Annotated in this window: 98 protein-coding genes, 1 pseudogene and 3 riboswitches (2 of these 102 only partly in view); of the genes and pseudogenes, 20 read left to right on the top strand and 79 right to left on the bottom strand. The window is 50.2% G+C overall.

Translation table 11 applies throughout. The features are described from left to right. On the top strand, positions 1 to 878 hold the 3' portion of the coding sequence (locus HY282_17900; GenBank protein ID MBI3805627.1) for an NAD(P)/FAD-dependent oxidoreductase. 289 nt of this gene lie to the left of the window's left edge; only the last 878 of its 1,167 coding nucleotides appear in the window; its start codon lies beyond the left edge, outside the window; the stop codon is at positions 876 to 878. An 85-nt stretch (positions 879 to 963) separates the two neighbouring features. On the opposite strand, the gene HY282_17895 is transcribed toward HY282_17900, so the two are convergent. Both HY282_17895 and HY282_17890 read right to left on the bottom strand, forming a co-directional pair. Continuing rightward, complete coding sequence (locus HY282_17895) at positions 964 to 2,226, bottom strand: NAD(P)/FAD-dependent oxidoreductase (GenBank protein ID MBI3805626.1); 1,263 nt, start codon at positions 2,224 to 2,226, stop codon at positions 964 to 966. Positions 2,227 to 2,230: 4 nt separating this feature from the next. Continuing rightward, positions 2,231 to 2,758 carry a BON domain-containing protein gene (locus HY282_17890; GenBank protein MBI3805625.1) on the bottom strand — a complete coding sequence of 176 codons (528 nt, stop codon included), beginning with the start codon at positions 2,756 to 2,758 and terminating at the stop codon, positions 2,231 to 2,233. Positions 2,759 to 3,036: 278 nt separating this feature from the next. On the opposite strand from HY282_17890, the gene HY282_17885 reads away from it, so the two are divergent. The 5 genes from HY282_17885 (at position 3,037) to treZ (ending at position 10,067) form a co-directional block, all read left to right on the top strand. After that, on the top strand, positions 3,037 to 3,822 hold the full coding sequence (locus HY282_17885; protein ID MBI3805624.1) for a TatD family hydrolase: 786 nt from the start codon (positions 3,037 to 3,039) through the stop codon (positions 3,820 to 3,822). 336 nt (positions 3,823 to 4,158) lie between these two features. After that, the gene (locus HY282_17880; GenBank protein MBI3805623.1) at positions 4,159 to 6,510 is read left to right on the top strand and encodes a protein kinase; all 2,352 of its coding nucleotides are present in this window, start codon (positions 4,159 to 4,161) and stop codon (positions 6,508 to 6,510) included. Positions 6,511 to 6,560: 50 nt separating this feature from the next. After that, positions 6,561 to 7,109 (top strand): FHA domain-containing protein, encoded by a 549-nt coding sequence (locus HY282_17875; GenBank protein ID MBI3805622.1) that lies wholly within the window; start codon positions 6,561 to 6,563, stop codon positions 7,107 to 7,109. Positions 7,110 to 7,278: 169 nt separating this feature from the next. Then, positions 7,279 to 8,106 (top strand): class I SAM-dependent methyltransferase, encoded by an 828-nt coding sequence (locus HY282_17870; protein ID MBI3805621.1) that lies wholly within the window; start codon positions 7,279 to 7,281, stop codon positions 8,104 to 8,106. A 125-nt stretch (positions 8,107 to 8,231) separates the two neighbouring features. Next, positions 8,232 to 10,067, top strand: a complete 1,836-nt coding sequence (gene treZ, locus HY282_17865) for a malto-oligosyltrehalose trehalohydrolase (protein MBI3805620.1) — start codon at positions 8,232 to 8,234, stop codon at positions 10,065 to 10,067. Here treZ and HY282_17860 read toward each other — a convergent pair. Beyond that, positions 10,043 to 10,477 (bottom strand): hypothetical protein, encoded by a 435-nt coding sequence (locus HY282_17860; protein ID MBI3805619.1) that lies wholly within the window; start codon positions 10,475 to 10,477, stop codon positions 10,043 to 10,045. The two genes, treZ and HY282_17860, sit on opposite strands and share 25 nt — an antisense overlap. 6 nt (positions 10,478 to 10,483) lie before the next feature. Here HY282_17860 and HY282_17855 point away from each other — a divergent pair, with 6 nt between their 5' ends. Next, positions 10,484 to 11,182 (top strand): uracil-DNA glycosylase, encoded by a 699-nt coding sequence (locus HY282_17855; GenBank protein ID MBI3805618.1) that lies wholly within the window; start codon positions 10,484 to 10,486, stop codon positions 11,180 to 11,182. Positions 11,183 to 11,189: 7 nt separating this feature from the next. Here the strand turns inward: HY282_17855 and HY282_17850 are convergent, their stop codons facing one another. The 7 genes from HY282_17850 to prsK form a co-directional block, all read right to left on the bottom strand. Beyond that, positions 11,190 to 11,483, bottom strand: coding sequence for a GYD domain-containing protein (locus HY282_17850; protein MBI3805617.1), 294 nt, complete (start codon positions 11,481 to 11,483; stop codon positions 11,190 to 11,192). A 297-nt stretch (positions 11,484 to 11,780) separates the two neighbouring features. Then, the gene (locus HY282_17845) at positions 11,781 to 12,029 is read right to left on the bottom strand and encodes a translation elongation factor-like protein (GenBank protein ID MBI3805616.1); all 249 of its coding nucleotides are present in this window, start codon (positions 12,027 to 12,029) and stop codon (positions 11,781 to 11,783) included. A 582-nt stretch (positions 12,030 to 12,611) separates the two neighbouring features. Continuing rightward, positions 12,612 to 13,748: a citrate synthase gene (locus HY282_17840; protein MBI3805615.1), complete on the bottom strand. Its 1,137-nt coding sequence runs from the start codon at positions 13,746 to 13,748 to the stop codon at positions 12,612 to 12,614. A 149-nt stretch (positions 13,749 to 13,897) separates the two neighbouring features. Further along, positions 13,898 to 15,070, bottom strand: a complete 1,173-nt coding sequence (locus tag HY282_17835; protein MBI3805614.1) for a class I SAM-dependent rRNA methyltransferase — start codon at positions 15,068 to 15,070, stop codon at positions 13,898 to 13,900. Between the two features lie 153 nt (positions 15,071 to 15,223). Beyond that, positions 15,224 to 15,880 carry a PEP-CTERM sorting domain-containing protein gene (locus tag HY282_17830; protein ID MBI3805613.1) on the bottom strand — a complete coding sequence of 219 codons (657 nt, stop codon included), beginning with the start codon at positions 15,878 to 15,880 and terminating at the stop codon, positions 15,224 to 15,226. 427 nt (positions 15,881 to 16,307) lie between these two features. Next, positions 16,308 to 17,669, bottom strand: a complete 1,362-nt coding sequence (prsR, locus tag HY282_17825) for a PEP-CTERM-box response regulator transcription factor (GenBank protein ID MBI3805612.1) — start codon at positions 17,667 to 17,669, stop codon at positions 16,308 to 16,310. Next, complete coding sequence (prsK, locus tag HY282_17820; protein MBI3805611.1) at positions 17,647 to 19,656, bottom strand: PEP-CTERM system histidine kinase PrsK; 2,010 nt, start codon at positions 19,654 to 19,656, stop codon at positions 17,647 to 17,649. The genes prsR and prsK overlap by 23 nt, the downstream gene beginning before the upstream one ends. 402 nt (positions 19,657 to 20,058) lie before the next feature. Then, positions 20,059 to 20,156: riboswitch (cyclic di-GMP riboswitch) on the top strand. Positions 20,157 to 20,221: 65 nt separating this feature from the next. Next, a riboswitch (cyclic di-GMP riboswitch) is annotated at positions 20,222 to 20,396 on the top strand. Positions 20,397 to 20,444: 48 nt separating this feature from the next. On the opposite strand from prsK, the gene HY282_17815 reads away from it, so the two are divergent. Together HY282_17815 and HY282_17810 are read left to right on the top strand one after the other, a co-directional pair. Continuing rightward, a complete protein-coding gene (locus HY282_17815; protein ID MBI3805610.1) occupies positions 20,445 to 22,721 on the top strand; it encodes a fibronectin type III domain-containing protein in 2,277 nt (758 codons plus the stop codon). A gap of 249 nt (positions 22,722 to 22,970) precedes the next feature. Then, positions 22,971 to 23,127, top strand: a riboswitch (cyclic di-GMP riboswitch). A 42-nt stretch (positions 23,128 to 23,169) separates the two neighbouring features. Next, on the top strand, positions 23,170 to 24,600 hold the full coding sequence (locus HY282_17810; protein ID MBI3805609.1) for a right-handed parallel beta-helix repeat-containing protein: 1,431 nt from the start codon (positions 23,170 to 23,172) through the stop codon (positions 24,598 to 24,600). 106 nt (positions 24,601 to 24,706) lie between these two features. On the opposite strand, the gene HY282_17805 is transcribed toward HY282_17810, so the two are convergent. From HY282_17805 to HY282_17600, 42 genes are all read right to left on the bottom strand, one after another. Beyond that, positions 24,707 to 25,588, bottom strand: coding sequence for a hypothetical protein (locus HY282_17805; GenBank protein MBI3805608.1), 882 nt, complete (start codon positions 25,586 to 25,588; stop codon positions 24,707 to 24,709). A gap of 7 nt (positions 25,589 to 25,595) precedes the next feature. Beyond that, a complete protein-coding gene (locus tag HY282_17800; protein MBI3805607.1) occupies positions 25,596 to 26,939 on the bottom strand; it encodes a phenylacetate--CoA ligase family protein in 1,344 nt (447 codons plus the stop codon). 46 nt (positions 26,940 to 26,985) lie between these two features. Then, entirely contained in the window at positions 26,986 to 28,734 is a 1,749-nt protein-coding gene (locus HY282_17795; protein ID MBI3805606.1) for a hypothetical protein, read from the bottom strand. A gap of 83 nt (positions 28,735 to 28,817) precedes the next feature. Then, positions 28,818 to 29,999 carry a glycosyltransferase family 4 protein gene (locus tag HY282_17790; GenBank protein ID MBI3805605.1) on the bottom strand — a complete coding sequence of 394 codons (1,182 nt, stop codon included), beginning with the start codon at positions 29,997 to 29,999 and terminating at the stop codon, positions 28,818 to 28,820. Between the two features lies 1 nt (position 30,000). Further along, complete coding sequence (locus HY282_17785; protein ID MBI3805604.1) at positions 30,001 to 31,116, bottom strand: glycosyltransferase family 4 protein; 1,116 nt, start codon at positions 31,114 to 31,116, stop codon at positions 30,001 to 30,003. A 54-nt stretch (positions 31,117 to 31,170) separates the two neighbouring features. Next, positions 31,171 to 32,319, bottom strand: coding sequence for a UDP-N-acetylglucosamine 2-epimerase (non-hydrolyzing) (gene wecB / locus HY282_17780; GenBank protein MBI3805603.1), 1,149 nt, complete (start codon positions 32,317 to 32,319; stop codon positions 31,171 to 31,173). A gap of 11 nt (positions 32,320 to 32,330) precedes the next feature. Further along, a complete protein-coding gene (locus HY282_17775) occupies positions 32,331 to 33,080 on the bottom strand; it encodes an O-antigen ligase family protein (protein ID MBI3805602.1) in 750 nt (249 codons plus the stop codon). Then, positions 33,014 to 33,571, bottom strand: a complete 558-nt coding sequence (locus HY282_17770; GenBank protein ID MBI3805601.1) for a hypothetical protein — start codon at positions 33,569 to 33,571, stop codon at positions 33,014 to 33,016. Before HY282_17770 ends, HY282_17775 begins: the two co-directional genes overlap by 67 nt. A 14-nt stretch (positions 33,572 to 33,585) precedes the next feature. Continuing rightward, positions 33,586 to 34,698 (bottom strand): glycosyltransferase, encoded by a 1,113-nt coding sequence (locus tag HY282_17765; GenBank protein MBI3805600.1) that lies wholly within the window; start codon positions 34,696 to 34,698, stop codon positions 33,586 to 33,588. A 45-nt stretch (positions 34,699 to 34,743) separates the two neighbouring features. Further along, the gene (locus tag HY282_17760; protein ID MBI3805599.1) at positions 34,744 to 36,087 is read right to left on the bottom strand and encodes a lipopolysaccharide biosynthesis protein; all 1,344 of its coding nucleotides are present in this window, start codon (positions 36,085 to 36,087) and stop codon (positions 34,744 to 34,746) included. Between the two features lie 130 nt (positions 36,088 to 36,217). Then, entirely contained in the window at positions 36,218 to 37,303 is a 1,086-nt protein-coding gene (gene wecB, locus HY282_17755; protein MBI3805598.1) for a UDP-N-acetylglucosamine 2-epimerase (non-hydrolyzing), read from the bottom strand. Then, positions 37,290 to 38,645, bottom strand: coding sequence for a glycosyltransferase (locus HY282_17750; protein MBI3805597.1), 1,356 nt, complete (start codon positions 38,643 to 38,645; stop codon positions 37,290 to 37,292). Before HY282_17750 ends, wecB (HY282_17755) begins: the two co-directional genes overlap by 14 nt. A gap of 271 nt (positions 38,646 to 38,916) precedes the next feature. Next, on the bottom strand, positions 38,917 to 40,041 hold the full coding sequence (locus HY282_17745) for a glycosyltransferase (protein ID MBI3805596.1): 1,125 nt from the start codon (positions 40,039 to 40,041) through the stop codon (positions 38,917 to 38,919). 63 nt (positions 40,042 to 40,104) lie between these two features. Further along, on the bottom strand, positions 40,105 to 40,680 hold the full coding sequence (locus HY282_17740; GenBank protein MBI3805595.1) for an acyltransferase: 576 nt from the start codon (positions 40,678 to 40,680) through the stop codon (positions 40,105 to 40,107). Beyond that, complete coding sequence (locus tag HY282_17735; protein ID MBI3805594.1) at positions 40,650 to 41,438, bottom strand: hypothetical protein; 789 nt, start codon at positions 41,436 to 41,438, stop codon at positions 40,650 to 40,652. The genes HY282_17740 and HY282_17735 overlap by 31 nt, the downstream gene beginning before the upstream one ends. 160 nt (positions 41,439 to 41,598) lie before the next feature. Further along, positions 41,599 to 42,555, bottom strand: coding sequence for an alpha/beta fold hydrolase (locus HY282_17730; protein ID MBI3805593.1), 957 nt, complete (start codon positions 42,553 to 42,555; stop codon positions 41,599 to 41,601). Between the two features lie 12 nt (positions 42,556 to 42,567). Beyond that, the gene (locus HY282_17725) at positions 42,568 to 43,434 is read right to left on the bottom strand and encodes a hypothetical protein (GenBank protein ID MBI3805592.1); all 867 of its coding nucleotides are present in this window, start codon (positions 43,432 to 43,434) and stop codon (positions 42,568 to 42,570) included. 48 nt (positions 43,435 to 43,482) lie between these two features. Further along, positions 43,483 to 44,505: a polysaccharide deacetylase family protein gene (locus HY282_17720; protein ID MBI3805591.1), complete on the bottom strand. Its 1,023-nt coding sequence runs from the start codon at positions 44,503 to 44,505 to the stop codon at positions 43,483 to 43,485. A gap of 50 nt (positions 44,506 to 44,555) precedes the next feature. Next, entirely contained in the window at positions 44,556 to 45,689 is a 1,134-nt protein-coding gene (locus tag HY282_17715; protein MBI3805590.1) for a glycosyltransferase family 2 protein, read from the bottom strand. Further along, positions 45,683 to 46,648: a polysaccharide deacetylase family protein gene (locus HY282_17710; protein ID MBI3805589.1), complete on the bottom strand. Its 966-nt coding sequence runs from the start codon at positions 46,646 to 46,648 to the stop codon at positions 45,683 to 45,685. The genes HY282_17715 and HY282_17710 overlap by 7 nt, the downstream gene beginning before the upstream one ends. 23 nt (positions 46,649 to 46,671) lie before the next feature. Beyond that, positions 46,672 to 47,901, bottom strand: a complete 1,230-nt coding sequence (locus HY282_17705) for a DegT/DnrJ/EryC1/StrS family aminotransferase (GenBank protein ID MBI3805588.1) — start codon at positions 47,899 to 47,901, stop codon at positions 46,672 to 46,674. Further along, entirely contained in the window at positions 47,898 to 48,929 is a 1,032-nt protein-coding gene (locus tag HY282_17700) for a FemAB family PEP-CTERM system-associated protein (GenBank protein ID MBI3805587.1), read from the bottom strand. Before HY282_17700 ends, HY282_17705 begins: the two co-directional genes overlap by 4 nt. Before the next feature lie 4 nt (positions 48,930 to 48,933). Beyond that, positions 48,934 to 50,019: a GNAT family N-acetyltransferase gene (locus tag HY282_17695; protein MBI3805586.1), complete on the bottom strand. Its 1,086-nt coding sequence runs from the start codon at positions 50,017 to 50,019 to the stop codon at positions 48,934 to 48,936. A gap of 1 nt (position 50,020) precedes the next feature. After that, entirely contained in the window at positions 50,021 to 51,040 is a 1,020-nt protein-coding gene (locus HY282_17690) for a glycosyltransferase family 2 protein (protein MBI3805585.1), read from the bottom strand. Continuing rightward, positions 51,040 to 51,903 (bottom strand): class I SAM-dependent methyltransferase, encoded by an 864-nt coding sequence (locus tag HY282_17685; GenBank protein MBI3805584.1) that lies wholly within the window; start codon positions 51,901 to 51,903, stop codon positions 51,040 to 51,042. Before HY282_17685 ends, HY282_17690 begins: the two co-directional genes overlap by 1 nt. Positions 51,904 to 52,130: 227 nt before the next feature. Further along, positions 52,131 to 53,297, bottom strand: a complete 1,167-nt coding sequence (locus HY282_17680) for a GNAT family N-acetyltransferase (GenBank protein ID MBI3805583.1) — start codon at positions 53,295 to 53,297, stop codon at positions 52,131 to 52,133. A gap of 3 nt (positions 53,298 to 53,300) precedes the next feature. Beyond that, positions 53,301 to 54,899, bottom strand: a complete 1,599-nt coding sequence (xrtW, locus tag HY282_17675; protein MBI3805582.1) for an exosortase W — start codon at positions 54,897 to 54,899, stop codon at positions 53,301 to 53,303. Beyond that, a complete protein-coding gene (gene nadE, locus HY282_17670; GenBank protein ID MBI3805581.1) occupies positions 54,883 to 55,890 on the bottom strand; it encodes an NAD(+) synthase in 1,008 nt (335 codons plus the stop codon). Before nadE ends, xrtW begins: the two co-directional genes overlap by 17 nt. A 9-nt stretch (positions 55,891 to 55,899) precedes the next feature. Continuing rightward, a complete protein-coding gene (locus HY282_17665) occupies positions 55,900 to 57,126 on the bottom strand; it encodes a polysaccharide pyruvyl transferase family protein (GenBank protein ID MBI3805580.1) in 1,227 nt (408 codons plus the stop codon). A gap of 107 nt (positions 57,127 to 57,233) precedes the next feature. Beyond that, positions 57,234 to 58,805: an AMP-binding protein gene (locus tag HY282_17660; protein MBI3805579.1), complete on the bottom strand. Its 1,572-nt coding sequence runs from the start codon at positions 58,803 to 58,805 to the stop codon at positions 57,234 to 57,236. Beyond that, entirely contained in the window at positions 58,795 to 59,067 is a 273-nt protein-coding gene (locus HY282_17655) for an acyl carrier protein (GenBank protein ID MBI3805578.1), read from the bottom strand. The genes HY282_17660 and HY282_17655 overlap by 11 nt, the downstream gene beginning before the upstream one ends. Positions 59,068 to 59,115: 48 nt before the next feature. Continuing rightward, positions 59,116 to 61,101 carry an asparagine synthase (glutamine-hydrolyzing) gene (gene asnB / locus HY282_17650; GenBank protein ID MBI3805577.1) on the bottom strand — a complete coding sequence of 662 codons (1,986 nt, stop codon included), beginning with the start codon at positions 61,099 to 61,101 and terminating at the stop codon, positions 59,116 to 59,118. A gap of 49 nt (positions 61,102 to 61,150) precedes the next feature. Beyond that, the gene (locus HY282_17645) at positions 61,151 to 62,035 is read right to left on the bottom strand and encodes a DUF3473 domain-containing protein (GenBank protein ID MBI3805576.1); all 885 of its coding nucleotides are present in this window, start codon (positions 62,033 to 62,035) and stop codon (positions 61,151 to 61,153) included. Positions 62,036 to 62,073: 38 nt separating this feature from the next. Further along, a complete protein-coding gene (locus tag HY282_17640) occupies positions 62,074 to 63,300 on the bottom strand; it encodes a hypothetical protein (GenBank protein ID MBI3805575.1) in 1,227 nt (408 codons plus the stop codon). A 46-nt stretch (positions 63,301 to 63,346) separates the two neighbouring features. After that, positions 63,347 to 64,684 carry a TIGR03013 family PEP-CTERM/XrtA system glycosyltransferase gene (locus HY282_17635; protein ID MBI3805574.1) on the bottom strand — a complete coding sequence of 446 codons (1,338 nt, stop codon included), beginning with the start codon at positions 64,682 to 64,684 and terminating at the stop codon, positions 63,347 to 63,349. Between the two features lie 73 nt (positions 64,685 to 64,757). Continuing rightward, positions 64,758 to 65,450, bottom strand: a complete 693-nt coding sequence (locus HY282_17630; protein ID MBI3805573.1) for a CpsD/CapB family tyrosine-protein kinase — start codon at positions 65,448 to 65,450, stop codon at positions 64,758 to 64,760. Continuing rightward, positions 65,428 to 67,059, bottom strand: coding sequence for a hypothetical protein (locus HY282_17625; GenBank protein MBI3805572.1), 1,632 nt, complete (start codon positions 67,057 to 67,059; stop codon positions 65,428 to 65,430). Before HY282_17625 ends, HY282_17630 begins: the two co-directional genes overlap by 23 nt. A 41-nt stretch (positions 67,060 to 67,100) precedes the next feature. After that, a complete protein-coding gene (locus HY282_17620; protein ID MBI3805571.1) occupies positions 67,101 to 67,724 on the bottom strand; it encodes a polysaccharide biosynthesis/export family protein in 624 nt (207 codons plus the stop codon). Between the two features lie 193 nt (positions 67,725 to 67,917). Continuing rightward, on the bottom strand, positions 67,918 to 68,223 hold the full coding sequence (locus tag HY282_17615; protein MBI3805570.1) for a PilZ domain-containing protein: 306 nt from the start codon (positions 68,221 to 68,223) through the stop codon (positions 67,918 to 67,920). A gap of 442 nt (positions 68,224 to 68,665) precedes the next feature. Further along, entirely contained in the window at positions 68,666 to 69,766 is a 1,101-nt protein-coding gene (locus HY282_17610; protein MBI3805569.1) for a helix-turn-helix transcriptional regulator, read from the bottom strand. A gap of 252 nt (positions 69,767 to 70,018) precedes the next feature. Continuing rightward, positions 70,019 to 72,295 carry a tetratricopeptide repeat protein gene (locus HY282_17605; protein MBI3805568.1) on the bottom strand — a complete coding sequence of 759 codons (2,277 nt, stop codon included), beginning with the start codon at positions 72,293 to 72,295 and terminating at the stop codon, positions 70,019 to 70,021. Between the two features lie 118 nt (positions 72,296 to 72,413). Then, positions 72,414 to 73,694 carry an FAD-dependent monooxygenase gene (locus HY282_17600; protein ID MBI3805567.1) on the bottom strand — a complete coding sequence of 427 codons (1,281 nt, stop codon included), beginning with the start codon at positions 73,692 to 73,694 and terminating at the stop codon, positions 72,414 to 72,416. A 139-nt stretch (positions 73,695 to 73,833) separates the two neighbouring features. Between HY282_17600 and HY282_17595 the strand changes: the two genes are divergently transcribed. Beyond that, the gene (locus tag HY282_17595) at positions 73,834 to 74,640 is read left to right on the top strand and encodes an iron-containing redox enzyme family protein (GenBank protein ID MBI3805566.1); all 807 of its coding nucleotides are present in this window, start codon (positions 73,834 to 73,836) and stop codon (positions 74,638 to 74,640) included. 10 nt (positions 74,641 to 74,650) lie between these two features. Continuing rightward, positions 74,651 to 75,310, top strand: coding sequence for a GMP/IMP nucleotidase (gene yrfG / locus HY282_17590; GenBank protein MBI3805565.1), 660 nt, complete (start codon positions 74,651 to 74,653; stop codon positions 75,308 to 75,310). 4 nt (positions 75,311 to 75,314) lie between these two features. Here the strand turns inward: yrfG and HY282_17585 are convergent, their stop codons facing one another. Together HY282_17585 and ligD are read right to left on the bottom strand one after the other, a co-directional pair. Then, positions 75,315 to 76,118: a Ku protein gene (locus HY282_17585; GenBank protein ID MBI3805564.1), complete on the bottom strand. Its 804-nt coding sequence runs from the start codon at positions 76,116 to 76,118 to the stop codon at positions 75,315 to 75,317. A 14-nt stretch (positions 76,119 to 76,132) separates the two neighbouring features. Beyond that, positions 76,133 to 78,610 (bottom strand): DNA ligase D, encoded by a 2,478-nt coding sequence (ligD, locus tag HY282_17580; protein MBI3805563.1) that lies wholly within the window; start codon positions 78,608 to 78,610, stop codon positions 76,133 to 76,135. A 280-nt stretch (positions 78,611 to 78,890) separates the two neighbouring features. Here ligD and HY282_17575 point away from each other — a divergent pair, with 280 nt between their 5' ends. Continuing rightward, complete coding sequence (locus HY282_17575) at positions 78,891 to 79,373, top strand: hypothetical protein (protein MBI3805562.1); 483 nt, start codon at positions 78,891 to 78,893, stop codon at positions 79,371 to 79,373. Between the two features lie 16 nt (positions 79,374 to 79,389). On the opposite strand, the gene HY282_17570 is transcribed toward HY282_17575, so the two are convergent. Continuing rightward, positions 79,390 to 79,620, bottom strand: coding sequence for a hypothetical protein (locus tag HY282_17570; GenBank protein ID MBI3805561.1), 231 nt, complete (start codon positions 79,618 to 79,620; stop codon positions 79,390 to 79,392). Between the two features lie 104 nt (positions 79,621 to 79,724). On the opposite strand from HY282_17570, the gene HY282_17565 reads away from it, so the two are divergent. Further along, entirely contained in the window at positions 79,725 to 80,129 is a 405-nt protein-coding gene (locus HY282_17565) for a thiol reductase thioredoxin (GenBank protein ID MBI3805560.1), read from the top strand. Here HY282_17565 and HY282_17560 read toward each other — a convergent pair. Continuing rightward, positions 80,098 to 80,982, bottom strand: a complete 885-nt coding sequence (locus tag HY282_17560; protein ID MBI3805559.1) for an anti-sigma factor — start codon at positions 80,980 to 80,982, stop codon at positions 80,098 to 80,100. The genes HY282_17565 and HY282_17560 overlap by 32 nt on opposite strands. A gap of 208 nt (positions 80,983 to 81,190) precedes the next feature. Between HY282_17560 and HY282_17555 the strand changes: the two genes are divergently transcribed. Both HY282_17555 and HY282_17550 read left to right on the top strand, forming a co-directional pair. Then, positions 81,191 to 83,290 (top strand): thioredoxin domain-containing protein, encoded by a 2,100-nt coding sequence (locus HY282_17555; GenBank protein ID MBI3805558.1) that lies wholly within the window; start codon positions 81,191 to 81,193, stop codon positions 83,288 to 83,290. After that, positions 83,271 to 83,573: an ATP-dependent Clp protease adaptor ClpS gene (locus HY282_17550; protein ID MBI3805557.1), complete on the top strand. Its 303-nt coding sequence runs from the start codon at positions 83,271 to 83,273 to the stop codon at positions 83,571 to 83,573. Before HY282_17555 ends, HY282_17550 begins: the two co-directional genes overlap by 20 nt. Before the next feature lie 90 nt (positions 83,574 to 83,663). On the opposite strand, the gene prmC is transcribed toward HY282_17550, so the two are convergent. Then, entirely contained in the window at positions 83,664 to 84,560 is an 897-nt protein-coding gene (gene prmC / locus HY282_17545; GenBank protein MBI3805556.1) for a peptide chain release factor N(5)-glutamine methyltransferase, read from the bottom strand. Between the two features lie 341 nt (positions 84,561 to 84,901). Between prmC and HY282_17540 the strand changes: the two genes are divergently transcribed. After that, positions 84,902 to 85,459 (top strand): hypothetical protein, encoded by a 558-nt coding sequence (locus HY282_17540; GenBank protein MBI3805555.1) that lies wholly within the window; start codon positions 84,902 to 84,904, stop codon positions 85,457 to 85,459. Positions 85,460 to 85,548: 89 nt separating this feature from the next. Here the strand turns inward: HY282_17540 and tadA are convergent, their stop codons facing one another. The 4 genes from tadA to HY282_17520 all read right to left on the bottom strand — a co-directional run bounded on the left by tadA (position 85,549) and on the right by HY282_17520 (position 91,688). Then, positions 85,549 to 87,438: a Flp pilus assembly complex ATPase component TadA gene (gene tadA / locus HY282_17535; protein MBI3805554.1), complete on the bottom strand. Its 1,890-nt coding sequence runs from the start codon at positions 87,436 to 87,438 to the stop codon at positions 85,549 to 85,551. 962 nt (positions 87,439 to 88,400) lie between these two features. Beyond that, on the bottom strand, positions 88,401 to 89,891 hold the full coding sequence (locus HY282_17530) for a VanZ family protein (GenBank protein ID MBI3805553.1): 1,491 nt from the start codon (positions 89,889 to 89,891) through the stop codon (positions 88,401 to 88,403). A 132-nt stretch (positions 89,892 to 90,023) separates the two neighbouring features. After that, positions 90,024 to 90,845, bottom strand: coding sequence for a zf-HC2 domain-containing protein (locus HY282_17525; GenBank protein MBI3805552.1), 822 nt, complete (start codon positions 90,843 to 90,845; stop codon positions 90,024 to 90,026). 60 nt (positions 90,846 to 90,905) lie between these two features. Beyond that, on the bottom strand, positions 90,906 to 91,688 hold the full coding sequence (locus HY282_17520; protein ID MBI3805551.1) for an alpha/beta hydrolase: 783 nt from the start codon (positions 91,686 to 91,688) through the stop codon (positions 90,906 to 90,908). A gap of 117 nt (positions 91,689 to 91,805) precedes the next feature. Here HY282_17520 and HY282_17515 point away from each other — a divergent pair, with 117 nt between their 5' ends. Continuing rightward, positions 91,806 to 92,210 (top strand): VOC family protein, encoded by a 405-nt coding sequence (locus tag HY282_17515; GenBank protein ID MBI3805550.1) that lies wholly within the window; start codon positions 91,806 to 91,808, stop codon positions 92,208 to 92,210. Positions 92,211 to 92,583: 373 nt separating this feature from the next. On the opposite strand, the gene mtgA is transcribed toward HY282_17515, so the two are convergent. The 3 genes from mtgA to HY282_17500 form a co-directional block, all read right to left on the bottom strand. Next, complete coding sequence (gene mtgA / locus HY282_17510) at positions 92,584 to 93,348, bottom strand: monofunctional biosynthetic peptidoglycan transglycosylase (GenBank protein ID MBI3805549.1); 765 nt, start codon at positions 93,346 to 93,348, stop codon at positions 92,584 to 92,586. A 26-nt stretch (positions 93,349 to 93,374) separates the two neighbouring features. Beyond that, the gene (locus HY282_17505) at positions 93,375 to 94,028 is read right to left on the bottom strand and encodes a 1-acyl-sn-glycerol-3-phosphate acyltransferase (protein ID MBI3805548.1); all 654 of its coding nucleotides are present in this window, start codon (positions 94,026 to 94,028) and stop codon (positions 93,375 to 93,377) included. A gap of 66 nt (positions 94,029 to 94,094) precedes the next feature. Beyond that, positions 94,095 to 95,357 (bottom strand): DEAD/DEAH box helicase, encoded by a 1,263-nt coding sequence (locus HY282_17500; protein ID MBI3805547.1) that lies wholly within the window; start codon positions 95,355 to 95,357, stop codon positions 94,095 to 94,097. Positions 95,358 to 95,753: 396 nt separating this feature from the next. Here HY282_17500 and HY282_17495 point away from each other — a divergent pair, with 396 nt between their 5' ends. Beyond that, positions 95,754 to 95,936, top strand: a complete 183-nt coding sequence (locus HY282_17495; protein ID MBI3805546.1) for an NFYB/HAP3 family transcription factor subunit — start codon at positions 95,754 to 95,756, stop codon at positions 95,934 to 95,936. Positions 95,937 to 96,034: 98 nt separating this feature from the next. On the opposite strand, the gene HY282_17490 is transcribed toward HY282_17495, so the two are convergent. Both HY282_17490 and HY282_17485 read right to left on the bottom strand, forming a co-directional pair. Beyond that, positions 96,035 to 97,720 (bottom strand): AsmA family protein, encoded by a 1,686-nt coding sequence (locus HY282_17490; GenBank protein ID MBI3805545.1) that lies wholly within the window; start codon positions 97,718 to 97,720, stop codon positions 96,035 to 96,037. 98 nt (positions 97,721 to 97,818) lie between these two features. Further along, entirely contained in the window at positions 97,819 to 98,925 is a 1,107-nt protein-coding gene (locus HY282_17485) for a sensor domain-containing diguanylate cyclase (GenBank protein ID MBI3805544.1), read from the bottom strand. A gap of 129 nt (positions 98,926 to 99,054) precedes the next feature. Between HY282_17485 and HY282_17480 the strand changes: the two genes are divergently transcribed. Beyond that, complete coding sequence (locus HY282_17480; GenBank protein ID MBI3805543.1) at positions 99,055 to 99,324, top strand: DUF4321 domain-containing protein; 270 nt, start codon at positions 99,055 to 99,057, stop codon at positions 99,322 to 99,324. Between the two features lie 50 nt (positions 99,325 to 99,374). On the opposite strand, the gene uvrB is transcribed toward HY282_17480, so the two are convergent. Continuing rightward, positions 99,375 to 101,372 (bottom strand): excinuclease ABC subunit UvrB, encoded by a 1,998-nt coding sequence (gene uvrB, locus HY282_17475; GenBank protein MBI3805542.1) that lies wholly within the window; start codon positions 101,370 to 101,372, stop codon positions 99,375 to 99,377. Positions 101,373 to 101,583: 211 nt separating this feature from the next. Between uvrB and HY282_17470 the strand changes: the two genes are divergently transcribed. Then, the gene (locus tag HY282_17470; GenBank protein MBI3805541.1) at positions 101,584 to 103,605 is read left to right on the top strand and encodes a diguanylate cyclase; all 2,022 of its coding nucleotides are present in this window, start codon (positions 101,584 to 101,586) and stop codon (positions 103,603 to 103,605) included. Positions 103,606 to 103,628: 23 nt separating this feature from the next. On the opposite strand, the gene ftsY is transcribed toward HY282_17470, so the two are convergent. From ftsY to HY282_17410, 12 genes and pseudogenes are all read right to left on the bottom strand, one after another. Continuing rightward, a complete protein-coding gene (gene ftsY, locus HY282_17465) occupies positions 103,629 to 104,582 on the bottom strand; it encodes a signal recognition particle-docking protein FtsY (protein MBI3805540.1) in 954 nt (317 codons plus the stop codon). 51 nt (positions 104,583 to 104,633) lie between these two features. Beyond that, positions 104,634 to 104,990, bottom strand: coding sequence for a hypothetical protein (locus tag HY282_17460; protein ID MBI3805539.1), 357 nt, complete (start codon positions 104,988 to 104,990; stop codon positions 104,634 to 104,636). 5 nt (positions 104,991 to 104,995) lie between these two features. Next, complete coding sequence (gene ybeY, locus HY282_17455; GenBank protein MBI3805538.1) at positions 104,996 to 105,436, bottom strand: rRNA maturation RNase YbeY; 441 nt, start codon at positions 105,434 to 105,436, stop codon at positions 104,996 to 104,998. 147 nt (positions 105,437 to 105,583) lie between these two features. Beyond that, the gene (locus HY282_17450; GenBank protein MBI3805537.1) at positions 105,584 to 106,480 is read right to left on the bottom strand and encodes a PhoH family protein; all 897 of its coding nucleotides are present in this window, start codon (positions 106,478 to 106,480) and stop codon (positions 105,584 to 105,586) included. Positions 106,481 to 106,788: 308 nt separating this feature from the next. Beyond that, positions 106,789 to 107,631 carry a hypothetical protein gene (locus tag HY282_17445; protein MBI3805536.1) on the bottom strand — a complete coding sequence of 281 codons (843 nt, stop codon included), beginning with the start codon at positions 107,629 to 107,631 and terminating at the stop codon, positions 106,789 to 106,791. A gap of 71 nt (positions 107,632 to 107,702) precedes the next feature. After that, on the bottom strand, positions 107,703 to 111,629 hold the full coding sequence (locus tag HY282_17440) for a hypothetical protein (protein MBI3805535.1): 3,927 nt from the start codon (positions 111,627 to 111,629) through the stop codon (positions 107,703 to 107,705). Between the two features lie 12 nt (positions 111,630 to 111,641). Continuing rightward, complete coding sequence (locus HY282_17435) at positions 111,642 to 111,977, bottom strand: hypothetical protein (protein MBI3805534.1); 336 nt, start codon at positions 111,975 to 111,977, stop codon at positions 111,642 to 111,644. Between the two features lie 13 nt (positions 111,978 to 111,990). Beyond that, positions 111,991 to 112,599: a hypothetical protein gene (locus HY282_17430; GenBank protein ID MBI3805533.1), complete on the bottom strand. Its 609-nt coding sequence runs from the start codon at positions 112,597 to 112,599 to the stop codon at positions 111,991 to 111,993. Beyond that, positions 112,583 to 113,512: a PilW family protein gene (locus tag HY282_17425; protein ID MBI3805532.1), complete on the bottom strand. Its 930-nt coding sequence runs from the start codon at positions 113,510 to 113,512 to the stop codon at positions 112,583 to 112,585. Before HY282_17425 ends, HY282_17430 begins: the two co-directional genes overlap by 17 nt. A 12-nt stretch (positions 113,513 to 113,524) precedes the next feature. Continuing rightward, positions 113,525 to 113,977: a prepilin-type N-terminal cleavage/methylation domain-containing protein gene (locus HY282_17420; protein ID MBI3805531.1), complete on the bottom strand. Its 453-nt coding sequence runs from the start codon at positions 113,975 to 113,977 to the stop codon at positions 113,525 to 113,527. A gap of 373 nt (positions 113,978 to 114,350) precedes the next feature. Next, a pseudogene (locus HY282_17415) lies at positions 114,351 to 114,452 on the bottom strand (prepilin-type N-terminal cleavage/methylation domain-containing protein). Between the two features lie 171 nt (positions 114,453 to 114,623). Further along, on the bottom strand, positions 114,624 to 115,343 hold the 3' portion of the coding sequence (locus HY282_17410; GenBank protein ID MBI3805530.1) for a hypothetical protein. Its footprint extends 555 nt past the window's final position; the window shows 720 of its 1,275 coding nt (coding positions 556-1,275); its start codon lies beyond the right edge, outside the window — the gene reads right to left on this strand; it ends in the stop codon at positions 114,624 to 114,626.

Raw genomic sequence — 115,343 nt, 5'->3', positions numbered from 1 at the left:
GGTATGCGCAGCAGTTTCAATTGAGGCCTCGGTTGGGTCAACAGGTGGTCTCGGCGCGCTTTTCAAACGGTCTCTGGGAAGTCGAGACGCAGGATGCCCGCTACCGGTCGGAAAATCTCGTGATCGCCACCGGCTACAACCGCGAACCGTACCTTCCCCATTGGCCGGGACAAACCTCCTTCCGGGGTACCCTCCTGCATGCTTCTCAATATCGAGATGGGTTACCTTTCAAGAGCAGGAGGGTGCTCGTGGTCGGTTTCGGCAACTCCGGCGGCGAGATCGCCCTCGACCTATGGGAGCAGGGGGCCCGGCCGAGCCTTGCCGTCCGAAGCCCGGTGAATGTGATCCCACGCGAGTTGTTCGGCATTCCAATTCTCTCGATTGGCCTCGCGCAAAGGAAACTGCTGCCGCCGCGATGGGCCGATCGGTTGAACGCGCTGATTTTGCGCGCCGCCATCGGCGACCTCACCCGGTATGGGCTGCGCAAACTGCCGTATGGGCCGGCAACCCAGATCCGACACGACGCGCGCATCCCGCTTATCGACGTCGGCACGATCAAACAGATCAAGCAGGGCGGGATCACCGTCTGTCCGGGGATCGAACGGTTCACGGAAGAGGGGGTCCGCTTCACCGATGGAGACCAGCGGAAGTTCGAGGCGGTGATTTTGGCGACCGGCTATCGCCCGCGGGTCAACGCATTCTTAGAAGGGACCTCGGCCGTCTACGACGAAAACGGCACCCCCCTGTCAAGTGGGCGTGAGGCGCCGATTCCGGGACTCTACTTCTGCGGGTATCACGTCTCGGCGACAGGAATGCTGCGGGAGATTGCCTTTGAGGCGCAACGCATTGTCGCCGCGATCGGACAAAAACGCGTATGAGCCGCGGAAGGGAATCGATAAAATCGTTGCAGCCGATGGAGAAGATCCCGCCGGATCACCGGATGAAGGGATCCGGCGGAGAGGGTCAATGCGCCCGGCGATCTTGAAGGTAGCGGGCAATGGTGTCGTTTTGGAATAAAAGGGCGCTCCCCTTCTTCCAAAAGGAGACGAGCGGATTCCGGCTGATCGGGACGACCCCGGCGTCGGTCGGTCTCAACCAATGCCGCCAGGCGAAGTGAAGCCACTCCTTCCGGACGATCGGCCAGACATGGTCGTAGCGGGCGCGCCCCTGCAAGATTTCGAAATAGAGCTCCGCGACCCACTTGTGGCTTTCGACAAAGCGGTAGCTCGTCTCGGGCCATCGGTGCAGCAGGCGGGCGAAGCGGCGCGCGGCGTGAAACTCTTCCGCCGTCTCCGCCAGAATCCGGGCGGTGTAGGCCGCAAGCCCCTCTTTCTGCTCCAGGATGTTGTTCGAAATCACCTCCGCCGCAATTAAGCCGGTCAGCAGCGCCGAATAGAGACCCTCCCCCGAAAAGGGATCGATGAGACCGGCGGCATCGCCCGCCCACAAGGCATTTCCCTCGTGAAGCGGAACCCGATGACTCAGCGCGACCTGCCGGTACATGTGGACCTGTTGACCCGACGCCTCTTTGAGAATCCCCTGACTCTCAATAAATTCTCCATAAAGGTCTCCCGCGCTCCGGACCTTTCTTTCCGAACCGGCGATCCCGACCGTCTGATGGTCTTTTTTCGGGAGAAGCCACCCGAATCCCGAGGGGGCCGACCCGAGGTCGATCTGAACGAGGCTCTCTCCGGCCCTTTTCGGTTCGGGCAAAGGGATCTCGCTCTCGACCCCGATCCAGACTTCATCTCCCCGCTCGCCGATCCGCCGAAGCAGCCCGCTCATCCCGTCCGCAAGGATCAGGTAACGGCATCGCCATCTCTCCAATACGGAGCGGACGGTCACCTCCCGCCCTTCTTGGACCCAATCGGTCACCTCGGTCTCATCGAGGATCACCGCACCCTGCTTCTGCGCCTTTAACACCATGAAGTGATCAAAGCGGTCCCGGGTGGTGGTGTAGGCAATCGGCTCGGTGCTTTCGACAATAAATGGATCGCTTCCGCGGAAGGTGAACCGGACCCCTTGGATCACCTGTTCAATCTGATCGCCCAGATCAAATGGAATTAAATTTGCCGCGCGAACGCTCAACGCGCCGCCGCAGGCTTTCTGCATCGGGAGCGCAGAGCGCTCGATCGCCAAGACGCGAAACCCTTGCCGGCTCAGCTCATACGCCGCAATGGCCCCCGCCGGACCCAGACCGACTACAATGACATCATATTTCGGCATCGGATTAACCCTGCACCTTTAGTCGGTTCTCGATTTGTCTGACGCCGGCAATACTCTGTGCCAGCCGCTCCGCTTCGCGTTTTTGCTCCGCCGACACAACCTCGCCGTTGAGGGTGACCACCCCCTTGTAACTTTTGACATCAATCGTCGCCATCCGGGTGGTTGGATCGGTGATGAGATCGGTTTTCAATTTCGCCACGATCGAATTGTCGAGGATCACCTCAATCGTCAGCAAGAGCTGATTGTTGACCTTTCTGAATTCGCCGACGACGGACCGCGCTAACTCTTCCGCCCGCTGCCGCTCTTTTTCTTGATCGACCAGGCCGGTCAAAGTCACCGTAGCGCCATCGACATGCGGACGGATTTCCCAAGGAGCGGTCAGCGGATCGTTCTTTAACTTGTTTTGAATCCGTGATTCGAGCGCTTTATTCTGAGGGGGCACCGCCACCTTCTGCGTCTTGAAGATGCACCCACCGGCCGTCAATGACAATGCCATCAAAAGGATGATGACGATGGTATGAGAACGATTCATCTATCACCTCCATCGTAACATACATTGGAACAAGAACAAGAGACCCCAATATGCGCCGTCTGTTATAAAAGCAAGAAGCAGACCATTAAATTTCACCGATTCCTTTTCCCTGGTTCTCCTCTGGCGTTCGCCGAAAACGCGCCGAAGCACTTTGATTCAATCGGAGTCATTTTGTCTTGATCGCCGAGGCGCTCCGTGCACCCCTTGCACAGAAGTTGAATTTTTGGTGCATCGGAAGTAAAATCATCCTTTCTGGTTGAGATTCGGATGCTATTCGGATGTTAATTGACACGCACAATCACATGGCCGACCCGGAGTTCGATGCCGACCGAGAGGCGGTCATTCAACGGGCTCTGGACGCCGGCGTTCGGAAAATGATCCTGATCGGAACCGACCTGCCGTCGAGCCAACGGGCGGTCGACCTCGCCGAACGGCATCCATTCCTCTGGGCCACCGTCGGGCTCCATCCTCATGAGGCAAAGCGGCTCGATCCCCCTTTGCTGGAGGCGTTGGAGACGTTGGCAGGCCATCCTAAGGTGGTCGGCCTCGGCGAGACCGGGCTCGATTACTTTTATCACCATTCCACTCCCGAAGAACAACGCCGCGCCTTCATCGAACAGATCCGACTGGCCAAACGAAAACGGCTCCCGTTGGTCATCCACACGCGCGACGCATGGGAGGAGACCTTTCAAATTTTAGAGGAAGAAGGGGGCCGGGCCCATGCGGCCGACGTCGGGGCGGTTTTCCATTGCTTCACCGGAGATCCGCCGATCGCCGCCCGGGCGGCGGCGCTTGGGTTCTATCTCTCTTTCTCAGGCATCATGACCTTTCCCAAAGCGATTCCGCTTCAACAGGCCGCGGCGGCCGCCGACCTGTCGCGAATCGTCATTGAAACCGACGCCCCCTACCTCGCCCCGCAAGGCTATCGCGGAAAGCGCAACGAGCCGGCTTATGTCCGGGCGGTCGCCGAGAAGATCGCACAGCTTCGGAATCAACCGTTTGAAATGATCGCGGAGGCGACCTCCGCAAACGCCGAACGGCTCTTCAAATTGCCCGCGGTTTAAATTTCTTTTCAAAACTTTCTGAAAGCGTCACCCCACGTCATCCGAAAAGAGAATCGAATCAACACCGGCTCCCACCCTTAACGCCGCAAAAATAATTTTCGGCAAGACAAGACAAGAAAAGATTCCTATTAGGTATCTTCCGGCTTTGGCGGTCGCTTTCAACTCTCTGTTAATTGACAGCTTTTGGATCGGGTGGTAGATTTTATTGGCCCTCGGACGCCGCAATACAGCCGTCCGCGCCGGGCCCTGGCCGCTCCAGCTCGAATGTCATCTCCTTATCCACTGGTGGGATGCCGCATCCTCCCGGAGAAGCCGCGTCGTCACCCTGAGGCATCGATGAGTCATCCGACCCCCTTTGGAAAGTATCTCCTCCTCGATAAAATCGGAACCGGGGGAATGGCCGAGCTCTATCTGGCCAAGCAGACCGGCCTCTCGGGGTTCGAGAAGGTCGTCGCCATCAAGCGGATCTTGCCCCATCTGACCCAAGGGACCGAGTTCATCTCAATGTTCGTTAACGAGGCGAAGCTCGCCGCCCTTCTGACCCATCAAAATATCGTTCAGATCTATGACCTCGGCAGCGTCGATCAGGCTTACTACATCGCCATGGAATATGTCATGGGAAAGGACCTCAAGACGGTCCTCCAGCAGGGACGGTCGCGGAGCATGCCGCTCTCCATCGGCGACGCCCTTCTCATCGTCAGCAAGATCTGCTCGGCGCTCGATTACGCGCACCGGAAAAGCGATCTCCAGGGGAACGATCTTCATCTGGTCCATCGCGACATCTCGCCTCAGAATATCCTGGTCTCCTATGAGGGAGAGGTCAAGCTGGTCGACTTTGGGATTGCGAAAGCAGCGATGGGAGGCCAAGAGACCAAGACCGGCATCCTGAAGGGGAAGCTCGCCTATATGTCGCCGGAACAGGCGTGGGGAAAGCCGGTCGACGGCCGGAGCGATCTCTTTGCATTGGGTATTGTCCTCTACGAGGCGGTTACCGGGGAACGGCTCTTTACCGGAAACGACGAGATCTCCATCTTGGAGAAGGTCAGAAAAGCGGAGATTGCCCCTCCCACCCGGCTCAATCCGGCGATCCCTCCCGAGTTGGAAGCGATCTTGGAGAGAGCACTCGCCAAAGAGGTCGAAGCGCGGTATCAGAGCGCATCCGAGATGGAAAGGGCGCTCGAGGGATTGATTACCCAGAAGGGATATGCCTTCAGCAGTCTCTCCCTCTCTCATTATATGAAACAGCTTTTCGATCATCAGATTGCAGAAGACACCCGCCGCTTTCAGCTGGTGACCCGCCCAGAGCGCCGCCCGGCCGAGGGGTTGGACCGGAGCACCGTGATCCGACCGGTCGCCCCCGCAAACGCGCAAGCTGCGGCGGTCAAAAAGAGCATTAGCCAGAGCAAGATTATCCTCCCCCCTCCCCGGGGCCGACGCTTTTCACGCTGGGTCTCGCTTCTCTTCTTTATCGTCTCCGGTGCGGCCTTCCTGACGCTGCTCCTCTTGTCGAATATCAGTTTCGTGACCCGGATGCGTGCAAATGTTCCTTTGCTGGAGGAGATGCGTCTCTCCGTGGAAGCGACCCTTCAAGAAAAGGGGGTGCTCGCCTATCTCGATCAATTCAAGAGCGGCCTCTTCCGCCTGGTTGAACAGGACTCGCCTTCCTCCCCTTCGATCCATACTGGCCCAACGGATGAATCGATCGCGATCGCACTGGCCAAGCCGGCGCCGAATGGACCGACCGTTCCGCCGGCATCGCCTGCCCCGGACGAAACCGCTGCAGCGTCTGGGGCAACCCCGGCGCTTCCGGCGCGAGACATCCCAACCCTTTATCAGGAAGCGAAAGAAGATTATAACGCCGGCCGTCTTGATGAGGTTGAGAAGAAGCTGCGGCAAATTATCGAAGTCGACCCGAATCAGATTCAAGCGTATCATCTCCTCGGGACGGTCTATGAAGAAAAGAAGGAGCCGGACGCGGCGCTTCGGATCTTTGCCGACGCCGCCCCCCTTTTCCAGAATGACCCGCTCCTCCACTACGATTTGGGGTTTCTCTACTTTAAGAAAGGGGTCGACTCCCTTGCGGCGCAAGAGTTATCCCTCGCCGTCAAGCTCGCCCCGCAGGCGCCGGAGGGGGAACGGGCCCGCGAAATTCTCGCGAAGCTCGATCATCGATCGCAGCCAAGCGCGCCGCCGAGCGCGCAGCCGGCCGCTTCATTCGGAAAGAAACGAATCGAGCCGTTGCGACCATCCGTCCCCTCCCCCCCCGTCCCTCGACCTGAGCAAAAAGAGGAGCCGCCCGCGGAAGCCGCCGCGCCGGCCGCTCCTTCGACTGCGTCCCTTCATCCGGACGACCCAGCGCAGATCCGCGCACTGATTGCCAATCAGAAGCGGGCCCTTGAGAACCGGGATATCGACCAGGTCCTGCGGGGACACCTTCATCCGCCACCGCCGCTTCGCCAAAAGCTCGGTCAGTGGTTCGAGCGGTTTGACCGGCTCTCAGCAAATTATGAAATTTATGAAATCAAAATCGACGGAAACGAAGCCTCCGCCTCGCTCCTCCAAACGGTCGTTCTGCAATCTCAAAAGAGCGATGTCCGGCAGGTGGAAAAGATGCTGGTCTATTGGAAACTGGTTAGAAGTAAGGACGAATGGAAGATCGCCCAGGTCAATGTGGTTGAAAAATACTGATACCTATTTTTAATCGCAGTCGACAAAACCCTTTCAATCCGAGGTGCTCCATGCAAATGACTTGTGAAAATTGTTATACCATTTACGACCTCTCCCCTGAAAAGAGCGGCCTCGCGGGATGCCCCTATTGCGAACATATCAGCAAACCGAAAAAAGGGATCGCCGCGGCCGCCTTCGGCGGCGGGGGCTTTGGAATCGATCCGAGCAAAACGATGCTCAATTATGCTCCGGCAGAAAGCAAAAACGAAACCTCAGCGGTCTTTAAAATGATCCAGGGAAAGGCCCCCTTTCTTCTTTCCGACAAAGCATGGTGTCTGGCGATCCTCGAAGGGGATGACCCGGGAAAGCGCTTTCTTCTCTCCAAACCGGTGGTCCGAATCGGCCGGACAGAGGGGGAGATGATCGTCCGCGACCCGGAGGTCTCCCGTCAGCAGTGCGTCATTCAAATCTATGGCGAAACGGCGATCATCCGGGATCTAAAAAGCGCAAATGGCACCATGGTAAACGGCTTCGTGATCAAAGAAGATTTCCTCAAAAACCGCGATCAAATTCGAGTCGGGAACACCGTCATCGAAATTTCTATTCAACCTAAAAAATAGCCGCATTCTTAGAATCTAAGGTCGTGGGGTTTTATCCCACGACCTTTCAAAAAATTGATGCAATCAGAATGAAGGTCCCTCGATCAGCTCCTTTTCTTGTCCACCCAAAGAGGCCAAACCCAATCCTATCAACACTTGACTTTTTCCCCCACTCGATTAGAATCGCTCCATGTCGACTCCTTCCATCGGATCCAATCCCGGTGCCATCGATTGGAATGAAATGGCGAAAAGCTTCGATCGGTGGCTCCCCTATATCCAGCCGGTCGCGGAGGCACTCATCGCCTCCGCCGATCTTTCGAAGGGACAGCAGCTTCTCGATGTCGCCGCGGGAACGGGAGAGCCCTCCCTGACGATCGCCCGACGTTTCGGCCCCCACCTTCGAATCACCGCAATCGACGGCGCGGAAGCGATGGTCGGCATCGCCCGTGAAAAGGGACAACGGGAAGGGCTTTCCTCGGTGACCTTTCTTCAAATGAAAGCGGAAGCGCTCGGATTTGAGACAGAGCGATTCGACCGGGTGATCAGCCGCTTCGGCGTGATGCTCTTTGATGATCCGATCCTGGGGATGAAGGAGATGCGTCGCGTGCTGAAAACCGGCGGGAAAATGGCGATCGCCGTTTGGGGGGAATTCAATCAGATTCGATCGATCCATCTTATTTGGGAGAGGATTCTAAAGCGGCTCCCGCAGGACCGCCGCCCTCCCACGCCGAAGATGGCTGATCTCGGTCCTCCCGGAAAATTGGAAGCGCTCTTTCAGTCGGCCGGCTTCCGCGACGTCCGCATCACCCCGCTTCGGCTCGAATATACCTTCGATGACTTCGAGACCTATTGGAAGATCAATACCGAGTCGGGAACATTAAAAGCCCCGCTCGATCAATTTTCTCCCATCGATCAAGAAAAAATAAAGCAGGAAACATCCCTCGCTATTTCTGCCTATAGAAAGAATGGAAAGATCGTCATCGAGAACCGCGCCCTGCTTGCCACCACGATAAAATGACCGACCGATCGTAATCTTTTCGGTGGTCTTGTATCCCTCCTTTTTATTTCAGTACAATCATAAAAGCGATACCGCAATATTCTTTATAAAGGAGTGTTCAATTGAAGTCAGCCCCCGTACATTCCATCCCTTTTGGCGCCACGATCCTCGAAAATAAAACGATCCAATTCCATGTATGGGCCCCTTTTGCCAAGGAGATGGCGGTCAAGCTCATCGGCCAGGGGCTTCCTCTTCAGACGCCGATGCGGCCGGCCGGCCGGAACTGTTTTGAAGCGACCGTAAAAGAGGTTCCGGTCGGCAGCCGCTACTTTTATAAAATCGACGGAGAGAAAGAGCGGCCCGACCCTTACTCCCGATTCCAACCGGAAGGGGTCCATGGACCGTCCGAAATCGTCGCCCCCAATGCATTCTCCTGGTCGGATGCCGCCTGGCGGGGGATTCCGTTGGAAAGCTATCTCTTCTATGAGCTTCATACCGGAACGTTTACGAATGAAGGGACGTTCGAAGCGATCATCCCTCAGCTCGGCTATTTGAAAAATGACCTCGGTGTGACCGCCATCGAGATTATGCCGATCGCCCAATTCCCCGGAACCCGGAACTGGGGATATGACGGCGTTCATCTCTTTGCCCCTCAAAGCAGCTACGGCGGACCGATCGGGCTGAAGCGTCTGGTCGACGCTTGTCATGCGGCCGGGATCGCGGTCGTCCTCGACGTCGTTTACAATCACGTCGGCCATGAGGGAAACTACCTCCGCGAATTCGGCCCCTACTTCACGCCGAAATATAAGACCCCATGGGGAGACGCCGTCAATTATGACGATGCCGGATCCGATTTCGTCCGGCGCTATGTGATCGATAATGCCCTCTATTGGATTCGCGAATACCACATCGATGCGCTGCGGCTCGACGCCATCCATGCGATCTACGACTTCTCCGCCAAACATATCTTGCGTGAAATGAAGGAAGCGGTCGGGGCGCTCGCCTCGGAATTGGGACGGTCGGTCCATCTCATCGCCGAGAGCGACCTGAACGACCCAAAGATCATCCTGCCGCCGGAACGGGGAGGTTATGGGATCGATGCCCAATGGAGCGATGATTTTCACCATTGTCTTCATACGCTTCTGACAAAAGAAGAGCAAGGGTATTATCTTGATTTTGGGCAGCTCGATCAGATGGCGCGGGCGATTCGCGAAGGGTATGTCATCGCTGGAACCTATTCTCCTTATCGGAATCGGATTCACGGGAGCCCCTCTGCGGATCTCTCTCCTTTTCGGTTTGTCGTCTTTTCCCAAAACCATGATCAGATCGGGAACCGGATTCAGGGGGACCGCCTGTCGACGCTCATTCCATTTGAGGCTCAAAAGCTCGCCGCCGCCATGGTGCTCCTCTCGCCGAACCTCCCCCTTCTCTTCATGGGGGAGGAGTATGGAGAGACCGCTCCCTTTCAATATTTCACCGACTACCAAGATCCGGCTCTGGCCGAGGGGGTGAGAAAAGGAAGGGCGGAAGAGGCGGCGCAATTCGGATGGACGGGCGGGGTGCCGGATCCCCAATCGGAAGAGACTTTCTTGAGATCGAAAATCGATCCGTCGCGGCGTTACCAGGCGCCCTATGACCAGCTCTTCACATTTTATAAGCAGGCGATCGCGCTTCGAAAATCCGAGTGGAAGACCGTTTCCACGCCGGGGTTGGTTTCGGTAGACCGGTTCGATTCGGAGGCTTGTCTCCTTGTCAAATCCGGCGAGGAGCGTGCAATCCTCTTCAGCCTCAATCCAAGCCCTACGTCTCTTTCGCTTCAGCTTCCCGACGGAAGGTGGGAGCGGCGTCTCGACAGTGAAGAAAAACAGTTCGGTGGAAAGGAGGAAGCGCTCCTCCCTGCTGTGATAGAAGGGGGTCGCCCGACACCGCTTCGGCTTGCTCCTTATCAGCTCGCCGCCTATTTCAGACGGCGCGCCGAATAGGCCGAGTAAAGCAGAAAGAGAGAGGCCGATACCACGGTCATACTCCAGAGGAAGATGCCGGCAATCCAGGTCCGAGAGATCGCCCCTTGGCGATAAGGCTCAGCGCTGAAAAGATCGAGGAGATGGTCCCATGATGCCCCTGCAAGCCAGGTGAAACCGATCATCAAGGTGATCCACCTTCCCGCCGGCCTTTCCGACATTAAGAGAATAATGCCATAGACCTGGACGAAGTAGCCGACGGCGAGGAGAAACCCCGCCACCGAGAGGCCGACGCCATACTTCTGCGGCACACCGTAGACAAAGTCTTCTACCGCATGCGGGAGGGTGACGAGAAAGCCGGCCAAAGAGATCAGGCCGAGTCCTCCGAGCAGGCTTCTCCCCTTGTCACGCCGTTTCTGATTTGATACCATCGGCCTGTGACCCTCCAGACGATTCAATCGATCGAAGAAGAGATCGTAAATTGCACCCGCTGCCCTCGGCTGGTGAACTACTGCCGGGAGGTCGCCCAGACGAAACGACGGGCCTATCGGGAGGAGACCTACTGGGGAAGACCGGTTCCGGGATGGGGAGATCCGAAGGCGCGGCTCCTCATGATCGGACTGGCGCCGGCCGCGCATGGCGGAAACCGCACCGGACGGGTCTTCACGGGGGACGCCTCGGGCGACTTTCTCTTTCGCGCCCTTCACAAAGCGGGCTTTGCCAACCAACCGACCTCACAGCACCGCGGCGACGGTCTTCGCCTGCACGATGCCTACCTGACCGCGGTCGCCCACTGCGCCCCGCCCGAGAACAAACCGCTCCCCAGCGAAATCGATGCGTGCCGAGGACATTTGGTCAACGAGCTGCGGCTACTGACCAAGGTGAAAGCGGTTCTTGTTTTTGGGAAGATCGCGCTCGACGGATTTCGGGCGGCCCTTCGTGACGCGCGTGGGATCGACCTGCCGGCCGCCGCCCTCCCCTTCCAACATGGCGCGGCTTACCCCATTGCCCCGGCCCTCCGCCTCTTTATCTCCTATCATCCCAGCCGCCAGAACACACAAACCGGCCGCCTGACCGAGTCGATGTTTGACACGGTCTTTAAGACGATCCGGACCGACCTCGACCGACGCCGTTAGGCCACGGTTATTTTTTCTGTCCCAGCGTGGAGATGAATTTCTCAATCGGGATCGCCGGCAGGGTGAGCAGCCGAACCGATCCCCGCGCTCCGAGCGCGACCGAAAGCCGCGCCACCGTCTCATTGTCGGGAGCTTCAATGATATTGACGAAATCGTACGGTCCGAGGGTCGCATATTGTCCGATGACCTTCACCCCCATCCCTTCGATCTCTTTATTGACCTCCTTCAAACGGCTTGGATTTTCATAGAGCGTCTTGCTTCCGTCATCGGTGATGGTGCTGAGCATGATATAGGTCGCCATCGCTTCCTCCCTTTGAGGGTGATCGATTCACGCGGAGCTACAGAACATGAGAAAAGTTTAATTCGACCTGAAATAAAATAGCAAGAGAGAGAGGAAAAAAACGGATGAGAAACCGGCATTCTAAACGTTCTATAGGAGGGTTTCGAGATCGGTCTCGGACGATAAGGTACGATCGACGTACGAACCGAAGAGGGACGAAAGACCGAAGAAGGCACTCAATCATTCAAAAGTTAAAGCGGTACCGCTCCGTCTTGATGGATTCGGTCGCCCGATTGCGAAACGCCCGATCCGCTCGGCCTAGCCTTTGTAGATCTGATCATGCTCACGGACGTGATCCCGGACTTTGAGCCCGAAGACCTGCCCTGAGGAGGCCTGTTGAACCGACTGATGGTCGACCTCCATCGACTCGATCGGCTGTTCCAGATTGGTCGTATGTCCTTTGATCCGGATGGTGTCCCCGACCTGTAGGTTCCCTTCATTGAGCTGGACCACTGCCACGGAGAGATGCGAATAGTAATGGGTCACCGTGCCGATCGGTTGCTCGATGACGGTCTCTGCGGCGGCCTGCCCCGGGGTGGAGGTCGTTGGAGAGGCGGGAGAAGGGACGGGAGCATCCCGGGTCGAGATCACCGGAACCGGGGGTGTCACTCTTTTTGGAACGGCGGTCAGCTTTTCAGCAGCCGCGGCAGATCGAGCGGCGGTTGGTTTTCTTTTGGCTGCTGTTTTTTGGGTTGCTTTGGGAGTTGATTTTTTAGCGGTCGTCGCCTTCTTGGCGGTCGATCTTTTAGAGGTCGCTTTCTTAGAGGTGGCCGGTTTAGAGGGGGTCCGTTTTGCTGCGGCAGATCTCCCTTTGGCCGTTTTAGCCTTCGCCGTGGTCTTCTTTTTCAGCGCGGCGCTCTTTGCGCTGGTTCTCCCCCGGACCGTCTTTGCGGTGCTCTTCTTGACGCCTTTTTTAGCGGTTCTCGTTGCCGGCTTTTTTCTTGTCGCAGCCTTCTTCATCGGTTTGCCCCCTCCCGTTTTAGACAGGTCGTCGGTTCAACCAAGAATAAAGATTCCGCTTCAAGAATTACAATATTCCCGAAAAGGAGTCAAGTGGTTTTCTTTTAAAGAAATCGGTCGATCCCCGGCCTATCCCTTTCGCTCCGACATCGGCAGATACGTTCGGTTATGCTCCCCTTCATAGATCTCGGTCGGCCGGAAGATATGGTTGTCCTTGACCTGCTCGATCCAGTGGGCCAGCCAGCCGACGACGCGGGCCATCGCAAAAATCGGGGTAAAGAAATCGGACTCGATCCCCATCTTTTGGTAGAGGATGCCGGAATAGAAATCGACATTGGCGTAAATTTTCTTTGAAGAGAGATACTCCTCCCCAATCTTCTCCACCTCGACGGCCACTTCATAAAGGGGCGATTTTCCGTAATGCTCGAAGATCCGCTTTGCCAGCTTTTGAAGGATGATCGCGCGGGGATCTTTCACTTTATACTCCCGATGCCCCAGGCCCATGATCCGCTCCTTGGCTTTGACCTTCGCCTCAATGTGAGGCCGGACCCGATCGACGGAGCCAATCTCTTTGAGCATTGCCAAGACCTTCTCGTTCGCCCCGCCATGCAGCGGTCCTTTGAGGGTGCCGACCGCCGAGGAGACGACGGTGTAGGGATCGGCGAGCGTCGACGCCGTGACCAGTCCGCTGAAGGTGGAGGCGTTCATGGTGTGTTCGGCATGAAGGATGAGACAGGTGTCGAAGACCTCCGACATCACCTTGTCGGGGACCTTCTCGGTGAGCATATAGAGGAAGTTTTCAGCGTAATTTAGATCATCGCGCGGCTGGATCTGGTCATCGCCCCGCCGGAGCCGCGCGTAAGCGGCGACGATCGTCGGCAGCTTGGCGATGAGACGGACGGCGGAGAGATATTGCGTCTGCTCATCCTGAACATTCTTGTCTGGATAAAACATTCCCAGCGCTGCCACCGCCGCCTGCAAGGCATCCATCGGGTGGCCGTTGTCCGGGAGACACTTGATCAGATCGACGATCCGATACTTAATTCGCCGATGGATCCGTAAGTCTTTATCAAACCTCTCAAGCTGAGCGGGGGTTGGGAGATTTCCAAACAGAAGAAGATAAGCGGTTTCAATAAAGTGGCTCCGCTCGGCCAAGGTCTCCAGCCGAATGCCGCGGTACTCCAAGATCCCCTTGGTTCCATCCAGGTAGCTGACCTTGGACCGCGTTGCAGGAACACCCGCCAAGCCCGGTGAATAATCGCTCATCGTCTCCCCTCCCCTTCACTAAAATATCGATTCGGATCATCTCCGCATTTATTTATTTTAGCGGATCTGTACCGAACGGTAAAGTGGGGGGACGCGGCGATTCCGCATCTATTCGTGGGAGATCGGCCCGAAGCGCGCCGTTTTACCTCTTATAGAACCTGCAGAAAGGCACATTTCAGATATTCTGTCTCTGGAAGGGCGAGAAGCGCCGGATGGTCTTTTCCTTGCGATCGAAGGGAAATCTGCCGGAGGGTTCTTCCGACATCTCCGGCGGCATCGACGAGCATGTCGCGAAACTGATCGGGCGAGAGATGGTAGGAGCAGGAACAGGTGACGAGGAATCCTCCCGGCCGGAGGAGTTTCATCGCCCGAAGGTTGATCTCTTTATAGCCCCGGATTGCATTCTCGATCTCCTTCCGGCGCTTTACGAAAGAGGGAGGGTCGAGGATAATGCAGTCATACCGCCGCCTCTCCTTTTCGCACTCCTTTAAGAAATCGAAAACATTGGCGACATAAAACTGGCAGCGTGCATCCGAGCCGTTCCGGATTGCGTTTTGACGGGCAAGCGCAATGGCGCTCTCGGATGCGTCGACCCCGGTGATCGACTTCGCATCGAATCGAGCCGCGTGCAACGACCAGCCTCCGCTGTAACAGAAGGTGTCGAGGACCTCCTGTCCCTCTACGATTCCTTGCAGGGCAAGATAGTTGTCGGACTGGTCTAAAAAGAATCCGGGCTTCTGGCCGGCCAGCAGATCGACTTCAAAATGAAGGCCGTTTTTTTTAACGACAACCGGCGGCGCATAGGTTCCGAAGAGGATGCTGCTTTCTACTTTCAACCCTTCGAGGGCGCGGGAAGAGACATCATTTCGGGCGATGAGGGTCTGCGGCGAGAGAACCTCTCGGATGGCGGCGACAATCGATTCGGTATGCCGCTCCATCCCGGCGGTCAAAATCTGGACGACGGCGTGATCTCCATATCGGTCGAGGATCACCCCGGGAAGAAGATCGGCCTCGCTATAAACGACCCGATAGCTCTCTTCACCGGCATAAAACCGCTCCCGAAAACGATGGGCCGCCCCGATTCTCTTTCGAAAAAAGCCTTCATCGATCGTCTCCCGCTCCCGCGATAAAATCCGCACCGTAATGACCGATTTTGGATTGCAATAACCGATGGCGATAAAACGGCCTCGGGAGTCGACCAACTCAACCAACGCGCCGGGAGGAAAATCGGGCGGGAGTTCCGGAAGCTCGTTACGATAGATCCAAGGATGACCCCGCATGACGCGGGTTACAACTGCCTTTTTGAGAGAAAGTGTCTGCATGAGCCGTTAGCCTACAGAAAAAGAGGTGAGGATGCAAGTAAAGAGAATCGCGGCATGCGGGGTACGCGTTTTTTTGCGTTCGGATAAGACAAAAGGCCGGATGATCTTTCGATCATGCCGGCCTTCTAACTTTAAACCGAACGAAGTGGGCTCTTATTTCGCTCCGTTGAGTCTCTTTCTACCCCAGAAGCTCAGTCCGATAAAACCGGAGCCCATGAGAAGAAGAACCGACGGCTCGGGCACAGGAGAGACGTGTAAATCGAAGCTGGTCGCTCCCGCGGTCAGGTGCGTGATATCCGCTTGGGCGGTGATTGAAAAAGGACCGGGAAAAGGAACGGTCGCCGAAGAGGTGGTGGAAAATGCCGGGCCGGTCAAGTCGCCGGTTGAGGCAAGAAGCGTCGAATTCAAATAGCTTTCAAAGCTTACGGAGCCGGTGGTTGTCCCGCCGACGGCTGTTTTGATTGAAGTAAATCCGCCGTCGACCGGTCCGGTAAAGCCACCCTGAACCGCTTTAATCGTCAATGTCCCGGCGCCTGAACTGCTCACATTGAGCGACGAGATATCCAGTTCTGCGGCGTCTTGTGTTCCAAGGATCGGATAGGTGATCGCCGTAGTAATGTTAAACGTAAAATTCCCAACACTTCCCACAAAGGTCACCGCCCCGCCGGAACCGTTGATATCGCATGCGGCGCCATCGGTACATGTAACCGTATTCACCCCGTCACTGAGGGTTAAGGAGATGGCATGTGCCGGCGTCGCGACAACCGAGACCAGCATGAACATCCCCAAAATGCCTAATAATTTTTTCATTTATCACCCCTTTGCTTAAATTCGATGGTTCTATCAATCACGCCAGTATAGATTACAAGGAATGTGCCAGTTCTTTCCGATCGCAGAACAAACATATAAACCATTGAAATATCGAGCATTGTTTTTATAAATGATTTCGAGGTCGATCGAGACCCCCTCCCCCTGGAGAGTTTGTGTCAAGCAGTCCGTCACCTCTCTTTTATAGAAAAGTCAGCTCACGTAAAAAATAATAATAAGATTAATAGTTTATACAAATATGGGCTTTTAAAAGGTGTCCATTTCCCCGGCGGTCTCTTCATACCCGCCCCGTTATGGCCGGATCCGAAGGTGAAATGTAAAACTATTTTGGGATATTCTATTTAAGAATATCTAACCGAGGGTCATCTGGAATGATTTTGATCAGGGAAAGGATTCAGCGATTTTGTGCCTAGGAAGGACGTTCGATCTGATGCTTTGAAAGGATATCATGGAGGGCTTGACGGGAAATTCCGAGCGCAGAGGCCGCTTGAGTCACATTTCCGCCGAAGCGCGCCATGGCCGACTCCACCAGCTGCCGCTCCAGCTGCTCCCTGGCTGTTTTCAGCCGGGGAAGCGGGGCCACATCAGTCGGCACCGTCAGCTCCAGATCCTCCGGGGTCAGCAACACGCCATCACTCATCACCACCCCTCTTCGGATCTTATTTTCTAACTCTCGGACATTCCCCGGCCAGGCGTAAGCGGTCACCGCTTCAATCGCAGTCGGGGTTAACCCCTTCACTTTCTTACCGATCTCCTCCGTAAACCGGGAAATAAAGGCGCGGACCAACAACATCAGATCTCCATTTCTTTCGCGCAATGGAGGGACCGAGATGGAGACCACGCTCAATCGGTAAAAAAGATCCTCTCGGAAGGTGCCGCCGGCCATTCGCTCCTTCAGATCACGATGGGTGGCAGCAATGACCCTCGCATCGATCGAAAGGCTCTCCCTTCCGCCGACCCGCTCAATGGTCTTTTCTTGAAGGAAGCGAAGGAGCTTAACCTGGAGTCCCAACCCCAGCTCCCCGATTTCATCCAAGAAAAGGGTTCCGCCCGCCGCGTATTCGATTCTCCCCTTACGCTGCGCATGGGCGCCGGTGAAGGCCCCCTTTTCATGGCCGAACAGCTCGCTCTCCAACAGGTTCTCCGGGATCGCGCCGCAATTGATCGCAATAAACGGCCCCGTGTTCCGCGCGCTCTGTTGGTGAATCGATTGGGCGACGAGTTCCTTTCCGGTCCCGCTCTCCCCCTGAATCAGGACAGGAATGTCGGCGGTTGATACTTTTCGGATCGTCGCGAAAAGCCCCTCCATCATTCGGCTCGTACCGATCATCCTTCCTTCCTGGATCGGGCGTCGTTTTAATTGGCGATTCTCCTCTTCCAATTGAAAGACATGAATCGCCCGTCGAAGGGTAATCCGTATTTCATCGATTTCAATCGGCTTGGTGAAAAAATCAAACGCACCTTGTTCAATCGCCTTCAACGCATTTGCTCGGTCGGCGTTGCCGCTGACAATAATAATTTTGACGCGCGGATCGATCTCCAACATCTCGGAGAGGGCGAGCAATCCTTCCGTCGCCTCCCGCGGATGCGGGGCAAGGCCGAGGTCGAGGGTCACCACCGGAGGAAGCTCGCGCCTAAAAAGATCGATCGCCGTCCTGCGGTTCTCGGCCGGGAAGACTTCATATTCGTCCGTCAGCGCCCATTTCATCTGCTGACGAATCGTCTCGTCGTCGTCGACGATTAAAATTTTATACTTCGTATTTACGCCCATTCACCTGCCCACTCTGATGGATCGGCAAGATCACACGGAACGTGGTTCCGACCCCCTCTTCGCTCTCGACCTGAATTCTTCCGTGATGGGCCTCGACTATTTTCTTGCTGTGAAAAAGTCCGATTCCCAGCCCTTCACTTTTCGTCGTCTGGAACGGCTGAAAAAGGGCCCGTTCGATGAACTCTTTTGGAATACCACAGCCGTTGTCCGTGACGGAGAGGACAACGCACTCATCGACTTGATCGGTCTCAACACGGATCGTCCCCTGTTGGCTCACGGCGTCATTTGCGTTCAGGACTAAGTTTACAATCACTTTTCGAATTTGGTCTGAGTCCACACTACATTTCGGAACCGTTCTGAAATTGCGAATGAGCATCGATCTGATCGAGCCGTTCATCTCACTCAATATAGCGGTGGTGAGTTCATTCAGATCGACTTCGGCCGGCTGCAGTTCCAGCTTCCGTGTTAAGAGAGAGAGCCGGCTGCACATGTCATTCATCTTGCCAACACTCTGCGAGATGACCCGAAGGGTATCACTCCTGAATTCGGGATTATCAAAATGGGCAGGAAGATTTCGCATGGTCAGGGAGAGCATCGACGCCACATTTTTCAAATCGTGAATAAAAAATGCGGAAAGGGTCTGAAATGCTTCCATTTCTTTGGCTTTCATCAGATGCTGGGCCAGCTTGAGATTGAGGAGGCTCCCCGCCGTCTGGTCGGCGATCGTTTTCAATAAGTCATAATCCTCCACCAAAAATGCCTCTTTCATCACCCGGGGTCCCAATGTCATGACCCCCAGGAGCTGTTTTCCTGCAATCAGCGGTACACAGTGATCAATCCTCGCCTCGTCAAAATAATCCGAATAAGACTCTTTTAGCTGCTTCGCTGCCGCCAAAGTCGGAGAAGCGAAATCAAACGGAACAGGATTTTCCCGAGCCATCGCAAGAAGCGCTCCCCAGACCTTGCCTGCATTTGATAAACCCAGAATATTGGAATCAGAAAAGAGGGTCGATCCGCCCAAAGAGACCAAATCGGTTCCCTCGTCAATCAACCAAATTGTAACGGATGGAGTTCCGAGCGTCTCGGCCACTTTTTTTGTCACGACAGAACAGAGATCCCGAACTTCTACGAGGGAGGTCGTCTGTCGCGTAAATGCCATCCACTCCTTCCGATAATCATACCTTGATCGATAAAAATTTCGACTGATAAATCGCTTAAACTCCTGACGCAGATGGTCCGAGAGGAGGAGGGCACTTAATGCAAGCAAGGAGAGAAAGACAAAAAACATTCCGACTGGAACGGCCCCGTTCTCGCCGAAAAAGCCGATCGCTTTCGCAAGGATGCCGACCGCCAACAGGTAGACACCGACGACAGCGACGGTAATCGAATTCGAAAGGAAGGTGCGCGAAAAATAGAGATCAACATCCAAGAAACGATTGCGCATGAGGGAAAAAATAATAAACACATTCGCCACCAGCACGGCGAATGAATTGATCGGCCCCATTCCCCATCGAATCGACGAGAAGAGAAGGGTTTGACTGGCCGTATAAACTTCAAGGGCAAAGAGTCCTCCCACACCCAAAATCATAAATTTGATCTGCCATCGCTTATTCCCAGCCGTGGCGCGAAGGGTTTCCTCCAGATTCATTAGGATTACAACGGAAGAGACGAGATCGAAGAGATAAAACGCATAGCCAGACCATCCGAGCGGCATGACCAAGATGGCGCTCTCCTCCAGCGGGTCCGGCAATATGAAAAAGGCATCAATAAATATGGTAACCATCGACAAGGGAAAGAGGAGAAAGGCAATGGCGACCCATTTCCATTTTGCAATCAGCTCTTTGTAGTTTGATCTCCCAAAACTGACACTAAACAAAAGCCAAACAGCGGAGAGAGGAGCGACGGCCGTGAGCTCCCATCTTCTCCAGTAGAGAACTTCCGTCGGGAGGCCGGATTTCATGACCATCCCGTTAAAGAGTTCTTCCATGGCCAAAACAATCATTCCAAAGAAAAAGGTCTGATGGATGAAAGATCGACGGTTTTCGGACAGGACAAAAGCGCCCAATCCGACACAGAGAAGACCGTTTAAAAATGGAATAAAATATTGAATCATATAAAAAACCGACCTTGGGTTAGAAGCAGATTATTTTATTAAAATGGAGGTCTCCGGACAACCCCCCCGATCGAGGGGTGTTCTTATGTAACCCTTTTCATACCGATCGGACAAAAAGTGCGTTTTGCCCCGAAATTCAGGCTTGCCGGATCGGACATGCTTGTTCAACTTTAAAGAACTCCTTCAATAAAGGTGGGATAGATTCCATCCTCTTCCCCTTTTACTCCCCACAGGCATATCGTTTGCGTATACCCTGTCATAGCATATCACTATTACTCGCGAAAAGGGCAAACGACCCGAGAGGGCAGGACGCAAAGCCAAGAGACCTATGTGGGGGGGTGAGTTCACTCCCCAGGGTTCGTCTGGTTGCCAGGAGGATGCAGCCGCATCTTTAGGCAAGGGCCCATTCCGAGGAATGATTTTTTAATCGATATCCGACCTTTGCTCAGAGCAAACCCATCGAAAGGTGGGGACGCAGAGCAACGGGGCTAAAGCGACGCTTGGATCCGGCTCTGCCGGGTCGGAGCATGGGGTGTGGGGCATCGGAAGTTTCGCTGAAACGGACCGGACGGCCCCCCGCCTCTCCTAAACGCCATGCCCGCCGAGCCGCCAAAGGAAATTCGTTGGCGGCTTTTTTATTTCTGCGTCGGAGGAACCACGTCATGCAACGGTTAATGAGCAAGTATGGAGCAGTCGTCTTAACAGCGATGATCACCCTCTTTGGCTGGACCGCCCTTGCAAACGCCGGCAACGCGTTGCTTTCCTGGAATCCAAATACGGAGGCCGATCTGGCCGGATATAAAATCTACTATGGTCCCTCCCCCGGAAGCTATGGCGCCCCGATTGATGTTGGAAACCAGACCTCTTATACCATAACTGGATTGGGAACCCAGACCTATTACTTCGCGGTGACCGCTTATAACACCGCCGGCGGAGAAAGCGACTTTTCAAATGAGGTTCTTAAAAGCTTCGCTGATACGACCCCTCCGGTCCTTTCCGGAATCACCGCCGCGAACATTACAAGCAGCAGCGCCGTCCTCTCCTGGACGTCCAATGAAACCGCCACCACTCAAGTGGACTACGGGATCACGACGGCTTACGGCGCATCCTCCTCGCTCAACTCAACACTGACGACCAGCCATGGCCAAACCCTTACCAACTTGAGCCCATCAACGATCTATCATTACCGTGTCCGGAGCCGGGACGCCGCCGGCAATGTCGGAATTTCCGGGGATAACACCTTTACCACCGCCGCTGCGCCCGATACCACGCCGCCGGCGATCTCCGGGATCTCGACGACCAACGTTTCGACCACCGGGGCGACCATTTCATGGACCACCAACGAAACGTCCGATACCCAGATTCAATACGGCGTGACGATCGGCTATGGAAGCGCAACCGTTCAAAATACGGCGTTAACCCCTTCGCACAGCCAATCGATCACCGGATTGACCCCTTCTACGATCTACCATTTCCGGGTCCTCAGCCGAGATGCCGCCGGCAACCTTGCCACGTCCGGTGACAATACGTTTACGACCACCGCCCTGCCCGACACAACGGCGCCGGTGGTTTCGGGCATTGTCGCAAGCAACATGACCGCCACTTCCGCTGTCATTACCTGGAGCACCAATGAAGCGGCAAGTTCTCAGGTCAACTATGGAACCACTTCGACCTATGGCTCCGCCTCTCCGGTCGATACCACTTTGGTGACAAGCCACAGTCGAACGCTCACGAATCTAATCGCCTCAACCACGTACCATTACCGTGTGGTGAGCAAGGACGCCGCAGGAAATTCAACCAATTCGGCAGACAAGACATTTACCACCTCAGGAACCCCCGACACGACCCCCCCGTTGATCTCGGGCAGCGCCGCAGGCAATATCACGGCAACGGGCGCCACAATCAGCTGGAATACCGATGAGGCGGCGACCTCTCAAGTGGAGTATGGGCCGACCTCCTCTTATGGCTCGCTCTCCCCGCTCAATACGACATTGTTGACCAACCACAGCCAAGCGCTCACCAACCTGAATTCCGCGACCACCTACCATTATCGAATCTTAAGCAAAGACGGCGTCGGCAACACATCGGTTTCAGGTGACGGCACTTTTACCACACAACAGATTTCATCGCAGCCGCCCGATACGACCGGACCGGCACTCTCGGCCATCGACACCCGAGATATGACACCGGTGAGCGTGATCATCACTTGGGGCAGCGACGAGCCTGCAACGAGCGAGGTTGAATTCGGCCCGACCTCTGCTTACGGCAACAGCAGCGGAATGAACGCGACCCTGCTCAATAGCCACGCGCAAACACTCACCACCCTTCAATCGGGCACGCTCTACCATTATCGGGTCAAGAGCGCCGATGCGGCGGGCAATTTAACCGTCTCAGAAGACCACACGTTGACCACCCCTTCTGTAACCGACACCGTCCCGCCGGCGGACATCCAGAATTTCACCGCCGTCGGCAGCACCGGTCAGATCACGCTGAACTGGACGAATCCGCCCGACGCCGATTTCGTCGGTGTCCGCATTCTGTTTCGGACCGATCATTTCCCGACCGATCTGAATGACGGAGAAGTTTTAGGAGACTTCAGCGGCTCACCGAATACGACGATGAGCGTCATCCAGGCCGGGCTTCAAAACAATATCACCTACTACTATTCCGCCTCCAGCTATGACGGCCAAGGGAATTATCAACACACGGCACAGACCTCGGCGACCCCGCTGGGATTGTCTCAACAAAGAGGGGTGACGGCAGGACAGAGCACATCGGAAGGATCAGGCGGAGGTTGTGCGATGATCGTCCCGACCTCAGGACAGACTGCGGGACCGGGCGGATCGGCCGATTTTATTGCGATTCTCGTCGCAATCGTCTTCGGCATTCTTCGCAAGGGTCTGAAAACAAGCTCCAAACAATATCGGTCGAATCATTAGGGATCGTTATACCGAAGAGGATTTCTACCTTTACCTCCGGATTGACCTTTGCTCCGATTTTAAATATCTTCGGAACAAAAGAAAAGCAGATTGTGACCCAAAGTCGACCGTCCGGGTAAAATTGGTGATAATCTAAACGGTATAGATGAAGAAAAACAATTAGAATTAGGGTTGACGAAAAAAATCGAATATAGTATTTTATCAAAGATTACTATTACCGAGTAATATAGAAACGAACCACATTTCAACCTTTGCTCAGAGCAAACCCATCGAAAGATGGGGACGCAGAGTCACGGGGCTAAAGAAGAAAACAGTTTTGACTTTTGAGTCGTGAGAAGCCAACTCGATTCTAAGCCCACACTCAAAACTTTAAGCTGTTTTCTTCCATGTCCGCCGAGCCGCCAGAGGAAACCACTTTGGCGGCTTATTATTTACCAGGAGGATGTTGATGATATCTTCAAAGAGAAACAAACTCAAAACCCTTTTCATGCTCTTCTTCGTCGGAACGTTCTTTATCGTCTGCGCGGAGACCTCACAGGCTGCAACCTACTATGTTTCTAATAATGGTACCGCTACGTGGACGCAATGTACCAATATAAACACCCCCTGCCCGATTCAAACCGCTTTTAATAACGCCAGCGCAGGTGACATTGTCTACTTCAGGGGTGGAACGTATAATGTCCCTGCAAAAAACGCGGGAAGCACCTACCATGGATACTATGAACCTGCCAATTCTGGAACAGCAACCAGCCCGATCACATTTGCGGCCTACGCGGGAGAAACCCCTCTTTTCAACGGCACTGCGGGGGGCTCTGCGGATGTCTCAGATTATGCAACTATTTTTGGAACTTTTGGACGCAACTACATTGTTTTTGACGGATTTAAACTCCAATCAGATAACGGAACGAAGATGGCAAGAATCCATATCGGCAGCGACGATCAAACGATTCGGTCGGTCGGTATCACATTAAAAAACTGTGATATCAATGGCGGGAGCACGCCGATCAGCACGCAGGACAATCGGGAAACCGTTCGCATCGACAGCGCAGACAATATATTAATTCAGAAATGCAAATTATATAACGCGCGATCGACCGACGGTTACCAGGGGATCAGCGGAATTAAATCTTATGACAGCAATAAAGTAACCATTGAGAATAATGAAGTCTACAACGCCGAGAGCGGTGTTTATTTAAAATCAGCCACCGATTCTTGGATAATTAGAAACAATTGGCTGCATGGAAATCAGATGTCAATTTACATAACTCCCTACGTCACAACGGCGGCTCGGAATGCGACGAATCATCAGATTTATAACAATGTGATTGCCAATAACACCTACTCCGGACTTCATATCTTTGGGGAAACAGGATCGAACGCGGATAATCTGGTGGTATATAATAATACGTTTTATGGCATTGTCCCCGACTCGATTTGTGTATTCATCACCGAATCCCATGGCAGCCATTTCTATAACAACATCATGCAAGGATGCCCCGGCAATCAGCTCTCCTATGGGTATGCTCCGTCCGATTACTCTATTGCAGAGTCTGATTATAACAACTTCGGATCGTATTCCTTTCAAGTCATCGCAAAAGTATATAATCCAAGTGATGTCTTCGGTAGTTTGGCGGAGTGGAAAACATCCGGCGAACTGATTGGTGGACTCAATCCGGATACCCACTCCATTGCATCCAATCCGAACTTCACCAATGGATCAGGACTCCTGACCCAGCTGACCGATTTCGCCTTGGCAAGCAATTCGCCGAGCCGGGGAACAGGCAAGGGAGGCACCAATATGGGCGCAGATGTGACAACGGTGGGAACCGGCGGTTCGACCAAAACCATACAGCCGCCTACCAATCTTCGGGTGCAATAAACGCTTGGGTTATACCAAGCGGTAGCGAAGTCAAAAGGAAAATAGCGCGAAGGCGGCTGTTCTTAATACAGTATTAAAGGAAGGAAAGGGTCGGATCGATCAAGAATTAGCTGTTCGCTTTGTGGGTCCCATTTAAAATACGGGGCAGATTCAACTCATCTAGGTAATCGTTGAGTATCGTAACGTCTCCATAGCCATGGATACTATTAATAAACTTGGCTGTCCGATAATTGAGCGACTGAAATTCATAGCTGATATTGATCTTTCCATTGTTTCTTATTAGTTTCTCGTTAAAAGAAAGGTTTAAAACTTCCCTTTCAATCACGGTATTAGGATATCGCTTTTTCAGCATCTCAAAACAGGTATAATAGTTCATCTGTAACGACATTCGGTGGTCTAATCCAAACGAAAAGTCATCCAGCGTATTTTCCTCTTTCTTGACTTCAAGCGCTTCGGAATCAAAAATTATTTTTTCAATTCTTCCCCCGTTCACTTTTAAATCTTTCTCAGTGATGAATGGGGAACAAGTTCCGAAACTCATATACTGAGGCAGCACATTGGCTTTTTTTAAAAAACCTCCGCCCGGCAGCTCTAAAATCTCTTTTAATCTTGCCCTATTGATGAAACAACCTGTCTCCGGGACAACAACCGCATAAAGCGAGCTGTCAACGGAATACTCAAAGTAGAGTGCTTTTATTACGTTTAACGGATCCCAGGAGCCAAATAATTCCGCCTTTTCAAAACAAGTATTTGTCTCGTAAGGGTGGGTTACCACCCGAAGATCCAAATGATTTAAATAAGAATATCGGCTGATGTATTCCATTTCATATTTTAGGAAAAATAGCCTGTTGAAATCTTCCACATTTAATCTAAATTCGCTTAGAAAGCTGTTGGCCATCTCTCCATTTAAAGAGGGATCTTTCTTATCGATCTCTTTCTCGCTTTCTACGAGCAAAGGCGATTTTTCGTCTATATAATATATACTCATATTCTCACTATGACTGGTTTATCTCTGAAACAAAATAGCGCAATTTCCCCGATTTTTCTCTTGGAATCCTTTCTAAATATTCAAACGTAATTCTCATCTCTTCGCCAAGTGACGTTCTCAGTTTTCTATCCAATATCTTTTCCGTGTCGGAGCTAAAATTGGGCGATTTGACGATGTAAACCAGCAATGTATTTAAGTCTTTCTGATACATTTTGAACTCGCTTACTGTATCGTCCTTTAAGGTATAGCATAAGTAGGCGGCGTGGACGAGCTTGCCGTCTTTTGTTCTGATAAAATCCTCCTTACGTCCTTCAACAATGTCCATCAGCGGCAGTCTCACTCCACAAGAACAGGTTTTCTCGGAAGGCCTTCCCATGTCGCCGATATCATAGCGGAGCAACGGCATCCCATAAGATGCTAAATCCGTTACAACGATTCGGCCCAACTCTCCCGGTTTCACCGGTCTATCCTTCTCATCCAAAAATTCAATACACATATGATCACTCATTATATGCATATTCCCATTTTTGCATTGAAAGGCCAGTATGCCATTCTCGCTGCTTCCATATTCGTCGACAATCGGACAGTTAAAAACCTCACGGAAGAGCTCCCGATGGTGATCATACATTTTTTCCGCGGTACAAATCACCGCTTTAAGATTGAGCATATTTAAATCGATGTCCAATTTCTTCATAAACAGACAAAATCCATATATAGCGGTGGTGTAGCCATAAAAGTAGGTCGGCTTGAATTTCTTTATTTGTTCGTATTGCTTTAGACAAGACGCTTCGGAAATATCGAAAGCAGATATCCTGATCCGATTCAAAATAAGATCTTTAAATGCCTCTTTCCATCGCAGATTTGACGTGACAGGCACCCCCCAAAAGCGAACCTGTCTCTCTCCAATATCAATGCCATACCAGTCATAACACCGATACATGATGGCATCGTTTTGGGCGAGCACATCGGCTTCCTTCATGAAATGGAGGGTCATTCCGGTCGACCCCCCCGTTTTTCTCGTATAAAGTTTTTGACCAAAATGGGGGGTAATCAGGGTCTTTTCATTATCCAATACTTCCCTTTTTAAGAGGACCGGCAGCCGGCTTAAATCTGCCATTCCTTTTATCTCATCTGACCGAACCCCCAGATCATCAAATTTCTTCTTATAAAATGGATTGTTGTTATAGGCATGCCGAATCAGTCTCTCAATCTTCGCATCTCGCAAAGCCTCAATCTCATGGGGGGATTTATACTGTAGCCCGGAGACTTGAGATAAATGGCGACTCACGTTCTGCCGACGCAGAAATTGAATAGGAAAGTAAATAAGGTATTTCGCAACAAATTTATTCATACAATTCTAATAAAATGACATCCCAACGTTAAATATAGCAAACCAATTAAATCTTATATAAATCGGGAGAATCCCCATCCAAACAAATTCTAGCCCATAATTCCAGATTCGTCGTGATCCATGGAATCGATTCGGCGGATTTATCCGTTCCCCCTCCTAACCGATGTAGGTCTATTATTTTTTTCAATTCTTTCTCATTCCACCACCCCCGCTTCAGGCTTCGCTCTTCTAGTGGCAGATTTAAGAAGGAGGTGAATTCAGGCTTTGAAAACCACTTGCTTAGAGGAACCCCAAACCCTTCTTTCGGTTTATAAACAAACTCTTTGTCAAAAAAATTCAAGCAATAACGCTTTAAAACCGCTTTCTTGGTTGAATAATGATATCTCAACCCGACAGGAAGCCGTAAAGAGCCTTGCATGAGTTCATAGTCCAAGAACGGATATGCGGACTGAATTCCGAACTCAAAACCGAGCAATATCTCCGCTGCCACATAGAGCGGGATCCAGTACAACATGTGAAAAGAGAAAAGCCCTTTGAGAAGATCTCCGGGGGCGCAGTTTTTTCTAGCATTGATTGCCCGCTCGTATGTTCCGGTTCCAAAGATCTTATCGATCTCTTCTTCTACTCCAAAGGAGTCTTCAGAATGGAGATATTTAGGCAATGGGGTCCCTAAAGCTCGGGTCGCCTTTCCCGCGACTTTTGTGATGAACGTTTTATCAGAAATCTTCTTTGACAGTTGAAGTAATCCGTCCCGCAGTGGAAGCGGCAGGACCCCTCCAAAATGGGACAGCGCGAGCATCGGCGCCCAGTAGGGCCCGCCAAATACGGTGTCCGCTCCCTCGCCTGCAAAGATTGTTTCAATTTTCCCGGAGAGGCTCTTCAGGCCGGCGGTTTGTCCTATTATTCCTGGATGATTTAAAGGAGCCTGGATAATATTGACCGTTTCAGCCCAGAGATTAAGATATTCTTTAATATTCAACTGAATTTCCGTATGCTCTGTATTGAATTTATCCGCAACTTGTTTTGCATACTGACGATAATTCCGCTGATAATCTTCAAATGTAACGAATACCGTTTTTACATTTCCACTGTAATGTTTTCGAATCAATGCAACGAGCAAGCTGGAATCATTGCCTCCGCTTAACCACGCTCCCAGCCCTTTTTGTCCTGTAATCCTCTTCTTAACGGCGTCAGATAAAATCTCACCCAGCGAGGCTGCGGCAGGATCTAAGTCTTTATAAACGCCTTCCATAGGTAATGCCATCTGATGCTCGTTTAAAGATAGCTGTCTATTTCTTATAGAAAGAGAATGACGACCGGATAAGCTTTTAATTCGATCAAAAGGGGTGTCGGGAAAAAAGCTCACTCGATAGATTGGCCAGTGCTCAAAAAGAGATTGAGAATGAGCCGCTTTCCCGGCGGCCAGCTCTTTTGCATCATTTATCTTCAAAGAGAGGATAATTCCTTTTGCAGATTGAGCATAAAAGCAGGGTAAAATGCCAGTTCGATCACGATATATCTCAACATCCCCCTTCGATTTCGAATGGAGAACCAAAATAAACTGCCCGTCGATTTTAAATAAGGTTTCGATACCCGCCGTGCGCATTCTATTTATAATGTCATTGATGTTTACATCTGAGAGTAGGTTTCCGGCCATCAACCATTCGTCTCCGTTTGGGAGACTTCCGCTCTCAAACCTGATTCCTTCGGAACGGTACCACCAACCGGAAATCCAGCGCTTAAAATCTTGAGAGGGGGCATCGCTTCCGTTAAATAAATCGAAACTGAATTTCATGGGTTCTCGCCTTATTCTGTTATCTATTCTTACAAGGTTCCTAAAGAGATCACCTTTTCACATTTTCACAAATGGGTCTGGACCTAACAGAGCGATTTTACCGCCGCAAGCAGTCTTCTCTCATCCTCTTTCCAATGATATTTCTGTTTTACTGCTTCAACCCCATTCCTACCGTAGAGCATTCCATCCTCATGAATATTTATAATGCACTTTGCAAGATCGTTGGAATCTCCACTCCGAAAAGTGAGCCCACACTTCTCCTCTTCTAATATCCGTTTCATCGGAACGGCATCCGATGAAACCACTGCAACACCACAGCCCATGTAATCGAATATTTTATTCGGTATGGTCGTATTAACATGATCGGTCACAAAATGGGGAATCAGCCCCACCTTGCTCATTCTGATATAATCAAATATCTTATAATGATCTACCCACCCTACCCACAAGACATGGTTTTGTAATGATCTCTCCACCACGATTCGCTTGAGCGCCTCGGTTGCGTAACCATCACCGACAATGACAAACAAAAAATCAGGTATTTTGGTGATGATCTGTGGTAACGCACCCAAAACCGTCTGTATGCCTCTCCCCATCTGTATTCCACCCGTGTAGATGGCGGAAAACCGTTTCCGTATAAATCTAAAATCGTCGTTCGTCTCGGTTTCCGTATTCGAAAAAACGGAAAGATCGGGCGTATTACTGACGACGGTAACCTGTTCAGGAATGCCTCCGCCTCTGACCACCACTTTGATCGCCTCTTCTATGACGACCCAAATATGATCCGCTTTATTAAAAACATACTTCTCGACAAATTTCACCAAATACGGATTCCGAACGACCAGGTTAAAACCATGGAACTTCTTTGCTCTCCATATATCCCAAATCATGGCGAGATAGTCCTCGGCCATGTCGAGAACGACAGGAATTCCATGTCGCTCCCCGGCCCAAATGGCAGCAATGGCCATGGGAAGGTCTCGAACAATTAGTAACTTGATATTGTTTTTAGCAATGATGCGATCAAGAAACTTTCTCCAGACCGGGCTAAAAAAAACAGGGAAAGAGAGCGCATAATTAAGCGTGCCGTTCTGAATGCTTTTGAGACGATGGATCTGCAGCCCATCAATCACCTCATTTTCCGGTCTCTTTTTTAAATTTCTTGCCGCGATATGAACGCCATATCCGTTTCGGGCAAGTGTTTTACATATTTTTTCAACCCGGATGTCCCACGGATAATCGGCATCCCAAATATAAAGAATTTGCATCCTATAAAAACCTTTTGTATATTTTTTCTATATTTTCGGCCACTCGTCCGACATCATATTTACCAATGAAGCTTTCTCGGGCACCCTCGGATAGTTTATCTCGTAAAACACGGTCGTCAATCAGCCGGAGGCACGCTGATGCGAATGCGTGCCCGTCCGCCGGATCAATCAATAAACCATTGCAGCCGTCAGAGATAATTTCAGGAATCCCTCCCACCCTGGTTGCGATAATCGGCTTTCCCAACCACATCGCCTCCAAAAGCACAGTCGGGATACCTTCATGCAAGGAGGTCATCGCAAACAGATCGAATATGTTTAGAACATTGAACGGGTCATTTCTGAAACCAATCAGCTTCACTTTACTCTCGATGCCGAAGCGCTTAATCTCCTGACGCATCCCATCCATTAGCGGCCCGTCGCCGGCGATAATGAAAACGAGATGATCGTGCTTGGCCAGAACTTCTTTCGCCCCCTCGATGAAATATCGATGGCCTTTTATGGCCACCATTCTTCCCATCGTGCCGATGACGATTGATTCCTGATCAATCTGCAACTCACTTTTAATTTTATCCGAAGATGCGGTTGGTCTGACCTCGTCGGTGAGAATTCCGTTGTGTACGACGTCTATATTTACCCTCTGATATCCGTAGTCGGTCAGACACCGCTTTAAATCCTCCGAGACGGAGATGAGCGCATCTGAAAAGAAAAGCGAATTTAATTTTTCAATAAGGCTGTGATAAGCCCCGCTGTCGATCACACCCTTGCCGTGATGGGTCCGAATGATTCCCTTTACCCGTGAAAGCCTGGAGGCCATTCCTCCAAGAAAAGTTTCTTTATACCCATGGGTATGGACAATTCTAACATCCCTTCTTTTTAGAATTCTGTAGATATTCCGGCTGATTTGCAGTGCGTTGTTTGCCTTTTCATCGACCACATCGACCGGGATATTCGCATCGAGCAGCTTCTTTGCTAAATAGCCATTGCTGAAAGTAATAGCACTCAACTGTAGTGACGGCTTTTTCGACAACCCTTTGAGCAATGTATATGCCTGTGCTTCAGCCCCGGCCCAAAGATCTCCGGAGATGATATGGCATATATGGATCTTTCCCGCCTCCATAGCGATTTATAATCTCATGGCCTGTAGATGATCTATCTTATCGATCGAAACCACTTAAGAAGGTCCGTCGGAGTGCAAAAGTTCTCTGATCGCACCGATTATTATTTCAGACGCGCGACCATCGCCATAAGGGTTTTGGAGCGTTGACATCTTTGAATAAGACGTCCGATCATCTAATAATTTTTCAGCCTCCTGGAGAATGATCTTGCGGTCGGTCCCCACCAATTTCACGGCGCCGACTTCTACCGCCTCCGGCCGTTCGGTGGTGTTCCGTGTAACCAAAACAGGCTTGCCGAGCGATGGAGCTTCTTCTTGGATTCCGCCGGAATCTGAAATAATAAAATACGATCGATCCATCAAATAAATGAACGGCTCATAATCAAGGGGCTCTATCAGTTTCACATTCTCAATACCAGAAAGTACGGCATAAACAGGCCTTCTGACATTCGGGTTTAAATGAACTGGATAGACGATTTCAATCTCTCGATATTGTACAGCAAGCTCCTTCAACGCTTGACAGATGTTGACAAAGTCCTGTCCAAAGTTCTCTCGCCGATGTCCGGTGACCAGTATTATTTTTTTTGTAAAATCAATATCGCTTAGTTCTTTATAGGTTTTCTTCTCATCCGATATCTTCTTTCTGACCCATAAAAGCGCATCAATCACGGTGTTTCCGGTGACAATAACATCCCTTTCCAAGACCCCTTCGCGTAAAAGATTCTCCTTTGCTTTTTTTGTCGGAGCAAAGTGTATATCTGCAAGGATGGTCGTCATTTTTCTATTTATTTCTTCAGGAAAGGGAGAGTATTTATTGCCCGTACGCAGTCCCGCCTCCACATGCCCGACCTTGATCCGATTATAATAAGCGGCAAGGGAAGTGGAAAATGTGGTGGTGGTGTCTCCCTGTACCAGAATGAGCTCAGGGTTCTCTTTATTTATGATCTTGCCTATCCCGATTAAAATTCCAGAAGTGATATCAAATAATGTTTGGTCATTTTTCATTAAATTCAGATCGTAATTCGGAGCGACATCAAAAGTCTTCAGAACCTGATCGAGCATCGCCCGATGTTGAGCGGTCGTACAAACAACAGTCTTAAATTCGTCTGTGTGTTTTTCCAGCGCTTTCACAAGAGGGCACAATTTAATGGCTTCCGGTCTGGTACCGAAGACCAACATTATTTTTCGAGGATGCGTGCTGGGCATGGGAACAACGCCTATAATTTAACGTCCACTATAACATTCGGCCTTTGCATTATCCTCTCATTCGCAATTTGTGTACTCTTTGCGACCTTTGCCGCTGCGACTATTATCCCGCTAAGGTACCAATAATGGGGATAATATAAGACCGAGAGAAAAGTACCCGATGAGAAATAGCCTGCGATAGACGCCATGAAGGCCGCCGATAAGGCGGGAAAGTATCTCGAATCGGGAAGATTATTCTTTATGTTTCTTAAATAGAATATGTCTTTGACATTGTAGTATAAAAGCAAAAGATAGATCGTTATTCCTGGGATTCCAAGATCAGGTATCAGCGTAAACCATAATGAATGTGCTTGTCGCCCCCACATCGCTTTTTTGAAATACTCCGTCTGATATTCAGGAAATCTCACCATAAAATTATTCCCGCCCACGCCGAGCGGATTGCTGAGAAACATGTTCCAGGCCGATTTCCAGGACTCTATTCTCTCGGCCGCTGTTCCTTCATCTGTGTTTTTTGCAGTCGAAATTCTTTCCCAATAAGCATCTCCTGCATATGCATAGATCATCAGTGCCAATAATCCGATAATGGCCAATGATTTTAATTTTTTGGGGCTATAAAGCCAGGCGACGACCGCAGTAGATATCAGTCCGACAAAGCCTCCACGGGAGAAAGAGATGATAATCGCGCCAATTCCGGTTAGTAGGCCAACGGCATAAACAATTTTCTTGACCTTTCCTTTTTCGACGGAGAAAAAAAAAAGCAAAAAGGCAGGTACATATTGATGTAGAGAGAAAGGTCGTTTTCATCTTGAAAATAATTGCCAGAACCGACACCGCCGTGTAAAAGGCTGTATCCAGAGACGTATATCATGATTAATATAAGAAAAAAGATCAGCTTTTTAAGGTACTCCAGTGAATTTATGCAAACGACAATGGATAAAATAAAGGGCATAAATAAAAACATTGTCTCTGTGGTTTTGTAGGCAAGAAAATTATTGACAGCAAAGGGGACATAGATACCAAGCAAAAGGATAAAGAGCCACATCATCCGGGTTTGTTTACTGTCAGACTCTTTTAATTTACCCGTAAAGAGCAGAAACCCGGTTAATATTAGAATAACAATCATTCCCGGTTTTAAAAATCCGATCGGAAGAATATCCTGAGGACGCCCATAATCGACGAGAAGGTACGCCAGTGTGAAGAAGAACCAATTCTTATACTTGCCAAGATTTCTATTATTTCCAGTTTCTGTCATTGATCACCATATGATTAATTCAATACTTTATTGCAAAAGTCGGTTAAATTTCTAACATATTCTTCTTTTGTAAATTCCTTTCTTGCCCTCATTTCGCCCGCACTACCCAGTTTATGCCTTAGGTCCGGGTTGCTCATTAGCATATCTAATTTTTCAGCAAGATCATCTATGTTCTCTCGCTCGAATAATAAGCCGTCAACACCATGCTGGATGACGGTTGGAATACCATCTACATTGGCACCAATCCTCGGTTTTCCCGCCGCCATCGCTTCGACCAGAACCCTTCCCATTGCTTCGGATCGAGAGGGTAACACAAGAATAGCACAGGATCCGATATGCTGCGGCATTTCTTGATGCGGCACAGGCTTTTGATGGTAAATTTGGCTATGCCCATCGATCGCCCGGGTCAATTCATCCGGATCAGGATACCAGCCTAGAATCTTTAACTTCCAGTCCGGATGCTTTGGAGCAATTGCTTTAAACGCCTCGATTAAGAGATCGACTCCTTTTCTCTTAAAAGGAAACCCAACGAAAAGCACTTCTTTGTTTTCACAGATATTTTTGAAATTATCTATAGGGACAAAACAGGGATAATCTCGTATCGTTTTACCTTTGATTATATTTTTAAAGGGATCAACCTGCTCACGAAAAAGTAACTTAATCCCATCGGAATGTTTCAGGACAAAGCGCATTATCCAATCATAGCCGATCCTCTTGAGCCTGATACCAATGGTATCGGGTAGATCGAGCCACTCGGCATCGGAAGTATATACACCATTCACTTCCGGTACAAACTTCGCCCTCAATATGAAAGAGATAATACACCCGATTGTTCCGGTCAGGAAAGGATCATAGGAAATGACCAGATCTATTTTTTCTCTTTTTGAAAGAAATCCGAACGCATTCCATATACAAAAAAACAAAAAGAATAAAACTCTGAACTTTGAACTGTAATACTTCATCGACCGATAGGTGAAATCACCGATTGGAAACGTCTCACTGATTGAAGAGGTCGTAAAAATATATCCTCTGAAGTTTTTAGAGAGCTCTTTAAATTGGCTCTCATAAAGCTCAGAATGCGGCCGATAGGTTGGGCCTGGACTGATAAACACGATTGTTTTTTTCACTTATCTAAGACCTTTTAAATTAACTTCATTCAGAGCAACGAAAGCTTACTTCTGCGCTAAAACAATAGACGTTTTACTTTTGATATCTTCCCAGATTATATTTTTTAAGTCTTTGGTAAGCTTAGAATTATCCAGAAGCACATACAAACAATAAACAGATGCGCTTATACCGATGACAGAAATCATATTGATAAATGAATAATCTATAAAAATAAACTGGGTCAGTAATTTAGCGACACAGAACATCACGATTGAGGCGGCAGCACCCGGATAAACGGCTGACAAGACATCTTTCCAGGACAAATCGATATTTTTTAATGATAAACCCATCCATAGATAAATTTGAATAAGGCTAAAAACAAAATAACTCGCGGCAATCCCTTCAATACCAAAAGACAAAAATAGAAAACCAGTGATCATAAAAGCAACCAAAGCGATAAAAAAAAGTATCGTATGATCTTTATATTTACCCACCCCCACGTTTAGACTTGCCGTCAAACCGCCGAATGATCTAATGAGCATGCTTACAAGGATAATTTGAAAAGGGATAATCATGGGAGACCACTTATTGCCGAGAAGGACCAAAACAAAATAAGGTGCAATTACGATTAAACCAAAGTAGATCGGAAGATTTATAAAAGAAAGCAGCGTTAAGCTTTTTCTGAATTGTTGTTGTAGCTGATGTTTATTCTCATTTGTTCGGCTGAAAGAGGAAAACATGACACTATTGATATTGATAATGAGCGAGTTATAAGGCATTTCTGCCACACTGATTGCTTTGTCATAAAAGCCGAGGCTCGTCGGTCCAAGCCATCTTCCCACAATAAATTTATCGAGGTGTTGGGTGACAAATCCCAGTTGCGTCTTCATAAAATTCCACTTTCCAAAATGAAAGATCTCTTTTAGTGAAGCATGACTGTAATAGAAGATTGGAATCCATCCTGTTTTAATGCACAATGAAACTGTCATGATGATTAGTGGAATCAATTGGCCATAGGCCAAGGCCCAATATCCAAAACCTTTTAAAGCCAAAAACAGGGTAATAAAATTCATCAGACAAGAACTAATAAAATCGAAGAGAGAGATATATTTAAAGTTCATATCTCTTTTTAAGAGAGTGGCCGGCATGCCGGTGAATGAACTGATAATAAATACGAGACTCATAACCCTGATGACTTCTTTACACTCAGGGGTTTTGAAAAAGTCCGCGATATAACCGGCAAGCATAAAGAACAATAATGCAAAAAAAGACGAAACCACCAGGTCAAATGTAAATATAGAGTTTAAAACCTTTTTATCGTTGATCCTTTTCTGAATAATCGCTTCGTTAAATCCAAAATTGGTTATCAAATTAGAATAGCCGATCAACATCATGACGATCCCCATCACACCAAAATCCTTCGGCTCAAGAATCCTGGTTACAAGGATTGAGATCACGAAGGAGATGATTTGAGAAGGAATACGGATGAGGGTATTCCAATAAAGCTGCGATCGTGTGCTGGTATTTTGAGTGCTCACGTCAGCCTACCAATACTTCAACAATTCTTGACGCCGCTTTTCCGTCCCAAAGCGGAGGGATCTGCCCTTTTTTAAAATGGTCCGACAGAATCTTTTCAAAATGCTCAAAAAGCAAACCAAGATCATTGCCGACGAGGACATTCGTGCCCAACTCTACCGTGGAGGGACGTTCGGTATTCTCTCGCATTGTGATGCAGGGAACGCCGAGATAGGTCGTCTCCTCTTGAAGACCCCCGGAATCGGTAATTGCCAGTCTGGCCGATTTAATGAGCCTCAGCATCTCGAGATAGCCGATTGGCCCGGCGATCACCCCGTTCCGTGCGATGGCATCAAGCTTCTCTTGCAAACCGAAGGCATTGATGTTCTTTTGGGTCCTCGGATGGAGCGGGATGACGAGTTTTATCTTTTGTGAAATGCGGGAAAGCGCATCGAGTATTTTTTCTAAGACCTCAGGACGATCTACATTGGAAGGCCGATGAAGGGTAACGACCGCATATTGCTTTTCATGTAAGTTCTGAAACGGCAGACTGCGATCTTGAATCTTGTCCAAGCAGTGGACAAGCGTATCAATCATCACATTTCCAACAAAAAAAACCTTTTGCTCAGGAACCCCCTCCTGCTTCAGGTTTTTGTTGGCGCTTGCCTCTGTGGTAAACAAGAGATCAGAGATGGCGTCCGTCAAAACCCGATTGATCTCCTCGGGCATTCCTCTGTCGAAGCTGCGAAGGCCGGCTTCCACATGGATGATTTTTACACCCAATTTCGAGGCAACCAAGGAGCACGCGATCGTTGAATTGACATCCCCCACGACAAGAATAAAATCGGGCTTATGTTGGAGAAGAACCTTCTCGAACTCGATCATGATCTTCGCTGTCTGTTCCGCATGAGAGCCGGCGCCGACCCCCAGATTGATATCCGGCTCCGGAATTTCCAATTGCTTAAAGAAACTGTCGGACATGTCATTATCATAATGCTGGCCGGTATGAACGAGAAGGTGCTCAATTTTCTCTCTCTTTTTCATCTCCCGGATCAATGGAGCGATTTTCATGAAATTGGGTCTGGCACCCACAATGTTAATTATTTTCAACGCACGGCCCTCTGGAGTTTAAATGGTTCTCGATGATTTTTATCAATTCGAGCGTCAGGCTCTCTCTTGAGAACCTTTTCAGGAATTCCTCCACGTAATTGTCTTTTATTTCATTATTTTCATATTTTGCGACTGCGCCCAGAATCGCCTCAGAGATCTTCTCAGGAGATTCTTCGGTCACCACAAAAGAGCTCGGGCTATATGTATGGATAATCTCCTCGACCTCTCCATGAGGAATGGTCGCCAAAAAAGGAATATTGAGCGGGATCCCTTCAAAGAGCTTTGTACTAATCATCGGCTTTACAATTCGAAGCAATTGAAGATGTGATTTTGACATGACCTCTAAAACAGCTTTATAAGGAACCCGGGAACTCGTTATGACCAGGTCGGTAATGTCATATTTTTTTGCAATCCTTTCGATTTCGCTTTTGCCATCTCCGTAAAAGAGAAACTGGAAAGTGTCTTGGCTTATTTTCCCCTTTTGCTTAAGCAAGGCAATCGCCTGAAAAAAGGTTTCGGCTTCCAAGGCATAAAAGTAAAACTCTCCGGTATAAACGATCGTAAACTTGCGATATTTCTCCATCCCCTTCTGAATCATGTATCCCGATTCGAAACCGTTATGAACCGAGAAAATCTTATCTTTGGCCTCCGGATACTCCTGGATATAGATTTTTCTTGTTTCATCATTATTAACAATAAAAATATCAGTATACTTCAAGAAAAGCTTCAGAAGAGATCGTTCGATTTTTCTTCTAAATTTGGGCACATCCAATATTGAAAAAACCCTCTCGATCCCGAAGGGATCTCGAAAATCGAGTATAAGCGGCTTCCCGGTCATAAACTTAAGAAGGAGCGCCGAGACCCCCGAACTCAACGGCATGCAAGAGACATAGATCATATCGATTTTATGATATTTAATGAGCTTTAGCCCTTTAAGGGTGGTGAGCGGGATCCATCCCCAAAATTGATCGGGTATACAAAAGAGGAGATAAAAGTAATTCCTCTTCACTTTGATACGGATAAGTCCGAGGAGCCTCGAAAGCACGCCATTGAGCCTCCCTACCAGTCTTGATAGATTGATCACAGAATAGGAATACTCCGTCGTAACCCCTTCAGGTGGTTGATCATTTCCGACGGAGCAATACCCTTTATCCGGATTCTTTACACTTAAAACATAGGGATTCCATCCATACTTTTTAAAGTATTTCGAAAATGCAACGCTCCGCTTGCTTCCGACATCAGTCAAAGGTGGAAAATAATAACAGAGCATTAGAATATTTCGATTCATATCCAGCTTTCCGATCCTGGCACTTCTCAAATTATCTTTTAAATTTTCGGTCACTTACAGATGCTTTATAGAACAAATGCCGAATTTTAATAGAGATTAAACACTTTAGAGCAGATATTTATTTTGATAATCGTCCTATTACATTATTGTAACAGAGCAGTCAGAAACCGTCTGGTTCATGATATTTTATGAAAGCGCGGCTTCTCTGGATTGATGGGCGCCGCCTGAATGATGGGACCTTACTTAAGTCCGGCCGGCAGTGGCTCTGCTATTTGGACGGCATTGTGGCCATCCATAACATTAATTCTGTTGCGTCTTACCTTCCTCAATTGGTTGATACTAAACAATTGAGATAAATCTCTTCATACGTCTTCACCATCCGTTCCAAGGCAAATTCCTTTTGAAACAATTCCAGCGAATTCCTTGAAAAGCTCTCGCGTGTCGCGCTGTTTTCAATCAATCGTTTGATTGCACTACATAACGCGACAGAATCTTTGGACGGTACGATAAAGCCGTTTAAGCCGTCGCGGACGGCTTGTCGATTGCCCCCCACATCGGTCGCCACAATCGGTAACGAAGCCGCCATCGCTTCCAAAAGAACCAAGGGAAGGCCTTCAAAAAGAGAGGGAAGAACAAAAACATCTTGTAGTTGAAGTATTTCAGGAACATCCAACCGCGGCCCGAGAAATAAAACATTCCGTTCAATCCTCAATTCTTTTGCTTCGGCATTCAACTGATCCCATAACTCCCCTTCTCCCGCGATCAGCAACAGCGTGTCCGGATAATCTTTCGAAAGGAGTTTTACCGCCTGCAGGAGATAAGAGATCCCTTTCTGCCGGGTCAACCGCGCCGAGACGCCCAAAATGGGAGCCCTGCCCGGGCCGATTCCAAGTGCCGCTTTCTTTTGCTCTTTATCGATTTGAACCCGGTACTTTTCCCCCGCGATGCCGTTTAAAACAACCTTTATTTTTTTTGAATTAATTTTTTCATATTGAACCAAATTTGCCTTCGTATGCTCGGAGACCGCGACCAACTGAGAAGTAAAATGGGAGAGAATCCATTCGGCAAACATATATCGTTTTTTATCCGGAAAAACGCGTGCATGATCGGTGTGTACCCTCACAGGAACCCGCGCCAATAAAGCGGCCGGGACGCCATCTGTAAACGGCTCGATATTGTGCGTGTGAACCACCGCCGTCTTTTTCTCAATCATTATTTTGTACAGCTTCCAAAACCGAAAGTAGTCGGGACGATCGTTCATCGGCGGCATTCGGATCACCTCAATCCCTTGATCCGTTAATTCTTTTTCAAAAGGTCCCCCCTCTCGCAACGCACAGACAGACACCTCAAATTTATTTCTATCGATATTTTTGGCCAGATCCACGACCACCCGCTGGAGACCGCCGATATTTAAATCGTGTGTCACATGCATTATTTTAATTTTGTTCATTTTTCAAAAAACTCTTGGTTTATGAAGAACAACTGCGTCACCGAATTTTTCCGAAATCCCAACTCAGCCATCTCCTTCCATATAGCCGATATTTTTTGCCAAGTAGTCGAGCATCTCTTCTTTCTTCTCTTTCGTAATCTGAAAGATATTATATTCGTTTTCATGGAAGGTCCTCCCTTTCTCGCGAATCTCTTTGTGCTTTGCGAGGAAGGTTTCCAGACTGCAGATGACCTTTGCCGGATTACCGACCGCGACGCTGTTCGGGGGGATGTCCTTGACGACCACCGAACCGGCGCCGACGACTGAATTCGGGCCGATCCGGACGCCGGGGAGCACCAGCGTGGAGTCGCCGATAAAACAATCCTCTTCTATCATGATCCTCCCGATCCGGGTAACACCGATAAATCTGAACATACTCGCATCATGCGCAATCAGTCTGACACAGGGGGCCAAGACGGTACGGTCTTTGATTGTAATCAAAAAACAATGGGAGGGATCGATGAAAACGCCATCATTAATCTGGACATCGTCCCCCAAGACCAATCCCCTCTTAAGCAGATTGGAGAAATACTTCTCCCTGCGATACCTTTTGATCTTTTCTATGATATTCAACGGACTTCCTGATATTGGCTCAACCATGAACGGATGTTTTGAAGCAGCTCCTGTTGCCACCCTTCTTCGGTATAGACGTGATTCGCATCTTTGATGATCTGAATTTTATATTGGGAGGGATATCGATTTTGACGCTCCAAGAAGTTCATCTGCATGTCCTGCTGAAACTCTTTCAATGCGAAATCATTTTCCGCAAAGAGAAAACAGATCTCCTTTTTTCGATCCATAAAGCGGCAAAATGCATCGAGGAACTTCTTGTTAAACCGCTCGGAAACCGTAAATGGATCACCCGCATTTTTGGGGTTTCGATTGAAAGGGGTCTGAATGATCTTTAGAATTATTTTCTGAACGCCTGTAAAATCGGATTTCAGTTTAAAGAGGTTGATCCATGACCGTCCATCGAGAACCCGCTTTAAATAGTAGACCAACATTTCGCTCGGCGTGTGGGTCTCGGCCAAAATGTCCGACAGATCGACATTCGAGGATAAGAGTCGAACGGGCGCATCGACCAGAATAAGGCTCTCGACCCGTTCATCCTCCGCACCGACCAACATGCCGGTGACCGCGGCGCCGCACTGCCCGATTAAGATCAGCTTCTCGACCTCGGTCTCACGGACAAAAAAATCATTGGCAACGAGGGTGTCCGATACGAACAAACCCCGTTGAATCATCCCCCAGAGATCCATGACGGAGTCATGCGCCGCCAATTCCCCGTCGCTGTCCCCGATCCCAAATGGATCAAACCGGAAAACATAGAAACCGACCTCACAAAGCAATCTCGCCATTTTTACATTAATTCGATTCGGCGCCACCCGGTTTTTCAGGCCCGGGTTGAGAATATTTATGCCGATTCGGGGGCCAGGTTTCGGAGTCTCCGGGAGATGAAGAACGCCAAAGAGGAGCTGTCCTTTTTTGTTTCTGAAACTGACCGCTTTTTCCAACGCTTCAGCTTCCTCCCTTCTCGACCATCGCGCCCGCGCCTCTATGGAGCGAACGATCCCCTTCATCTATCCCAGGCACCGATGGACCGGTCTGCTCGGCAATCCAATCGGCCGTTTTCTCGAAAAGCAGCGCTTCTTGTTGAGGAAAAGTCTTCAACTCCCGCCAAAAAGGCTCTCCTCTCACCGTCATGAATTGCGCCGGCTTTCCCGCCTCTTCTAACGTCTGATGGAAACCTTGCAGCTCTTTATCGATTTTTACGTTTTCCTCTTTATGAATCTGAACCATCAGGAGCGGCCGACTATAAGAGCGCATCCCCGCAACCAGATCGATTTGGGAGATCTGCTTATAAAAGTCGGACGAGATCAAATAACCATCGATATTGACCGGCATCCCCGCCAGCAGCTCTTTCACCATCTGCTCTCGGGTGTATTTTATCTTACGATAGGTCGTCATCTGGGTCGTTAAGTTCGAGCGAAGACATTCCTGAAAATACTTTTCTCCCTTGAGGATCGGATTCCACAAAACGACGCCGTCGATCCGGGGATCCGCCGCGGCCGCCATGGCGGCCAAGGTCCCGCCGAACCGCGCTCCCAGCAAGATCACCTTCTTGACCTGAGTTTTATTGATTAAAAAGGCGATCGCCTGGTGAATGTCGGACAGCTGCGTTTCAAGGGTGGCATCTACATCATTTCCGTCGCTATCTCCATGCCCCATACAATCGAAGCGAAGGACCCAATAAGCGTTTCTGGCAAGGAACCGGGCAAAACTGACGAATACCCGGTGGGCCCAGAGCTTCTCTTCACCGAAAGGATCACAGAAAATAATTCCGATCTGTCGATTGGCAGGAATCGCATCCAAAGGGTGATGGAGAATGGAAAAAAGCCGATAATCCTTATTTGAAAAAAAGGAAGGCTCCTCCACGATCGAAATACTTTCTTTTGAAGTCAATTTCGTGTTCACATGTCTATCAAATTAAAGTGTCTCTGAAAGTCGGGCCAGCATCGTTAATAGCTGTTCACCGACCTGCTTGCGCGCTTCTTGATTCAAATGTCCACCATCCTCCGTATACCCTTGAACCAAATAAGGATAGTCATTCCCTTGATTCGAAAAGAGAGCACGGCGGCCATCGGGCAGAGTCGACTCGATCGAAGCGATATCAAAAATCGGCTCCTTACCGCCATATTCCGAACGAATCAACCTGTTCAGCTGATTCCGTTTGATATTATCCAGATCCCATTCCACCGGCAGATTGAAGATTCTTTTAATCGCCGGGGTGATTCCGGTCGGATGGGTCATCAAGGGAACCGTAAAGTGAACGAATTTTATTTTGGGATATTGTTCCTTTAACGAAGCAAGGGTCTCTTTATAATCTTTAAAGACCTCTTCCACATCTGTTTTGCTTCTGATGTCCCAGAAGCAAAACTTGAGAAAAGCAATATCGATCTTCTCTCCTGCCCCGCTCTGAAGGCGCTCGCGGAACGCTTTGGTTTTGGTCAGAGGCCATTCGTTTTTTCCAATATCCTCATGCGCGAACACAGGCTGATCAAAGGCACGGCTGTCATCTATTTTTACAATATTCAGTTTGGTCGCCTGATTTGATCCTGTGATTTTTGTAATACCGTCTATAATATTGCTTCCGACCGATTGATGACCAAAATAGATTCTTTGTTGCGAAAGCTTCTGCCACGCAGTCGTAGATATGTCGTTCAGTGACATTATAGGACGATTTTGGTCAGTCGTCTTCATGGCTTTCTCCCCACAACCGAAGATACCAATGGATAAAATTATGATGTATACGATAAATTCTTTCATTAGAAAAGAATCGATTTTCTTATACATAGATTTTCCTTCATCCAAACTCAATAAAGAAGCGCTCTTCCAGACAACTTATTGGCTTAAAAGATGGTTCATTCCGGAGAGATGCCATGAAAAAAGAGGGACAGTTGCACTAATATCGTGGTGGACTCCGATTCTCTTTAATTCAAAGAGATTCGTAGGTGATTCAGCTTCAAAACCAAATCGTGTCGTGACCGCAGCCTGGTACCCTGCTTTTCTGACTTGCTCAGAAACAGTATGATTAACGCCCCCATTTGGATAACAAAAGACTGGAAGAATGTTGATTTTCTCCCTTTGAAGTGCCTTGTAGGAGACTTCCAGCTCCGTCTGAATCTCTTCTCGAGAAAGCTTTGTCAAAATCTTATGCGTAGCAGAATGAGAACCAAATGATATCCTAGAGAGAGACATCTCTTCAACCTCTTCCCAATTTATTACTAAACGATCGAGAGGAGATGAAATGCCCAAAGCCCGCTCCATCTCTTCTATCAGAACTTTAATTTCTTCTTCAGGAAGCTGTTTATAGGCCTCTATAAAAGAGTCGATTTTCTCATTATCTCCTATTTCACTTTTGATGCTAGGATACTTGGCCCACCAAGAGGCCAACAGCTCTTTCTCCGCCGTTTCTATACACCTATTTAAGAGATAGCCGACCCGATCGGGCCAAAACCACTCGTTCGTCCCAATAAAATTAGTCGGCAGGAAAATGGTTGCAGGAAGATGATATCTCTTCAATATAGGATAGGCATAGGTATAGTTGTCCAGCCAGCCATCATCAAAAGTGATAACACAATAACGCTTTTTATGATCGAGAAGGTTCTTATTCCAAAGCTGAAGAAGCTCGGCGAATGGAATAACCTCGAAATAATCTCGTAAGAACTGCATCTGTTTTTCAAAAATGTCGTTTCGAACATACATTCCGGGTTGGACAAAATCTTTCTTTAATTCTTTCTCCGACAATACCCGATGATAGGCCAGGATTAAGACCTTTCCCTGGAGACGAGGTAAAAACTGCTTGGAGAGAAAATATCCCCACGACATTGTCTCACGGACTTTTGACTTAATATAACTTTTCATTCTCTTCATATTCTTTATAACGAGGTCATCTCTTACATCAACCGATAAAGTTATCTCTTAGACGGCTCCCAAAGCATGACCCGCTCTCCTTTTACATACCAGTACCAGGCTTTTAGAATAGAAAGATTCACCAAAACCAAAAATGAGGGGATTTTAAAAAAATACTTCCTGGAGGAGAGGTCAGATCCTATTCCTCCGAATGCGACGGCATAGAAAAAAATCTGAAACAAAAAAAGATAGAAATAAAAAACCGAGCCGGCAATCAAAAGAATATTGCTCAAAAAGGCGCCGATCATGGCGAAGGGAACCAGCCACCGACAGAGCTTGTGGCTGAATAACTGCCAGGAAAAGAAACCGTACCGAAAAGGGTTGAGAAGCGCACGGCTGTTCATGAAAACAGAGATCCCTCTCAATACGGTCCTTACTTTTCTCTCGAATTCTTTTTTCTCATCGGCAATATTTTTATAATATCCAATGCTTTCCGGGTCCGAAACACCCCTCAGGCCGATTTTAATCGAATTAATCAAGGTATTAAAGTCGCTCTGAAGATCGACGGCCCACTCCCGGCAGACTTCTCTTCGTGCAGCAAAGAACGAGCCGCTTAAGCCGACCACTGAATTGAACCGCGATTCAAGACTTCGGAGGAGCATCTCATATTTGACATAAGCCCCCTCTCCGCTGATTTTCCCGTCCGAGTCGATAAAACGATCGACGCTGCTGACACATCCGACCGTCTCATCATTGAAATTCTCAACGATATTCCTCACCCCATCCGGCTCCAAGATCGTGGCGACATCCGAGAAAATGAGAATCTCTCCGGACGCTCTCTCCACCGCATATCTCTGGGCATTCTCTTTGCCCTTTCTTTCCGGAGCCCTGACCAGCCGGACACCGCTCATTTGATGAGATAAAACGATTTGATCCGTCTTATCGGAAGAACAGTCGGAGGCAACGATGATTTCCAGTTTCTCCTTTGGATAGATCTGCTCTAAGGTGTTCTTAAGCTTTGCCTCGATCCGCTTTTCTTCGTTATATGCGGTGATGATAAAGGAGACGTTCGGAGCGATCGGTCCCTTTCGAACGGAATGGCTCCTCACCGAAGAGAAGGCTTTTAGCAGCAAAGGGTAGCCTGCATAGGCATAAAAAACGAATAGGATTGAGGACCAAAAGAGGACTTCTAACATGACGGCACCACGGAGACGGCATCGGAGAGTCGGATCGATTCAATCCCGGCTTCTTTAGTAAATGAGAAAAACATCCTTAACTTTTCGATGAACGCTTGCTTGTCTCCTTCGGTCTGGACATACGAGGTCAATCCCGGCTGGAGCGTCGGTGAATGAAAATATAAATTAATCAAAGGTGCCTTTTTTTTCAGAAATGTTTTCGCCAAAGCGATCATTTCATCCCCCCTCGCCTGCTCGGGAGACAACCATATTTTATTCAGCAGACCGAGTTTATCTAGTAGACCAATCAAACGAAGCCGATGAAACGGATCCCGTTGAAGAAAGTTGAAGAGGTCATTCGAGAATTGAAAATTCGTCTGTGTAAAACCGACGGTTGCAGGAACCTCAAGTAATTTCCCCGCCGCATCGGGCCTAAAAATTTCTTCAGGATTAAACCAATAAGGATCCGGGAAAGCGTTAGAAAAATTGGGTCCATAAAAACGGGTCCAATCGACCAGAGAAAGAATGGAGCTGTCCACTTTACATCCCAGTTTACTAAGGGCGGCCGCCACGTCTTTGCTATGTCCCCATCGCCCCGCCCGAAAGGAAAGAGGAGCGATATCGAAACTTTTAACAATCGCTTCATGCAAGCGCTCGATCTTTCTGAATTGCAGATCGCCCGGAAGATTGCAGAGCATGCTGTTCTCCTCGCTGCTCTTCTCCTCCAGCGGCGGCGTGTGCCAAGGATGACAATGCATGCCGATTTCACATCGGCCTCGATCGAGAATCCTGCGCAAAATAGAGGACGAGCTCGGATCGGTTGCGACGGAGTAGGTGATCAGATAGGTCGGAAGAATGTCGAATTCGTCGAACAGATCCTGGACCGCCGGGATTTGGGAGATGTTTCCGAGCGAATAGCCTTTCGGGATGTAATTTCCCCAATTATCTTCTTCCGTATCGATGGTAACGATCAATTTCATTTAACAAGCGTCTCCGCGAAGATTCAGCAACCGACCGTGACCTTTCCCCTGTCGGCAGAGGATCGATCTTCGTTACAAGGTGTCTTATCAAAAAGGGCGATGATCGCATCCTTATCTTTTTCCGAGATCAATGGATGGGTTGGAAAGGTCAATAACCGGTCCGTAATCTCCGTCGCGCCCGGAAAAGCGGCGTGTTCGAAAGCATCGCAGATTTGACTGATCTCATGAATCGGCGTCGGATACATGAGGCTGACCCCCAACCCCCGCTCCTGAGACACGGCAAAGATGCGGTCCCGCATCTCTCGATCGTCGACCAAAACCGGAAAACGAAGGTAAGGAGCAGCCGAGGTCGGAACGTTCGATAAAGGAAGCCGCGCACGAAAATCGGCACCCGTCGCAAACCGCTTTCGATTTGACTCTTCCAGGCGTGCTCTCCATCCTCGCAACAGGCCTGCTTTCATCCCAGACATCTTTTTGATCGGGAACGTTTCATGATAAAAAGTTTGACCCAGCTTCAAAAACGGCAATCCTGCCGGAAACCAGTACAAGGCCGGATGGATAAAAAAAACCATGATTGCCACTTCCAAAAACTCTTTCCACGTCTCAACGAGTCCCGGCGTTTCAACAGTAGCGTAATAGGCGGAAATCGCCTCGGCGATCGGCTCTGAATTCGTCAGGATCAGCCCCCCCGATCCACAGGTAATGTTCTTCCCTCGTCCAAGGCTGAAGAAGCCGGCATCCCCGATGGTCCCAAGCTTCCGTCCTCGGTCGGAGCCGCCCATCGCCTGGGCCGCATCTTCGATGACATAGGCCCCCTTCTGCCGGGCCAGCCGGTTGATTTCATCTGTCGCGGATGGAATACCGAAAAGGTGACTCGGAACAACACAGAGGGTCTCTTCCGTGATGGCCTGCTCTAGAAACCGGTGATTAAAATCAAAGGTCTTTGGATCAATATCGCATAGCATCACCTTCAGCCCGGCCTTTCTGACAGCCGAAGGAACGGAATAACAGGTATAGGCCGGAATAATCACTTCCCTTCTTGAAGAGAGCGATCGGAGGGCTTGGAGAATCAAAGCCAGCGCGGCCTTTCCGGAGGAAACCGGGAAAACATACCTTACACCAAAGTATGTTTTGATCTCTTCCTCAAACCGAGCGATCGCCTTATCCTGAAAAAAGGAGCCGATCAATCCATACCAAAGGTCGCTCCAAGAAAGCGGCGCCGCCGCGGGAGGAATGGTCCGACGCACCTTCATGGAAGATTCCTCACAATCAATGGACCGATCATCTTGGTCAAACCGACCGGGAGCTTCTTCCAGAGGTTGATTGCCGCACTGTATTTCGGATTTTTCGGATTGAGCTCCGGAAGCTTTCCTTCCTTCCCAATCCAATAGTGCCAGTAAAGTGGCACCGGCTTCGCCCCCCACTGCGCCTTAAATCGATAGGTCCCTTCCCCCTCCGTCGACCGACCGAAGTCGAAGGTTTTAAATCCTCTTTCACACGCAAACTTGAGGACGGTCCAGTAAAGGAGCATGTTCGGACTAAACCGATTGTATTCTGAGAGGGAAGAGGCCCACGGAATTTCGAGCGTCTCTTTGAACCCCAGCAAAAAACCGGAAGCGACCGGAACACCCTCTTTATAAACGGTGCAGATCCAGCTGATTCCCGGAAATACGTCCATAATATTTTTGAAAAACGATTTGGAATAGACAGGGGTTCCAAGATCTCGCATGTTCTTGGAAAAAACATCGTAGAATGAATCAAGCGCTTCCACCCCGCCGATCGTCGCCTCCATCCCCTCTTTGGTCGGCCTTCGAATCTGGCTTCGAAGCTTCGCATCAAATGATTGAAAGAGCACATCGGCACTGGCCGGCAGCTCGAGCCGCATCGACACCTTCGCCGTTTTTACCGGAAGGTCGGTTTCGATCGGCATCTGATGTCGGAATTCAATGTGCGCTGCCCCTGCTCTCTTCGCTTCCTCTATCGCCGCATCCATCAATTCCATGCAGGTGCCGTCCTCCTGGGCGCAAACCCCGCCGTAATTAAAATAAGGGAGCGACACCATAAAGCTGCCAAAGAGAAGGCTCTTCAGATGGACCACCGGAAGAATCCCTATTATTTTTCCAGTCGGATCCTCCGCGAGCCAATAATACCCCCGCTGGCCGAAGCTCTTTTCGATCACCTCTTTCCAGCCGATTTGATGGTAGAGGGTCGCCTCCGGAGAGTGCTTCACAAACTCGTCCCAGCGAGGTTGATCTTTAGGTTGGAATAAACACACAGCCATCAAATTATCTCATCAAGACTTTAGCGATTGATTTTATAAATTGGCCGGTCATCGAGATCAATGGAGCCGCCCTTTTTCCGTAACAGTAAAGGTGGACCGCCCGTTTTCCATCATTGGACCAATGGAATTTATACTCTTCGTCCCCCCTTAGAAAGTCGTATTTGCTAAATCCCTCTGCAATGGCCTTCTCTATCGAAAGGCCGACCAAGATATTCCCGATGCTGATACTTTTGTCGAAAGAATGATCCACCCCCATTAAATACATCGACAGCGTTTTCCCATACCGGAGGTGGAGTAGCCCGGCAATATTCCTACCCCCCACATTAAGGGAATCGAGCTGAAGCCAGTTTTTCTCTTCGCTCCGTATCATCAACTTGTCCAAAAAATGAAACAAGCCGTCGGCAGCCCCCCATCTCTGCTCGTACATCCGGGAGAAATCTTTCAGTACGGGTGCAACCTCTCCGGAAAGATCGACACGGTGAGTTACCTCGCCGGTCTTCCGCAAAAGGCGAAGATGCCTTGAAAACTGCTCTCTTCGATTCCGAGAAAGCCGAGATTTGAAGGCATCAATCGTTTGAGGAAGCGCGATGGACGGGCAGTAGGGACCATGGCGAAGCTCGCCATATTTTCCATCTTTTTCCACCTGATTCATGAAGTGAAGAAGAAAGAGTGAATCGGAAGCAAGGTCATGAAGGGCCAAGCTGTCCCAAAAAGAGGTCGAATTATGGAGAAAGTGATAGATCTGTTCGGCGACCTCCTTTTCCTTCCCCCGCTTTGCAAAAACATCAAGATAATCGGACCCGGTCTCGGGGATCCCCAAAAACTCAATCTTCCTCATGGAAAAACCATAAGATCGGATATGGCGAATACACCAGGGCGCAATACCGACGAGCTCCTCTTCTTTATAAATAAGAAGGACGAAAAGACGCCGGTCCGATTTCAGAAAACACTCCGACCATGTATATAACCATTCCCACGACAGAAAGACCGTATTCGATCGCGACTCATTTAGAAGCGCGTTCCAGGCGCCCCCTAACTCCGCCATTTTTTCAAGTGATTCAACAACGGTTATTTGATAAGACCGATTCATGTTATCCTGCCGGCTTTGCGCGAAAGGACTGCCGCATGCTGAGAAGGCTTTGAACCAGCGGCCCCGGAAGGGAGGCCAATAGGCGGCAGGAAAGCGGGGCATTTTCGACCAGCTGGAGCTCCGTTCCGGCCTCTCGGGTTCTTCCCATGCAAAGCAGTTCTTTTGCCCGGATAACGCGCTGCGTTGCCAATATCTCTCGATAGCGATCGCCCTGTTTTTCAAGAAACGCCTGATCGCTTCCCCAGACCCGTTCGAGCACCTTTATACGGGCGGTGGCGCTGTCAAACGCATGGGCATCCGTTAGACGAGGCCCCTCATGCCCGTGATTCCAGGTCGTCTCACAATCAAGATAAGCGGCAAGGCCGGCCTGGGCAAGTCGTCCATAACATTCCCAATCTTCGTAGATGTGGATGTCCTCCGCGAAGCGTAGCGCTCCCCCTGCCGCTTCACGTCGGACCAGAAGCGTGCTGGTGAAAACATAGAGCGCCGCCATTTGAGAAGGAAAGAGGTCTCCCATATGGACGGAGAAATCGGCTCGGCCTGACGGCAGCGGAGAGAAGGACGAAAAAGCGATGCCGGAGCCGAGGATATCATTCCAGCTGCGGAGATCTTGATGCCAATTAATCAGATACCGACGATGCTCCTCACCGGAGCGATACCGAACCGCAAAGTCGCTGAAGCAAAATAAGAGGTCGGGACGGGATGCCATTAACCCGCGTTGCAGTTGGAGCTTATCCGGCATCCATTCATCATCCGAATCGAGGAAAGCAACCAACGGCTTTTTTGATTCCCGAATACCGATATTCCGGGCTCGGCCGGCACCGCCGTTCAATAATTTGAGATATCGAATCTTTTTTATAAAGGGGGCGATCGCCTCCTCTGTTTGATCGGTGGAACCGTCATCCACAACAATAATCTCATCGTCCGGCCCCGACGCAGCAAGCGCGCTGGCGATGGCCCGAGGAACGAGTCCGGCGCGGTTATAAGTCGGGATTACGATGGAAATGGAGAGGTCATTCATTATTTCGCCTGTCTTTCCGCTTGCACTTCCTTCGACTCCGTTCCCGGATCAACCTTATAGTACCAGCGGTATATCGCCTTGGCAAACTTGTTTCCGGGCGAATATTGTCCCTCTTCAATCGGCCGTATCGGTTTTTCGGCGGAGATAAGGAGAAGGGTTCCGAGATCGCGTGTGAAAGGGAGTTTCTCAAAAACTCTTGCGACAATCACCCGCCATTTGTATGTCAGGAACCTCGCCAGCGGAATGGCCACCTGAATCGGTCGGACCTTCAGGTGCTCAAAGAAGGGAGCCGTTTCCCGGATTACTTCATTCTTGTCCAGATTGCAAAAAAGCATCCCCCCCGGCGTGTATCTTTGGGCCCGCGGCAGTCCGAGTAATCGGATTCGCAAATTATAAAACTCGATGCTGTAAACGTACCGGCCTTTTTCGGCGAGTGCATCGGCGGCAAGGCGATGCATTGCCATTCTCTGTTCACGGTTATCGAGACAGGTCGTCGACAAGACCCGATCAAAGCTTTGCGGCGATAGAACAAGCCGCGTGATATCCGCTTGCACCAAACCGATTTCGGTGTCAGAAGGGAGTGTTGCAGCCAACGCACGGAGCGACCCCATTGAAAAATCGACTGCGACGAATGTGCGACACCGACCAACGAGTTTGGTTGTGTATCGCCCCGTGCCGCAGGCGAACTCCAGCAAGGCCGAGTCTTCGGTGAGATTCAATGTCGCCAACGTTGGAGCAGTTTCCAATTGATCCCAATACTCCTCCCAGGGGGAGGTTTCGAATTCCGGCGGGGCCGCGCTATACTCGTCTCTCATTTGGAGCTCATGGACCCCTTCGGCGTCCAGCTCCTTCTGATCCAACATACAAACGATCCCATCTACGATCGGATACGACCGATCGCAGGTGCAACAAAGCAGTGAGCCTTCTCGGATAAAGCGGGGTGATCCATCGGATACCTTACCGACCTGGAATTTGCCTCCGTCTATCTTACAGCGAAGGAATGGAAGATGAGAATAAGGATATCCGGAATAGCCACTCGACTTTGTCGGCTCTTTTTGTGATGTCAATTCGGTAACCTTCATTCTTGTATTCATGACGACAATTCTTTCGAATCGATATTATTTTTCGCTCGACGAAAGGCGGGAGATCGCTTCAGGAGATCCTTCCATCCATATTTCAAAACATAGCGACCCCATCCGTTTAATGACCTAGGATAGACCTTGAGTGAACCTACGTTTCCCGCCGTCGATGTCCACTCCGTCTTCCAGCGATCGCAGGCACCGAGGAAATTGTAGACCGAAATCTCCGGCAGCATAAAAAGATACTTTAAGACCTCCGCCTGGAGAAGACTCCCGGGTGAAAGAGCACTGAAGGAGTCGTCGTATCCTGGCTTCAACAAAAATACGGTCTTGCCAGAAGAGAGACAAAAGCTGCCGGCGATCGGAACGCCATCGAGCTTGAGGAGAAACAGAAATAAGCACCCCTCTGTCATTGCCCAATGAGCAAGCTCTCGATAAAAACGCTCCGCCTCCGGATCCGATTTCATTGCAGTCCCGCCTTTTCCCTTCCAGCTTCGAGATTCAATTTCAAACAAAACATCCAAGATGTCATCTAATTGCTGACTCTCTCGGATCACTTCAAACTGAAGCTTCCCCTTTTCCTCGGCTTTTTTTCGGCATCGTTTGAGTGTGTTTCTCAAACGTCCCGGCAGCGCGCTGGAAAACCGTTCCCAATCGCCTGATAGTTCCAGCCACGGGGCCCAGGGACCTGAGTATATATGAAAGGGTGTCCAATGATGACGCAACAACCGGAGGAATGAATTCACATTTTCTCCGGAGGAGGGTATATATTCGAAAAATACTTCGTGGGAGGTGAGCCGCCGCAATACTCCCATAAAATGAGCCAACGCTTCTTCCCGAGTTTCCGCCTCAATAATGAAATCGTAATAGCAGGTGTGATCATTCGTTAGAGATCCAATTCGCTTCGGGCTCTCTTCTGAAGACGAATCAATACAACAGGGAAAAATGGCCTTCGTCTCACCCTCTTTTTTTAAAATCATAATCAGCAGTTTTTCTTTTGAGCCGAAAGCCTTTGACCAACTCTCGAACCAGCCGGCGCCGACGAAGAGCCCCATATCTCCCTGGCGCTCCGCGAGCGTCTTCCACCTCTCGATGACTTCAGCAGGAAAATTCCAATCTCGATAAATTTCCGCCTCCCAGCCTTCGGGAAGGGAAATCTGATTCGGAACATGATTCATTTCTTAATCCTTTGGAAAATAGTGAGTCAATTCCGGATAAATTTCTGAACCCAACTGGTTTATCGCAGGAGTGTGGTCCATATCATCGGTGAAAGGAAGATTTATTGAAAGAAGAACGATCGCCCCATTGCTCCGCCGGTGAATCAGCGTATCCCACATTGTATAGAGCTTGGCACGGTATCGATCTGTCACCACTTTGCCGTTGAGGTCATACCAAAATAAAACAAGCTTGCGGCGATCTGCCTCTTGAAGAATTTGCTTATTAACATGGATGATCTCGTGACCCGCATTGACCTCCACCTCCGACATGCCTTGGAAAAGCCGATCCGTTTTGTAACTAATCAGTTTCTTTCCTTGATCTTCTATATCAAAATATCCAATGTAAAGATGAACCTCTTCCCCTGATACATTGCGATAGACTCGCGAAAGGGTCTGTTTCGCTTCAAGCTGGTTGAGAAAACCCGGACTTGGCTCCGCATCTCTCCCCCTCCATTCTCCAATTTCATAGGGGAAAAACTTGAGCTCTTTCTTGAGAGGCACTCCCGCCGGACGGTAAAAATGAACATAGCTCCCGGCGAGGAGCAATGCGAAAGCAAGCGAAATAACCACAGCCGAAACGACCGGTCTGTCCGACGCAGGTTGAAAAACCTCTCCTGAGTCCTGCCCACCCTCTCGATGTGTACCAGACGGTGGAATTGGAGACAAAGCCCAAACCCCTCCGAAGATCGCTGCATAACCGATCACTGAAACAAACATTCCTTGCAGGATATGCAATGGACCATGGATATCCCCCTCTCCGCTTAACCCATAGTATGAGAGAGTTCCAATGAGCGCCACACGGATACCATTCGCCAGGATGGCGATCGACACGGCCATTCCAACCAAAACGGTCCTTCTGATCCATCCTTTTAGAGAGAGATAGGCAATCGGAATTCCAACCGCGATTACAGCAATCAGGTAATTTACTCCACTGCACGCTTTCGCTACTTCTAAGGTCACATTCGGCAATTCTATAAAGACCCCTTGCCGGTATGCCGGAAGTCCGACGGCCTGCATTAACGTTAACCCGATCGTTGATGAGAAAAGTTGAAAGGGGAAATGAAGCCGATCGGTAATGAAGTCCCAAATAGGAACCATGAATAGGAGATAAGAGATCGGGAATAATAAAACCTTTAGATATCTCCTTCCGAGAACCAGGAGAACTCCTCCAGTTAATGTAACGATTAATGAAAGTTCCTGAATGAGGAGAACTTTTGCTGCATGGCCTAAAATCAGCAGTAAGAAGCCGGCACCCAGAACCGTGATTCCACCCCAGAAATCCGAGGCAACCTCAATACATTTTAACCGCTCCCAGCGAGCCCAGATCAAATAGAGACTGATTACAGGGATTAAAAAGCCATATGAATACATGTCATTGTTCCACCACTGGCTGATCATGAATTTGAGCACGCCGGCATAACAAAAGAAAAATGCAGCGGTCAAAATCAGGCCCGAGGTCAATGCCGGCCGATTGATCTGCCAGTAGTTTCTTACTCGAGTGTTCAGAATAGATTCCCCAGTGGATCGCATCATTACGATTGCCGATTTAAGAAGAAACCTCATCAACTCCTTCTATCAGAAGGGGTTTCAGGTGAAGATATCGCGTCGCGCTTCGTTTGGAGTCAATGTCTCGATAGACACGCTCGACCTGCTCCGTTTTTAGCCCGACAGCGGGCGCCACGGCTTCACAGGGGATGCCACGGTTTTTCCCATACAAGCAAAGATCCATTTTGTCGTAAGGAAGTGAGAAATAAAATTCCTCCTGAGATTGCTGTAATGAATAAGTATCGGTCGTAGGAGGGCGTTTCTGAATTTCTTCGTGAACACCGAGATGGGCGGCCAACTGATAAACTTGTGTTTTATAGAGATGGGCAATCGGTTTCAAATCGGCAGCGCCATCTCCATTCTTAACGAAAAATCCTTGGTCATACTCCAGGCGATTAGGGGTTCCCGCCACGGCATATTGGAGTCGGTCAGCATGGTAATATTCGATCATTTTACGAGTCCGCTGCTTAAAGTTCGTAGCAGCGACGATTCCTAAATAAGCCTCCGCCGTCAGCCTGGCCTTGGTTTGAGCACCCGCGGGAGACTCAACCACAACGGAGAAAAGGGCGTAACTCCCTCCCTCTAACACGTTGGGGAGAACGATTTTGCACTTGTATTCCGGGCCGTATTCTGGAAGGACGCTCCGAATCGCCTCGTCTCGACGAGTATAACAGCCGGATGCTTTCAGAATGGGAGCGATATCCTCCAATACAGTTTTGATTCCAAGCGAATCAGCGACCGCCTGCCCCAATCGTAAGCTGTCGTCGGAAGAGTCGCTCTCCGGCATAAAAAGACCCAAAACGCGATCCTTTCCCAGGGCCCGAACAGCGAGGGTCGCCACAACACTGCTGTCGATTCCACCCGAAAGACCGACCACAATCCCTTTCCGGCGAAGACGCTTAAAGACCAATTCCCGAACACCTGCTTCGATCTGCTGCGCCTCTTTGAGCGGATCAATTTTTAGGACCTCTGATGAGAATGAAAGCGACATTCCTTTACGCTCCATCATGGATAGTTATTACATGGATATCATGGAAGTGAGCTTCAAAATCGCTTCCTGATCTATAAGTAAATCAAGCAGTGCAGAGCTTGCTTCTGCGTCCAAAAGCGGGGTGATAAGGAGTATAATTTTTGAAGAGAGGATTTTAATGGTACTTTCCCAGAGCTTCTTCTTATATTTGGCAACGACCGAGTAGAGATGGCTTCGATAGGTCCGGCAATGGTTATAAATTTCTTCCACCTTTGACACCGAATCCATTAGATTAAGCTGATCCGTTCTCATACACCACGCTTCCATTCCCACGCTTTTTGCAAAATCGAGACATTTCGGCCGATATTCGAGTGTAACAAAAGGGGTGTAGGTACAAGCCGCAGCGACACAAGAATGTAATTTCTCGCCGAGGAAGACATCGACTTTTTCGAAGTATTTCAATGCATCCTCAGTGGAATGAAGATAAGCCTCGAATACCTCAATGGGTTCGTCTGGGTTATACCGTCGAATCACCTCTCGGATGAACCGGGTATCTTCCGGGAAAACGCTGAAAAAGGATATTTCCCATCCCTTTTCCCTAAAATATTTGCAGAGATCTGAAAAGAAGACGATCACATTTTCGTCGCTCTTTCCCCACAATACATTTCTCGTCACCCCACAATTAAGACCAAGCCTTTTCTGAGGCTCTTCTGTTGAAGGGTGCTCGATTCCATAGACTAATACAGGATCACCAATAACTTTAACGTCGGGAATCCCCCAACTGGACAGGATTTCCTGGGACGAAGGGCCCCGAACCCCGACGAATGAAGCATCTTTTAGAATTCCCTTCCAGAACTCGGAACTGTCCTGCCACACATCTCGGCGCCCCATCCAAAAATCCGGGTTTGCCACACCCGTCCCAAATACCAGGATCTCTTTGTTCCGCCGGACGGCATTCTGGAGATTTCCCAAGAACCGCCACTTGCTCCGGTTGATAAGCGTCCCTCCCCCGATCATGAAGTCTGAAAAACAATATTCCTTAACGTGGTCCGAGAGCAGAAGCCGATCTACACCGTCCGAATTAAAAATGGTACGATGTTCCCAAAAAAGAGATTGTATTCCGGAGAAAACGGCCTCATCCCCAAAGTTCTGATGGCCTAGCCAGCCACCATATAAAATATTATTGCGGGAACGCCGGATTAAATGAGAAAAATATTGGAAATTGATGAGGGTAGATTTAACTTTATTAGATGTTTTTATCGTCTGATATAACATGGGCTATATCCTTATAAAAAACAAAGATCTGATCTAAAATTACCAATACGAATTGAGGCTTAAAGTTATACACTCTATGCGCTTTTGCGCCCGATCATAATAACGTCTCATTCCCCTTTTCCTTTGGCAATGCTCAGTTCTCGCTTACTAATCTTTCCGGTTCCGGTTTTAGGCAGCAGCGCCTCTCTAAACTCAATGAATTTGGGTATCATGAAATCTTCAAGATTCGCCCTACAGTGGCGTAATATATCCTGCTCCGTCACAACAGCGTCCTTTGACAATACAATCACCGCCTTAATCGCCTGACCCAAAACCGGGTCCTCAACGCCGATGATGGCGACTTCGGCGACTTGCGGCAGACTGTAAACAACCGCCTCGATTTCTTTAGGGCTTACTTTCTCTCCACGCGTTTTGATGATATCGTCTTTACGTCCGATAAAATAAAGATATCCTTCCTCATCTGTCTTGAACAGATCGCCCGAATAGAGAACCTTTTCGCCCGGGAGCGGCCCTGGTTTTAAAGCACGGTCGGTATCTTCCGGACGCTCCCAGTATCCCTTCATAACATGCGCCCCCCGAATCACAAGCTCACCGATTTCTCCCGGCGCCACCCGTTCTCCGCGGTCATTCACAATATAAACCTCCGTATTGGGAATCGCCTTCCCAACGGAGGTCGGCCGTTTGTCCAGCTGATCGGGATGAAGATAAGCCACCCGTTTACACTCCGTCAGACCATACATTGAATAAATCCGGGTTGTTGGAAAGAGCTCACGGAGCCTTCTGATATGCGCAGGAGGAAGCGCGGCGGCAGTATTCGTCATATAGCGCAGCTTCGGGAAACGTCCTGGAGTCAATCCCTTCATTTGTAGAAGAATCGCCACCATGGTTGGAACAATCGGAAATCCGGTTACCCTTTCCTCAGAGAGCTTTTCGAGGATGACGATAGGATAGGCAAATGATTTTTCTAATATCACCGTCGCTCCGATTTTAAACGCCATCAAAACCTGATACAATCCATAGTCGAAAGAAAGTGGAAGAACACTGAGGATAATGTCATCAGCGGTATTTTCCAGATATTGTGTAATTGACGTCGCGGCAGTAATCATGTTGAGGTGGGTCATCATGACCCCTTTTGGAAATCCTGTCGAGCCGGAGGTGTATATAATCGTTGCAAGATCGATATTAATGGCGTTCTTAATCGGGCGTTGATCAGCTATTCCGGTTAATGCGGTTAATATTTTTCCCCAATCTAATCGTTTTATATGGGAAGTCGGTGTCTCAGACCTTTCAGATCCGATCAATATAGTGAAAGAGAGAGAATTGACCTGACTCTCAATGGCAGAAACAACCGGTTCCATTTTGGTGTGCGAAATGATTGCAACGGCCCTACAGTCGTTTAAAATATAGGCAAGCTTATCTGCCTTCGTGCTCGGGTTAATTACCAGAAAAACACCACCCATCTTCAGAACTGCAAAGATCGAAATCACGGCCTCGGCCGAATTTTCCAGAAAAATAGCGACACGGTCGCCGCGCCGTACCCCTTCCATCATTAGGACCTGTGCCAGCCTGTTGCTGAGTTGGTCCAGATCCGCATAGGTATACCGTTTGCCTTCAGAGACAAGCGCTACCTTCTGCGGCAGGCGGAGGGCCGACTGCTCTAGAAATTCTTCAAGCTGCATGAGGATCTCCACTCCGCTTCTTTTGGACATAACGGGTCAGGTTTGCGATGGAGTCAAAATTCTCCGGAACAATCTCTTCATCGTTCACAGCAATCTCAAATTCCGTTTCAACGTAAGAAATCAGCTCTAAAACGCCTGTCGAATCGACAATCCCTTTTTCCGATAAGGAATCATCATCCTTCAGTACCGCCGTTTTTTCTCCATAGAGAAAATTTTCAATAATAAAATGGCGTAATGCCTGATCGATCAATTGTTCTGCCAAGACAGCTCTCCCTTAAATAGGATTGATAAACTCGCCTATAAATTTCTCTTAAATTGAATGGATATTGCCCATAAGGGGGGCCGGCTTTATATACTCCGTCTTTTTTCTCACAAACTGCTGATGTAAGAGCTGCACCGAGAGTGATCCGACCAGTGCCATGCTATCCCGCATCCCAAGCGTCTCCTGCCGACGGCACTTGGAGAGGAGTGTTTGGATCGGTCGAGATGTAAAAATACCGGCCTCCGTCAGTACGTCCGGCGAGAGCGACTCCTCTACATAATCGAGTGCTTTTCCTCCCGGGAAGAGCGAGGCATGGTCCGGTGCACGGTATGGCTGCTTCACCCGATCAACGATGCTCTCGGGCAGAAGATCTCGGGCTCCCTCTCTCAAAATATGCTTCTCTCTCAAACGCCGCAGCTTCAGATGAGGCGGGATCGTGGCGGCAAATTCAATCACACGGTGATCTAAGAAGGGGAAACGGCCCTCTACCGAGTGGGCCATTGCCATTCGATCTCCCTGAGAAGAAAGAATATATCCCGGAAGAAGATAGGACGACTCTAAGTACTGAGCCTGAGAGAGGGGATGCCACTTCTCAAACTCCGAAGGAAGCTGCTCGCGCAATTCAGCGACTGGATCATATTCTTTGAGCCGCTCCCGCATGGTCTCTCCATAGAGAGACTTTAAGGGTCCGGCTACCTGCCAGCGGGGTCGGTGGGAATAGAATGGATCGTCCGTCTTTTCAAGCCCTTGCCCGAAAAAAGAATTTAAATATGAGGCGGCTTGACCCTGCATTCCGGACAGATAGGGATAGAGACGCCGCAGCAAAAGCGGTCTCCATTTTGAATGGGGCGCCTGCGCCCAGAACCGCCGCACCTTCGCTTCTTTAAAGATATCATACCCGGCGAGAACTTCATCCGCCCCTTCCCCTGTTAATACAACTTTAATTCCTTCCTGTCTCACGCCGCGCGCAAGGAGCATCATCGGTACTGGAGCCATCCGAATGACCGGTCGCTCCGTATGCCAGATGGCATCGGGAAAAGACCGCCCAATCTCTTCACTTCGACAAAGAAACGCATGGTGTTCAGTGCCGAGATGGCGAACCATCGTTGATTGGAAAGTAGTCTCATCAAACTCCTGGGCCTCGAAGCCGATTGAGAACGTCTTTAATCGCTCGTGAATTCGTCGGCGACAAAGGGCCGTAATGATCGAGGAATCAAGCCCCCCACTGAGATATGCCCCTACCGGAACATCGGCACGCAGACGGATCTGAACGGCATCGTCAAGGAGGCCCATCAGCTGCTCCATATACCATTTGTCGGGATTGGAAGAGCGCGCCTGAAACTTTGCTTCACAAGAGGGGAATTCCAATTTCCAATAACGATTGAACCGTATTCCCCGCTCGGTTATTGTCATTGTATGGCCGGGGGGCAGTTCGTTAATACCGAGAAACCCGGTTCTCGGCGGAATGGGAGACCAAAATGTAAAGATCTGATCGATTGCAAACGGGTCAATTTCTCTCGGAAGAGTCGACCCTTCAAAAAGCGCTTTGATTTCGGAACCGAAGAGAAGAGCTCCGCCGTGCTCGGCATAGAATAGCGGGCGAACTCCCATCCGATCCCTCGCCAATAGAAGTTCCTTGCGCCGGCCGTCCCAGAGAGCGAAGGCGAACTGACCATTAAATCCCTTTACACAATTCTCTCCCGCTTCCTCATAGGCATGGACGATGACCTCCGTGTCCGAGTGGGTTTTAAAGGTATGTCCCTTTTGAATCAATGCCGATCGAAGCTCGGGATAATTATAAATTTCTCCATTAAATACGACCCAAATCGTGCCATCCTCATTGGACATGGGCTGATGTCCACCGGAAAGGTCAACGATACTGAGCCTCGTATGCCCCAGTCCAAGATCTCCAGAGAGATATATCCCTGAGTCATCCGGACCCCGATGATGAAGCATTTCCACCATCCGGCTCAACAGCATCGGATTAACGGGGGCCTTTGATTTAAAATTCCAAATTCCGGCGATACCGCACATTTATCCTCTTTACCTGACCTCGGGGTCAGTGGAAAACGACTGTCACAGTTTAGTGTTGAATACTCTTTTCCATTTCGGGAGCGACAGGTCGGCCATCCCGTTCAATCTCCAGCTTGAGCTGCTGTAAGGGGACGAAGCGAAAGTCGAGAAGAAGCTGCCTCAGACGGGACTCCATTTTGTGGAGGTTCAAATAATGCCGAAACTTTGAAAGTCGGCCTCCGTTGATCCGTGGCTGACCGGGGTCAATTTCCCACGGGTGCAAATAGACAACGGCCGGCGCGTTTTCCCGCTCGTTAATTCTCTGAATGCCCCACTGAATAAACCGGTAAGGGAACAGGCGGAAATATCCACCTCCGGCAACCGGAACATTTCGTCCCAGAAGCCGGACCGTTGATAATGGAAACTCCAGAAGCTTACGACCCTCCGAGAGCATATGATAATAAGGAAAGCGGGATGCATTGGGGATTCCATAGCGGTCATGATGAATCGGAAAAATACTGGAGTCGTATTGAAATCCTAACTCCTGTAAAGTATCAATAGCCCAAAGAGTTTCCTCAATAATAGAATAGCTGGCCGCCCGATAGCCGACGATAGGCACACCGCATAGGTCTTCCAAAATCCCTTTAGCTCGTTTTGTATCCTCCCAAAATTCCTCTCTGCCCATTGAATAGACAAGGCGGTGTTGATAGCCATGCGACGCAACTTCATGTCCCTCTTTCTGAATGGCCAAGACAATCTCCGGATAGCGTTCCGCGATCCAACCCAATACAAAAAAAGTAGCCTTTACCCGATGAAAATGGAGCATTTCAAGAAGGCGCCATGTATTTCCAATCACGCGACTCTCATAATTTGGCCATTGATCAAACCGGACATGAGATTCAAAACCAGAGACCTGATAATAATCCTCTACATCAATTGTCAGTGCATTTAACATGACTTCTTTCTCTTTGACCCTGTTTCGCGTTTCCATCTTCATTGCATGATCCTCAACGGGAGCGCCGTGGCAGTTAGATTAACCATTATTAGATTTCTGTGGGCATCCTGAATGGTCATCCCTCCGTCCGTTCGCTGGTTCAAATAGGAATAATTCACCCCTCCACTCAGCCAAGAAAGGAAACTTATTTGGATTCCAGCCCCGAACTCCTGAGTGGAGATCTTCACAGCGGGCCCAGAAAGGGCTTCATTAACACCATAGCCCAGACGAAGTGTGGCAGAGGCGGACCTGCTTAAAGTTTGTATGACCTGTCCTACTAGATTTTGGCTGAGGGTGGCCGTCGTGGTAACCCCGCCTCCCGTTCCAATCCCACGGATATATTGAAACGAGAGCGTCCTAAAAGGACCGGTCTCCCCAACTTCCGCACTCAAAGTCCACTGAGTCTCTCCTCCCGGAATAACCGCAACACCCGTCCCAACGCTCGCTGTGAACGTCGGGCTGATTTGATAACGGTCACTGAGATGAAAATTGTGAACGGCGACTGAATCGGCCTTCTCATAATTGGTTACGGAAGCATCATAGGAGGCTATCCATTGCATGCGCCGAGACACCTGATAAACTCCGTTTATCCCCCCTTGGTGGACGATATAATCCTCGAGGGTTCCTCCCCGGTATTGATTGGTCAAGTAAGAATAGGAAAGTGCCGTGCTGAATAGAGAGGTCCAACCATAGCCGAGGGTAACCCCTGCTCGGTTTCTAAAAGTATCCGTTCGTCCAACCTGAATACCCTGATTCGCTTCCACCGGTAAAGGGCCGCTCCTCCCGAAAGAGAAGGCGGGAAGCTCCGGAACATAAGCAACACTCTCCGTGATGTGTAGATCGAGTCCCCTGATCTCCGAAATGGACGGCATTACGATGTCCATTGAGAGAGTTTGGCCATATCGGTTCTCTTCCGGATGGCGTATATTGAACTCGGCATTTCCCTGGTACCTAGCGGACATATTTAAGTTTCTATTTTCAGCAGACAATGTCAACTGAGGACCTACTGTTGTTGTGAAATCACCTTCGCGATTGGCCTCAATTTCGGTGAAGAAAAAATTATCTGTATATCTTTCCGAAAGGGCCATAGAAGGTGTTAAAGTAACGAATCCTTGTGCACTTTCCTGAAGAACAATGAGGAGGAAACAAATTGAGATACCCTCTCGCACCCAGCCCTTGAATTCCCTTGGGAGTAAAATCAGGTATCGGGTATTGCGTCGCCTCAATCCGTTATCCGTCCTTCCGCTCGAAGTCTTTGATACCTACTCCCCTTCATCGCGCTCCTTTGCCTCCTAAAATAACTTGAATGGTCTCCATGACGATGGTTAAATCAAAGAGGGGGGAGAGGTGTTTGATATAATAAAGGTCATATTGAAGCTTTTCTAAAGCGTCTTCTTCGGTCGCGCCATATTGGTATTTGATTTGAGCCCACCCTGTCAGTCCAGGTTTTACAGTAAACCGGAGGTCATAATAAGGAATTTTCTTTCGAAGCTGTTCTACGAAAACCGGCCGCTCTGGACGGGGGCCAACGAAGCTCATTTCCCCTCTCAAAACGTTAATCATCTGTGGAATTTCATCAAGACGGAGTAATCTCATTATTCTTCCCAGCCGCGTCACCCGCGGATCATTTTCGCTGGCCCAGACCGGCCCAGTTTTTATCTCCGCATCTTGGCGCATTGAGCGGAATTTAATCACCATAAACGTCTTTCCTTTTTCCCCTACCCGCTCTTGCTGATAAAGTATGGGTCCCCTCGAATCAAGCTTGATTAAAACTCCAAGAATCAAGAAGATCGGCAACGAAAGGGTTAGACCAACCAGAGCAAGCAGGATATCAAGGGAACGCTTTGCCGCCCGCATAATGCTCATTCGATTAAACCCTTCACTAAAGATCAAGCTGCTCGGCCGTAGGGGCTTAACCAAAATCTTTCCGGAGATTTGTTCGTAAAAAGAGATCCCCTCTACAACTTCCACCCCTTGAACTCGAAGATTGAGGAGCGCCTCAACCGGAAGTTGTCGTCTTCTATCGTTGAGGGCAATGACAACTTTCCATACCCGATGATCAATGAGGAGCCCCCCCAGTCTCTCCCACTCTTCACCCAGCTTATCCGGTGCGTCTAGACTCCACTTAAAGTGGAGCGGTCGATATCCCAGATGACGATTATGTGTCAAGGTCTCCATTAAGAGATTGGCCAACGGACCGGAACCGATGATAAGCACTGAGGTGTCTAAACGATATGCCGCAACCAGCGTCTGATATCCGAGCCGAAGGCCAATGAGCACAACAGGAAAAAGCGCCAGACGAGCCCAGAAACTTCTCCATGACACAACATCAACTGGGGTGAGCATGTAGATCACAGCCAAGATTCCGGCTGCCAGCAGAACTGCCCTTAAATGCTTCACCCAGAACTCCTTTAGAGAGAAGCGAGGGAATGAAGGGTGGAGTTCATTATAATAAAGGGATGCCTGAACGACTAATGGAACGATAATGAAGCTTTCCCAGCCTCCACTTTTCATTGTCGCCCACATTAAAAAAAGGAGAAATAATGCATTTTCCAGAATGAAGTAGAGGGTGTCCCGTATCGGAAGATATCTGTTGAAGATCCGAATCATATCTAAATCCACCTATATAGAGAGTCCAGATGCATCGAATGAGATTTCACGTTTAGTCAATAAGTTCATGAAATTAATACCCGTATTCATAGTACCGAGAGGGCCATTCCATCTTGGCCCGATTCAAAACACTTCCAATTAACTTTGCCGAACCGAGCGATTTAACGGCTTGGGCAAGTACCTGCTCTGGCACCTCTCCCGCCCGAACAACAAGAACAATGCCATCCACCGCTTCAGAGATTAGGCTCATATCGAAAAGTGGAAGAATAGGCGGCGCGTCGATCCAAACGTAATCAAACCAGGCGCGAACCTCCGTCAACACATGTTTGATTTCCTCTGTTGTCCAAATATTGCTCTCTTTACCCCGCCGGCCCATCGGCAAAATCGCTAAATTCTCAATAGGTCCCTTCCTCAAGGCGCTGCCCAACTGAAGTTTTCCTTCGATAACATCAATCAACCCCGGCTCTTGCGCGATACCAAATGCCCTTGCAACCGAGGGATTTTTAAAATCTCCATCCACGATAAGACATCTTCTTCCAAAATCCCTGGCACAGACGACTGCCAAGTTAGCCGACGTGGTGGTTTTTCCTTCCCCTTTAACAGAGCTTGTCAAGGCGATCATCTTTTTCTCCGGCGTACGGCAAAGTTGATCTATCCTGGCAAACAGCATCCGATATCGGTCTGAAGAAAGAGAAATTTGACGAGCAAGGGTTACTAGTTCCTCTCGTCCCTCCTCTTCAAACTCAGGGATAATTCGTTTTGTCATTAGATTTCTCATGGGATTTCTCTCGCTTCGCAGTTGTTTGACTGACATACTTTTCAAATATCTTTAGCTCCTCGTCAAAATCAGGGATTGAAGCCAAGACTCGTACAGATGTAATTCGTTCCACTTCTTCCGCTCTTTTAATAGAATTGTCGAGTTTCTCTCTAAAGAAAGCCAAAGCCAGCCCGATTCCCAATCCAAGGCCGATCCCGGCCAATCCGATCTTCATCGGCTCCGGCTTATATGGTTTTTCAGGAAGATTGGCTGGATCCAAAATCCGGAACTGCTCTCCCTTTTGTCGCTTTTCAAGATTCTCGGAGATCTTTGCATTCAGCTTTTTATCCAGAAGGGCCTGATAATTCTTCTTGGTATTTTCATAATCCCTTTCTAGTATAGCTAATTCCTGTTCGCGTGCCGGCACGTTTTCAACTCGTTTCTCGAAGACATGGATCTGTTTCTGAAGACTTTGTTCTCTATCCTTAAGCGTGGCCATTTCCACATCAACTGTCTGAATCTGCTTCTGAAGCTCTGCAATATGTAAGCGATCCACGTCAAAATTCAATCGCGGTCGGGTCTGAGCCCTGTTGGTCGGCAAATCTCTTGATTCAGTCCCCGGACTAGCGGCCTCGCTCAGTTCAGTCTGCGCAACTTGGTCCTCCAATTCCTGAATCTCCCGCTTAAGCATGATAATGTCAGGATAATTTTCCTTATACTCGGTTTGGAGGTTGGCCAGGTCTGACTTCTTTTGAATTAATTTAAGCATCATCGGAGAGGGAGCTCTTTCCATTTGAGGAAGAGAGAGGCCAGAGGGTAGCGGGGTCTCCTGGTCGATTTCCCCTCGCTTTACCATCTCTTCAACTCGCTGTTTAGTCAGTTCAAGCGTCTTCTCAAGAACCATCCTCCGATCTTGCGCAGCACGTTTGGCGAGTTGTGTTGACATCAAGTCCGACTGCATTCGGTCAAGTGACCGCAGATTCGCTTCCATCTGCTGGGGAAGCTCACCCATATTCACCTGCTTGAACCCGCTGATTTGAGCCTCCTGCCGCTCGAGTGTTTCTTTCAAACTTTTCAGCTCATTATCGAGAAACTCAGTGGTTCCTTCAACCAACTGCTCACGGATCTTCAGGTTCTCTTCGATAAAAAGTGAGGCAAGCTCATTTGTCACATTCATTACCGTTACAGGATCTCTCCCTTGATATGAAAGCGAAAAGGCGTCTATGTTGTTATTTCTTGCAACTGTCGTCTTGACCTCGATATTGCTTCTCATCTGATTGATGATCTCTTCGGTGGTGGTCCTTGATTTATCCGAGTAGAGTCCCAATTTTTGTATAATTTTTTCGAGGAGGGAACGACTCATAATTTGTTGTTGAATCGTCGAGAGACGTCCTTCTACTGAACCGGAGACTGCAGACTTAACATATTCCTCCGGCACCTTTTGCCCCTCAACGAGAATAAAAGTGGTCGACCGATAAAACTTAGGCAGTTTCAAAATTAAAACGACGGAAATAATAATTCCTGCAAACAGAGGCAGAATAATCCAAACTTTCTGTCGCCGCGCCATTCCAAGATAATTAAAGAGCAGTTCCTTCAGATCCAGCCCTGTTTCTTCCATATTCCTTTATAATCCTCTATAATCCTCGTTCGGAAAGTTTATTAGGGAACCAAGATAGTATCGCCTCTTTGCAGGAGGAGATTACCCTCTGTATTCTTCCCTTTAATGATGTCGCTATAGCTGATTCGTATTCGCTCTTCGCCCCCACCCGACCTTCTTAGAAGGAGAATTCCACTTGTGTCGGCATATTGGGTGAATCCGCCGGCTAAAGAGAGGGCTTGAAGCAGCGTCGTTTTACTGCGAAGCTGAAGCTTGCCTGGATGAGCCACCTCACCCAGGACAAATACCGCATAACTATTTACTTCTCTAATAATAACCGACACCTCAGGAGTCTCTTTATATTCTTGCAACCGCTCTTTAATTGAATCGCGCAGCTGAGTCGGTGTAAGACCCGCCGCTTGTAACTCTCCAATAATAGGAAGAGATATTTTTCCATCCGGCCGGACAAAAACTTGTCGTGAAAGCGCATCATTTTTCCATACCAGAATTTCGATTACATCCTCCGCTCCTAAAACAAAGTCTCCCGTGGAAGAGAGCATTGCTTCATGGCTTTCCTGGAGGTCTGCCGTAGAAGAGTGGGGCTTATGCTTTGTTGCGCATCCGCTATTAATAATAAGGGTGAGCCCTAATAAAGTAAAAACCAAATATCGGATTGCCCTGATCACGCTACCTCCAAAATTAATAAAAAATCCCCTCGCCCAATTTGACTCCGGAAGAGGGGATATTGACACAAGTCTTCTGAAATGATATACAAGACTTGTATCTTCCTCTTCGGAGATACCCCCTCCTTATGGGATGCTCAATCCTTACTTAGGAACCGAAAGGGTAGCGATCTGGCCATCGCTACCCTTTTTCTTTCTATAAGAGAAATCTGAGACCGACGCAATATCCTTTTTGTCTTTTGGCTCCTTCAACCCAACAAACCTCTGCCAATGTCGGAGAAACAGCATTCACCCTCGGAACTGGCATACTCACACGGATAATCTGGGATTGGATTAAAGGCGTATCGGTTCTCAGGCAGAACCCTCCGCTGCTGATATTGATCGTTTTTCCGGCATGCACCTTTTCTCTCAAATCCAATCCCGCAGAAGCTTCATAAGTCACCCTCGTCCGAAGCCCATACCTTTCTGTGCCCCTCCGTTCCCGATCGATTTCTTTTACCATGCTCTCTTCCTATATCTATATAAAGTTAATTGTATCCCAAAATAGAATAAAATGGTGCGGTATCTACTTTCCTTAAAACTCTAATTCAAATCGCTAGACATTTAAAAAGGTGATATACATTTTGTATGTCACCTTATAAAGACGCCCATCCAGGAGCATCGGAAGGGTTAATGATATACTTGTACGACACGATTAAGCTTCAGTCAATTTAAGCGATAACTCCTGAAAGATCAATCCCCTCAAAAGAGGGGGGAGACAGTATCTTTGAATTAAAACCATTTTTTAAGACAAGATTGGAATTGAAGATTCCAGCACCTTATCAGACTCTACACACCACTTACCTAGAATAAACCACTCCCCTAAACGTATTTTCATCTTAAGATCTAAGCAAAAACTGTCTGCTTTACAGGTTTTAACGAAGTCCTAAGGTATTTAGAAATAACTAGGAGGCGGGAAGCTGTTGATGAAGAACCTTCGCCACGATGCCAGCACGGGTGGTAACATTCAACTTCTTCATAATCCGTTTGACATGATCTTTTACTGTATATTCACCGATATTCATACACGAAGCCACTTCTTTATTTGTTTTTCCCTCTAAAAGAAGACGCACAACTGCCTGCTCACGTTTTGTCAAGTGAGTTGATTGGACAAATTGATCGATACGGACGCCTTGTGAGACCTTCTCAATTAGGATCATAATGTGCATTGTATCCCGGTTGGCACCCTGTTTTTGTAACAATAACGCCCGAAAAAGGAAAACGACTCCCTCATGAATACAGACCCGATTAGCAGTCGGTATTGCCGATTCTTGTCCATTCTCACCCACTATTTCTTTAAACTGAATAAAAAGTTGATAAATAATCTCAGGAAGAGACTGGTGCTGGGGAAGAGGGGGGGTTTTTAAAGTGAGACCCTCCAGAAGATTCTTTGCATCATGATTCACGTATAGAATCTGTCCATGCTGACTTAAAATGAGAATGCCGGGTTGAGCACGTCGCCGAACCAAAACATGAAGCTCCTCTTCAGTAATGTCTGAAGTGACCTCGGAAATGGAGGCTTGCTGCACCGGATTTTTTTTCAAATAGCTTCCCACAATTGGAGCGACCACCGTTAATGTCTCAAGATCTTTATTTGCAAAGGCACCTTTAAGTCTCTCCCTCCAAAAAACACTATAACCGCGACATTTTTTTTCATTATCAAGAAAGAGAAGGATCAAGGCAAAGTATAGCCGGTTTGGTTTTAGGGTCTTCTGATAAATTGGATGATCGGCAAGTTGAGAGTGGGTCCACCACTCCTCCCCCCTGGTACAGAGAGACCCTCTCTGCAGCAGTTGGCGAATGGATGGAAAAAGGGACGGCGCTGAATGAGTGCCATTCATCTCCGGTGGAGCAACTCCTTTCCATATTTTCTTGGAAAATTTAATTGGCTGCAGCGTATCGGGGTTTATAGGGAAAAACCACCCGGCATGAAAGGGAATCTCGTTCTGAATGGTTGAGAAAACTTCATTAAAAAGAGCATCCAACTCATAGTCTTCGGAGTTCAACTTCCTCAAATGTGCTGAAAGTCGCATTTGAATAGGAACCATCGTATTAACCACTTCAAAATCCCAGGAATATACCTAAATAACATGAACCGCATAAAAAGTCAATTTTTTGACGCTTTTTATATCTCAGTTGCACATACAAGGTATAAGATCAAACGCGATGTGGACCTCTCTTAATAAAAATAATATTCAATAAATTCATATGCTTATAATATTAAAAGACTTTGGACTTAGATTTAGTAAATCTTTTCTTTACAATTCTTTTAGTACTTTTTCCGCCTCATCAGACCCGACAAAAGTTTTTCCTAATTTCAACGATTCAGCGAGTTCCTTCCTCGCAAGGGCCTTTTGCCCATTCTTATAATAGGCCATCCCAAGGTGATAACGAACCACGGGATTCTGAGACAGCTTTTCTACGCTGTCTTCCAGCAAAGAGACCGCTTTGATAAATACATTCTTTTTGTAATATATCCAACCGAGTGTATCGGAAACCGCAGGATCTTCGGGATATTTTTCTTTCGCCATCTGGGCCAATGTCAATGCACGGTCAATATTTCCACCTTGCTCTGCATAAATCCAAGCCAGATTATTTGCTGCCGGGGCGAAATTTGGATCGATTTGGAGTGCTTTTTCATATTCTTTCTGAGCCTGACTGTACTTCTGTTGTGTTTCATAAATAACACCTCGAGTCATATAAATTTGCGCAACGTTCGGATTGACTTTAAGCGCCTCATCTAATTTCTGCAGCCCCTGATCAAACTGTTTGGCCTGGGCATACAGACTCCCTAAGTCAAGGTAAGAGGCAAGGTAGGTCGGATCAAGGTCAATCGCTTTTCGATGGCTCTCCTCCGCCCGCTTATAATCTTTTTTGGATGCATACAATTTTGCCAGAAGGTTATAGAAAACCGGATTCCGAGGCGAGGCATCGATCTGGGCCGTCACCCGCTTGAGCGCTTTATCTCCCTCTCCTTTAGAGAGGTGAATTGCCACAATCTGAGAAAGAGCATCGGGATAGTTAACATTGATCGAAAGCGCCTTCTCAAAGAAAGTCAATGCCTCTTGCTCTTTCTTCTGAGCGCGCCGAATAAGCCCAAGGCGATAGTAGCCGATCGGCTCTTTAGGCGCCAATGTCAAAAACTTTTGATAGGCGCCCTCTCCTTTTTTAACATCGCCCCGAGATACAGCGGCATCTCCGAGAATCAGATAGGCTTTAACAACGGAGGGATCGGATTCAATAATCCGCTCGGCTTCTGAAATCGCCGGGTCGAATGAACGCGACTGCAGAAGGAGTTCCGCCAATGCAAGCCGAGAACGCATGTCTTTGGAATTCTGTTTTATGGCCTCCGAAAATTGCGACTTTGCCTGTTGTAGATCATGATCAGCCATGTGCGCCAAGGCCAAATAGTAATGTCCGGAATAAAGCATCGGCTCGATCTCAATCGCCTTTCTTAGTTGAATCACCGCTTCACCGCTTTTATTCTCTGCGAGAAGAAGACGCCCTTTCAGTAAAAGCCCCTCCGGATCACTTCCATTTTTGGACAAGATCTCATCGATGATCCCGCTTGCTTCATTCTTTTTCCCTTGCGTTAAGTAAAGATCCCCCAGTTTTTTTCGACTGAGCATTCCATCCGGTCGCGCCTCTTTTGCTTGGCGATACGCCTTCTCCGCCCCTTCTGCCTTATGGAAATTCAAATAAAAATCACCTAGTGCAATAAAGGGGTCCGGATCTTTCGAATCGAGGCCGGTCGCCTCTATCAATCGATTCTCTGCTTCTTCAGTCCGCTTTTCGAGCATATAAAAATTGGCCAACGCAAAATAGAGCGATTTACTTTTCGGCGAGATCGAGATGGCTTTCAGATAAAACGATTCCGCTTCTTTCGGCTGATGATTATAGTGATAAAATCGGGCAAGGTTAATGTGACTTTCAACGGATTGGGGATCGAGCAAAAGCGCTTTTTGGAGAAGCGATTCGGCAGACGCCGAATCTTTTTTCAGAAGGTAGAGCCCGGCGAACTCATAATATGTCTGCAGCCGCTTCGGATCGAGATCGAGAATTTTTTGATAGGTTTGTGCCGCTTCATCCAGGCGCCCCTCACGTTGCGCGATTCTCGCCAACACCAACAGCGCATCCGGATTGCCCTGCTTCTTCTGAAGCACCAATTCAGCTTTTTCCTTCGCACTTTTAAGATCACCGGAAGCCAAATAAAGGGTCGCAAGCCGCACCTGCGCCTCAACAAGATCCGGTTTTTTTTGCACCACCTCGCTTAACAGCTTAAAGGCATTCCGTGCGTTGACCAACCCACCCAATTTAAGATAAACCAGTCCCAGCTGGTATTTTGCATCGGTATGTTGCGGATCGATCTGAAGGACATTCTTAAACTCGACAGCCGCCTCGGAATACTTTTCGTGAGCAACGTAGTCGACTCCCCTTTTGTAATGCTTCTCCTTTTTTGCCTCCCCCATGGAACAGGAAGAGAAGACCACCAGTAAGAGGATAAGTGAGAGTCCTTCAGCCGTTAACCGCTTCATCGAGAACATTGGAATTCCTATTTTCTGTAATTTATTCACTCGATTTGAAGGTATCCGAGAAAGCGGTAAATGTCAAATCATACACGGTTTTTCGATAGACGATTCATCCCAAATAGGACTAATACCGCCTGTCGATGGAGGGCGAGAGGGGACCCCACAAATGAAGTGCTCGCCAACGGTCGAAGAGATCAAACGGTCTCTGATGGAGACCTGCGATGTTGGATAGCATTTTGTCATGGAGGTCCCGCTTCTGATGAACAGATTGAAAAATTCGATCGCGTGCCCAAACAGAGGGAGGGAAGCCGCTGTTCCAGAGCCAGGTCATTTCGTCACCAATCCGCTGCAGCCCTTCCACCGTCGAACGGCGCCTCTTTTCATATAAGGCCAAGGCTGCTTTGGAGAAATCTCCTGCTCTAAAACAATCCTCCAGGACCTCGGCGAGAATCACCCCATCCTCCATGGCAGCGTTTCTGCCCTGTGCGACATGGGGGTTCATCGCATGCGCTGCATCCCCGATAAGGGCCGCTCCATTGGCCACCCATCGCTTGCATTGGACGCGAAAACAAGGCATATAAGCGATCTCTTCCCAAGAAGTGACCTTCTTAATCGGTCCCTCGAGGAGAGCGCGAAGGGAAGGGTGAAACGAGAGAATCTCTTCCTTGAAGACGCCGATCCCCCGCTGGCGAAATCCGTCTAACCGATTCGAGGGAATCATGAAGAAAAGATAGAGCTTCTCTTCCGAGACAGGGAAGGCACCAAAAATCTTTCGTTGACCGAGATAGTAGCGCGACTCTCCCCTAAAACCGGAGGGACGATCGACCACCATCGTAAGATATCCATCGACATAGGTATGGAGTTTATGCGGGATCCGAAGCGCTGTACGAACCGCCGAGCGCACCCCGTCTCCCCCCACGACCATGGGCGCAAGAAAACGGCGCAACACGCCTTGATGCTCCGCCACCACCCCTGCAACACCCTCCCGTTCATGAAGGAGTTCTTTGAAGAGAACCCCTCCGAAGAGGGTAATATTGGAGGAAGCCCGGACCCGCTCCAACAGCACCTTCTGGATCACGTCAGGAAGCAATATTAACGAATAATTATAAAGGATAGGAAGCGTCCGATAGTCGACCGTACAAAGGTGCGGTCCGGATGCCTGATAAAAATCGACCCGTTCGTTTCGATAGATATCCGATTCAAGCAGCTTAGAGAGAACACCCAACTGATCGAGAATTCGAAGGCCGTTCGGTTGAACGATCTCTCCTCGAGGGAGTGGGGCTGGATCGACTTGGCGATCAATAACAGCAATCCGGAACCCTTTCTCTGCCAGCGTCAATGCGAGAACCAGTCCGCCGGCCCCGGCGCCCACAAGGACCAGGTCCCATTTTTGGTCTTCTACCATCTCCTTCCTCTTTAGAAAATCATACTCTACTTTAGCCAAATCCTAGCGTCAAGCATCGATTATTGTGAGGTTCGTAAGAAGGCCCGGTAGAATCGATCGGGCTTACACATTGACGATTATCAAAGTTTTGAATACACTGATGCTCGTCTCATTGGCATCCCGATTTGAAGGAGGAGCATTGGCTCGGCACGATCGTTGGACGGAAGAAAACTTTAAAGAACAGCTCTTATCGATCATGGACCAGAAAAACCATTGGGCCTGGAGCGATCTGATCGGTCCCAAAATCACCCGTACGCAACTGAAACTCCATTATCAACAGGAATATGCCGTCTACGTCCGTGACTTTCCCCTTTTTATCGGCCGCATTTATTCGAAAACCCCATCGGCAGAAGCGCGCCGTGCCCTCGCGACCAATTTATATGAGGAGGAAACGGGAGGATTAAGTCTCGGCAAGCCCCATCCGACCCTTTTTTTACGGATGATGGAAGGACTTGGATTTCGCAAGGAGGAGTTTGATCCAATCGCGCTTCTGCCGGAAAGCCGCCGATACCGTCGGTGGCTCGATGAGGTCACCCTTTCTGCAGACTGGATTGAGGGGATTGCCGTAATCACGATCTTCGTTGAAGGAAGTATCCGCGATCGAAAAGAGATCAGTGAAAACCCGCCCGCTCCATCGCCGATTGAAGAGGTCATTCGAAATCATTTCCTCGTCCGACATCATCAGGTCTCCCCCGCCGCGCTGGATCTCATTCGCGCCCACCACCAGGTGGAAAGGGGACACCGAGGCGATGCTTGGGAGATGGTCTTACGGAACACCCCCTCCCGCGCCGCCCGAAAACGGATTTACGATCGGCTTCGTCGGTCATTGGAACTCTGGCTTTCCTATCGCGACGGAATTGCCAAAGCGATAAAAATTCGCCGGAACGATGACCGACACAAACCTTAGAAGGAATCATATGGTTCGATGGAGTGAGATCGATTCCGTCCTGCTGGATATGGATGGAACCCTCCTAGACAAGTATTTCGACGATTACTTCTGGGAAGAGCTGATCCCCGAGAAGTTTGCCGAGCGAAATAAAATGTCGACCGAAGAGGCAAAGCGGCAACTCACCGCCGCCTATCGCGCCCAAGAGCGAACGATCAACTGGACCGACGTTCATTACTGGTCTAAGCGACTGGGGCTCGACGTCGTTCGGCTCAAGGAGGGAATCTGCAGCCGGGTACAAGTACATCCGGGAGTGGAGCCGTTCCTCCAGTTCCTTCGACAGGAGAAGAAAGAAATCGCTTTGGTTACCAACGCCCACCCGAAAACGGTGCAGATCAAGCTGGGTCAGACCAACCTCGGTCCCTACTTTGACACGATTCTCTGCTCCAGCGACATCGGATTACCGAAAGAAGAAGTTCATTTCTGGCGAGGCGCCGAACGGGTCCTTCAATTTAATAAGGAGAGAACCCTCTTTGTAGACGACAATGAAGATGTTCTCTTCGCGGCATACACATTCGGCATCAAACATCTCCTTTTTAAAAGCTATGCCAGCAGCCGTGTCGCGCCGCGCGCATCGAATCAATTTACAGCGCTGGTCGACTTTCAAGAGCTGATCCCACCCAACGACTGACAGCTCACGCAGTCTTCCGCTTTGCTTTCGGCCGTTCGCGGGTCCGGGCCAAACTCGCCTTGAGCGCTTCGGTCAAATCAAGGGTGGGCGCTTTGGTCGGATGGGTCACGGTAATTTCCCTTCCTTCAATCTTGTTATGAATCACCTCCATCAGCTTCTCTCGATAAGTATCGCGATAGGCCTTTGGATCAAACGACACCGACAGCTGCTTCATCAGCTCGATCGCCATATCGAGTTCTTTCGGCTTCAGATCGACCTTCGACGGGATCTCTTTCGATAATGTTTCAACCGTGCGGATCGACTCCGGATAATAGAGAGTCTCCAAACCGATGGCGTCGCCCAGCGGTCGAAGAAGGGCGAGATGCCCTTTCTCTCGAAGCGCCAGCTGGCCGATCGCTGCCTGGCCGGTTTTCTTCATCCCCTCCCGGAGGAGAAGATACGCCTTGGCGCTCGCCTCTTCCGGCACCACGTAATAAGCGCGATCGTAGTAGATCGGATCGACCTCCTGGAAGGTGACAAAGTTAATAATCTCAATCGTCCGGGAAAGCGTTTCATCAGCTTTTTCAAAGTCTGCATCTTCCAAAATAACAAATTGATCCTTGGAATAAGGGTAGGCGCGAACAAGCTCCTCCTGAGAGACTTCCCGGCGGCAATTCGGACAATATTTCTTATACTGAATCCGATTATTACATTCCTTGTGGAGGAGATGAAACTTAATCGGACGGTCCTCCGTCGCGGTGTAGAGTTTCACCGGGATATTGACTAATCCGAAGGTAATCGAGCCTTTCCAAAAAGAACGTGGTGCCATGGTCTCCCCTTTGGTTATATATGATGAAGCCGATTAAGAACCTTTTGAGGATCTTGCGGTGAATCGAGGATCCCCACCCAAAGATCTCCCATTATCTTGACTCGGTCGGCCGCCGTCTCCAGCGTGAAGTCACGCGGATCGATCTTCGGAAGCTCCTCCCAGGCGATCGGAACCGACACGGTCGCCTCCGGCACGGCGCGCGGCGAGTAGATCGACGCAAGCGTCTTTCCCCTGGCATTTTGATTAAAATCGACGAGCACCTTCTCTTCCCGTTTTCTCTTCTGCCAAGCGGTGGTCACCCGCCTCGGATGCTCCGCCTGAATCTGTTCGGCAATGATCCGAGCAAACTGGCGTGTCTGATCATATGTGTATTTTCGAATGATCGGCACAAAACAGTGTAAGCCCGTCTTCCCCGTCGTCTTGAGATAACCGTGCAGACCAAGGCGATCCAGGACCTCCTTGACCCAGAGGGCGACCTCCGCCGCCTGAACGAATCGATCCCAGAGAACCCCTTTCTCCGGTTTGGGAGGGTCGATATCGAAGACGATAAAATCAGGTCGCTCGAACCCCTCCACCCCGGTATCGATCCGACTGTAAGAGGGGTGAAGCTCAATGTTGCCGAGATTGGCAAGCCAGACAAGGGTCGACGCATTGTTGCAGACGACCATCCTCCGCATCGTTTCCTCTTCCGTCTCAATCGTCACCCGCTTCACCCAGGGAGGCGCCTCCTCTTTCCAATCTTTCTGATAAAAGGACGCTCCTTCGATTCCCTCGGGAAACCGAATCAATGTGAGCGGCCGGTCGGCCAAATGAGGGAGGAGGAAGGGAGCGACCTGCACATAGTAATCGATGAGGTGAGCTTTGGTGTAACCGCGCTCCGGCCAGAAGCGGTTTTCGAGGTGGCTCATCTCCAGTCGATTCCCCTCGAACTGAACAGCCACCCGCTCGCCGATCCAGATCGCCTCCTTGCGCTTTTCTTTTTCCTCGGAGGAAATCACTTCCGGCGTGACGCTCTGCTCAAAGCGGCACTCTTCCGGCGTGACGTCATCACGAAGCCCGAGGAAGATCGGCGCGCGAAGGTGGCGGTCGTCGGTCCAGTTGGTAAATTTCACCCGGGCGACCAGCCGCGGCGCCGCCCAGTGGGCGCGGGCGTTGGTTTTCGGACGGGAGTCGAATGGACATCGGTCGATTTCGAGAGAGCATAATGTTGTTTCAACATATCGCAGCATCTCACCGTCAAAACCACTTCCGGTATGGGCGATGTATTTGAGCCTTTTTCCCTCATAGAGTCCGAGCAGGAGTGCGCCGATGGTGTGTGACCTGTTTCCACGCCCTTCGGTCCAACCGGCGACGACACAATCGAGCTCCTGGACGATCTTGACCTTGATCCATTCTCGGCTCCGTCTCCCGGAAATATAGCGGCTCTCCTTTCTCTTTGCGACGATTCCCTCCCCACCCTTTTTCCGGAGCGCATCGAAAAGAGCCATTCCGTCCGGATGGAACGTGCTTAACCGAATCGACGCCGGGAGTGATATGGCGTCGAGAAGTTCCCTTCGATAAAGAAGCGGCGCGTCTGTTAAAGACTTTCCATTGACGTATAAAAGGTCAAAGAGAAGATAAGTCACCGGGATCTGATTGCGCGCGACCTCAATTTCGCGGGGGTCGGTCAAATGGATCCGGTGCTGGAGCCGCTGAAAAGAGGGCTGGCCGTTTTCATCCGGCGCCACGATCTCGCCGTCGAGGATCAGCGAATTGATTGAATCATGTGTGTCCATTAACGCGCGCAGCCCCTCAATGACCTCGGGATAGTGCGACTCAAACCGGGAGAGGTTTCTCCCCCAAAGGTCGATTTGGACTTTGTTCCCTCTCCGAATCAGCCTTGCCACGGCGCGGACGCCGTCCCATTTCTCCTCGAAGAACCAGTCCGACCCGGTAAAAGGGGCATCACCGAGAGCGGCCCGCATCGGAGCGAAAGGAGAAGGGATTCGGTCCTCCCCGCTCGGCAGCGGCGATCCGGTCTTCATGATGAGCCAAGCCTCCTTCTCTCCCTTCCGCTCCGTGCGAACCAACGTGTACTGGCCATGATGCCGACGGCCCGAGAGGGCGAAGGTCAACTTTCCCTTGTTCAAATCGCCGGAGAGAATCCGGTAGGTTCCGAGTTCCCAGAGGACCACCTTCCCGCCGCCATAATTTCCTTCTGGGATGATCCCCTCGAAGTCGATATAGTCGAGCGGATGGTCCTCCGTACGGACGGCCAAACGCCTCTCCTGCTCCGATTCGGGGAGGCCTTTCGGCATCGCCCATGACTTCAGCACCCCCTCCATCTCCAAGCGGAGGTCGTAATGGAGCCGTCTGGCATGGTGCTCTTGAATCGAAAACCGATTCCCTAAAACCGCGCGTTTGCGTTTAGAGGAGACGGCTCCCGAGGGCTCCGGAGTCGCGGAGAAATTTCGCTTTTGTTGGTATGTAAGAAGTGGATTCCGTTTCTTCATTCTAGTTTTATCCTAGAATGAAGAGGGAACGAAGATCAAGTGCCGCGCGGTATATAGTACCAATGGAGTATTTATCTAGGAAGGACTAGGAAAATAAACTAGCAACACAATGGATTGATAAGAAAGGAGATCTTCAGATATAATAGATTAAAATGGAAGAGGTTGAGTCACAGGTTCACACAAATTTTAATCGATGAATCGGGTGCCGAGAACGCATTTTTCTTAGTGATTTAACGGCCGAATCATATATAATGAGCTGGTTGCGTGGCAGGGAGCCTCTTTGGAAAACGAGAAGATTAAAACCAGTATTCGGCAAGCAATTGATTGCGTCCAAGAGTTCGAGGAGCCCTATCGCGCAATCGCTTTTGAGATCCTCTTAAAAGAGCTTCTTCGACAGGGGACAGACCTGGGGGAGAGACCACAACCGCGGTCGAATCTACAACCCACTTCACTTCCCCCGATTAATGAGTTCTTTTCGGCAGTACATCCGAGGGCCTATACCGACGCCGTCGTAACGATTGCTTACCATCTCCTCCATGGCGAGAAACTGCCGCTTTTTACCATCCAGGATATCGCCGACCGTCTCGCCAAGTGCCGCGCAGAAAAACCGAAGAACCTCTCCGATGTTTTGGCCGGCTGCGCTCGAAACGGTTGGCTCGCGGAGGGAAATCAAAAACAAGGGGGGATGAAGACCTGGTATCTGACTGCAACCGGCGAGAAATATTTTCAAGCCAAACTCAGGCCGAGCGTGAATGAAGGGTAAACCCTCCGGCAGAAGATTATCCGTCCAGGAGGCTGAGCAGCTCTTTCTCTAACGTCGGCAGCCACGTTTCGATCGGCTGATCGGCATCAACCGTAATCTCAAACTTTCCGTTCGGGAGTGAGCGAATCCGACCCGGAGATTGGGGTCCGAGCGGAACGACGATCGCCTCGCGCGAAATACCAAGCCGGTCGGTGACACCAAAAATGGCATTCATCTCCTTCATTCCGATAATCTTGGGACGATCCATATCGAATCCTTTCTAATCTATGAATGCGAATGGGATGCAATCAGCGGGAGGGAGTATATCATTGGACGTAACGAATTGCCACTCTGCATAAAGGGAGATACACGGTGATTCCCGAGATAACCGATCGTTCTTTTGATCAAATGATTGAAACCAGCTCCGTCCCGGTGCTGGTGGCGTTTTGGTCTCCGACCTGCAGGAACTGCAAGGTGCTTTTATATGAGCTCGATCAGCTTTCTGAGGAGCAGGGGGAAGAGATCGCGATTTACAAGATGGATGTCACAGAAAATTATCAAATCCCGGCTGAATATGAAATCTCCAGCCTTCCGACGCTTGCCTTCTTTTCAAAAGGAAAATTCGTCCAGTTCATTGGCGGCCTTGGGAAGAAGAGCGTCATCCAGTCGGCCATTGAGAAAGCCCTCCGACCGAAAACGATCGAAAGAGAAGAAGATAAAACCGATGAATCGCGCTCCTCCCAAATTAGGAAGGAGACACCCCAATCGTCCCGCTGAAAGTCACCGGTCCGGTCGGCTGGCGACTCCCTCCAATCGGTTCAACTGTGATTGAGAATTGCTTGATTCCCTCTGCGGTCGGCAGCTTCGGGGTCTTTACGAGTGCGGTCCGATCCCCCGACGGCTGAAAGAGGCCGGCGCTCACCGGCGCATTGCCGATCGCCCAAAGTTGGTAAACCTTTCCTGCAGGCGGCCGCGACAAACCGAACCCGTAAAAAACGGCGGCCTGCTTGCTCGGATCAAACGCCACAAATCCACCGACGGGTCCTCCTTCTCTCGGGCCGGCCATCCGAACGATCTTGGCCGATGAAGCGGAGAGCGTCCGCAGCCATTCTGCTTGGTCTGAAACCATTTTCTGAAGAGAGACGTTTTCAATCTGCTTCTGAACGAGCTGCGTCTGGAGATCACGTACTTTCTTCGGAAGCTTGATTCGAAAATCGGAGATCTGTTGAAGACGAAGAATCTGTCCATCCCGATCCATTAAAGCCAGTCGCATCGTCTCCATCTGATTTTTAAATTGACTCGCCTCCGCTTTCGTCTGTAGAAGCATCTCGTCGCGCCCCTTGACCTCTTTGCCGAGCGCTGCAATCATCTTCTCCTTCGCATCGTTTTCAGATCGCAAGCCTCGGTTGAGGTGTCGCAAACCATCGAGCTCCTGCTGGGATTGATAATACTGAAGCGCCCCCAGCGAAATCAGCGCCAGGATGAAAGCAGGAACGAGCCAGACAAGGCGCGATCCAGGCTTTCCTTTTTCCTTTGGTTTTGAAGGGATTTTCTCCGGAATCGTTTTCTGAGGATCGACCTCTCCAACCACGCCGACCTGCGTCTCCCCTTCCACATCAAGGTGATCCATCCCCCGCCTCCTTTAGCTCCGTTAAAGAGTTTAGAGTAAAAGGTAATCGAGGTTTAGAGACCTGTCAAGGAAGAGATATTCCTTTAGGATAACCGCTCTGCCCTGAGAATAATGGCTTTACTTGCCATCGCCACCATTTCTATTTACAAATGAATCCAAGGCGTTTTAATATGTGAAAAGCGTACCTCTCGTCTGAAAGGAAGTCTTTATGGAACAACCCAAGCACACCAATCGTTTAATCCATGAGACCAGTCCCTACCTTCTCCAGCATGCGCACAATCCGGTCGATTGGTACGCCTGGGGTGAAGAGGCACTCGAGAAGGCAAAAGCGGAAAATAAACCGATCCTCCTCTCGATCGGATATTCGGCTTGTCACTGGTGCCATGTCATGGCGCACGAGTCGTTTGAAGATGAAGAAACCGCTCAGGTCATGAATGAGCAGTTCGTTAATATAAAAGTCGACCGCGAAGAGCGGCCGGACCTCGATCAGATCTATCAGAACGCCGTTCAGCTGTTCATTCGCCGAGGCGGAGGCTGGCCGCTGACGATGTTTCTCACCCCTGAGAAGGTCCCCTTCTACGGCGGGACTTACTTTCCGCCGGAAGACCGATATGGCCTTCCCGGTTTTCCAAAGCTCCTGGAGATTGTTTCAAATACCTACCGCGAGAAACAGGATGAGATTTTGAAGACGGCCGGAGAGGTTCAGCAGACGCTCAGCGCGACGTCGGGAGGCGAGGCGGCAGCGAGCGGCAAGGAGATCGATCGGCACCTCCTGCAGGGGGCGGCCGAGAGCCTGGGACAGATATTCGACACCCGACATGGCGGATTTGGGGGATCGCCGAAGTTTCCGAACACCCCTGCGTATCATCTCTTCCTCCGCCGCTATCAAGAGAGCGGCGAGGAAAGCTACCGGACGATGGTGACCTACACCCTTGGAAAGATGGCCTGGGGGGGAATCTACGACCAGCTCGGCGGCGGCTTCCATCGCTACTCTACGGACGACCGATGGCTGGTCCCCCATTTCGAAAAGATGCTCTATGACAACGCGCAGCTCGCCCGCCTCTACTTCGCCACTTATCAGGCCACCGGCCAGGCTTTCTATCGCCAAATCGGCGAGGAGATCCTCCAATATGTCCTCCGCGAGATGACCGATCCAAACGGCGCCTTTTACTCCACACAAGATGCCGACAGCGAAGGAGAGGAAGGAAAATTCTTCGTCTGGACGCCGCAGGAGATCCAAGCGATCGTCGGAGAGGAGATTGGAACCGTTCTCTGCCGTCATTTCGGCGTGACCCCTGCGGGAAACTTTGAAGGGAAGAGCATCCTCCATATCAGTCAGCCGATCGACCCTCTCGCAAAGGAGATCGGGAAAACGACCGAGGAACTCGAGCAGATGGTTGCCGATGCCAAGAAGAAACTCTTCGTCGAGCGGGAGAAACGTCCGAAACCCTTTCGCGACGAAAAGATTTTGACCAGTTGGAACGGTTTGATGATCGGCGCCCTCGTCCAGGGATACAACGTCACCCGAAACGAACGCTATCTGGTCGCAGCGGCGAAAGCGGCCGATTTCATCTGGAACCGCCTTTATCAAGACGGACGGCTCCTCCGGACATTTAAAGATGGCATCGCAAAGCTCAACGGCTATCTCGACGACTATGCCTTCTTTATAGACGCATCGCTTGATCTTTATGAAGCAACCGGCAATCTGGTTTACCTTGACCGGGCAGAGCGTTTAATCGGCCGGCTGATCGATCAATTTTGGGATGACGCGGCGGGAGGATTTTTCTTCACTTCAACAGATCACGAGTCTCTGATCGCCCGCTACAAGTCGGCCACCGATCAATCGATCCCTTCGGGAAATGCCGTCGCCGCACAGGCCCTCCTTCGGCTCTTCCATATTACGGGAGATCGCTCCTACCATGAAAAGGGGGAGAAGACAATTCGTCTCTTCGCAGCATCGATGGAGGAAAACGTTTTTGCGACCGGCAGCATGATTGGCGCCGCCGATTTCTATCTTCGACAACCGAAGGAAATTGTCGTGATCGGCCCGGCAAACGACGGTGAAACGGAACGGCTTATCTCGAATCTCGCTCAGCTTTATCTTCCGAACAAGGTCCTCTTCCGGGTCGATCCGAATCAGCCGGAAGGGACTCCTCTCCCCGACCCGGTAAAAGGGAAAAAGATGTTGAACAACAAGCCGACCGTTTACCTCTGCCACCAGTTCACCTGCTCTCCGCCGCTGACCGAGTGGAAGGTGATCCGAGAGCAACTCGTTGCAAGGGAGTCGCATGAGCACGGAGGTTCTTGACCTTCCTGAGGTCGAGACAATTTCAGACGCTAAAAACGAGGTCGAAGAAGAGCTCCCTTGGAATGTGATCCTCTATAACGATGATCTGCACAGTTTTGATGAGGTGATTCTTCAGGTTCAAAAGGCGACCGGGGTTGCGCTGGAGAGAGCCGTCGAGATTACCCTGGAAGCCCATTTGAAGGGACGTGCAGTCTGTTATACCGGTCTGCTCGAGCGCTGTGAACATGTCGCCGCTGTTCTGCAACAGATCGGACTGACGGTCGAGATTGAATGGACCGGCTGAGAGGAAGACTGGAAGATTTTTACGACTTGGAAAGGCTTTCTTGAGAACGTTCTAAAATTCAGATTGAGAGAGTTCGCGGATGAGTGCGACTTAAATAGAAGCCATCACCCCCCGAATGTTCCCCGCGCTGTCGGTGATAGGATAGGTCTGGCGAAACTTTTCATTCCGCTCCAGCCGCTGCAGAATCGCCGGACCTTGGCCCAAACCGACCTCAAAAGCAATCCAGCCCTCCTTCCGAAGGAAGCGTGGCGCCTCTTGGATAAAACGGTTGACGATCTTAATTCCAAAGGGACCCCCGTCAAACGCCATCCTCGGCTCATGGTCGATGATCTCTTCCGGCATGGTATCGACTTTTCGGCTGGAGATATAGGGAGGGTTGCAGGTAATCAGATCCAGCTTTCCATAGAACAACTCACTTTCAAAGGGGGCCAAAAGGTCTCCCTCCCATACCTCCATCCTTCCTTCCAGTCCGAGGTGCCAAACATTTTGTCTGGCGAGTTCGACCGCTTCATGGGAAAGGTCCGAGGCATAGAGACGCGCTTGCGGCACATAATGAGCCAGCGCGACCGCCAAGTTGCCGGAGCCGGTGCAGATATCAATCGCCGTAACATCATTTCGTAGATTGGCCAGCCGGCGCAATATCTCCACAGCGGACTGACCGAGAAGTTCGGTCTCCTTACGTGGGATTAAGGAGCCGCGGTTCACAAGCAACTCTAACCCCATGAAACGCTGCCGCCCCGTCAGATACGCAACAGGAACCCCGGCCTCTCGCTGCGCCACCAACTCGTGTAGCTTTGCCGCCGCAAGATCGTCGAGCTCCGGAAGCGGGACCTCGCTGGCGCGCTGAATCGACATCGGAACACCGGCGGCCATATGCCACAGGGCACGCACGATATAGTCGGGCGTTTCTTCCGGTTTATCCGGAAGAGAGTTTAAGTGAATGGAAATTTTCTGAACAAGATCTTGATAAAGCGTTGTAGAAACCATTGGCAACTCAATGAAATCTGTTAACTGCGCCGAAGACCTCCCCGACAAAACGCACCGCTCTTCAGATGTGGAGGTTATAAGCGCCGCATCTTATTACGGAAAATACCGGGCCTGAATTTTCGATTTTACTGGTGCGGTGGTGTGAAGTCAATATTAATAGTAACTATTTATTTTATTAGACATGGCTGGTTCGTTACGAGTGAATCGAGCAGCGGTTGTTCGCACGGAAACGCCGGACGATATTTATATTGACACTTCGAATGGAAATACGTCATTACTGATTGAGTATTTCAAGTCATCCTAGCGAACCTGAAGATCTGAACAAAAACAGGAGGTGCTCCATGAAAAAGCTCATGTTTATCGCATTGGTCTCTCTTCTTCTCAGCATCCATGCCGGAACGGTTAAAGCAAAAGAACTCTCTAGTGACGAGACCGTACAAAATGAACAGGAAACGAACGAGGCAGATCTCTTAACCGACTCGGGAAATCAGACGATCTTACGGTTTCAGACGATGGTCGGCGTCAATCCCCCCTTCACCGGAACGGCAAACCCCATTCGAGGGATCACCGGCGGCGGACTCCCCTGGGTCCTCTCCGACGCAAGGGGGATATTAAAGGCGGATGGCACATTGAGGGTGAGGGTTCGAGGATTAGTCATTCCGGTCGCTCCCTTTAACGGAACCAATCCGGCCCCCAACTTCCGCGCAATCGTAAGCTGTATGTCGGTCGATAATACAGGCACTCCCATTATCGCCAATGTCCAAACAGGATTGTTCCCCGCCAACACCCTGGGAGATTCCAACATTAAAGAAAAGATCGCCCTTCCCAAACCATGTATTGCACCCATCATCTTTGTGACCTCTCCGACGGGGGCTTGGTTCTCGGCAACCGGTTTCTAGGGATATTTCACGGGGGCTGATGAAAATCAGCCCCCCATCAATTGATGAAGGATTTTATCCGGGTGGTTGATTCGAGAAGGGAGTAAGCGTTAGCGTTCTTTTCCGCAGTAGGGACAGATTTGCCATTCCGGCTGAAGATGCTTTCTGCAAGAGATGCAGTTTGATCGAACCTCATAACGGCAGTGCGGACAGACAATAAAATCGACATGAATCGCTTGTTCGCAACGAGGGCAGAGGATCCGGACTTCCTCCTCCACTTCAATGACCCGAAGGACCTCTTCAAGCGTTGTGATTCCTGCTTTTATTTTTCGGAGTCCATCTTCACCCATTGACGTGACCCCTTGATCTTCTACCGCCCGATAAATTTCGTCCTCTGTCCCCCCGGAAGCGATGATTTCTTTAATTTTAGAATCGAGAGAGAGAACTTCGAAGATACCGGTTCTGCCGTAGAAGCCGGTAAAATTGCAATGGTTACATCCCTTGCCTCGGTATAACTGGGTGATTTGCTCCGTATCTTTTTTTCTGTTGAGCCGCTCCGCCCCTTCCATTGCGCCCTGCACTTCAATTTTGCATTGAGGGCAGATCACCCGAACAAGGCGTTGCGCAACGATTCCAACCAGCGCGCTCGAAATGATATACCGGGGGATTCCCATATCGACCAGGCGTACAATGGTCGCGACGGAATCGTTGGTATGCAGGGTGCTGATCACAAAGTGGCCCGTCATCGCGGCACGGAAGGCAATTTCCGCCGTTTCTAAATCTCGGATTTCCCCAACCAAAACCACGTTCGGATCTTGTCGGAGGATCGATCGAAGGCAATTCGCAAAAGTCAGGCCGATATCGGGCTTCACTTGGATCTGATTGAGCCCTTCGATATTGTATTCGATTGGATCTTCCACGGTCATAATATTGACCGCTTCCGAACGAATTTTATTAATAAGAGAATAGAGGGTCGAGGTCTTGCCCATTCCGGTCGGCCCGGTTACGAGGAGAATCCCCTGTCGTTTTTGTGTAAACTGAAGAAGCTGGCGATAGTCGGCCTCTGAAAGCCCCAGATTCTCCAAGTTTACTTGCGTTGAAAGCTGATCCAAAATTCGGATCACCACTTTCTCTCCATAATGGGTCGGTAAGGTTGCGATCCGGAGGTCGATGTCTCGATTGTCGAGCCGAACGCGTATCGCCCCGTCTTGAGGAAGACGACGCTCAGAGATATCAAGAGATGCCAGAACTTTAATTCGAGAGATCAGGGCCCCCTGGACCCATTTTGGAAGCTCCATTTCCGATTTCAAAAGACCATCCACTCGAAAGCGGATTGAGACCTTGGCCCGCTGAGAGTCGATATGGATATCACTGGCCCGAGCCTTGATGGCCCGAATAAAGATCAGGTTAAAGAGCCGGATAACCGGAGCGATCTGGCTCTTGTCTTTTAAGTCATCAGAGGAGGTCATCTCGGATTGAGAAATGGCAGGAAAGATTTCGAGATAAGATTCCTTAAATACATCGGCCGTTTCATCAACGATGCTTTCGAACGAATCATCGAGATGATAGTGCTGCTCAATTGCTTTTAAAATTTCCTTCCGAGTAGAGATGAGGGGTCGGACTTGCAAGCCGGTGTGAAAGCCGATGTCTTTAATACACTCATAATCCAATGGGTCGACCATCGCCATAGAAATTTGTCTTTTATTTATACTGACCGGAATGCAGAGATATTTCCTAGAAAGATTCTCAGGAATCAGCGTGATCGCTTCGGGTTCAATCTGGGTGGTCTCCATTGGAAGGTATTCAATACCGAGCTGCTGCGCGAGCGTGTTGGCGATATCAAATTCGGTCACCAAACCGAGCTCGATCAGCACCTCCCCCATCCGTTTACCGGTCCGCCCCTTCTCATCAATGGCCTTCTGAAGATCGTCCTCTGTAATTAAACCGGCATTGCAAAGGAGATCGCCCAAACGCTTTTTTGTAAAGGATGGCTCTTTCATCAGAGTAAATAATATCCGAGAAGCGGATAAAGCGCAAACCAACATGGAATTATGGACAAAGTCCGACCGACTATTTCAGCAAAACCGAAAACAGGTAAAAAAAGGAGCCGCGGCAGCTTCGGCCGCGGCTCCTTTCCTGAACCTCTTTTCACTTCGACATGCTGTCCGAAGTGCTGGAGTTGCTTCCGGAGGAAGGACTCCTTCCCGAGGTTCCTCCCCCCGAGGCGCCACGATCGGTGGAGGATGGAGGACAGGGATCGTTCGCCCCCGCTCCCCCTTTATCCGCTTGTGAACCGCCCTGGGCCGAACCAGGAGAAGATCCGCTTCCGAGAGAGTTAGAAGAACTTCCCGAACTCGAGCTGCCGCTCATTGCTCCCTGATGGGATCCCGAAGAACTTCCGTTGCCATTGCCTAAATCCCCTTTTGATTGCTCCCGTTGTAAGAGTGGATCGGATGCGCCCGGCGCGCAATTGCTCTTACCCCCTCCTTTATCCTCATTCGGGGAGACCCCACCCGGCGACGTAGAATTGTCCCCGCTTCCAACGGAAGGCTGTGCAAAGGCCGACGCTCCTCCATAAATAATAAATGCGGTAGCGAGCATTGCAATCCAAATTCCGTGACTTTTTTTCATTGAGATTCCTCCTTTCACTTTTAATAACCATCATTATGGGTGACCGGTCTATTCCACTACACGGCAAAACGAAGCGGGCTTATAGCGTGAATGTCCAGCTGTTCGTTTCCTGTAAGCCTCTTTGAGTATGAGCAAGTCTTATGCCCGATACTCTGCCTAGCAATGTCGGTGCAGACCCCATTGAGCGGCCCAGCTCATATCCCCACGGTTCAAATGAGGAGAGACAAATAATTCAGTGGTTATTTTTTTTACGTTTCGGGATATATAAGAGAAGGAGTGTGCAAAAGGAAACCGGTAAACCGATAAATAGAACCAGCCAGCGTCAGCCTCATTACATTGTCTTCGGCAGCTGTATTTCCGTCATCCTTCCCATGAGAACGCCGATCAGGACGATACCAAAAGGAATTGCGATGAAACCGCCGGTAAAAAGGGTCGGAGGATGGCGACCTTCGAGCAGATGGACTGCGAAAACAAATATCCATAAAGAGAAGACCACTAATGCGGAGGCCCTTTTCGACCGAGGATAATATGAAATGCCGGCCAGAAAGCCGATCGGCCAAAACAGAAGCCCCCCTAAAAATGCGCATTCGCCGGGCCGCGTCGTTCGAAAAGCAAGCCGGTCGGTTAGGAGAAAAAGCCCGTCGGTCAAGATGGCTTCCGCGGCGAGCGTCCCATTTACATAAACAAATGTCCTCCCGAAATCATAGACCGCCATTACATGGGCCGGGTTCATGGGGCGCGGGAGGCGCAACCGGAAGGTCTCAAGTTTGCCCCCATCGAGCCATCCCCGTTTGGTCCGATTTCGGACTTCAAATGTAATTTCCGTCGCCGCTTGTTGAAGCATGAAGTATTCTTTATTCGTTCCCCTAATCAATGAAATCAAATGCCCCGCCTGGTCATAGTCAAATCGCTTGGCGTCGATCCAAGCCTCCAGCGTGAACCGATGTCCGGCTGCAAGCGACTTCATCACCTTCTCAGCCGGTGCGAGACTGCGGAAACCGGTCGATCCGTCAAAAACATAACCGGAAGGAGTGAGCCACCTCCCTTTATCGCCCAATCGTTGCAGATCGAGCGGCGGCATTTTTAGAGCGTGGTCGTGAACGAGGTTCCCCTCCTGCTCATCAAAGGTATAAAGGACGAGCGGAGCATCCCGAAGAGAGACCTCCCGCTCCGATGCAACGCCGGCCTGATAATGATTTTGAACGCGCGCCGGATCAAACGCTTCAGCATAGACCGCCAAAAAGTAGAACGTTCCCTCCCATCCGTCCTCCGCTGCCGGATCGATTCCAACCCAAAGAGAAGCGCCCGATCCCCACTGGTTTAACCTTTCCAAAGAACTCCCCGCGAGCAGAAGGAGCAATCCCATATAGAGGAGAAGCGCCGTCTTCGCGAACTTCCGGTGATGATTCCATAACCGTCGGGCCCAGCCTCGACTCACCCCTCTGCAAACCAGGAAGAAACCGATTCCGCCCCCGAGGGAATTGGTCAAAAGGTCGCTGAAAGAAGAGTACCGCTCCGGAAGAAAAAGCTGAGCGATCTCGATTGAGAGGCTCGTCATCGCCGCGATAAAGAGCACCGCCCGAAGCCGACGGCCGTTCGAACCCTCTTTAAAAATTCCATAGAGAAGCCCGCCGAGCGGGAGGAAGAGAATAATATTCAAGATGACATCGGAGGCCGATAGAGAAATAGCGCGCTCCCAGGGATGCATTTGGGAAAATTCCTGAAAATCGAACGGCGCCAGGGTCACCGCCCCCAGATAGATGAAATAGACAATCAATCCGACGGCACACATCGATCTGATCTTTTGCTGGCCTTGCTCCATACATCACCCAAACAAGCAATCGGCTGCATATTTTATATATAAAGCCGATCACTGAAAGTTTTATTTTTTTGAATTAATTTTTAGAAAATAAGAATAAGGAAGGAAAAATCGTTTTACCTGCCGACGGCCCGCTTATTGGATGGTCACCGCTACCCTCACAGGACCGTGGGGCGGGGGAGGCTTCTTGGAAAGCTCCTTCACCAATCCGAGCGACTGAAGCGATTCGAGGAAGCCTTCATACCGCTCGGCCGGCACCAGGAGAACCAGTCTCATCTCCATCTCATTCTGATTTTTCTTCAACACCTTGCCTGACGCCGCCGCGGCATGTGACTCAACACGCTCCGCCACGGCAGTCACATCTCGGGAAATGAGTAGGAGTTTCATCTCCATTATTTTCCCGACCGTCGATCGGCCTTCCGCATGCGGGAGAGAACGGGATTCGGCCTTTTGAACCTTTACCGGCGGCGTGGGAGGGGCCTCGGTCACGAGAACCACAGGTGCCGCCGAAGCCGGCGTTTGGCTCGGTCCCTTTCCTGCGGTTTCAGAGGGCGAGGGAGTGCCTGCGGTTTCAACCACCGGTGCTGCTTCCTTTTCCATTGCGGAAGGATCCGCCTTCAGATCCGATCCGCCCCGTTGATAGAAATAGACTCCCCCTATCACCAGAAGGGCCATCGCCGCCACCGGAATCGGATATTTCAGACCGGAAGAAAATCCCTCTTTCTCGGTCGATGGAGACGCGCTCTCCTCTGCAGAAGCCGTGGAGACCTCCAGGCGAGGAAAAGCAGTCCTCTCTTTCTTCCCCATGGGCGCAACCGTGTCGGCCTTCATCTCTTCCATGCCGGCCTTGCATTTCTTACATCCCCGCAGGTGGGATTTGATCCGTTGACGTAAATCGGGGGGAACCTCCTCCCTCAGATAGGCCGGGAGGTGTTCCTTCAGTTCGCGGCATCTCATTGCTCTCTCCGCTTGGGTCCCCGAGATTGGAACGCATTCTATTTCATCCGAGGGATGAAATCAATGCACCGGGGGATTCTCCTCAATGAAAGTAAGAATTTCGGCCGCCAATTCATCGGGACGCTCTGCGACGATGGCATGGCCGGTCTCGATAAACGTGGCGCGCTTCGATGAAAGTATACCTGAATGAAGACGTTCTTGGTATACCGGTGGGATCGCTCGATCATGGTCGGCGCTGAGGATCAGGGTGGGGAGGCGGATCTCCTTCAGTCGGTGATGGAGCTCCGGGATGATCTTCTTTTGTTTCACCAGACGGGCCAATGCCTGAGAGGAGCGGAGGACCTCCTCCCGTTCTTCCAGGGTCCGTCGCTGTCGCGCCAACTTCTCCCGGACTTCATTGCGATGGTAAAACCGATCGAGGATCTCCTTAAAATTCATTCCGGAAGGGCTGACGATCGGCACATCGGGAAGCCGCCCGGCGGAGGTGGCGATCAGGATCAGGGCTTCAATCCGCTCCGGATGTGCCAGCGCCAGGAGAAGACTGATCCAACCCCCCAGGGAAAATCCGACCAGATGCGTTTTCCGAAGGCCGACCGCGTCCAGCCATCCGAGAATAAATGCCGCCAGATCCTCGGTCCCCTCGATGCCGGGAAGGGGGTCTGAGCGGCCGAACCCTGGATAGTCGACCGCGTAGACATGAAGTCGCCTCGACAGAAGCGGGATCAGCTCCTGGTATTCGGTCGCGCGGCCGGCGGAGGAAGGGAGAAGGAGAATCGGTTCCCCCGATCCCTCTTCGAGGTATCGAATCGACGCCCCCTGAATTGTGACTCGCTTTTCAGACATCAAGATTTAATCTAGCACCCCTGATTTTCATTTTCAATGAACACCGATGTCAATCTGATTCCATTTCGGCAGCGTTGATATGTTATACTTTCCCATCATGATCCCTTAGGAAAATCGATGCCGTCGAACCATCCTTTCCAGATGCATCACATCGCCATTCAGGCCTCCGACCTTGACCGTTCCGTTGATTTTTATGAGAAGGTGCTTGGACTCCGCCGGCTTAAAGAGGAGCGGACCCCCAAAGGGCGACGAATCGTCTGGCTCGATTCCGGAACCGGCCGAATCGAGCTTTATAGCGGCAAGCCGGGCCAGTCGCTGGCCCAGCGATGGAGTCCAAACACGGTCGGACCTCTCTCAATCGGTTTTCAGGTTGAAAATTTAGACGAGGCGGTTCGCCGGCTGATCGAGTCGAAGGCCGTCTTGATCAAGGCCCCTTACGAGCCGGTCCCTGGAGAGCGGGCGGCCATGATCGCGGGACCGGATGGGGAAGAGATCGTTCTATTAGAGCAACCGGTTGTCTGATCCGAAAATAGGAGCGTATGATCCAACGGAGACTAAAACGCTATAGCCTTTTCATTGAGACAAAAATTGAATCGAGCGACTTCCGCACCGATGGGGTCGCCGTGAACTTCAGCTACAACGGGGGTCGGCCTTTGCTGTCTGACCCCCCTCGCGATCAAGAGCGCGGTCCTGCTCACCTTTTACTTCAACGATGAACAGGGAAACATCTATTCGGAATCGATGAAAGGGGTGATCCGCTGGGCGAAAAACTTCGGCCATCTTCAGACCGCTCGGGGTTGAGTTCTCCGAGCCGCTTGACGAAGAAAACTACTTTATTACGCTCTCCCATATCGAGATGGCAAAAGAGTTTCAGGAATAGATCCGGATTGAACGCTTACGATCTCCGCTCCGATTGAGAAGTCTCTTCAAACCCGTTCTCCCGCTCCGGACCGCTCTCCGGATAACGCCGCTTCATCTCCCGAAGAATGACCTCGCTCCGCTTCCGAATATACGGGGTCGTCCGATGGCGATGGTAATACCGGGGCGCCGGTAAGATCGCCGCCAGAAACGCCGCCTCTTCCGGTGTGAGAGCAGCGGCCGGTTTCCCGAAATAATCGCGGGACGCCGCCTCCGCGCCGTAAATCTGATCCCCCCATTCGACGACATTCAAATAGACTTCAAGGATCCGTCGTTTTGAAAGACGTGTCTCCAGGGCCGACGTGATCAACGCCTCTTTGACCTTCCGAAAAAAATTCTTGTCCGGAGAAAGATAGAGATTTTTTGCGAGCTGTTGGGTGATCGTGCTCCCTCCGTATTCAAACGATTTCGCCTCCCAATCACGCCCTGCCGCCTCCAGAATCGCATTCCAATCAAAACCCCGATGCTGGTAAAAACGGGCATCTTCCGCCACGACAACGGCATGCTGCAGGTTCGGCGAGATCTGGGAAAGGGGATGCCAATGATTGGGAAGCGGGGCGCGGGCTCCTTTGTCTCCCCGCTCCAGACGGCGCATTTCGATAAGAGCGGTCGTGCTTGGATTCCTCCGGGCCAGGCGCCCGATCTCAAGATAAAAGCGGACAAAATAACCTGTGACAAAGATCAGGACGACCAGGAGGATCCACCCGACGATCGGCCCGACCTTCCTCCGTTTTCTTGCCATCCGCTTCTTCCAGTGACGCCGGGGCCTTAAAGTTTGGCAATTTCCTGCATAACGAAATCGACGATCTGCTGCGAGGTTTCGACCGAATCAGGGAGATTGTAATAATGGGTGAGATCGATCGGCGGCCCATAAGTAATCGTCGTCCGCCTGCCGAGGCGTGGAAGGATCGTTCCTCTCGGCAGGATCGTCTCCACCCCTCGCATCCGAACCGGGATGACTTTTTGTGGACGGGCCTCATGGAGGATTTTTCCGACGCCGGCTCGCCCCCGTTGGAGCTGTCCATCGTCGGAGCGTTTTCCCTCCGGAGCAATGACCACCACCGAATGCGACAACATCTCCACCATCTTGCGGATTGACTCCAAATCCCGTTTTCCCCGCCGCACCGGGAAAGCCCCCCACGAGGCGAGGATGCCCCGGATGATTGGAATATTGAAAAGCTCCTCTTTTGCCGGCGCCCGCCACCAGACCGGCGAAAAAAAGGGCATGGCCGTTGCGCCGACCAGAAAAGGATCAACCGCGGAGATGTGGTTGTAAAGGAGCATGACCCCCTCCTCACCCCGCTTCGGGATATGCTCCCCGCCGACGACCTCGACCCGATTGAGCCACTTAAAAATAAAGTGCCAGAAACCAAGGCCGAGAAGATGCCAAACATTGAGGATGAAACCGGGACCGCGTTTCATAGAAGATCAATTAAGGGATAAAAATGAAAGGGGTCGGACCGACTTAAAGCGGTGCGGAGAAATCGTCTATCGGGGATCCCGTCTCCTCGGAGAAGGAGGCCGTCCACCACCCCTTCGATTTGAAGGGGGATGCGCCGGGGGCTTCCTTGGCGTTCTCTCTGAATGAGGAATCGATTTCGGCTGAACGAAGAGCTCGTCCTCCGGCCATTCGACCGGGATCTTCTGCCCGATGTAGGCCTCAATCTCTTCGAGCCCCATCACATACTCTTCATCCGCCAGACTGAACGCTTTGCCGGCGGCGCCGGCCCGGGCGGTCCGGCCGATCCGATGGACATAGGCCTCTCGATCTTGAGGAAGGTCGTAATTGACCACGAGGGTCACCCCTTCGATGTGAAGCCCTCTTGAAGCGACGTCGGTCGCAACCAAGATCGGAACCTTTCTGTCCGTAAACTGCTCCAGCGCCTTCATCCGCTGCTTCTGCGGCAGGTCTCCGGTGATCGCCCTGGAAGGGTAGCCCTGCTCGGTTAATCGATTGGCCAGCACCTCTCCTTGTCCTTTGGTGTTGACGAAAATGAGGACCCGCTCCCATACCTCTCTTTTGAGTAGGCCCAATAGAAGCGAAAACTTTCTGGAACGTTCAACGTGAAAGAGGGTCTGCTCCACTTTTTCTGCGGTAATCTGCTCCGGAGAGATCTCGATCTTCACCGGGTTGTTCATATGCTCATAGGCGAGTTCCATCACCCGGTGGGTCAATGTGGCGGAAAAAAGCATCGACTGACGTTTGTGATAAGGAGGAAGACGGCGCATCAGGAAGCGAAGATCGGCGATAAATCCCATATCAAACATCCGGTCGGCCTCATCGATGACCAACACCTCGGTCCTCCGGAGATCATAGACCTTCTGCTTGTAGTAATCGATCAGTCGGCCCGGGGTTCCGATCAGCAGATCCACCCCTTCACCCAACATTGAACGCTGCTTTTGATAGTCGATCCCGCCGTACACCGCCTGGATGTTGAAAGGGGTCTTGCGCCCAAGCGCAGTGGCCTCTCGGGCGATCTGAACCACCAGCTCTCGCGTCGGAGCAATCACAATCGCCCGCGGAGAGGAGAGTTTGGTCGGAGGAGAGGCTTCCGTTTTCAAAAGACGGGAAAAGAGGGCGATTAAAAAAGCGGCAGTCTTACCGGTGCCGGTCTGGGCCTGTCCGGCCACATCCTTACCGGCCAATGTAAGCGGAAGGGTCTGCTCCTGGATCGGAGTGCACTCTTTAAAACCGAGAGATTCTATTCCCTCAAGGACGAGGGGAGGAATCGGCAGCGTTCGAAATTCTATAGGCATATCGCAGATATATTACATTTTCAGATGTGAAAATGCAAGGTTCTTCTGTGCGTCTGATAAAATAGCCATGAAATTCATCTCTTTATTCATATAAAACCTTTGGTCCAGAGGATCAAAACCCGTTCTCTTCCTCCTCCGGAGGGAAGCGGCGTCGATTGAATTCGACAAATAATCCTCGCAAGTGAGTCTTATTTTTAATGAAAGATTCGACGAAATCCAGGGTGGTTTAAACACCGGCCTCTCTGTATTGGTTGAATAATTCCGGTTGCGATCACGCCTTCTTTCATGCTACCATTTTTTTGAACAAGGATCTTTATGGGACGAACCCGATACCTGACCTGTTATCCGAATATGCGATCTGGTCCGATTAACTGTTGAAGGAGGAGATGGATGTCCGAAATCTTGGTGGTCAGTTCAAAGGTCAAAAAGCTGGTTCGAGAGAAGTCCGAATTTAATACGTCAGCCGAGTTTCTCCAGGCGCTCAGCCAGCGTGTTGAAAAGCTCTGCTTAGAAGCGATAGAGCGGGCGAAGGCAGATAAACGGAAGACGGTTAAGGAGCGAGACCTCGCCTAAGTGACGACCTGATCGATTCCAGCATGGTCAGAACTTCTCGAACGAAACCGTCTACAACTTCATGATAAATGACGTCACGGGGATCTTCAGCGAATCGCCTATCTTTTCAGAAGTCCCCCCAACCCTTCTTTTTCAAGCTTGTCTGAAAGCTGCTTGCGTAACTTCTTCGCAGTGGCCTCTTTCAATGCCTCTTCCCGGACAGCAAGGTGAACACGCTGCGGGGTTCCTGTGATCTCGATGGGAACCGCCAGTCGACCGCCTTGCGCCGGGAGGAGCGATCCAGCCGGCGTCTTCCGGATCTGCTTCGTCATCGACTCGGCCAACACCATGTTCCCTAGAAGTTGGTACGCACCGTCGACGGCGATCTCTCCCTTCCCGACCAGCTGAAAGAGCGGGCTGTTCATCAAGAGGTTCTCCAACTCCACACGGCCTGCGTCGACTCGGAAGGCGCCCTTTGCCGAAGAGAAGGAGGTCTTCGACTCTAATGGCAATTGAACCACATCGAGCGTCCGGAGGACTGAAAGCGACTCCTTCACCAAATTGAAATTCTTAATCTCTCCCGCGCCGACCTCCCACTCCCCCTCCCCGGTCAATGTTTTTGCCAATGCTTCCCAGCTTCCCCCCTTTCCCTGTAGCGCAAGCTTCACCGAAGCCGCCCCTGAGAAGAGGTCAGGGTTCACCGGCACGAATTGCTTCACCAGCGGACCGAGCGCCACCTCTTGAAGTGAGAAGGTGGTATTAAAGGGAAAGGTGGCCGCCGTCTCCATTCGAGCCGAGCCGGCGAAGCGGCCGCCCCAGATCCGGCCCTCCAGCCCTTGGATGCTTGTTCCCTTTCGGTCCATCGTTGCTTTTCCCAAAAGGTCACTCGCTTCAATTCCCTTGATCCGGACCTTTTTGAGGTTGAAAGCAACCTCCACCGGAACGGATGCGGAGGAACGATCCGAAGAGCGGGCGGGGCTCGCTTGAGACGACGCCGTCTGCGGAAGGAGCAGCATCAATTCGTCCAGGTCGATCTGCTCCGAGTTGACCATCAGCAACAGACGGCCCTTTTGAAATCCGCCTCGAAGCCTCAAGTCGTTCTGGCCGATGCCACCGGAGAGCTCAATCAATTCGGGCCGCAGGGCGGGGGTCAACGTCCCGATCCGCCCTTCCAAATGGACCGATTCCCCTTTCGGCTCGAGGCGTGTTTTCAGCGCGATCGATGCGGTCTTTCCCAATTGGAGATCGGTGACATTTAAATCGATTTTCTCGGCGGAGACGGTCAACGGCGCCCCTTCTTTCAAACGCTTCAGATAAATGACCTTTCCCTCTTTAATCGTCAATCGATCGGCGGCAACGCCGAGGGGACGGCGCTCTTTGGGGGGGGCGCCCGGCGACGGCTGCGCTTCTTTCTCGGTCCCCTTTCCGAGCGTCGAGGTATTCCAACGACCGCTCTGGTCTTGGATCAGGCGGATCTCCGGGCGATGCAGAAGGAGTTGTTCCACCTCGATCCGTTTCTGTAGAAGCGGGAAAAAGCGGAGGTTTAGAACGATGTCATCCGACTTCACAAAATCTTCGGATGAAAATTGAGGATCATCCCGAATCACCACTCTTTTTAGCCGGATTCCAAACGGCCAGGCGGAGAGCCGAATGCTTCCGACATCGACACTCCGGCCGAGCGCGGCCTCGACCTGCGGCAGAAAACGGGATTTGAGGAAAGAGAGATCGATGAGGAAAGGAACGATCGAAAGAACGAAAAGTAAAACAAAAAAGATTCCTGCGATCCGTCTTCCGCTTCTCTTCATCTCAATCACCGAAAAAAGGTTTCACCTAAGACTAATTATAGGGAATCTTGAAGGAGCGAAGCAAGAACGAAGAACAAGCGGGAGAAGAGATAGACCTATCAGGGAAGTGCGATGCAGATCCGATCTTTTCCCTTTTCTTTGGCGGTATACATCGCCGCGTCGGCTTTTCGAATAAGAAGGTGGCGGATGTTGCTGTTGGAGGAGAGGCTTTTGATGTGCCGTCTGAGAGAGGCCAAGCCGATACTGCAGGTCAAGAGCCCCTGGATGAATTCGGCCTTCGCTTTCTCATGAATCGGAACGGTGCTGAATGGGAATTTTTTAATCGCGGTTCGAATCCGGTCGGCGACCTGGACCACCTCTTCCAGCGTCGTCTGCGAGAAGATGATGACGAACTCATCGCCGCCGTACCGGGCGATCGTTGTCCCACGAGAAGGAACAACCCGCTGTAGGATCTCGCTCACCTCTTGAAGGATATGGCTTCCGGTCAGATGACCGAACTGGTCGTTGACTTGCTTAAAATGATCCATATCCATGAAGAGGAGGATCAAATCGTGCGATCCCTTTTTTACCTGACGGACCTCTCTCTCCAACTTGGTATGAAAGTAGCGATCATTGAAGAGCCCGGTCAAGCCGTCCCGCTTCGCCAATTCGATATGTTTTCGGGCATCCAAAACATTCTGGATTAAAGTGGACGTATAACCGGCGAAGATCTCCAGGAGCTTGAGCTCCTCCTCGGTAAAATTGGTCTGCTCTTTGCGATTAATCAACTCAATCACGCCATAAGTCGAATGTTCGACAAAGATCGGGGCACAGATGATCGACCGGGTCTGAAATCGGCTGATCTGATCGATCTTTGAATAAAACATTTTATCCCGGTTGACGTTCTTGCTTAAATAGGGTTTTCCGGAGAGATAGGTTGCTCCGGCGATGCTGGTCGTGACCGGAAGGCGAAGACCGGGAAGCCGTGAAGAGCCCGGTCCGAAGCAAGCGACGAAAACCAGTTCCGGAGAGATCGGCCACTCCCTTTTTTTAATCGGATCATCCAGGAGGATCGATCCGGCCTCCGACGGAACGAACTGATTCGCTTTACGGAGGATTTCTTTCAACATTAGGTCGAGCGCCGGCTCTCGATCGGGGCCTTTTCGCAGCCTCTCCCGGCTCAACAGAACATTTAGATGTCGATTGTCCAGCAGGTTGATTTTCATTGAGGCTAAAGATACCTGGTTAAAATAGGTGTGTCAATGGAAGAAGGGCTAAACAGGGCTTCTTTGGGAGCCCCAGAAATCTTACTTGACAATGGGGCCAAAAAAAGATAGCTTTTCAGAGGAAAAACGATGGCTGTATTAAAAAGAACACCTTGGTTGCTCATCTTCTTCATCTTGGCAGGAGGCCTCTTAGGCGGCGTGCTGGGAGAGGTCCTTCTTCTCTTCTCTCCCTCCGGTTTCCTAAGGGATGTATTCCTGAAAGGATATCACGTCGGGGTGACCCCTCCGTTTACCTTCGATCTTCATCTGGTCACATTCACGTTCGGCTTTACCTTTCATGTCAACCTGCTTAGCCTGCTCGGAATCATTCTCGGAATCTATACTTATAAACAGGCCTGATCGATCCATTTATCCCATTTATCGCCCTGTCGCGATAAAGATCGACCGGATTATTTCGGCAATCCCATTTCCATCTCTTTCAATCGCTTGATCCGATCGCGGAGCTCGGCCGCCCGCTCATATTCAAGGCGCTTCGCCGCCTCCTTCATCTCCCGTTCGAGACCTTGAATGACCCGCGGCAGTTCGTGCTCGGGGATATACGGCTCCCCCTCTTCGGCCGCAACCGGAACAGTATAATAATCGGCCTCGACCATTTCGCGAAGCGTTTCGGGGATCGCCTTTTGGATCGATTGCGGCGTGATATCATGCTTCACGTTATAGGCCATCTGGATGCTGCGACGGCGATTCGTTTCATCGATCATCATTCTCATCGATCGGGTCATGGTGTCGGCATACAAAATCACCTGTCCGGCCAGATTCCGAGCCGCCCTTCCCGCCGTTTGGATGAGGGAGCGATGGGAGCGAAGATACCCCTCTTTGTCGGCGTCGAGGATCGCCACCAACGAGACCTCCGGGAGGTCGAGCCCTTCGCGCAGGAGATTGATCCCGACCAAAATATCGAATTTCCCAAGACGAAGATCCCGAATGATCTCCATCCGTTCCATCGTTTCGATGTCGGCATGGAGATATCGGACTTTGAGCCCGATCTCTTGATAGTATTCGGTAAGGTCCTCAGCCATCCGCTTGGTCAGGGTCGTCACCAGGACCCGTTCCGACCGGGCCACCCGCTTTCGGATCTCTTCGAGTAAATCGTCAACCTGTCCTTTCGCCGGCCGCACGAACACTTCCGGGTCGATCAGACCGGTCGGTCGAATCACCTGCTCGACGATCCGTCCTTTCGCCTTCTCCATCTCATACGGGCCGGGTGTCGCCGAGACATAGATCACGCGCCGCATAAATTCTTCGAATTCCCCGAATTTAAGCGGTCGATTGTCAAATGCAGAGGGGAGACGGAATCCATATTCGATCAGGTTCACTTTGCGGGCATGATCCCCCTCCTGCATTCCGCCCACCTGCGGGATCGTGACATGGCTTTCATCGATGACCAGGAGGAAATCTTCCGGAAAGTAATCGAGGAGCGTCGGCGGCGGCTGCCCGGGCGTGCGCCCCGAGAGATGGCGGGAGTAATTTTCAATCCCTTGGCAATAGCCGACCTCTCGGATCATCTCCAGATCGAAGACGGTCCGCTGCTCAATCCGTTGCGCCTCCAAAAGCATTTTCCGATCGCGAAAATATTTGATCCGCCCCTGCAGCTCCTCTTCAATCCCTTGAAGGGCCGTATTGACCCGGTCCGGAGGAATGACATAATGGCTCCCCGGATAGATGGCTATTTTCGGAAGGCGCTGAATCACCGTGCCCCGCAGCGGATCGACCTCGTAGATCGCCTCAACCGTATCGCCGAAGAATTCGACCCGAATGCAGCGATCCTCTGAAGAGGCCGGGAAGATCTCAATCATGTCCCCTCGGACGCGAAAAGTCCCCCGATAAAAATCAAAATCATTCCGCTCATACTGAATTTCGACCAGCTTTTTCAACACCTGGTCCCGCTCCATCTCTTTTCCTTCTTCCAGATAAACGAGCATGTCATGGTACGCTTCAGGCGAACCGAGGCCGTAGATGCAGGAGACCGAGGCGATGATGATAATGTCGTTTCTCTCCAGAAGAGAGCGCGTGGCGGAGTGGCGCATCCGATCGATAGCGTCATTGATTGAAGAATCTTTCTCAATGTACGTATCGGTCGTTGGAAGATACGCTTCGGGCTGATAATAATCGTAATAGCTGACGAAATACTCCACCGCATTCTCTGGAAAGAAGGTTTTAAACTCATGGTAGAGCTGCGCCGCCAAAGTCTTGTTGTGGGCGATCACCAGCGTCGGTCTTTGAATCTGTTCGATGACATTCGCCAGGGTAAATGTCTTGCCGGAACCGGTCACCCCCAACAGGACCTGGTGCAAATCGCCGCGTCGGACCCCTTCCGAGAGCGCCCGGATGGCATTCGGCTGGTCGCCCCGCGGGCTAAAATGTGTATGAAGTTTGAAAGTGCTCATAATAATCGTTATAATCGTTCCTTATCTGCTTCCTTTTTTGTATAATAACACACCAAAATCGCGCTGCCTATCTTTTAACTTGACTTCGAAAAGGATCTCAGTATATAAGGCATCAAGAGAATACGGTAGGGCATTTATTCCCCATCCTCTCCTCCTAAACGGCAGAAAAGTAACAACCAACCGAAATCATTAATCATTATCGTGATTTTTCATGCAAGGTTACATAGACTTAAGTAAACATAAATGGGAAGAAGTTCAGCTCTCCCTGTCTTCTCTCAGCGGCCTTTCCCTTGTTGTTTACGACCCTTCTAAACACCGGCCCTGCACACCGGTCACCCGTGAGCATACGCTGTGTCACCTAGTACATGAGACGGAGCGGGAATCGCTCTGTCAGAATACGTTCGCACAACAGGTCGATCTGGCGATCCAAACCGATCAGATCACCTTTTCCCGCTGCCAAGCAAACCTCAACTACTTTATCATTCCGATTCGGATCTCTCCTGAGATCAGCTATGCAATCGTCGGTGGAAAAGTTTATCATCAAAACGAGGAATACCTCCGGTTCAGACAGGATGCCTCCCAATGGGGCCTCCCCCAAGATAAGCTCCCCGCCGCGCTAGAAACCGATGAAGTTACGTCATCCGAAGCGTTCCAAGAAATTGCAAGAAACGTCCAGACACTCGGAACCGCGCTGCTTGAAAATATTCACCTTCGTGGCCGATACCAGTCAAAAACGGCCTATCTTACCACCTTACTTCAGGTCAGCAATCAGTTTAAGGATGCTGCCAGCCTGACCGACCTTTACACCGTCCTGTTGAATACCCTCGGCATTCTCTTCAGCTTAAGAAGCGCCGCCCTCTTCCACCAGATCAACAAACGGGGAGCCCATCACGGGGTGGTTGCCTTCGGAGAAAAGAAAGAGCAACTCCTGGAATCCGAGCCGCTGTTTGACCTCCTCCAGCAGGGAATTCAGAGGGAGCCTTTTCTCTTTAACGATGTCACCTTTGATCTTCTGAAATCAAAACTCCCGGCCGATATTACCTCTTGTTATCTCTTCCCTGTCTTTGAAGGACGGAACTCAAAGACGACCCTTGCAATCTTTGATACGCTCCTCAGGACAGAAGATACCGAAATGATCGCAGCCTTCTGCAGGCAGGCAGGCGCCGCCGTCGAAGGCCTCGAGCTCCAGAGTCAGCTTGCAGAGCAGAGAAAGAGGATGGCCGCTCTATGTAACCTGACAATGATGACCGACTCGCCCCTTTATCTCGATCATCTTCACAGCTCCATTTTGGAGCATACGCTGCAGCTGCTTCAGGCGGAACAAGGCTCACTAATGGTCCTGGATGAGTACAAAAAAGAGCTCTCTGTTAAAGCGATGCGTGGGATCAACAAATCGGTTTACGAAATGTTTAATCAACGGCCCGGCGAGGGGATTGCCGGACAGGTTTATCAAACCGGCATTCCCCTCTTGGTGCAAGATCTGAATCAGGATCCACGCATTCGGCAGGAATCTCGGCCGAGATACCGGACCGCCTCCTTTTTAAGTGTGCCGCTGAGACTTAGGAATCGGACGATCGGCGTGATCAACCTGGCGGATAAAATCACCGGGGAAGTTTTCTCTGAGGAAGACCTTCAGCTGCTTCAAGCGGTCGGAAATTACGTTTCGATCGCGATTGAGCGATCCGAGCTCTATGAAAAGACGGAGGCGCTAAAAAAGATCTCGATCACCGACGCATTGACCGGTCTCCTCAATCGCCGTTATTTTCAGGAGCGTCTGACCGAGGAGATCGAACGATCCCGACGACACCGGATTCCGGTGTCTTTGATTATCATTGATATCGATAATTTCAAGAAATTCAACGATACATACGGACACCTGGGGGGAGACGAAATCTTGGTTCGGCTCGGACAGGCCTTGAGGAATTACATTCGGGCAATCGATGTCGCGGCGCGTTATGGGGGGGAGGAGTTTACGATTATCCTTCCTCAGACAAACAAGGAAGATGCCCTGATGATCGCAGAGCGATTGTGTCGAGAAATTGAAAGGAACGAGACGTTACAAAAAAAATATGCCGATCTGCCGCATCTCACCGTCAGCATCGGATTGGCCAGCTTTCCGGACGATGCCGAAACATTTGAGGAGCTGATCCGAAACGCCGATCGGGCGCTCTATAAAGCCAAGCTCTACGGAAAAAACAGAGCGGTTCCCTTCAGCACCGATCTCTTTTCTTAGGATCAGAGCGACGGAAACCGCAATCACTGCTTCGTACTTTCATGTCCCTTTAAGATTTCCGTTTCGTCGAACATCCCCGCCGCAAACGATTCGATGTCGAATGGGATGAGATCATCAACCCCTTCGCCGACACCGACATAGGTGACCGGAACCGAGAGGGTCTCGACAATCGGAACGATGATTCCTCCCTTGGCGGTCCCGTCTAATTTGGTCAGGATGACTTCTGTCACCTCAATGGCTTCATGGAAGAGCCGCGCTTGGGAGAGGGCATTTTGACCGGTGGTGGCGTCGAGGACCAGGATCCGTTGATGAGGCGCCTCCGGGACAGCCTTGGAGACGACCCGTCTGATCTTCTTCAACTCTTCCATGAGATTGCTCTTGGTCTGCAGCCGTCCCGCCGTGTCGATGAGAACATAATCGATTTTGCGGGCCGCCGCCGCGCTGACTGCATCGAAGGCGACCGCGGCGGGGTCGGCCCCTTCCTGATGACGGATCACATCGACGCCGACGCGGCTTCCCCAGATCACCAGCTGCTCGCCCGCCGCCGCGCGGAAGGTGTCCGCAGCCGCCAGGAGGACACTCTTTCCCTCCCGGGTCAGCTGCTGGGCGCGCTTGGCAATGGTAGTGGTTTTACCGACCCCATTCACGCCGACATAGAGGCTGACCACCGGTGGGGTCGCCGGCAGCTTTTGAGGGATCCCTTTGTTCAAGATAATCACCAGATACGATTTGAGCTTTTTCTTCAACGAAGGAAGATTCGAGATCTCCTTCCGTTCGACGGATGCTTTCAGCCCGGTCATCAACCGATCGGTCACTTCCATCCCCAAGTCGGACCCGATGAGAAGCTCCTCCAAACGATCGAGCATTTCAGGGCTGACGTTCGGCTGGTCTAAAAAGACCGCTTCCAATCCGGAGGAAAGGAATTCTCTCGTCTTGGCCAGACCCTTTCCCAGTTTTCCCCAAAGGCTTTCAGCCATTTTCTCCTCGATAGTAGATTTTAACGGAAGGGTTGGTCCGCTTTTCCGAATCTAAAGTTCCAATTGAATTTCGCTCGCCGCCCACCTCAACCAACGCCTGGCCTGCCCCATTCCGCCGGAAGGAGCAATCACCAATAGAAGCAGATATTCCCCTTGCAGCGGCCGCAGCAGACAGATCCCTCGCTCTAAAGTCAATATCGTTTCACTGATCGACGATTTCAGATATTGCTGTACCACTGTCTCTAATTCCAGCCAGATGATACCATAGTGGGCGCCGACCAATTTCATTTCATCACCCGAGCGTGTTGAATAGTGGGCAATCGCTTCGCCTTCTCGATCAATGAAGATGGCGCCGATCGCCTCACTTGTTTCGTCAACAATCCGTCGGAGAATTCGGTCGAACGACATCGAGATTACTGCTGATAGATCCGTTTGAACAAAAGATGCTCCCTCCGCTGCATCCGACGCGCCTCCTGACTGGAACGCTCGTGGTCATAGCCCAACAAATGGAGCACGCCGTGGATCAGAAGGATTAAAAGCTGCTCATTGGGGGCCCTACCATACATCGATGCCTCTTCGGCAGAGCGCTCTAAAGAGATCATGACATCGCCCAGGAATTCCGGATGAAGCGCTCCGCCCATTCCCTCCCGCATCGAGAAGGACAAGACATCGGTCGGTTTATCCTTCCTACGATAATCGCGATTATAAGTTCGAATCTGCCGGTCATTCACAAAAATCACCCCAATCTCCGCCTTCTCGCACTTCTGCAACAGTAAAATCTGGCGGAGCCATTTTGAGATATTTCTCTGGTTGATTCGGTGCGTTCTTTGCTTATTTTGAATGAAGATCTGCATGAAATGCCGCTGACAATTCCCTAACAGTGAGAAGCAGGCGTTCTGCCCGCTGGACGATCGCGGGATGGTTCGAGATGAGAACGGTGACAGAAAATAAAAAATGACCCCAAGCCCTTGAGGTCATACGGCAATAGAGATAAGGACCGTCTATTTCTTTTTTGACCTTCCCCCTTTCCCTTCATATCGCTCGTATGCTTTCACAATTTCCTGGACAAGCCGATGTCGTATGACGTCCTTCTCGCTGAAGTAAACAAACTTAATCGCCGAGACGTCTTCCAAAATCGATTGGATCTCGATTAAGCCCGACACCCGCTCAACGGGAAGATCGATTTGAGTAATATCTCCCGTGATCACCGCCTTGGAACGGAAACCCAACCGGGTGAGAAACATCTTCATCTGCTCGGCGGTCGCATTCTGGGCCTCATCCAAAATAATAAAAGCGTCGTTGAGGGTTCGACCGCGCATAAAAGCAAGCGGGGCGATTTCAATATCTCCGCGTTCGAGAAGACGATTGGCCCGCTCGACCTCCATCATGTCATAGAGGGCATCGTAAAGCGGCCGCAGATAAGGATTGACCTTCTCCACCAAATCGCCCGGAAGGAACCCCAGCTTTTCTCCCGCTTCGACCGCCGGACGCGCCAAGATAATCCGATTGACCTCTTTCTTCAAAAAAGCGGAGACCGCCATCGCCATCGCCAAATAGGTCTTGCCAGTCCCGGCAGGCCCGATTCCGACGACAATATCGTATTTTCGAATGCTCTCGAAATATTCTTTTTGTGCCGGCGATTTTGGTGCGATGAGTTTCTTTTTCCCTAAAACGGGAATGGCATCTTGGTAGATCTCGCGAACTGAAGCAGGGGGATTTTGCTGGGACGATTGAATGGCATAATTGACATCTTCCGCTGTGACGCGGAAACCATCTCTTGCGAGGTTGGCAAGGTCGGAGATCGCCTTCTCGGCATGTTGAACCTGTTCCGGCTCTCCTTCAATCGTGATCTCTCCTCCTCTGGCCGTCAACCTCACCTCAAAGGCCCGCTCAATCATCTTAATGTGACGATCATAGCTGCCATAGAGCGCGGCGGTGTCGGTTCCTTCCTGTAAAGTAACTTTTCCAACAACTGGTTTTTTCAATTAAAGATGAATTCTCCTAGACCTGATAATCGAGCATATTACGCAGGCTCATTATAACAACCCCCCTTTCAAAATACAAGGAGCGTCATCCATAAGAGGCGGAGAGACACCGAACACTGAATAAGCGCTAAGGGAAGAGCCGCTATAGATAGGCAGCTCCTGACGGTTAACAGCCTACCGTTTTAAAAAAGGATTTCCGACGATCAGATAAGAGCATGCGCCTATCCGGCTTGTATGACGAACTGCTGGATGCTTTTCCCCCCCTTAGCATCATCGACTTGAATCTTCACGCTCACTTTTTTTTCCGGGAGCTCTTTCACACTCCATTCGAGGAGCCCCGAGGTTGGGTTCAAAATCATTCCGGCGGGAGCCTCGATGAGGTGATAATTCAGAGGATCTCCATCCGAATCATTGGCGATAATTTGATAACGATATTGGCCTTCCACCACTTCGGTGGGGGGGAAAGAAGTGATTTCGGGGGCTTGATTAATGACGACACTGATGCGGCTTGTTTGGGGAACCCCCTCTGACGAAGAATCGGAGGGGGTGACCTTGACGGCAATTCTATCAGCGCTGTGGACGTTCGCTCCATCCAGATCTGCTTGATTATTTCCGTCGATCGGTTGGTCGTTGATATACCATTGATAGGTGTAGCGGACGACATCTCCTTCTTTGTCGAAACCGTCGACCTCGGCATGGACCCCCTGACCGGCCTTTAAAACTTCAGGGACGAGCTTGATCGCTTTTATCACGGGAAGATTGTTTCCTATTCTGACGGGTGAGCTCTGCACCAGGTCGCCTTGGCTCTTTCCATCCGACGGTACCACTTTGACCGAGACCAAATCACCTTGGCGAAAACCCGCTAACGGAAGAACCGGCTGATCACCCACCTCTTTATCGTTCACAAACCACTGGTAACGATAGGTGACCCGATCGTGGTTCGGGTCCTCAGATTGGAGCTGAACAGTGAGAACTGATTGGAGATCGGGTGTCGGCGGGGTAATCTCGATTTGGCTAATTTTGGGAGGCAGGTTACCGCTCCCACCAGCCGAAGAGAGCATCATTTCACTCTCTCTTCCAAAGATCAGCCAAAATCCTACCATGAGGACAAGAACTGGGATAATAAGCTTCTTCTTCAATCTGCTTTCTCCCTCAAAATACGCATCCCAGATCGGACACTGGTGGCTACTGTAATCCCCTCGATCTGAATGATTTGCCCTGTGCTGCTTTGGACAAAACCGGTCGTGGTTTCGTTGCTCACCACGACGTTCACCTTAGAGGCGACTCCGCGTCCAAGGCTCATGGTCCGGTTGACTGTTGACCCAGTTGTGCCGATGACACTGCCTGAATAGGCAGTTCCGCTTTCGAAGTACATCGCATAAAGGGTGTTGGTCCCCTGAGAAGCGCAGACATTGGAATCAGGGGTGTAGGTTGTTGCAGCCACAATTCCGCCAAGAACCGTTGACTCGACAATGACGCGCTCCCCGCCTGAAAGATTAATCACCCACCCCCCCTTCTCGCTGGTAGATGAATTAATCACATTGCTCACCAATCCGGTCAAAGTAGTCGCACCGCAAGAGCCACAGGTGAGTCCCCCGCCGACAGCTACTGAAGCGCTCGTTACATCCAGAAGAGAGGTGCTTGCTATTGTAGAGCTGCAGTTTGCTTTCCATGCGTTGCTCCAACAACCGTTTGGACTCGATTCTTTGATTCCATAAAGCGCTTGGGCAGAGGTATCGCTCTGATCGCTGTTCGTGCCACCGCTGAAGAACCGCCCCGTTCCGAAGTAAATCCAAAGTCTATTGGATTTGTCGGTCGTGGCGGTCGGTTTAGCCAGGACCGGCTTGCCGGCGTCAAAGAGGGTAGACAACACCCAGGTTGTCGGATCCGAATTCCCATAGGTCAGGAGCCTGAACATCTTTCCTTTCCATCCCGACGAGTAATAGATCTCTCCGATGTAGAGCACATCCGATACATAGTTTTGAGGCCAATCATATACTGTGGAATCTCCCATAAAGGCATACCGGTCGGTGTTGTTCACGGTGATCTTCCGTACCAATGCCCCTGTGCTCAGATTCACCACATAAATCTGGCCATACTCACTGACTGTTGATTCGAACCGATTTGTGGATAATGATTTTTCACGCTCCCCTTTATATGTCAGGGGGCCAGACCCAACGGTCATATACCATGTCGTCGAATTGAATCGCATGACTGAGGGCCAACTGGTGGTGAAACCGAGGTCGCTATCCTTAAAAACCCATTTGAGCGTCGGCGTGGCCTCCGGATTTGTGATATCCATCATAAAATAGGCTGAGCGGAAGCGATCTTCTCCCGAGTCGGTATCACTGCCATTTCCATTCAGGTCCGTTTTGATTACACCTCCTCCGAGTCGCATACTCCCAATGAGTACGGTTCCCCAGCCGCCGGGGTGAATACATCCTGAATCATTGGCATTTGTTGCACAAATTGCCTCCGCGGTGAAGATCTGAGCATCCATGATTCTCGGCGATCCGTCTACAAAGTAGACATGCTGACCGCTGTCATAATCGGTGCCAGTCAGCCACTTTAGGTGCGGAAGAAGCGACTCTGGGATAAAAGCCCAGAGTTCGTCGCCTAAGGGATGGCTGTCGGTCGTGAACCAACTGTGCTCCACCACATTCGCAGTGGAGGGATCGTCTCCCTGATGGAAAAATCCGGCATTAAAGGCATGCAACATTCCGTCATTGGCCCCCACATAGACGACATGCCTTCTATTTTTATATCTATTATAAAATAGCGTGTAACTTGAATCTTGGTTTTTTAGGTCAAAGCGCTCCGCGGGCGCGCCGACGGAAACCGGACTTGAATAGATAATATCGCCCAATCGCCAAGTATTATTTGCAACGCCATCCACCGTCACCTCTCGAAGCCGGTATCCGGTTATTTTATTCCCATGGATAAAATTAATGATATTGGTCCCTTCTGTTGAATTGGCAGCGCGCAGATAGGGTCTCAGCGTTGATTCATTCGTAGTGCTGAAATCGATAAATTCACCCGAATCCACTGCTCCATTATTATTTGAATCGATCCAAGTTTTGATCGTTCTCGGATTTGTAGAGAGGTTCCGTTTGGCCAAGGTTTTCCCCCCTTCCCAAATCGGTTTCAACTCTTTTAATCCAATAATCTCGGGGGTGCCGGTTCTATTCCCGTTCGAATCGACATCGTACCGTCGAACCCGAGTCTCAAGATTGGTCGTATCGAAATAGGTTTCAATGATCTTATCTTGACTTAAGACCAATTTACCGTCGGCATTGGTATCTTCCCGCAGTTGGCCACTGGTGTCAAAGAAGAGACCTTGCAGATAACCGAGCCAGGAGATTTGATCAATTCCCTCAAATACGGAAGGATAGAAGTAAGCCTGGTAAATCGCTCCTTCCCCGGTAGAAGAGGTCGCCAATACGGAGACCGATGTCCCCGATGCGCTCTTCTGTAGAATATCAGTGATGGCTGCCATGAGGCGCGCCCTTAAATCAAACGCATCCGAAGATTCAAAGTAGGTATCTGGAACCCCATCTCCATCTTTGTCCCACTCCTTACAGAGGGAGTTCGGGTGGGCCGTTCCGCAGGTACCGTCATCGAACGGTTTTCCGTCGCCATCAAGGTCGATAAACCCTCCCATCTTGGCCGCTGCTTTGAGGATGTTGGCGCCGGTCCCAAAGGCAAAGAAGGGATAGATCGTTAGAGTCTGCATCCCAGTCAACCGCTGAGCGGTCGGCGATTCATTGATGCCCAATATATTTCCCGAATCGGGCCGAAGATCGGTGGTATGGGCCCAATAGGCGACATCGTCCAAATAATGAGAGCCGGACGAGGCACATGGATCACTCTTCGGGGTATTACCAGCCGTACCATCACCCCCATAATAGATGGAACAGTTATCAAAATGATTCGAAACGGTGGCATGGTTATGGCTAGCTGTTTGATGATCAGTCGTACATCCGGCCGGAGGAGAGCAATTCGTCGGGGTTGGATAAAAGCTGGAAGCATACCCCTGAATACTCGAGGGGACATTTAGATCCTGCGTCGGCTGCCCATCGGTGAAGATAATTACAAAGCTTTTACAGCAGGTGACATATTGATCTTGTGTACTCCAGTCGGGCGCCGTAAAATAATAAGGATCTTTGTTTGTTACATTTGAGCTGAAGTCGGAGTTCGCATAGGCTGGAGCCAGTTGAGCAAAGTAACGGGTAGCCTCATAAAGCGATTCGGCGAGAGGAGTCCAGGTGCTGGCCGTTGTATTCTCGATGGCATTGACCATACTTGTGGTATTATCCCCCACTCCCGCTAAGACCTTCCCCCCGTCTCCCGAGCCTTTAAACTCCATCAGTCCAAATCGGGCCTTGGTCCCGATCTGCTGAATAATCCCCTGCGGTTCACCAGAAACATCGGCCGAGAGGTTAAAGTTATCCGTCGAGCCGCTCGATGTGCTGCAAGTGGTAATTGGAGCCGATGTCCGAACATAGAAATTCGTATCGCTCCGGGTATAACAGCGGCTTCCTGTATAAGCGGTCGGGACCGCAGTGCCGCCATCGACGGTCAAATGAAAATCTACGCCGGATTCGAATGAGAGCTTCCCGCCAGGATAACAGTTTCCAGTCACCCGGGGCGCGCATTTGCCTCCCATCATCACCCACTTCGCGATTTCTATTTTTGTCATGGTGATATAGTTGAGGAAATTTCCGTCCCACCGGCCCGTCGCACCGCCGCAGGGCTTCGCTGTAGCGGTGGGGGTGAAGCGACTGCTCCCATAGCTGTAGCATTTCGTATTGTCAAAATAACCGCCGTACTCCGTTGCTGCACTGTATGGGCCTGCGCTCGCTTGACCATAGGCGGTGTCGTTCATGCTTCCGGAGTTGTCTAATAAAAGGAGAATGTTCGGGGTTACAACATTTCCGATAAACGGAGGAAGCGCACTGAAATCACTCAATGAGTAAGAAGTCGTAGCCGCCCGCGCCGGAGCGACCCCCATCCCTAGGAGAACAAAAATCAATACGAATTGAACAAGCTTGACCGCTTTCATTGCGATACCTCCCTATCTCGGCAGACTCACGATTTGAATCTGCACGACGAGGTGACCTTCCAAAACCAATTCCACCATCATCTGAGGACTCAGTGCTTTCATACTAGAAGAGGCCATCCCTTGCTGATTCTTGACCGTCATGCCTTGAGCGGTCTTATAGCGAACTCCAGCCACCATCACAAATCCAGGTCCAAACTCATTGAGGAGTCCCCGAACAATCTCCTGCCGTTCCCGATCCGGCCGATCGATTGAGCCCTCCGAAGCCTCTGCCGATTTGAGCACTTCGCCTCCGACGGCCGCTACGCTCAATAAAGCCACTAGGAACAAGCCAGATAATATCTTCTGCATTGCTGTCTCCTCACTATGAACATTGATAATAAGCAGACGCCACTTCAGATTGAGTCTTCATCGCTCCGTTAGCGATAGAATCGATGTAATAAATCGTTCCGGAGGCACAGCCGGTACCGGCAACTTTCTTGTGATAGCCAATGTTCTGTTCTTCCAGTTCCGAGCCTGGAAGGCTCGCTGGCCCCTCATAGTCTATGTCGACCTGAATCGTCTGACCAGAGAGGGAGGTGATCGTTAGATTTGGATTTGTCTTGGCATTATCCAACATTCCTCCGGTCGGTGAGCTTCCGGAAGTGATCTCTTGCACAAAATCAGGAAGCGACGCGCCACCATTCGTATTACGCGGATCCACAACCACCCCCGAAGAACTCGGAAAGGTCGGAATGGCATTCTGATCCAGGGTTTGCTGAATCACAGGAATAGCGATTTGAACGCCCCCTTCCGCCGAGTGCATGCCCTGCGTCGTTCTCCGACCGGTCGAGGCCAGATTGATCTCAATGCCGCTGATATTCAGCGCCATCATGATGAGAGACGTCATCAGAACAATCATCAACATCATGGCAATCAGGGCTATTCCCTTTTCATTTTTCGAAATTGAAAACCTTTTAACTACTAAGCCCAAGGTTTCTCACCTCCACGACTTTGGTTGCTAATTTCCGATGGTATCGATCAGTTGCTGTTCCCGCTGCATGATCTTCAATCGCTGGGCGGGTTGAGATTTGCGTTGCCTTTGAATTGGGATCCAGAGCACGTGCCAGCAAGGTAATTCTGACAGCCCGGATAGCGGGAACTGCCGGCGGTACAACTGCTGCAGGCGCATTGGTTTCTGTTCCATCATTAAGCAGATAAGCAAATTGAAGATCTTCTATTCCGGAGGCGATGATTTGATCGCCATTTCCATCATTGGCATTTCGATAGAGAACAGGCTCTGTACTGCCTGCAGGAACTGCAACACGATAGGTAATGGTTCGGACAATCATAACCGAATTCGACGTTGTATAAGCTCGATTTAAACCGGTACTGAGGGTAAGGGTATAAACGGCCGGACCACCGGCCACGGCTGTTACCACTCCGGTATAGAACCCTTCTAACGTAATTGTACTTCCGACGATAGAAGGGCTCGTCGGATTGACACCCGTCGAAGGAACCATAGTGAGGGTGGTTGCCCCCAGGGTTGCGGCGGCATTGAGGGTACCAATTGTTTCATAACCTTCGACTAAGGTAATCCGGTCTAGCTTGTTGGCGGTGCCAGACGGTGTGGGGTCGACATTATTAGAAGCCTGGATCGGCGAGACCGTTCCCTGGATGATTCCTGTCAACGGCTCCACAATTCCAAACCCGGCATTTCTGATTTCTCGACTCATAATATCGATGGCCACCCGCGTTTCCCTTTGCATTTCTGCGGTTCGACTGTGTAAAATTGAGAAGTTAAAGGTATTGTTAAAAAAGGTATATCCAGCCGCAGTGACGACAAGGGTAATCCCCATCGAAACCAAAACCTCAAGAAGCGTGAACCCTTTCTCATCTTTTTTCATCGGAAGCCGTCCTCAAAAAGTGGTCTGGAGTGTAATCGTTCTTTGTAAAACATCGGTCCAGACAATCGTTACCGTGACTAAAGAAATACCTGTGATAGGAGACCCGGGAGCGACTGAAACCTGTCCTCTTCCTCCGTTAATTAGGCGCGCCTTCCATTGATCATAGTCAGTCTGTGCCGTCCCGGCGGCGGGACGGGTCGCAGGGTTATTCGTATCAAGTCCGCTATAAGATGTCAGATTGCTCTGATTTCGGCGCATTCTTTCAAGGATCTCCTCAGCGGATGCTGTAGCCTGTGTAATACCATTCGAGGTCCGGTTTGTTCCTACAGAAGTAATTTCCGCAGTTGCAATGGCCATAAGGGCAATGGCCAGTATAATTGAGGCAATCATTACCTCGATGAGGGTAAAGCCCTTCTCACGACCGATGACACAAAGATTTTTCCAATTTCTAACAAATAGCAGCATTAACATCCCCTACCAGCGTAATGTTGACGCAATATTTTTGGCCTTGACCGCCATTTAATTGAGCTTGGGCCGGATCAGCAATCGGTCTCCAACGAAGACCTTTCCCATTAAAAAGGATAGCATTGGCAGTCATATTGATTGCCGAAAAGGTCACACCGGAATCAAGTGTCCTCGAGAAGAGAAGTTCCTCCGCCCCATCTCGGATAAGATTCCGAGCGATTCCTCCACCAGTCGCGTCATCGACAAAAACGGTATAACTGCTCCCCGCCTGATTAAATAAAGTTGTCACGGGCACGTTCCGGTTAATCGCGGTAAGGCGCGCAACCTGGAGGTCTCCTTCCAGCTGAGCCATGCTATTTCTTAACCGTTGATTTGCAACCCATACCTGAAAATTCGGTATTGCAATCGCTGTTAGGATACCGATGATCGCACCAATAATTGCCATCTCTATAACCGTGAATCCTTTTTGATTCATTCTCGCTCTCCCTTGTTCAGGGAACAAGTGCAACTCCCATACCATATATACCTATGTAGGATAAACCTACTTTTACGAGATTATTTAATGAGTTACTTGAAATTCTTTCGGTCAAGTCTTGGATGGAAGACAAGCACTAGGAATGGGAGGGATCAGTAACTATGTAACGGGTTACATATCCGATATTGGAAGTGAATGCCAGGTTCCCTTCAACCGTGTAACGGGAGGGACTCCGACATAAGACGAGCGAAGGCGATTATCATACCAAACTTGTAAATTTTCAGCACCGGGGCCGGTGAAACCTTGCCCGGCATAAAAGGCGCCGTAGGATGAAAAGGGGCCCTGTAGCTCAATAGCGCCCAAAGCGTAAAACAGTCCATCCAGGCGGATATGATTGAGGGTTACCGAACCGGAAAGCCTTGAAGACCATGGATGGGCCTGAGCTTCGACGGTCATCCCGATTTGGAATGGATCATCTTGGACCTGAACGTTGCCTGAAAAATAAAAATACCCTCGATAATTTTTCCGCCCCAGGCGGATCGGATCGGAACTGCTATATCCCGGCACAATGTCAATCCAGGCTAAGGCGTAATCATCTCCCGGGTCACCAAAGAGGTCATCAAATGCCCCTCGATCGACCCCATTCTGCTCTAAACGGCCTGACGGCGAGACGACATAGTAGCCTCCATGGCCTTTAATGAAATTCTTAATGTCGTCCTGTTTAGTCGGCATGACCGAGTCGAGGCCGACGGTGGAGTCATTCTCGAAAACATTCGTATAACCCTGGGTTAAGGGGCCATTGATCTGCTTTTGAACATGGATTTCAGTCACCGGATCTTCGTTGGGTCCTTGCTCTGTATATGGATAAGCATACGGAGAGAGCGTAGGATT

The organism is Candidatus Manganitrophaceae bacterium, assembly GCA_016200325.1.
Classification (GTDB): domain Bacteria; phylum Nitrospirota; class Nitrospiria; order SBBL01; family Manganitrophaceae; genus Manganitrophus.
The sequence above is the reverse complement of the archived record's forward strand: the minus strand, read 5'-3'. Positions and strand labels throughout refer to the sequence as shown.

Bases quoted from the DNA above. Each gene is read 5' to 3' on its own strand.
- HY282_17745 (MBI3805596.1), bottom strand. From the start codon at position 40,041: ATGAACAAAATTAAAATAATGCATGTGACACACGATTTAAATATCGGC.
- HY282_17550 (MBI3805557.1), top strand. From the start codon at position 83,271: ATGAGCACGGAGGTTCTTGACCTTCCTGAGGTCGAGACAATTTCAGAC.
- HY282_17450 (MBI3805537.1), bottom strand. From the start codon at position 106,480: ATGATTGAGCGGGCCTTTGAGGTGAGGTTGACGGCCAGAGGAGGAGAG.
- uvrB (MBI3805542.1), bottom strand. From the start codon at position 101,372: ATGAGCACTTTCAAACTTCATACACATTTTAGCCCGCGGGGCGACCAG.
- HY282_17435 (MBI3805534.1), bottom strand. From the start codon at position 111,977: ATGCAGAAGATATTATCTGGCTTGTTCCTAGTGGCTTTATTGAGCGTA.
- HY282_17460 (MBI3805539.1), bottom strand. From the start codon at position 104,990: ATGTCGTTCGACCGAATTCTCCGACGGATTGTTGACGAAACAAGTGAG.
- HY282_17615 (MBI3805570.1), bottom strand. From the start codon at position 68,223: ATGGTAAAAGAAATCGATCGGGAACGGAGGGGCACAGAAAGGTATGGG.
- HY282_17800 (MBI3805607.1), bottom strand. From the start codon at position 26,939: ATGAATAAATTTGTTGCGAAATACCTTATTTACTTTCCTATTCAATTT.
- HY282_17420 (MBI3805531.1), bottom strand. From the start codon at position 113,977: ATGCTGCTATTTGTTAGAAATTGGAAAAATCTTTGTGTCATCGGTCGT.
- HY282_17720 (MBI3805591.1), bottom strand. From the start codon at position 44,505: ATGAAAAGTTATATTAAGTCAAAAGTCCGTGAGACAATGTCGTGGGGA.
- prsK (MBI3805611.1), bottom strand. From the start codon at position 19,656: ATGGAAGAACTCTTTAACGGGATGGTCATGAAATCCGGCCTCCCGACG.
- HY282_17875 (MBI3805622.1), top strand. From the start codon at position 6,561: ATGCAAATGACTTGTGAAAATTGTTATACCATTTACGACCTCTCCCCT.
- HY282_17560 (MBI3805559.1), bottom strand. From the start codon at position 80,982: ATGGATCACCTTGATGTGGAAGGGGAGACGCAGGTCGGCGTGGTTGGA.
- HY282_17485 (MBI3805544.1), bottom strand. From the start codon at position 98,925: ATGAAAATCAACCTGCTGGACAATCGACATCTAAATGTTCTGTTGAGC.
- HY282_17715 (MBI3805590.1), bottom strand. From the start codon at position 45,689: ATGTTAGAAGTCCTCTTTTGGTCCTCAATCCTATTCGTTTTTTATGCC.
- prmC (MBI3805556.1), bottom strand. From the start codon at position 84,560: ATGGTTTCTACAACGCTTTATCAAGATCTTGTTCAGAAAATTTCCATT.
- ftsY (MBI3805540.1), bottom strand. From the start codon at position 104,582: ATGGCTGAAAGCCTTTGGGGAAAACTGGGAAAGGGTCTGGCCAAGACG.
- HY282_17735 (MBI3805594.1), bottom strand. From the start codon at position 41,438: ATGGCGAGATTGCTTTGTGAGGTCGGTTTCTATGTTTTCCGGTTTGAT.
- wecB (MBI3805603.1), bottom strand. From the start codon at position 32,319: ATGCCCAGCACGCATCCTCGAAAAATAATGTTGGTCTTCGGTACCAGA.
- HY282_17685 (MBI3805584.1), bottom strand. From the start codon at position 51,903: ATGTTGGATCAGAAGGAGCTGGACGCCGAAGGGGTCCATGAGCTCCAA.
- HY282_17815 (MBI3805610.1), top strand. From the start codon at position 20,445: ATGCAACGGTTAATGAGCAAGTATGGAGCAGTCGTCTTAACAGCGATG.
- asnB (MBI3805577.1), bottom strand. From the start codon at position 61,101: ATGTGCGGTATCGCCGGAATTTGGAATTTTAAATCAAAGGCCCCCGTT.
- HY282_17540 (MBI3805555.1), top strand. From the start codon at position 84,902: ATGAAAAAGCTCATGTTTATCGCATTGGTCTCTCTTCTTCTCAGCATC.
- yrfG (MBI3805565.1), top strand. From the start codon at position 74,651: ATGGTTCGATGGAGTGAGATCGATTCCGTCCTGCTGGATATGGATGGA.
- HY282_17885 (MBI3805624.1), top strand. From the start codon at position 3,037: ATGTTAATTGACACGCACAATCACATGGCCGACCCGGAGTTCGATGCC.
- HY282_17870 (MBI3805621.1), top strand. From the start codon at position 7,279: ATGTCGACTCCTTCCATCGGATCCAATCCCGGTGCCATCGATTGGAAT.
- HY282_17630 (MBI3805573.1), bottom strand. From the start codon at position 65,450: ATGACAAAACGAATTATCCCTGAGTTTGAAGAGGAGGGACGAGAGGAA.
- ybeY (MBI3805538.1), bottom strand. From the start codon at position 105,436: ATGCAGATCTTCATTCAAAATAAGCAAAGAACGCACCGAATCAACCAG.
- HY282_17635 (MBI3805574.1), bottom strand. From the start codon at position 64,684: ATGATTCGGATCTTCAACAGATATCTTCCGATACGGGACACCCTCTAC.
- HY282_17700 (MBI3805587.1), bottom strand. From the start codon at position 48,929: ATGGCTGTGTGTTTATTCCAACCTAAAGATCAACCTCGCTGGGACGAG.
- HY282_17515 (MBI3805550.1), top strand. From the start codon at position 91,806: ATGCCGTCGAACCATCCTTTCCAGATGCATCACATCGCCATTCAGGCC.
- HY282_17795 (MBI3805606.1), bottom strand. From the start codon at position 28,734: ATGAAATTCAGTTTCGATTTATTTAACGGAAGCGATGCCCCCTCTCAA.
- HY282_17555 (MBI3805558.1), top strand. From the start codon at position 81,191: ATGGAACAACCCAAGCACACCAATCGTTTAATCCATGAGACCAGTCCC.
- mtgA (MBI3805549.1), bottom strand. From the start codon at position 93,348: ATGGCAAGAAAACGGAGGAAGGTCGGGCCGATCGTCGGGTGGATCCTC.
- HY282_17425 (MBI3805532.1), bottom strand. From the start codon at position 113,512: ATGAAAAAAGATGAGAAAGGGTTCACGCTTCTTGAGGTTTTGGTTTCG.
- HY282_17480 (MBI3805543.1), top strand. From the start codon at position 99,055: ATGGCTGTATTAAAAAGAACACCTTGGTTGCTCATCTTCTTCATCTTG.
- HY282_17505 (MBI3805548.1), bottom strand. From the start codon at position 94,028: ATGAAACGCGGTCCCGGTTTCATCCTCAATGTTTGGCATCTTCTCGGC.
- HY282_17860 (MBI3805619.1), bottom strand. From the start codon at position 10,477: ATGGTATCAAATCAGAAACGGCGTGACAAGGGGAGAAGCCTGCTCGGA.
- HY282_17605 (MBI3805568.1), bottom strand. From the start codon at position 72,295: ATGAAGCGGTTAACGGCTGAAGGACTCTCACTTATCCTCTTACTGGTG.
- HY282_17695 (MBI3805586.1), bottom strand. From the start codon at position 50,019: ATGAATCGGTCTTATCAAATAACCGTTGTTGAATCACTTGAAAAAATG.
- HY282_17645 (MBI3805576.1), bottom strand. From the start codon at position 62,035: ATGTTAAATGCACTGACAATTGATGTAGAGGATTATTATCAGGTCTCT.
- HY282_17810 (MBI3805609.1), top strand. From the start codon at position 23,170: ATGATATCTTCAAAGAGAAACAAACTCAAAACCCTTTTCATGCTCTTC.
- HY282_17470 (MBI3805541.1), top strand. From the start codon at position 101,584: ATGCAAGGTTACATAGACTTAAGTAAACATAAATGGGAAGAAGTTCAG.
- HY282_17835 (MBI3805614.1), bottom strand. From the start codon at position 15,070: ATGCAGACACTTTCTCTCAAAAAGGCAGTTGTAACCCGCGTCATGCGG.
- HY282_17495 (MBI3805546.1), top strand. From the start codon at position 95,754: ATGTCCGAAATCTTGGTGGTCAGTTCAAAGGTCAAAAAGCTGGTTCGA.
- HY282_17600 (MBI3805567.1), bottom strand. From the start codon at position 73,694: ATGGTAGAAGACCAAAAATGGGACCTGGTCCTTGTGGGCGCCGGGGCC.
- HY282_17490 (MBI3805545.1), bottom strand. From the start codon at position 97,720: ATGAAGAGAAGCGGAAGACGGATCGCAGGAATCTTTTTTGTTTTACTT.
- HY282_17705 (MBI3805588.1), bottom strand. From the start codon at position 47,901: ATGAAGGTGCGTCGGACCATTCCTCCCGCGGCGGCGCCGCTTTCTTGG.
- HY282_17660 (MBI3805579.1), bottom strand. From the start codon at position 58,805: ATGCAGCTTGAAGAATTTCTAGAGCAGTCGGCCCTCCGCCTGCCGCAG.
- xrtW (MBI3805582.1), bottom strand. From the start codon at position 54,899: ATGAGGTTTCTTCTTAAATCGGCAATCGTAATGATGCGATCCACTGGG.
- HY282_17525 (MBI3805552.1), bottom strand. From the start codon at position 90,845: ATGAGATGCCGCGAACTGAAGGAACACCTCCCGGCCTATCTGAGGGAG.
- HY282_17805 (MBI3805608.1), bottom strand. From the start codon at position 25,588: ATGAGTATATATTATATAGACGAAAAATCGCCTTTGCTCGTAGAAAGC.
- HY282_17895 (MBI3805626.1), bottom strand. From the start codon at position 2,226: ATGCCGAAATATGATGTCATTGTAGTCGGTCTGGGTCCGGCGGGGGCC.
- HY282_17625 (MBI3805572.1), bottom strand. From the start codon at position 67,059: ATGGAAGAAACAGGGCTGGATCTGAAGGAACTGCTCTTTAATTATCTT.
- HY282_17665 (MBI3805580.1), bottom strand. From the start codon at position 57,126: ATGTTATATCAGACGATAAAAACATCTAATAAAGTTAAATCTACCCTC.
- HY282_17570 (MBI3805561.1), bottom strand. From the start codon at position 79,620: ATGGATCGTCCCAAGATTATCGGAATGAAGGAGATGAATGCCATTTTT.
- HY282_17770 (MBI3805601.1), bottom strand. From the start codon at position 33,571: ATGACAGAAACTGGAAATAATAGAAATCTTGGCAAGTATAAGAATTGG.
- HY282_17890 (MBI3805625.1), bottom strand. From the start codon at position 2,758: ATGAATCGTTCTCATACCATCGTCATCATCCTTTTGATGGCATTGTCA.
- ligD (MBI3805563.1), bottom strand. From the start codon at position 78,610: ATGAAGAAACGGAATCCACTTCTTACATACCAACAAAAGCGAAATTTC.
- HY282_17880 (MBI3805623.1), top strand. From the start codon at position 4,159: ATGAGTCATCCGACCCCCTTTGGAAAGTATCTCCTCCTCGATAAAATC.
- HY282_17585 (MBI3805564.1), bottom strand. From the start codon at position 76,118: ATGGCACCACGTTCTTTTTGGAAAGGCTCGATTACCTTCGGATTAGTC.
- HY282_17530 (MBI3805553.1), bottom strand. From the start codon at position 89,891: ATGGAGCAAGGCCAGCAAAAGATCAGATCGATGTGTGCCGTCGGATTG.
- prsR (MBI3805612.1), bottom strand. From the start codon at position 17,669: ATGGGCGTAAATACGAAGTATAAAATTTTAATCGTCGACGACGACGAG.
- tadA (MBI3805554.1), bottom strand. From the start codon at position 87,438: ATGAAAGAGCCATCCTTTACAAAAAAGCGTTTGGGCGATCTCCTTTGC.
- HY282_17440 (MBI3805535.1), bottom strand. From the start codon at position 111,629: ATGAAAGCGGTCAAGCTTGTTCAATTCGTATTGATTTTTGTTCTCCTA.
- HY282_17850 (MBI3805617.1), bottom strand. From the start codon at position 11,483: ATGGCGACCTATATCATGCTCAGCACCATCACCGATGACGGAAGCAAG.
- HY282_17710 (MBI3805589.1), bottom strand. From the start codon at position 46,648: ATGAAATTGATCGTTACCATCGATACGGAAGAAGATAATTGGGGAAAT.
- HY282_17725 (MBI3805592.1), bottom strand. From the start codon at position 43,434: ATGTATAAGAAAATCGATTCTTTTCTAATGAAAGAATTTATCGTATAC.
- HY282_17520 (MBI3805551.1), bottom strand. From the start codon at position 91,688: ATGTCTGAAAAGCGAGTCACAATTCAGGGGGCGTCGATTCGATACCTC.
- HY282_17790 (MBI3805605.1), bottom strand. From the start codon at position 29,999: ATGCAAATTCTTTATATTTGGGATGCCGATTATCCGTGGGACATCCGG.
- HY282_17785 (MBI3805604.1), bottom strand. From the start codon at position 31,116: ATGGAGGCGGGAAAGATCCATATATGCCATATCATCTCCGGAGATCTT.
- HY282_17445 (MBI3805536.1), bottom strand. From the start codon at position 107,631: ATGATGCTCTCTTCGGCTGGTGGGAGCGGTAACCTGCCTCCCAAAATT.
- HY282_17595 (MBI3805566.1), top strand. From the start codon at position 73,834: ATGCTCGTCTCATTGGCATCCCGATTTGAAGGAGGAGCATTGGCTCGG.
- HY282_17680 (MBI3805583.1), bottom strand. From the start codon at position 53,297: ATGAATCATGTTCCGAATCAGATTTCCCTTCCCGAAGGCTGGGAGGCG.
- HY282_17690 (MBI3805585.1), bottom strand. From the start codon at position 51,040: ATGAATGACCTCTCCATTTCCATCGTAATCCCGACTTATAACCGCGCC.
- HY282_17840 (MBI3805615.1), bottom strand. From the start codon at position 13,748: ATGAGCGATTATTCACCGGGCTTGGCGGGTGTTCCTGCAACGCGGTCC.
- HY282_17740 (MBI3805595.1), bottom strand. From the start codon at position 40,680: ATGGTTGAGCCAATATCAGGAAGTCCGTTGAATATCATAGAAAAGATC.
- HY282_17830 (MBI3805613.1), bottom strand. From the start codon at position 15,880: ATGAAAAAATTATTAGGCATTTTGGGGATGTTCATGCTGGTCTCGGTT.
- nadE (MBI3805581.1), bottom strand. From the start codon at position 55,890: ATGATGGAGCGTAAAGGAATGTCGCTTTCATTCTCATCAGAGGTCCTA.